This window comes from Streptomyces fuscichromogenes (assembly GCF_014645815.1).
Classification (GTDB): domain Bacteria; phylum Actinomycetota; class Actinomycetes; order Streptomycetales; family Streptomycetaceae; genus Streptomyces; species Streptomyces fuscichromogenes.
On sequence record NZ_BMML01000011.1, the window covers coordinates 115,344 to 230,686 of the forward strand.

General features: G+C 69.0%; 100 protein-coding genes and 6 pseudogenes (1 of these 106 only partly in view). 57 read left to right on the top strand and 49 right to left on the bottom strand.

Features of this window, described 5'->3' with window-relative positions; genetic code table 11:
- The 5 genes and pseudogenes from IEZ11_RS24455 to IEZ11_RS24475 all read left to right on the top strand — a co-directional run.
- Positions 1-2,131: the 3' portion of a helix-turn-helix transcriptional regulator gene (locus IEZ11_RS24455; RefSeq protein WP_229713318.1), read on the top strand. 137 nt of this gene lie to the left of the window's left edge; the window shows 2,131 of its 2,268 coding nt (coding positions 138-2,268); the start codon falls outside the window, past its left edge; its stop codon occupies positions 2,129-2,131.
- Positions 2,132-2,315: 184 nt separating this feature from the next.
- Positions 2,316-2,522 (top strand): response regulator transcription factor, encoded by a 207-nt coding sequence (locus IEZ11_RS24460; protein ID WP_189265002.1) that lies wholly within the window; start codon positions 2,316-2,318, stop codon positions 2,520-2,522.
- Between the two features lie 246 nt (positions 2,523-2,768).
- On the top strand, positions 2,769-3,800 hold the full coding sequence (locus IEZ11_RS24465) for a ribosome-inactivating family protein (RefSeq protein ID WP_189265003.1): 1,032 nt from the start codon (positions 2,769-2,771) through the stop codon (positions 3,798-3,800).
- Between the two features lie 180 nt (positions 3,801-3,980).
- Positions 3,981-5,681 (top strand): LamG domain-containing protein, encoded by a 1,701-nt coding sequence (locus IEZ11_RS51035; RefSeq protein ID WP_229713319.1) that lies wholly within the window; start codon positions 3,981-3,983, stop codon positions 5,679-5,681.
- 342 nt (positions 5,682-6,023) lie between these two features.
- Positions 6,024-7,172, top strand: a pseudogene (locus IEZ11_RS24475) (IS701 family transposase); the annotation flags it as partial.
- Positions 7,173-7,703: 531 nt separating this feature from the next.
- On the opposite strand, the pseudogene IEZ11_RS24480 reads toward IEZ11_RS24475, so the two are convergent.
- The 4 genes and pseudogenes from IEZ11_RS24480 to IEZ11_RS24495 all read right to left on the bottom strand — a co-directional run.
- Positions 7,704-8,509 (bottom strand): annotated as a pseudogene (locus IEZ11_RS24480) (IS701 family transposase); the annotation flags it as partial.
- 57 nt (positions 8,510-8,566) lie between these two features.
- Entirely contained in the window at positions 8,567-8,776 is a 210-nt protein-coding gene (locus tag IEZ11_RS24485) for a hypothetical protein (protein ID WP_189265004.1), read from the bottom strand.
- A gap of 312 nt (positions 8,777-9,088) precedes the next feature.
- Positions 9,089-9,739 (bottom strand): LuxR C-terminal-related transcriptional regulator, encoded by a 651-nt coding sequence (locus tag IEZ11_RS24490; RefSeq protein WP_189265005.1) that lies wholly within the window; start codon positions 9,737-9,739, stop codon positions 9,089-9,091.
- Between the two features lie 107 nt (positions 9,740-9,846).
- Positions 9,847-12,048: an MMPL family transporter gene (locus tag IEZ11_RS24495; protein WP_189265006.1), complete on the bottom strand. Its 2,202-nt coding sequence runs from the start codon at positions 12,046-12,048 to the stop codon at positions 9,847-9,849.
- Positions 12,049-12,213: 165 nt separating this feature from the next.
- On the opposite strand from IEZ11_RS24495, the gene IEZ11_RS24500 reads away from it, so the two are divergent.
- Positions 12,214-13,455 carry a sensor histidine kinase gene (locus IEZ11_RS24500; protein ID WP_189265007.1) on the top strand — a complete coding sequence of 414 codons (1,242 nt, stop codon included), beginning with the start codon at positions 12,214-12,216 and terminating at the stop codon, positions 13,453-13,455.
- A gap of 19 nt (positions 13,456-13,474) precedes the next feature.
- On the opposite strand, the gene IEZ11_RS24505 is transcribed toward IEZ11_RS24500, so the two are convergent.
- Positions 13,475-14,149 (bottom strand): response regulator, encoded by a 675-nt coding sequence (locus tag IEZ11_RS24505; RefSeq protein ID WP_189265008.1) that lies wholly within the window; start codon positions 14,147-14,149, stop codon positions 13,475-13,477.
- A gap of 276 nt (positions 14,150-14,425) precedes the next feature.
- Here IEZ11_RS24505 and IEZ11_RS24510 point away from each other — a divergent pair, with 276 nt between their 5' ends.
- Positions 14,426-15,964 (top strand): PQQ-binding-like beta-propeller repeat protein, encoded by a 1,539-nt coding sequence (locus IEZ11_RS24510; RefSeq protein ID WP_189265009.1) that lies wholly within the window; start codon positions 14,426-14,428, stop codon positions 15,962-15,964.
- Positions 15,965-16,381: 417 nt separating this feature from the next.
- On the opposite strand, the gene IEZ11_RS24515 is transcribed toward IEZ11_RS24510, so the two are convergent.
- The 4 genes from IEZ11_RS24515 to IEZ11_RS24530 form a co-directional block, all read right to left on the bottom strand.
- A complete protein-coding gene (locus IEZ11_RS24515) occupies positions 16,382-16,987 on the bottom strand; it encodes a response regulator (RefSeq protein WP_505996367.1) in 606 nt (201 codons plus the stop codon).
- A gap of 7 nt (positions 16,988-16,994) precedes the next feature.
- The gene (locus tag IEZ11_RS24520) at positions 16,995-18,035 is read right to left on the bottom strand and encodes a sensor histidine kinase (RefSeq protein ID WP_189265010.1); all 1,041 of its coding nucleotides are present in this window, start codon (positions 18,033-18,035) and stop codon (positions 16,995-16,997) included.
- A gap of 116 nt (positions 18,036-18,151) precedes the next feature.
- Positions 18,152-18,913, bottom strand: coding sequence for an ABC transporter permease (locus tag IEZ11_RS24525; protein ID WP_189265011.1), 762 nt, complete (start codon positions 18,911-18,913; stop codon positions 18,152-18,154).
- Positions 18,910-19,872 (bottom strand): ABC transporter ATP-binding protein, encoded by a 963-nt coding sequence (locus tag IEZ11_RS24530; protein ID WP_189265012.1) that lies wholly within the window; start codon positions 19,870-19,872, stop codon positions 18,910-18,912. The genes IEZ11_RS24525 and IEZ11_RS24530 overlap by 4 nt, the downstream gene beginning before the upstream one ends.
- 462 nt (positions 19,873-20,334) lie before the next feature.
- Between IEZ11_RS24530 and IEZ11_RS24535 the strand changes: the two genes are divergently transcribed.
- From IEZ11_RS24535 to IEZ11_RS24565, 7 genes are all read left to right on the top strand, one after another.
- Positions 20,335-20,511 carry a hypothetical protein gene (locus tag IEZ11_RS24535; protein ID WP_189265013.1) on the top strand — a complete coding sequence of 59 codons (177 nt, stop codon included), beginning with the start codon at positions 20,335-20,337 and terminating at the stop codon, positions 20,509-20,511.
- Between the two features lie 54 nt (positions 20,512-20,565).
- Positions 20,566-20,745 (top strand): hypothetical protein, encoded by a 180-nt coding sequence (locus tag IEZ11_RS24540; protein WP_189265014.1) that lies wholly within the window; start codon positions 20,566-20,568, stop codon positions 20,743-20,745.
- A gap of 239 nt (positions 20,746-20,984) precedes the next feature.
- On the top strand, positions 20,985-22,892 hold the full coding sequence (locus IEZ11_RS24545; RefSeq protein ID WP_189265015.1) for an alpha/beta fold hydrolase: 1,908 nt from the start codon (positions 20,985-20,987) through the stop codon (positions 22,890-22,892).
- Positions 22,893-22,960: 68 nt separating this feature from the next.
- Positions 22,961-23,485, top strand: a complete 525-nt coding sequence (locus IEZ11_RS24550) for a hypothetical protein (RefSeq protein ID WP_229713320.1) — start codon at positions 22,961-22,963, stop codon at positions 23,483-23,485.
- Positions 23,486-23,583: 98 nt separating this feature from the next.
- A complete protein-coding gene (locus IEZ11_RS24555) occupies positions 23,584-25,302 on the top strand; it encodes an ABC transporter ATP-binding protein (protein WP_229713321.1) in 1,719 nt (572 codons plus the stop codon).
- Positions 25,299-26,774 carry a phytoene desaturase family protein gene (locus IEZ11_RS24560; protein ID WP_189265018.1) on the top strand — a complete coding sequence of 492 codons (1,476 nt, stop codon included), beginning with the start codon at positions 25,299-25,301 and terminating at the stop codon, positions 26,772-26,774. The genes IEZ11_RS24555 and IEZ11_RS24560 overlap by 4 nt, the downstream gene beginning before the upstream one ends.
- A 65-nt stretch (positions 26,775-26,839) precedes the next feature.
- Positions 26,840-28,129 carry an NAD(P)/FAD-dependent oxidoreductase gene (locus IEZ11_RS24565; protein WP_189265019.1) on the top strand — a complete coding sequence of 430 codons (1,290 nt, stop codon included), beginning with the start codon at positions 26,840-26,842 and terminating at the stop codon, positions 28,127-28,129.
- Positions 28,130-28,782: 653 nt separating this feature from the next.
- Here IEZ11_RS24565 and IEZ11_RS24570 read toward each other — a convergent pair.
- Complete coding sequence (locus IEZ11_RS24570; RefSeq protein WP_189265020.1) at positions 28,783-29,406, bottom strand: TetR/AcrR family transcriptional regulator; 624 nt, start codon at positions 29,404-29,406, stop codon at positions 28,783-28,785.
- 177 nt (positions 29,407-29,583) lie between these two features.
- Between IEZ11_RS24570 and IEZ11_RS24575 the strand changes: the two genes are divergently transcribed.
- The 5 genes from IEZ11_RS24575 (at position 29,584) to IEZ11_RS24595 (ending at position 33,968) form a co-directional block, all read left to right on the top strand.
- A complete protein-coding gene (locus IEZ11_RS24575; protein ID WP_189265021.1) occupies positions 29,584-30,327 on the top strand; it encodes a hypothetical protein in 744 nt (247 codons plus the stop codon).
- A complete protein-coding gene (locus IEZ11_RS24580; protein ID WP_229713323.1) occupies positions 30,324-31,199 on the top strand; it encodes a hypothetical protein in 876 nt (291 codons plus the stop codon). The genes IEZ11_RS24575 and IEZ11_RS24580 overlap by 4 nt, the downstream gene beginning before the upstream one ends.
- The gene (locus IEZ11_RS24585; protein ID WP_189265022.1) at positions 31,196-31,786 is read left to right on the top strand and encodes a cytochrome c oxidase subunit 3; all 591 of its coding nucleotides are present in this window, start codon (positions 31,196-31,198) and stop codon (positions 31,784-31,786) included. Before IEZ11_RS24580 ends, IEZ11_RS24585 begins: the two co-directional genes overlap by 4 nt.
- Positions 31,787-31,788: 2 nt before the next feature.
- Positions 31,789-32,082, top strand: a complete 294-nt coding sequence (locus IEZ11_RS24590; RefSeq protein WP_229713324.1) for a cytochrome C oxidase subunit IV family protein — start codon at positions 31,789-31,791, stop codon at positions 32,080-32,082.
- A gap of 350 nt (positions 32,083-32,432) precedes the next feature.
- Positions 32,433-33,968 (top strand): alpha/beta hydrolase domain-containing protein, encoded by a 1,536-nt coding sequence (locus tag IEZ11_RS24595; RefSeq protein ID WP_229713325.1) that lies wholly within the window; start codon positions 32,433-32,435, stop codon positions 33,966-33,968.
- Between the two features lie 104 nt (positions 33,969-34,072).
- Here the strand turns inward: IEZ11_RS24595 and IEZ11_RS24600 are convergent, their stop codons facing one another.
- From IEZ11_RS24600 to IEZ11_RS51045, 6 genes and pseudogenes are all read right to left on the bottom strand, one after another.
- Positions 34,073-34,873 carry an SDR family NAD(P)-dependent oxidoreductase gene (locus IEZ11_RS24600; protein WP_189265023.1) on the bottom strand — a complete coding sequence of 267 codons (801 nt, stop codon included), beginning with the start codon at positions 34,871-34,873 and terminating at the stop codon, positions 34,073-34,075.
- 71 nt (positions 34,874-34,944) lie between these two features.
- Positions 34,945-35,763, bottom strand: coding sequence for a sugar phosphate isomerase/epimerase family protein (locus tag IEZ11_RS24605; RefSeq protein ID WP_189265024.1), 819 nt, complete (start codon positions 35,761-35,763; stop codon positions 34,945-34,947).
- Between the two features lie 64 nt (positions 35,764-35,827).
- Positions 35,828-36,664: an NAD(P)-dependent oxidoreductase gene (locus IEZ11_RS24610; RefSeq protein WP_189265025.1), complete on the bottom strand. Its 837-nt coding sequence runs from the start codon at positions 36,662-36,664 to the stop codon at positions 35,828-35,830.
- Positions 36,661-37,188, bottom strand: coding sequence for a nuclear transport factor 2 family protein (locus IEZ11_RS24615; protein ID WP_189265026.1), 528 nt, complete (start codon positions 37,186-37,188; stop codon positions 36,661-36,663). The genes IEZ11_RS24610 and IEZ11_RS24615 overlap by 4 nt, the downstream gene beginning before the upstream one ends.
- A 31-nt stretch (positions 37,189-37,219) precedes the next feature.
- Positions 37,220-38,278 carry a zinc-binding dehydrogenase gene (locus IEZ11_RS24620; RefSeq protein ID WP_189265027.1) on the bottom strand — a complete coding sequence of 353 codons (1,059 nt, stop codon included), beginning with the start codon at positions 38,276-38,278 and terminating at the stop codon, positions 37,220-37,222.
- Between the two features lie 273 nt (positions 38,279-38,551).
- A pseudogene (locus IEZ11_RS51045) lies at positions 38,552-38,703 on the bottom strand (DNA-binding response regulator); the annotation flags it as partial.
- A gap of 28 nt (positions 38,704-38,731) precedes the next feature.
- On the opposite strand from IEZ11_RS51045, the gene IEZ11_RS24625 reads away from it, so the two are divergent.
- Positions 38,732-39,133 (top strand): hypothetical protein, encoded by a 402-nt coding sequence (locus IEZ11_RS24625; protein ID WP_189265028.1) that lies wholly within the window; start codon positions 38,732-38,734, stop codon positions 39,131-39,133.
- Positions 39,130-39,399: a hypothetical protein gene (locus tag IEZ11_RS24630; protein WP_189265029.1), complete on the top strand. Its 270-nt coding sequence runs from the start codon at positions 39,130-39,132 to the stop codon at positions 39,397-39,399. Before IEZ11_RS24625 ends, IEZ11_RS24630 begins: the two co-directional genes overlap by 4 nt.
- Positions 39,400-39,585: 186 nt before the next feature.
- On the opposite strand, the gene IEZ11_RS24635 is transcribed toward IEZ11_RS24630, so the two are convergent.
- The 5 genes from IEZ11_RS24635 to IEZ11_RS24655 form a co-directional block, all read right to left on the bottom strand.
- Positions 39,586-40,359: a transposase family protein gene (locus IEZ11_RS24635; RefSeq protein ID WP_229713328.1), complete on the bottom strand. Its 774-nt coding sequence runs from the start codon at positions 40,357-40,359 to the stop codon at positions 39,586-39,588.
- Positions 40,360-40,488: 129 nt separating this feature from the next.
- Positions 40,489-40,947 carry a hypothetical protein gene (locus IEZ11_RS24640; protein WP_189265031.1) on the bottom strand — a complete coding sequence of 153 codons (459 nt, stop codon included), beginning with the start codon at positions 40,945-40,947 and terminating at the stop codon, positions 40,489-40,491.
- An 835-nt stretch (positions 40,948-41,782) separates the two neighbouring features.
- The gene (locus IEZ11_RS24645; protein ID WP_189265032.1) at positions 41,783-42,934 is read right to left on the bottom strand and encodes an acetyl-CoA C-acetyltransferase; all 1,152 of its coding nucleotides are present in this window, start codon (positions 42,932-42,934) and stop codon (positions 41,783-41,785) included.
- A 49-nt stretch (positions 42,935-42,983) separates the two neighbouring features.
- Complete coding sequence (locus IEZ11_RS24650; protein WP_189265033.1) at positions 42,984-43,613, bottom strand: TetR/AcrR family transcriptional regulator; 630 nt, start codon at positions 43,611-43,613, stop codon at positions 42,984-42,986.
- Positions 43,614-43,625: 12 nt separating this feature from the next.
- Complete coding sequence (locus IEZ11_RS24655; protein ID WP_189265034.1) at positions 43,626-44,426, bottom strand: SDR family NAD(P)-dependent oxidoreductase; 801 nt, start codon at positions 44,424-44,426, stop codon at positions 43,626-43,628.
- 105 nt (positions 44,427-44,531) lie between these two features.
- On the opposite strand from IEZ11_RS24655, the gene IEZ11_RS24660 reads away from it, so the two are divergent.
- The 21 genes from IEZ11_RS24660 (at position 44,532) to IEZ11_RS24760 (ending at position 65,922) form a co-directional block, all read left to right on the top strand.
- Positions 44,532-44,984, top strand: coding sequence for a MaoC family dehydratase (locus tag IEZ11_RS24660; protein WP_189265035.1), 453 nt, complete (start codon positions 44,532-44,534; stop codon positions 44,982-44,984).
- On the top strand, positions 44,984-45,733 hold the full coding sequence (gene fabG / locus IEZ11_RS24665; RefSeq protein ID WP_189265036.1) for a 3-oxoacyl-ACP reductase FabG: 750 nt from the start codon (positions 44,984-44,986) through the stop codon (positions 45,731-45,733). Before IEZ11_RS24660 ends, fabG begins: the two co-directional genes overlap by 1 nt.
- Positions 45,730-46,503: an enoyl-CoA hydratase/isomerase family protein gene (locus IEZ11_RS24670; protein ID WP_229713329.1), complete on the top strand. Its 774-nt coding sequence runs from the start codon at positions 45,730-45,732 to the stop codon at positions 46,501-46,503. The genes fabG and IEZ11_RS24670 overlap by 4 nt, the downstream gene beginning before the upstream one ends.
- 1 nt (position 46,504) lies before the next feature.
- Complete coding sequence (locus IEZ11_RS24675; RefSeq protein ID WP_189265037.1) at positions 46,505-47,314, top strand: enoyl-CoA hydratase/isomerase family protein; 810 nt, start codon at positions 46,505-46,507, stop codon at positions 47,312-47,314.
- 16 nt (positions 47,315-47,330) lie between these two features.
- On the top strand, positions 47,331-48,122 hold the full coding sequence (locus IEZ11_RS24680; protein ID WP_189265038.1) for an enoyl-CoA hydratase/isomerase family protein: 792 nt from the start codon (positions 47,331-47,333) through the stop codon (positions 48,120-48,122).
- Positions 48,123-48,124: 2 nt separating this feature from the next.
- Positions 48,125-49,741, top strand: a complete 1,617-nt coding sequence (locus IEZ11_RS24685) for a class I adenylate-forming enzyme family protein (protein ID WP_229713330.1) — start codon at positions 48,125-48,127, stop codon at positions 49,739-49,741.
- 82 nt (positions 49,742-49,823) lie between these two features.
- Complete coding sequence (locus tag IEZ11_RS24690) at positions 49,824-51,527, top strand: class I adenylate-forming enzyme family protein (RefSeq protein ID WP_189265040.1); 1,704 nt, start codon at positions 49,824-49,826, stop codon at positions 51,525-51,527.
- Complete coding sequence (locus IEZ11_RS24695; protein WP_189265041.1) at positions 51,524-52,810, top strand: aromatic ring-hydroxylating oxygenase subunit alpha; 1,287 nt, start codon at positions 51,524-51,526, stop codon at positions 52,808-52,810. The genes IEZ11_RS24690 and IEZ11_RS24695 overlap by 4 nt, the downstream gene beginning before the upstream one ends.
- Positions 52,807-53,316: an aromatic-ring-hydroxylating dioxygenase subunit beta gene (locus tag IEZ11_RS24700; RefSeq protein ID WP_189265042.1), complete on the top strand. Its 510-nt coding sequence runs from the start codon at positions 52,807-52,809 to the stop codon at positions 53,314-53,316. Before IEZ11_RS24695 ends, IEZ11_RS24700 begins: the two co-directional genes overlap by 4 nt.
- A gap of 11 nt (positions 53,317-53,327) precedes the next feature.
- The gene (locus IEZ11_RS24705; RefSeq protein ID WP_189265043.1) at positions 53,328-53,549 is read left to right on the top strand and encodes a hypothetical protein; all 222 of its coding nucleotides are present in this window, start codon (positions 53,328-53,330) and stop codon (positions 53,547-53,549) included.
- An 11-nt stretch (positions 53,550-53,560) separates the two neighbouring features.
- On the top strand, positions 53,561-54,823 hold the full coding sequence (locus tag IEZ11_RS24710) for an acetyl-CoA hydrolase/transferase family protein (RefSeq protein WP_189265044.1): 1,263 nt from the start codon (positions 53,561-53,563) through the stop codon (positions 54,821-54,823).
- Positions 54,820-56,037 (top strand): acetyl-CoA C-acetyltransferase, encoded by a 1,218-nt coding sequence (locus IEZ11_RS24715; protein WP_229713331.1) that lies wholly within the window; start codon positions 54,820-54,822, stop codon positions 56,035-56,037. Before IEZ11_RS24710 ends, IEZ11_RS24715 begins: the two co-directional genes overlap by 4 nt.
- A gap of 5 nt (positions 56,038-56,042) precedes the next feature.
- Positions 56,043-57,443, top strand: coding sequence for an OB-fold domain-containing protein (locus tag IEZ11_RS24720; RefSeq protein ID WP_189265045.1), 1,401 nt, complete (start codon positions 56,043-56,045; stop codon positions 57,441-57,443).
- Positions 57,440-58,633, top strand: a complete 1,194-nt coding sequence (locus IEZ11_RS24725; RefSeq protein WP_189265046.1) for an acetyl-CoA acetyltransferase — start codon at positions 57,440-57,442, stop codon at positions 58,631-58,633. The genes IEZ11_RS24720 and IEZ11_RS24725 overlap by 4 nt, the downstream gene beginning before the upstream one ends.
- A gap of 61 nt (positions 58,634-58,694) precedes the next feature.
- Complete coding sequence (locus IEZ11_RS24730; RefSeq protein WP_189265047.1) at positions 58,695-59,909, top strand: enoyl-CoA hydratase-related protein; 1,215 nt, start codon at positions 58,695-58,697, stop codon at positions 59,907-59,909.
- Between the two features lie 2 nt (positions 59,910-59,911).
- Complete coding sequence (locus tag IEZ11_RS24735; RefSeq protein ID WP_189265048.1) at positions 59,912-61,078, top strand: acyl-CoA dehydrogenase family protein; 1,167 nt, start codon at positions 59,912-59,914, stop codon at positions 61,076-61,078.
- A gap of 45 nt (positions 61,079-61,123) precedes the next feature.
- On the top strand, positions 61,124-61,987 hold the full coding sequence (locus IEZ11_RS24740; RefSeq protein WP_189265049.1) for an SDR family NAD(P)-dependent oxidoreductase: 864 nt from the start codon (positions 61,124-61,126) through the stop codon (positions 61,985-61,987).
- A 25-nt stretch (positions 61,988-62,012) separates the two neighbouring features.
- Positions 62,013-63,332 (top strand): phytoene desaturase family protein, encoded by a 1,320-nt coding sequence (locus IEZ11_RS24745; RefSeq protein WP_189265050.1) that lies wholly within the window; start codon positions 62,013-62,015, stop codon positions 63,330-63,332.
- Positions 63,333-63,342: 10 nt separating this feature from the next.
- Positions 63,343-63,534 (top strand): ferredoxin, encoded by a 192-nt coding sequence (locus IEZ11_RS24750; protein WP_189265051.1) that lies wholly within the window; start codon positions 63,343-63,345, stop codon positions 63,532-63,534.
- Positions 63,534-64,769, top strand: a complete 1,236-nt coding sequence (locus tag IEZ11_RS24755; RefSeq protein ID WP_189265052.1) for an NAD(P)/FAD-dependent oxidoreductase — start codon at positions 63,534-63,536, stop codon at positions 64,767-64,769. The genes IEZ11_RS24750 and IEZ11_RS24755 overlap by 1 nt, the downstream gene beginning before the upstream one ends.
- Before the next feature lie 10 nt (positions 64,770-64,779).
- Positions 64,780-65,922, top strand: coding sequence for a CaiB/BaiF CoA transferase family protein (locus tag IEZ11_RS24760; protein WP_189265053.1), 1,143 nt, complete (start codon positions 64,780-64,782; stop codon positions 65,920-65,922).
- A gap of 50 nt (positions 65,923-65,972) precedes the next feature.
- Here IEZ11_RS24760 and IEZ11_RS24765 read toward each other — a convergent pair whose 3' ends face one another.
- The 3 genes from IEZ11_RS24765 to IEZ11_RS24775 are packed head-to-tail and all read right to left on the bottom strand — an operon-like array spanning position 65,973 to position 68,950.
- Positions 65,973-66,695: a TetR/AcrR family transcriptional regulator gene (locus IEZ11_RS24765; protein WP_189265054.1), complete on the bottom strand. Its 723-nt coding sequence runs from the start codon at positions 66,693-66,695 to the stop codon at positions 65,973-65,975.
- A gap of 7 nt (positions 66,696-66,702) precedes the next feature.
- A complete protein-coding gene (locus IEZ11_RS24770) occupies positions 66,703-67,752 on the bottom strand; it encodes an LLM class F420-dependent oxidoreductase (protein ID WP_189265055.1) in 1,050 nt (349 codons plus the stop codon).
- Positions 67,753-67,792: 40 nt separating this feature from the next.
- A complete protein-coding gene (locus IEZ11_RS24775; protein ID WP_189265056.1) occupies positions 67,793-68,950 on the bottom strand; it encodes an acyl-CoA dehydrogenase family protein in 1,158 nt (385 codons plus the stop codon).
- Positions 68,951-69,029: 79 nt separating this feature from the next.
- Between IEZ11_RS24775 and IEZ11_RS24780 the strand changes: the two genes are divergently transcribed.
- Both IEZ11_RS24780 and IEZ11_RS24785 read left to right on the top strand, forming a co-directional pair.
- Positions 69,030-69,908, top strand: a complete 879-nt coding sequence (locus tag IEZ11_RS24780; protein ID WP_229713332.1) for an HpcH/HpaI aldolase/citrate lyase family protein — start codon at positions 69,030-69,032, stop codon at positions 69,906-69,908.
- A 56-nt stretch (positions 69,909-69,964) separates the two neighbouring features.
- The gene (locus IEZ11_RS24785) at positions 69,965-70,987 is read left to right on the top strand and encodes a MaoC family dehydratase (protein ID WP_229713333.1); all 1,023 of its coding nucleotides are present in this window, start codon (positions 69,965-69,967) and stop codon (positions 70,985-70,987) included.
- A 37-nt stretch (positions 70,988-71,024) separates the two neighbouring features.
- Here IEZ11_RS24785 and IEZ11_RS24790 read toward each other — a convergent pair whose 3' ends face one another.
- Positions 71,025-72,062 carry an MBL fold metallo-hydrolase gene (locus IEZ11_RS24790; RefSeq protein WP_189265058.1) on the bottom strand — a complete coding sequence of 346 codons (1,038 nt, stop codon included), beginning with the start codon at positions 72,060-72,062 and terminating at the stop codon, positions 71,025-71,027.
- A 318-nt stretch (positions 72,063-72,380) separates the two neighbouring features.
- Between IEZ11_RS24790 and IEZ11_RS24795 the strand changes: the two genes are divergently transcribed.
- The 5 genes and pseudogenes from IEZ11_RS24795 to IEZ11_RS24815 all read left to right on the top strand — a co-directional run.
- Entirely contained in the window at positions 72,381-72,959 is a 579-nt protein-coding gene (locus IEZ11_RS24795; RefSeq protein ID WP_189265059.1) for a TetR/AcrR family transcriptional regulator, read from the top strand.
- Between the two features lie 101 nt (positions 72,960-73,060).
- Positions 73,061-73,225 carry a hypothetical protein gene (locus tag IEZ11_RS24800; RefSeq protein WP_189265060.1) on the top strand — a complete coding sequence of 55 codons (165 nt, stop codon included), beginning with the start codon at positions 73,061-73,063 and terminating at the stop codon, positions 73,223-73,225.
- Positions 73,226-73,849: 624 nt separating this feature from the next.
- Positions 73,850-75,307, top strand: a complete 1,458-nt coding sequence (locus tag IEZ11_RS24805) for an aldehyde dehydrogenase (protein WP_189265061.1) — start codon at positions 73,850-73,852, stop codon at positions 75,305-75,307.
- The gene (locus IEZ11_RS24810; protein ID WP_189265062.1) at positions 75,304-76,416 is read left to right on the top strand and encodes an NAD(P)-dependent alcohol dehydrogenase; all 1,113 of its coding nucleotides are present in this window, start codon (positions 75,304-75,306) and stop codon (positions 76,414-76,416) included. Before IEZ11_RS24805 ends, IEZ11_RS24810 begins: the two co-directional genes overlap by 4 nt.
- A 292-nt stretch (positions 76,417-76,708) precedes the next feature.
- A pseudogene (locus IEZ11_RS24815) lies at positions 76,709-77,032 on the top strand (transposase); the annotation flags it as partial.
- A 54-nt stretch (positions 77,033-77,086) separates the two neighbouring features.
- Here the strand turns inward: IEZ11_RS24815 and IEZ11_RS24820 are convergent.
- The 15 genes and pseudogenes from IEZ11_RS24820 to IEZ11_RS24890 form a co-directional block, all read right to left on the bottom strand.
- Positions 77,087-79,408: pseudogene (locus tag IEZ11_RS24820) on the bottom strand (SpoIIE family protein phosphatase); the annotation flags it as partial.
- A gap of 636 nt (positions 79,409-80,044) precedes the next feature.
- Entirely contained in the window at positions 80,045-80,416 is a 372-nt protein-coding gene (locus IEZ11_RS24825; RefSeq protein ID WP_308426496.1) for a 3-hydroxyacyl-CoA dehydrogenase NAD-binding domain-containing protein, read from the bottom strand.
- Positions 80,350-83,580 carry a fused isobutyryl-CoA mutase/GTPase IcmF gene (gene icmF, locus IEZ11_RS24830; protein ID WP_189265064.1) on the bottom strand — a complete coding sequence of 1,077 codons (3,231 nt, stop codon included), beginning with the start codon at positions 83,578-83,580 and terminating at the stop codon, positions 80,350-80,352. The genes IEZ11_RS24825 and icmF overlap by 67 nt, the downstream gene beginning before the upstream one ends.
- A 571-nt stretch (positions 83,581-84,151) precedes the next feature.
- The gene (locus IEZ11_RS24835) at positions 84,152-84,862 is read right to left on the bottom strand and encodes a FadR/GntR family transcriptional regulator (RefSeq protein WP_189265065.1); all 711 of its coding nucleotides are present in this window, start codon (positions 84,860-84,862) and stop codon (positions 84,152-84,154) included.
- Positions 84,853-85,881, bottom strand: a complete 1,029-nt coding sequence (locus tag IEZ11_RS24840; protein WP_189265066.1) for an aldo/keto reductase — start codon at positions 85,879-85,881, stop codon at positions 84,853-84,855. Before IEZ11_RS24840 ends, IEZ11_RS24835 begins: the two co-directional genes overlap by 10 nt.
- A gap of 34 nt (positions 85,882-85,915) precedes the next feature.
- A complete protein-coding gene (locus IEZ11_RS24845) occupies positions 85,916-86,983 on the bottom strand; it encodes a sugar kinase (RefSeq protein WP_189265067.1) in 1,068 nt (355 codons plus the stop codon).
- Positions 86,980-87,612, bottom strand: a complete 633-nt coding sequence (locus tag IEZ11_RS24850; RefSeq protein ID WP_189265068.1) for a bifunctional 4-hydroxy-2-oxoglutarate aldolase/2-dehydro-3-deoxy-phosphogluconate aldolase — start codon at positions 87,610-87,612, stop codon at positions 86,980-86,982. Before IEZ11_RS24850 ends, IEZ11_RS24845 begins: the two co-directional genes overlap by 4 nt.
- Positions 87,609-88,370 carry an SDR family oxidoreductase gene (locus IEZ11_RS24855; protein WP_189265069.1) on the bottom strand — a complete coding sequence of 254 codons (762 nt, stop codon included), beginning with the start codon at positions 88,368-88,370 and terminating at the stop codon, positions 87,609-87,611. Before IEZ11_RS24855 ends, IEZ11_RS24850 begins: the two co-directional genes overlap by 4 nt.
- Positions 88,367-89,410: a zinc-dependent alcohol dehydrogenase gene (locus IEZ11_RS24860; RefSeq protein WP_189265070.1), complete on the bottom strand. Its 1,044-nt coding sequence runs from the start codon at positions 89,408-89,410 to the stop codon at positions 88,367-88,369. Before IEZ11_RS24860 ends, IEZ11_RS24855 begins: the two co-directional genes overlap by 4 nt.
- Positions 89,407-89,838, bottom strand: coding sequence for an RbsD/FucU domain-containing protein (locus IEZ11_RS24865; protein WP_189265071.1), 432 nt, complete (start codon positions 89,836-89,838; stop codon positions 89,407-89,409). Before IEZ11_RS24865 ends, IEZ11_RS24860 begins: the two co-directional genes overlap by 4 nt.
- Entirely contained in the window at positions 89,829-90,731 is a 903-nt protein-coding gene (locus tag IEZ11_RS24870) for an amidohydrolase family protein (RefSeq protein ID WP_189265072.1), read from the bottom strand. Before IEZ11_RS24870 ends, IEZ11_RS24865 begins: the two co-directional genes overlap by 10 nt.
- The gene (locus tag IEZ11_RS24875) at positions 90,724-92,052 is read right to left on the bottom strand and encodes an L-fuconate dehydratase (RefSeq protein ID WP_189265073.1); all 1,329 of its coding nucleotides are present in this window, start codon (positions 92,050-92,052) and stop codon (positions 90,724-90,726) included. Before IEZ11_RS24875 ends, IEZ11_RS24870 begins: the two co-directional genes overlap by 8 nt.
- Before the next feature lie 93 nt (positions 92,053-92,145).
- Positions 92,146-93,189 (bottom strand): ABC transporter permease, encoded by a 1,044-nt coding sequence (locus IEZ11_RS24880; RefSeq protein WP_189265074.1) that lies wholly within the window; start codon positions 93,187-93,189, stop codon positions 92,146-92,148.
- Entirely contained in the window at positions 93,182-94,744 is a 1,563-nt protein-coding gene (locus IEZ11_RS24885) for a sugar ABC transporter ATP-binding protein (protein WP_189265075.1), read from the bottom strand. Before IEZ11_RS24885 ends, IEZ11_RS24880 begins: the two co-directional genes overlap by 8 nt.
- Positions 94,745-94,790: 46 nt before the next feature.
- Positions 94,791-95,852: a sugar ABC transporter substrate-binding protein gene (locus IEZ11_RS24890; protein WP_189265076.1), complete on the bottom strand. Its 1,062-nt coding sequence runs from the start codon at positions 95,850-95,852 to the stop codon at positions 94,791-94,793.
- A 466-nt stretch (positions 95,853-96,318) separates the two neighbouring features.
- Here IEZ11_RS24890 and IEZ11_RS24895 point away from each other — a divergent pair, with 466 nt between their 5' ends.
- Positions 96,319-98,550 carry an alpha-L-fucosidase gene (locus IEZ11_RS24895; protein ID WP_189265077.1) on the top strand — a complete coding sequence of 744 codons (2,232 nt, stop codon included), beginning with the start codon at positions 96,319-96,321 and terminating at the stop codon, positions 98,548-98,550.
- Positions 98,551-99,033: 483 nt separating this feature from the next.
- Here IEZ11_RS24895 and IEZ11_RS24900 read toward each other — a convergent pair whose 3' ends face one another.
- The 3 genes from IEZ11_RS24900 to IEZ11_RS24910 form a co-directional block, all read right to left on the bottom strand.
- Positions 99,034-99,795: an enoyl-CoA hydratase gene (locus IEZ11_RS24900; RefSeq protein WP_189265078.1), complete on the bottom strand. Its 762-nt coding sequence runs from the start codon at positions 99,793-99,795 to the stop codon at positions 99,034-99,036.
- Between the two features lie 210 nt (positions 99,796-100,005).
- Positions 100,006-101,151 (bottom strand): thiolase family protein, encoded by a 1,146-nt coding sequence (locus IEZ11_RS24905; protein ID WP_189265079.1) that lies wholly within the window; start codon positions 101,149-101,151, stop codon positions 100,006-100,008.
- On the bottom strand, positions 101,148-101,579 hold the full coding sequence (locus tag IEZ11_RS24910) for a Zn-ribbon domain-containing OB-fold protein (RefSeq protein ID WP_189265080.1): 432 nt from the start codon (positions 101,577-101,579) through the stop codon (positions 101,148-101,150). Before IEZ11_RS24910 ends, IEZ11_RS24905 begins: the two co-directional genes overlap by 4 nt.
- Positions 101,580-102,025: 446 nt before the next feature.
- On the opposite strand from IEZ11_RS24910, the gene IEZ11_RS24915 reads away from it, so the two are divergent.
- From IEZ11_RS24915 to IEZ11_RS24935, 5 genes are all read left to right on the top strand, one after another.
- A complete protein-coding gene (locus IEZ11_RS24915) occupies positions 102,026-103,564 on the top strand; it encodes a class I adenylate-forming enzyme family protein (RefSeq protein ID WP_189265081.1) in 1,539 nt (512 codons plus the stop codon).
- Positions 103,557-104,393: an SDR family NAD(P)-dependent oxidoreductase gene (locus IEZ11_RS24920; RefSeq protein WP_189265082.1), complete on the top strand. Its 837-nt coding sequence runs from the start codon at positions 103,557-103,559 to the stop codon at positions 104,391-104,393. Before IEZ11_RS24915 ends, IEZ11_RS24920 begins: the two co-directional genes overlap by 8 nt.
- Complete coding sequence (locus IEZ11_RS24925) at positions 104,380-105,180, top strand: crotonase/enoyl-CoA hydratase family protein (RefSeq protein WP_189265083.1); 801 nt, start codon at positions 104,380-104,382, stop codon at positions 105,178-105,180. The genes IEZ11_RS24920 and IEZ11_RS24925 overlap by 14 nt, the downstream gene beginning before the upstream one ends.
- Before the next feature lie 2 nt (positions 105,181-105,182).
- Positions 105,183-106,106 (top strand): SDR family NAD(P)-dependent oxidoreductase, encoded by a 924-nt coding sequence (locus tag IEZ11_RS24930; protein ID WP_189265084.1) that lies wholly within the window; start codon positions 105,183-105,185, stop codon positions 106,104-106,106.
- A 171-nt stretch (positions 106,107-106,277) separates the two neighbouring features.
- Positions 106,278-107,900 (top strand): hypothetical protein, encoded by a 1,623-nt coding sequence (locus IEZ11_RS24935; protein ID WP_189265085.1) that lies wholly within the window; start codon positions 106,278-106,280, stop codon positions 107,898-107,900.
- A 999-nt stretch (positions 107,901-108,899) separates the two neighbouring features.
- On the opposite strand, the gene IEZ11_RS24940 is transcribed toward IEZ11_RS24935, so the two are convergent.
- The 3 genes and pseudogenes from IEZ11_RS24940 to IEZ11_RS24950 all read right to left on the bottom strand — a co-directional run.
- Positions 108,900-109,334 carry a DUF6114 domain-containing protein gene (locus IEZ11_RS24940; protein ID WP_189265086.1) on the bottom strand — a complete coding sequence of 145 codons (435 nt, stop codon included), beginning with the start codon at positions 109,332-109,334 and terminating at the stop codon, positions 108,900-108,902.
- A 36-nt stretch (positions 109,335-109,370) separates the two neighbouring features.
- On the bottom strand, positions 109,371-109,979 hold the full coding sequence (locus IEZ11_RS24945) for a DUF6230 family protein (RefSeq protein ID WP_189265087.1): 609 nt from the start codon (positions 109,977-109,979) through the stop codon (positions 109,371-109,373).
- Positions 109,980-110,317: 338 nt separating this feature from the next.
- Positions 110,318-110,536 (bottom strand): annotated as a pseudogene (locus IEZ11_RS24950) (transposase); the annotation flags it as partial.
- Positions 110,537-111,093: 557 nt separating this feature from the next.
- Here IEZ11_RS24950 and IEZ11_RS24955 point away from each other — a divergent pair.
- Both IEZ11_RS24955 and IEZ11_RS24960 read left to right on the top strand, forming a co-directional pair.
- Positions 111,094-111,546, top strand: a complete 453-nt coding sequence (locus tag IEZ11_RS24955) for a hypothetical protein (RefSeq protein ID WP_229713335.1) — start codon at positions 111,094-111,096, stop codon at positions 111,544-111,546.
- Positions 111,547-112,021: 475 nt separating this feature from the next.
- Positions 112,022-112,747, top strand: a complete 726-nt coding sequence (locus tag IEZ11_RS24960) for a transposase family protein (protein WP_229713336.1) — start codon at positions 112,022-112,024, stop codon at positions 112,745-112,747.
- Positions 112,748-112,950: 203 nt separating this feature from the next.
- Here IEZ11_RS24960 and IEZ11_RS24965 read toward each other — a convergent pair whose 3' ends face one another.
- From IEZ11_RS24965 to IEZ11_RS24975, 3 genes are all read right to left on the bottom strand, one after another.
- Entirely contained in the window at positions 112,951-114,705 is a 1,755-nt protein-coding gene (locus IEZ11_RS24965) for an acetyl/propionyl/methylcrotonyl-CoA carboxylase subunit alpha (protein WP_189265157.1), read from the bottom strand.
- Positions 114,702-115,001, bottom strand: a complete 300-nt coding sequence (locus tag IEZ11_RS24970) for a hypothetical protein (RefSeq protein ID WP_189265088.1) — start codon at positions 114,999-115,001, stop codon at positions 114,702-114,704. The genes IEZ11_RS24965 and IEZ11_RS24970 overlap by 4 nt, the downstream gene beginning before the upstream one ends.
- Positions 115,002-115,126: 125 nt before the next feature.
- Positions 115,127-115,336, bottom strand: a complete 210-nt coding sequence (locus tag IEZ11_RS24975) for an acyl-CoA carboxylase epsilon subunit (protein ID WP_189265089.1) — start codon at positions 115,334-115,336, stop codon at positions 115,127-115,129.
- Between the last annotated feature and the right edge of the window lie 7 nt (positions 115,337-115,343).

Consider the following 115,343-nt stretch of genomic DNA (forward strand, 5'->3'; position numbering starts at 1 on the left):
GGGTAAGACACGGCTGGCACTGGAAGTCGCCCAGGGGGCCCGCGCGGCATTTCCGGATGGGGTCTGGCTGGTGGACCTCGCTCCGGTACGGCAGGCATCCGCCGTCGCCGGCGCGGTCGCGGCGGCGTTGCGGCTGCCCGGCGACGGCATGACGCCCGTCCTCGATCACCTCGTGGAGTATCTCGCCGGACGCCGGGCGCTGATCCTCCTGGACAATTGCGAGCATTTGGTGGATCCCTGCGCCCACCTGGCTCAGGTGCTGTTGGCAGCCGCCACCGAACTGCGCGTTCTTGTGACGAGTCGGCAGTCTCTGGGGCTCCCGGGAGAGCACCTCTTCACGGTCGATCCTCTGCCGGTGCCGGACCAGGCGGTGGAGCTGCTCAGGGAGCGGGCGGTCGCGGTGCAGCCCGAGTTCGCCGTAGACGCGACCAACCGAGAAGCCGTCGTCCGTCTGTGCCGCGAGCTGGATGGACTGCCGCTGGCGATCGAGTTGGCCGCGGCCTGGCTGCGAACCCTTACCGTGGATCAGATCACTGACCGGTTGGCGGACCGTTTCGCTCTCCTCAGCCGGGGCAGCCGCACAGCGCCACCGCACCAGCGCACGCTGCGAGCCACACTCGATTGGAGCTACGGCCTCTGCACGCCCGCCGAGCAGGCGCTGCTGGCTCGGCTCTCGGTCTTCGCCGGTGAGTTCACTTTGGAGGCGGCTGAGGAGGTCTGCTCGGGCGACGGCATCGCCCGGTACGAGGTGTTGTACCTGCTCGATCGACTGGTCACCCAGTCAGTGGTGGTCGTGCGCCGGTACCGTGCGCGGACGGCGTACCGGCTCCTGGAGACCGTACGCCAGTACGGCAGGGACCGACTCGCCGAATCGGGCGAGGAGCAGCGGGCGCAGCTGCAGCACCGGGACTATTTCCTCGCGCTCGCGGAGGGCATCGCCGCAGCATGGTGCGGCCCTGGGCAGCAGGAGGGACTGGAGCGTCTGCGCAACGGCCACGCCGACTTCCTGGCGGCCCTGGACTGTTCGGATGCGCCGCAGAGCAGGTTGGCTCTCGTGGCCGCATTGCGATATCACTGGTGCGTCGGCGGCTTCCTCGGCGAAGGCAGACAGCAGTTGGAGCGGGCCCTCCGGTCCGCGCCCGAGCCCTCACCGCTCCGTGCCCAGGCACTGTGGGTCGCGGCGTGGGTGGCGATGCTGCAGGGGGACACTCTGGCGGCGTGCGGACGGCTCGACGAGGCGGACCGCCTGGGCGAGGAGTTCGACGACGTGACGGTTCGCGGCCATGTACAAGGCCTGCGAGCCACACTGAGGTTTCAACAGGGGCAGTTCGATGAGGTTCTGCCCCTGCTGCGGACCGCACTGGAGTGGCATCAGGCCTCGGACGACGCCTTCGGATTCGTCATCACCCTGTACGTGCTGGGCGTGGCGGAGACCTTGGCCGGGGACGCCAACGCCGATGAGACCGCCCGGCGAGCCGTTTGCGCAGCGGAGACCCTCGGCGACCGGTGGATCCTGGCCCACGCCCTCTGGGTCCAGGGCCTGCAGAGCTTCCTCAGGAGTGACCGGGAGGCGAGTGCGGCGCTTCTGAGGGCCGCACTCGAAGCAGGACAGGGTTTCGACGACCACACGTGGGCCGCCCAGACCCTGGAACTGCTCGCCTACCTGGCGGTGCCCGAGAACGAGTACGAACGGGCGGCGAATCTCCTCGGCTCTGCACGAGCCCTACGACAGTACGTGGCGATCTCCCCGCTCGCTTTGGCGCCGCTCCTCACCACTCACCACGCGCGCTGCGTGGAACACATCGTCGAGGCGCTCGGCCCGGACGCTTTTGAGAAAGCACTCGCGTACGGAGGACGGCTGAGCACCCCCGCGCAGGCTGTGGCCTTCGCTCTTGGCTCGCAAACCCCAGCGGCTTCCCCCGTCGCCGATGCCAACCCGCTGACCAAACGGGAGCGGCAGGTGTCAGCCTTGATCGCCAAAGGCTTGAGCAACCGGAAGATCGCCGCTGAGCTCGTTGTCTCGCCTCGAACGGTCGACAGCCACGTCGAGAGCATCCGAGCCAAGCTCCACTTCAGTAGCAGGGCCCAGGTGGCCGCCTGGTGGGCCGCGCAGCAGGCGCCGACTTCCTGAAACCCGAAGATACACAGACGGTTCGGGGCCGTCCTCCAGGTCAAGGAGGCCAGGCGACTGCGCCTCTCTCTGGCCTTTTCGAACTCTCACTCGCCTGCGACGCCGCGAGTTCGGGCGCTCAGCCTGCCTCTGGCGCGCATAACCCGCTCAGGATGGCGAGCGCAGTTCGTTCAGGACCATACGTATGTCCACGGAGTTCCTCGCCGAGAGGGATCGGGACGTAGCGGCGCGGGTGTCCAAAGGCATGAACAACTTGAAGATCGCCGACGAACTCGTGTTGTCGCTCTGCACGGTTGAGGGCCACATCGAAAACTTCCGGGCCAAGCTCGGCTTCGGCAGCCGGGCGCAGGTCGCCACCCGGTGGACTACCCAGAAACCACCCGTCTCGTAAGACCCGTATAAATACCTATGGTCCGGGGTCGCGTCCCCGGACGAAGCTTTTGCCGGGCCAAGTCATCGCGGGCGGAGCCCGAAAGACCTGCGCGTGACAGCGTGGCGCACGCCGGTATCCGGGGCCTGAAGCTCAACCGCTCCCGATGCAGTGCCGAAGAGCTCGCCCCGACAGGGCGAATCTCATCCCCTCCCGCGAAGCGGGAAGCCGCCATCCGGCATTTCACGTATGGAGAACGCAACAACCATGACCATACCCATCATCGGCGAAGCGTCCGACGGGTCTTCGCCAAACCGACGCCCCGACGCGTCACCGAGCCGGTCCAGAGGCCTCTTCGACGGCAGCGCCCTCGCCAACGGCCGGACCTCCATCCTGTTGGTCGTCCTGGTGCTGGCCATGGTCGCCGCCCTGTTCGGCCCGTTGGGAGCGCAGAAGGCGCACGCGGAGGACAACAACCCCACCCTGTACCTCGGTTCGGCCACGCCCACGGACTATGTGAACTTCATCAACCGGATCCGTGAACTCATCAACGACGGCGGTTCCACCTCGGTGGCCGGCGCGGGCAGCGCCTATCAGGTCGACCACGCCCAGAACAACAATCCGGGACACTTCCTCCAGGTGGACATCCACGTGGAGGACGGCACCGTTCCGGGGAATCTGAACGGATACGTGCGCCTGCAACTGGACCGGAGCAACCTGTACCTCCTCGGCTGGTGGGACGTCCACAACCGGTACTACTACCTCGGTGACCGCACCCCCAGTGACGGTGAGCGCTCCCGCTGGGAAAGCGGCAACTACATCAAGTCCAAGGACATGCAGAGGGTCGCCGGCGAGAACTACACCGACCTCGAACGAGTGTCCAATGAGAGACGCGCGAACATGACCATCAGCAGGCCGACCATGAACGCGGCCGCCCTGTACCTCTACAACGCCAACCCGAACTACACGAACCAGGACAGGGCGCGCGGTGCTCTGAGGATGACACAGCTCATCTCGGAGGCGGCCCGGTTCCGTCCTATCCGAGACAGCAACTCCTTCGCGTTCAGCTGGGACAACGGGGGCATCACCGTTCTGCACCCGAGCCTGGCCGCCCAGGAGAACAACTGGGGACTCCTCAGCGACCGCTTCAACTGGCTCCTCCACCAGCCTGCCGGGTACCGCGACCCCAACCCGCTCACGGGCTATCGCCGGGACTCCATCCACGGCGCCGTGTCCATCATCCTCACCACGGCGATCCTCTACGCACAGTACGTCCTCGCCACGTCGAAGAGCCGCTGACCTCGTCGCGACTCCGGCCCGGCGGACCTTCGGCTCCGCTGCACGGACAAGGCCCCAGGTGCCCCACGGCGGAGTCGCCCCCTTGCCGGCGCACCTGCCGAGCACCGCGGCCGCCGAACCGGACAGCCACACACCGCTTCAGAAGGAACGAACACGATGCGAAGAACGAACCGATCCACCGTGGATCGTACGACCGCTTCCGCTCCGGTCACGAAACGGCGGCGGGCCGCGGCTGGCGTGCTCGCCGCCCTGCTGCTGGCCGTCGGCGCGGCCCTGACGACCGCAGCACCCGCGCAGGCCACGATCACCGACGGCCTGATACTGCGCTACAAGATGGACGAGACCTCCGGCACGGTCCTCCACGACTCCTCCGGCCAGAACCATGACGGCACCGTCAACGGCACCGCCGACTGGGGCGCCGACCAAGGGCTGGGCTTCAACGGCTCCAACACCTACGTCAAGGTTCCGGACAACATCATGGCCGGGCTGAACTCGATCACGGTCGACTTCGACGTGTGGATCGACAAGACCATGGGCAAGCCCTACTTCCTGTACGGGTTCGGCAACACCGGCAACGGCAGCGGCAACGGCTACCTGTTCTCCACGGGCAACCAGTTCCGCACCGCCGTCACACAGGGCGACTTCCACGGCGAGCAGCAGACCCGGCCGGGCACCTCGTACCAGCTGGCGCGCGGCATGTGGAAGCACGTGACGTACACCCAGTCCGGCACCACCGGCATCCTGTACGAGAACGGCGTGGAGAAGGCCCGCAACACCAATGTGACCATCACCCCGGGCTCGATCGGCGGCGGCACGACCACCGCGGACTACATCGGACGCTCCCTGTACTCCAGCGACCTGTACTTCCACGGCCGGATGCGCGACTTCCGCGTCTACAACCGGAGCCTGGGCTCGTCCGAGGTACAGGCCATCGCTACCGGGACCGAGGAGCAGTGGGCACAGCTGCAGGCCATGGCCTCCTACAACGGCGCGCTATCGGCCTTCGACGACCCCACCGTGGGACCGGTCATCATCTTCCCCTCCGACTACACCGGCGACATCGACAACCTGCAGACCCCGCCGGACTGGACCGACGAGTTCGGCAACGCCCCGGCCTCCTGGCCCACCCCGACCACCGCGAAGAGCCAGCTGTTCACGCTCCAGCAGATCTCCGACCTGGAAGACGCGGTGACCGCCCAGGTGCAGCCGGACGGCGACAGCACCTACCGGCTGAACGTCTACTACGACGGACCGACCGACCAGGTCGTGGCCCAGACCAACGCCCCTTCCTCGGTCACCGACCCGCTGAACACGCAGTACGCCGGACAGCTCGTGATCCAGAGCGACGCGGCGCCCTCGGGCCAGTGCGCGCAGCACGAGACAGCCGTGGCCAACGCGGTGGCCACGCCCGCCGCGCCGGTCAACGGTTCCGCCGACAGCCTGACGGATCTGCAGTGGCAGCAGGTCCAGGCCCTGGCCGACTACAACTGCGCGCTGACCGCCTTCGACGACCCCACGGTCGGACCGGTCATCATCTTCCCCTCCGACCGCACCGGCGACATCGACCACCTGCAGCAGCCGCCCGGCTGGACCTCCGACACCGGGCAGGTCCCGACCGACTGGCCCGTCCCTACCACCGCCAAGAGCCCCCAGTTCACCCTAGCTCAGATCCAGGACATCCAGACCGACGCCGTCGATCAGATCTCGGCAGCCAGCAGCGACACCACCAACTACACGGTGGCCGTGCACTATGACGGGCCGAGTGACCGGGTCGTGGTGGAAACCGATGCCCCTGCGTCGGTCACCGACCCGCTGGTGGCCGCGCATCCGGACCAGGTGGTGATCACCGCCGCGCCCACGCCGGCCCTCACCGACAACTGAGTTCTCGGTATTGACGGTTCGTGCGAAGAGACCGCATCGGACGTCGATCCTCGCCGGGAACGGGTGTGTCCCCCGGCGGGGATCGACCGATGACAGCCGAATCCTGGGTGCGGCTGCAGTCTCCATCACCTCGTCATGGACGGTGCAGACCGGCGGCCGTCGGCGGGGAGGTGGATCCGTACCTCCCGATCAGCTTGCCGCGGGCGGGGGCGACGACTAGTACTCCAGTTGTACTTCTTCATTTGGCCTGGTCACAGGGTCTTTTGTGAGTCTAGTGAGCTGATGCTCCGTCAGGGTGGTGGTGGTTCGTGACTCACCCGATCGGGGTGCGTTGAACCAGTCATGGAGACGGAGAGCGATGTCGAAGTAGGTCTGTGGGATGCCGAGTTGGAGTCGTTGCTCCAGCGGGTGGGCGGGCGCTTCGGCCGCGTTGAGCCCCGGCGGCGGATGCGGGACTACGTGCGCGGCCTGCTGGGCCCGGTGGGCAGGAAGAACAGCTGGCAGATAGCCGAGTATGCGGGCCACGGCACCCCGCATGGACTGCAGCGGTTGCTGTCATGGTGCCAGTGGGATCCGGACCGGATCCGCGACGACCTGCAGGACTACGTGGCTGAGAGGCTCGGGCAGCCGGGCGGCGTGCTGATCGTCGACGATACGGGCTTCCTGAAGAAGGGCACCGTCTCCGCCGGGGTACAGCGGCAATATTCCGGCACCGCGGGCCGTACGGAGAATTGCCAGATCGGGGTGTTCGCCGCCTACGCTTCTGCCAGAGGCCGGGCGCTGGTGGACCGCGAGCTCTACCTACCCAAGTCCTGGACCGAGGATCCCGACCGATGCCGCGCGGCCCGGATCCCTGAGGAGAAGTCCTTCGCTACCAAACCGGAGCTGGCACGCGTCATGGTTCAGCGGGCGCTGGACTCTGCTCTGCCGGTTACCTGGGTGACCGCGGATGCGGCTTACGGGCAAGAGTGGCACTTCCGGCGGATGCTGGAGGAAGCCGGTGTCGGCTATGTGCTCGCAGTGCCCAAGTCGCAGCAGGTCAAGTCGCCTGCGGGGAGCTGGCGTATCGACCATGTCCTGACCGGTGCCCCGCCCGATGCCGGGGAGCGAATCTCCTGCGGGGACGGCGCGAAGGGGCCGCGAGTCTACGACTGGGCCGCAGCCAAACTGCCCACCGTCGATGGCTCAGACCCTGCCCACTGCCGCTGGGTGCTGGCCCGCCGCAGCCTGGCCCGTCCCGACGAGGTCGCCTACTACCTTGCGTTTGCCCCGGCTGACACCGTCGTCACGGAGTTGGTCCGTGTGGCCGGCGCCCGGTGGGCCATCGAGGAGTGTTTCCAGGCCGCCAAGAACGAATGCGGCCTGGACCAGTACGAAGTCCGCCGCTATGTCGGCTGGTACCGCCACATCACCCTTGCCATGCTCGCGCACGCCTTTCTGGCCGCCATGACCGCCCATGCCCTCGAAAGGGGGGCCGGAGAAACGGTTCGACCAGCCTCGTTCCCCTCTCCGTGGCAGAAGTCCGGAGGCTCCTGGACCTTGCCCGTTCCTCCGCGGCCCGGCATGGGTCACCCGCGCACCGGCTCCACTGGTCCCATTGGCGCCGACGCCATCAGGCCATCGCCCGCCACGGCCACTACCAGCGCCGCACGCACCCCGATCGGGTGAGTCACGAACCACCACCACCCTGACGGAGCATCAGCTCACTAGACTCACAAAAGACCCTGTGACCAGGCCAAATGAAGAAGTACAACTGGAGTACTAGTACTCCAGCAGGATTTCGCTGTCTGACCTGGTCTTTCGCCGGGTGGCGGGAGTGTAGCGGGACTTCGAACGTGCGGGGGCGGTCTCACGGAGACCGCCCCTCGATCGTGCGACAACGCCGCAGGTAGTGACAGCGGCGGGCGATTGCCTGGCGTTGGCGGCGCCAGTTCGACCAGCTCAGCGCGTGACGTTGTCCTTGATGTCCGCGCAGGTGCGGGGGTCTGGGACGACAAGCTGCCAGGAGTCGCCGAACCTCCGTCACTGTGAGCTCGATGGCCCCGACGGTCCCATCGGTTGCGCCCCCTTTTCCTCGGCCTGACGAGCCGTGGCAGCCAGGAATGCGTGCGCGAGCATGGCGAGGGTGACATGCCGATACCAGCCCACATAACGGCGGACCTCGTACTGATCCAGGCCGCACTCGTTCTTCGCAGCCTGGAAACACTCCTCGATCGCCCAGCGTGCCCGGCGACCCGCACCAACTCCTGGACCGTTGTTTCCAGGGGCGCGTAGGCGAGGTAGTAGGCGACCTCGTCCGGCCTGCTGATGCTTCGCCGGGCCAGTGCCCACCGCATCCGGCGGGAGACTTCGCCCTGGTAGTCGAACTCGGCGACGGCTGGCAGCCGCACCGCCGCCCAGTGATAGATGCGGGGACCCTTCGCGCCGTCACCGCACGAGATCTTCTCCCACGCCTCGTTGGGTGCTTGCGCGAACAGGCCGTCGATGCGGGGACAGCCCACGGTGAACTGGGACTTGGGGACGGCCAGCACGTAGCCGGCGCCCGACTGTTCCAGCAGCCGACGGAATCGGTTGTCCTGCCCGTAGGCGGAGTCTGCGGTCACCCAGTCGATGGGCAGCGGCGAGGCGAGGGCCCGCAACACCATGTGGCGGGCCAGTTCGCCCTTGGTGGCAAACTCCCGCTCGTCGGGGACCTTTGCAGCGCGGCAGCGTTCCAGGTCCTCGGTCCAGGACTTGGGGAGGTAGAGCTCGCGGTCGACCAAGGCGCGGCCGTGGGCTGAGGTGTAAGCGGCGAAGACACCGATCTGGCAGTTCTCCGTCCGGCCGGCGGCGAGCGGGAGCTTCTCCCTCGACGTCGGCAGCCCGCGTGTGCCGGCGGGGCAGTCCTACGCCATCCCCCCCGCGCCGACTGGGCCTCCCTCGTCGCCGACAGGATACGCACCGGCAGCGTCGATGAGCTCCTGCGGGAGACGACCCCCGACACGCTCGCCGACGCCGATACCGTCGCCGGCGAACTCCTCTGCTGGATCGCGCTCCCCGGGGCCGGTGAGGACCTGACACTGCGCCATCTCGACCATGAGAACGGAGAGGGACATGCCTTCGCAGCATGGGTACGGTGACGCCGCCCGGCTGGCTCGCGCGTACACACTCAACTGGTTGTGCCACCGGGCCGGCCGGGACCCACAGCTGCGGGCGGGGCCGCGAGAGAACGCCGCGGCGGCGTTGGAGACCCTGCCCCTGTCCGAGGACGAGCGGCAGCAGCTGCTGACCGGGGACGTGCGGGCACTGTACGAGCGCGGAGTCCGGTCGAGACCGGTGACGCATCGGGTACTGACAGGCGCAGGCCGTCCTCACCGAGTCGAGACCTGCCGGGGGCGGGCCCCCGGCAGGTCTCGACTCGGTTGTGCTCAGGACGGGCGGACGAGCCTGGTGTCGTAGGCGAAGATGGCTGCCTCGACGCGGTCCGTGACGCCGATTTTGGAGAACATCCGGCTCACATGTGATTTGACGGTGGATTCGGCCAGGTGGAGGGTCTCGGCGATCTTGGTGTTGTTGTGACCGGTCGCGACCGCTGTGAGGATTTCCCGTTCGCGCTGGGTCAGCGTGGTGAGGCGCTGCGCCAGCGTGGATGTGCGGATCAGACTGTCGGTCACCGTGTTGACCAGCCGGCTGCCCAGACCCGGTGCCAGGACGGTGTGTCCGGCGGCCACGGCGTGGATGCCGGCGACGAGTTGCCCGGGCGACGTGTTCGTTTGGAGGAAGCCACTGGCTCCGGCACGAAGGACGGCGTAGGCGCGCTCGTCGAGCTCGCCACTGGCCACTGCGAGGACACGGGTTCTGCACGACCCGACGATGCGACGGGTCGTCTCAGCGCCGTCCACGTCGTGCATGTGCACGTTCAGTACGACGACTTCAGGGCCGAGTCTCGTCGCCTGCTGTAGTGCTTCGGTACCGCTGAGAGCCTCGCCGACGACCGTCACGCCGGTCTGGCTGTTCAGGAGCGTGGTGAAGGAGCGACGGGGTAAGACTTCGTGATCGACGATCAGGACCCTGGTCATCCTGGGCGTCTCCGTGAAACGCTCGGCGGGAGGGAACGGCTCCGAGAGCCGTGCTGTGACGGTTTCGCGGCGCGGCTCACGTAGCGCGCGACCTACCGGGTGGCGGGTCATGCGGACGCGGATTGCCGGGGCTTGTCAGTCAGGGGTGGCGCGGGTTCAGTGGTCAGGCCGGCCCCCTCGATGTCCACGTCGGGCAGGGCCCTGTCGAGCCACCTGGGCAGCCACCAGGCTCGCTTGCCCAGGAGCGCCAGCACGGCTGGGACGATGGTCATGCGGACGACGAAGGCGTCGAGGAAGACGGCGACGGCGAGGCCGAAGCCGATCATTTTCACCATGGAGTCGGTCGCTCCGATGAAGCCCGCGAACACCGCGATCATGATCGTCGCGGCGGCGGTGACGACCCTCGCGCCGTGCTGGAAGCCGGTGATGACGGCCTGGCCCGGTCCTTCCCCGTGGACGTATGCCTCGCGCATTCGGGTCACCAGGAAGACCTCGTAGTCCATGGCCAGTCCGAATACCACGCCGACCAGGAAGATCGGCATCATGCTCATCACCGGCCCGGGCTCCTCGACACCGAACAGTCCGGCGAGCCACCCCCACTGGAAGACCGCGACCACCGCTCCCAGGCTGGCGGCGACGGAGAAGAGGAAGCCCAGTGCGGCCTTCAGCGGGACCAGCAGGGAACGGAAGACGACGATCAGCAGGATGAAGGCGAGGCCGACGACCAGAGCCAGGTAGGGCAGGAGGACATCGCTCATCCGCTGTGAGAAGTCGATGTTCATGGCGGCCCGGCCGGTGACGTAGACGGTGGCTTCGGTGTCGGCCTTGATGCCGCTTCCGGTGTCCCGGATCGCGTGGACGAGATCCTTGGTCGCCTCGTCGCCGGGCCCGGTCTTCGGGACCACCGGGATGATCGCCGTGGTCCCGGTCGCGTTGACCGTGCTCGGGAGTACCGATGCGACACCGTCCAGTGCGCGTATCTTCGCCGCGGTGTCAGTCGTGACGGCCTTGACGCCGCCGCTGGCGCTCTTGCCATCGACCACGACGATCAGCGGGCCGTTGACGCCGGGGCCGAACTCCTCGGACAGCAGGTCGTACGCCTTGCGCTGGGTCGTGGAGGTCGGCTGCGAGCCGTCGTCGGGCAGGGCCAGCTCCATGGAGGTGGCCGGTACGGCGACCACCCCGAGCCCCACCATCGCGACGAGCAGCACGGTCACCGGCCGGCGCAGCACGAACCGTGCCCAGCGGGTGCCCAGGTTGGGCCGGTTGCCGTCGGTCGTGGCTGCCTCGCGGGCCTTGCGGGGGAGGAGGCGGTGGCCCGCGAACCCGATCAGCGCGGGGATCATGGTGATCGCGATCACCACGGAGAGCGCGACGGTCGCGGCGGCGGCCAGCCCCATCTTGGTGAGGGGAGGCACGTTGACCACGGCCAGACCGGCCAGGGCGATGATCACGGTCAGGCCTGCGAAGACGACCGCGGATCCCGCCGTGCCCACCGCCCGGCCGACCGCGTGTTCCCGGTCGTCGGTGTGGGCCAGCTCGGTGCGGTAGCGGGAGACGATGAACAGGGCGTAGTCGATGGCGACGGCGAGTCCGAGCATGGTCGCCAGGACGCTGGTGGTGCTGCCCAGGTCGAGGGTGTTGGCCAGGGCGATGATCCCGGCCACGCCGATGCCCACCCCGGTGAGGGCCGTGAGCAGCGGCAGCCCGGCGGCGACGAGCGACCCGAAGGTGATGAACAGGGTGACGGCGGCGACGCCCACGCCGATGAGTTCGGTGGCTCCGGTGTGGGTCTTCTCCCGGAGGGCGTCGCCTCCGGCCTCGACGGTCAGCCCTTGCTGCCGGGCGTGATCGGCGATCGCGAAGACCTTGTCCGGGACCGAGTCGTCCAGTTCGAACGCGGGCACCTTGTAGGACACCTGGATGTACGCGGCGGTGCCGTCCCGGCTGACCGCCTGCGCGGCGAACGGGTCCACGACCCGCGCCACCTGGGGAGAGCTGTCCTTGAGGCCCGCCACGACCTTTTCCACGTCCGCCTTGTTGGACGCGTCGGTGATCTTCTCACCGTCGGGCGCCTTGAACACCACGCGGGCGGTCGCGCCGTCGGCGTACGACCCGGGGAACCGTTGCGAGAGCAGGTCGAAGGCGTTCTGCGACTCCGTCCCCGGCAGGGAGAAGGAGGTGGCCTTGGGCGTCGACGCGGATGCGGCGGCGGCACCGGTCAACGCCAGCAACACCAGCCAGAACGCCACGACCACGCGCCGCCTGCGAAAGGCGAACCTGCCGAGCCTGTAGAGGTATTTGGCCACGAAGGCGCACTCCGTTCACGGGTAAGGATCTCTGAAGGCGGGATGCCGTCGCCATCGTGGAATGCCTGGCGCCCTGTCCTCGTCGGCCATCCGTCCCCGATCCGGGCCGGACGTCGGCCGAACGGCCGACACCGCTCCTCCTGCGCCTTACGTAGGCTGCTCGATGTGGATTCCGACGTTCTCTTCTCAGTTCGAGCGCAGCGCCTGATCACGGTCGGCGTCTGTGTCGTCTTCGTCCTGGTCTGGATCATGGACCTGGCTCGACTGGTGTACAAACCCCTCCAGGCCGACTCGCCGACCGTGGGGCTGACCACCCTCGGCTCCGGACCGCTGGCCGCGGCAGCCCTCCTGCGCACGGACCGGCGTCCGTCGCTGGCATGGCGTGCGGGGATCGCGGCAGTGCTGTCCACCGCGCTGACCGTGTGGGCCCCTGCGATCCCCTACCGCCAGGGCCCTGCCTCCTGGGGGGCCCTGGAGACAGTGAGCCTGCTCGCGCTCATCACGCTCTCGGTGCGACAGGTGCCACGGCCGGGTGTCGCCTTCGGCATGGGCGCGGCCCTCAGCGTCGCGGTGCTGCTGCATCCCCTGCGCGTCGACGGCGACCCGCGCACTCTGGGCAGTTGTTTCGTGCTTCTTGTCTGCGTCGTGGCCTTCACCAGCCTCGGCGCCTATCTGAGGCTCCTCCAGGCTCGCAGAGCACGCGCCCTCGTCGAGGTCAGGCAGGACGAACGCCTTGAGTTGGCACGGGAGTTGCACGACTTCGTCGCGCACCACGTCACCGGGATGATCGTGCAGGCGAACGCGGCCCTGGCCGTGCACGCGACCTCGCCCGAGGCGATCGAACCTATCCTGCTGACCATCACCAGGTCAGGCTCGGAGACACTCTCGTCCATGCGCCGGCTGGTGCACATCCTGCGCGCGGAGGAACGCGGTGGTCTGCAACCCGGCGAACTCTTCACCGAGCTGGGCCGACTGGTCTCGGACTTCACCGCGACCGGCGTCGGGACCAGGGAAGAAGGTCAGGCGCGACTTGACGTTGCCTCGGCCGTGCGCACCGCCCGGCTGACACCGGAGGTGGAGACCTCAGTCCACCGCGTCGTGCAGGAGGCCCTGACCAACGCACGCCGCCACGCCCCTGACGCCGACGTGAACGTGCGGCTCGACGTGGACCGTGGGCGGCTGCTCGTGGCGGTCGTCAACACCGCGCCGGACCGTCGCGGCGCACCGCCGGCCGGCGGCCGGGGCGGTTTCGGACTGGTCGGCCTGCGTGAGCGTATCGAGGCCCTGGACGGAACTTTGCACACCGGCCCCACCTCCGATGGGGGTTGGAGCACAAGGGCCGTGGTCCCGCTCGTCTCTGCCGGCTACCACGGGGCGACCGAGAGCGTGCCCGCGAGCAGGGGCTGAGGCTCGAAGGATTCCCGGCTCAGCCGGTTGGCCGGACGACATCCTGCTTCCATGCCCACGCTGCGATCTCCACGCGGTTGCGTGCACCGAGCTTGCCCTGGATCCGGCCCAGGTAGGTCTTGACCGACGACAGCGACAGGATCAGCTCGTCGCAGATTTCCTGATTGGTGCGCCCGATCGCCACGAGTCTCACGATGTCCAGCTCGCGATCACTGAGTTCACTTCTACCTGACGTGGCGTCGGCTGCGGTCCGCTCGAACTCCTCCAGGCGCCTCAGCAGCCGTACCGTGACCTTCGGTGAGATCAGCGCGTCACCTCGGGCGGCGGCGCGCACCGCTTCGACCAGCAGGGCCGGTGAGGCGTCCTTGAGGAGGAAACCGCAGGCGCCGGCGCGCAGTGCGGAGGCGACGTAGTCGTCCTGGTCGAAGGTGGTGATCACTACCACGTTCAGAGGATCGCGCAGCTCCGGGCCGGCCAGCAGCCGGGTCACCTCGAGCCCGTTCAGCCTCGGCATCCGGATGTCCACCAGGCACACGTCCGGGCGTAGCCGCCGGGCCAGTTCCACGCATTCGACACCGTCGGCCGCCTCTGCCACCACCTGCATTTCGGGCTGGGTGTCGAGGATCAACCGAAAACCGGTACGCACGAGTTCTTGGTCGTCGGCGACGAGCACCCGGATCTTCCCTGTCGTCACCCGTCAGATCCTGCCATGCGGGGTCCACGCCGCACCGACCGCCCCTGGGGAGGCGAGACAGTACCGCGGTAGCGGCCTGCTTCGTCCCGCGGTCGCATTTTCCGCAGACGGCTCCGGCTTCCGTTGCGCCCGGGTTCGTCGTCCTGCTTGCATCCAACCGGAAAGCGGAATTCAATTCCTGTGAAAGGGCTGGTCATGCCCATGCCCAGAGTGCCGAGCAGCAAGACGTCCTCAGCCTCGCGAAGGTTCCTGCGCCCTGCCCTCTCCGCTGCCGTCGTGACCCTTGTGGCAACGGCGGGGGGTGCTTTCGCGGCACCGGCCGCCTCTGTTCCGCCACCCCCCATCCCCAGCACCCAGGACCCGTCCGCCGGACCGGACTTCGTCGGCAGCCCGGCTACGGCACAGCCTCTTCCGCCGAAGCCGGTGATGCGCCCGCAGGTCTCGGGTGTCCACGGAGACAGCGGTAACACCAAGACGTACGACGGCCCCGCTCCGCTCGGCGCGGGCACCCAGGTCAAGAGCATGTCCGGCGGCGGTGGCCCCGTTCTCCTCTTCCCGCTGCCGGACGGCCGGATGACGGCGGCCCCACTGGACATGTCCGACGCCATGTACAGCGCGATCACCGCGGTGGACCCGACGACCATGGCCGTGAAGGCCAGCTGGTCCGCTCCCGAAGGGCAACAGCTCAACGGGTACATGTACCAGAAGGCCGACGGGGAGATCCTGGCCACCACCAAGCAGGGGCGTGTCTACGTGCTGCAGCGCACCGACACCTCTCGCAAGACGACCATCACCCTGGAACGGGAGATCGACCTGGCATCCATGGGAGTGCTGGGCGAGGGGGAAAGCCTGCACTCCGCGGCCTTCGACACCGGCGGCGGCATCTGGTTCGTCACCGGAGCGATCACCGGGGTCAACGAGCAGACCGCGACCACCACCACGGTCGGCCGTATCACCGAAGACGGCCAGGTGCGCACCCTGCACCTGAAGGACCAGGTGGTGGAGAACGGCTTCGCCGTCAAGGACACCACCGCCTACGTCGTCACCGGCCCTGCAGGCGACGCCGACCACGCGAACGCCAAGGGGCACTTCTACGCGTTCGGCCCCGGCACCAGGCAATCGCCCAGGACCCTGTGGGACGAGACGTACGACGCCGGGAGCGGTGGAAAGCTCGGAGGGCTCACCCGGGGTTCGGGCACCACGCCCACGGTGCTGGGAAGCCAGTACGTTGCGATCGCCGACAACGCCGACGGCCGGTCCGGTATCCGCGTCTACCGGCAGCAGGCCGTCCGTGACGGAGGCTCCCAGCTGGTGTGCTCCGTGCCCCTGGGTACCGGGAGCGTCAGCAGTGCTGACAACGGCATGATCGGGTACGTCGCCGACGGAGTGGCGAGCATCGTGGCGCAGGACACCTACGGCCAGCCCGCGTTCTTCCCCGGCGCTGACATCAATGGTTCTTGGAACGACGACACCGGCATGACGGGCGGGATGCAGCGTGTCGACGTCACTCCCGGCGGCCGGTGCGTGACCAAGTGGACCAACCCGGTCAAGATGAGGAGCGTTCCCGTACTGTCCACGTCCACCGGCCTCGTCTACGGTTCGGCCCAGGACCCCGGGCTGGCCGCCGGCGGGACCTACGTCTGGTATGCCGAAGCCATCGACTTCGGTACCGGCAAGACGGTATGGAAGCAGCGCGTCGGCGCCGGCGGCAGTTACAACGACGTCGGCATGATCCTCTCCCTCGGCCCGGACGGAACGCTCTACGACAGCGTTCGCGACGGCGTGGTGGCCGTGAAGGACAGGCGTGAACCCTGAGCCGAAGCTCGACACTCCGAGTGCTGGCTAGGGCGTCCGCTGTCGGCCCCACCGAGTGCGTGGCATGGTGATCCGACCCATGACACCGCTCACTGGGGGCTTCGTTCGGGATGCTCCCACTGCACACCAGGCGCGGTGCTCCTGGGTGCGTCCGCACGCCGGGCGGTGGGCTGGTCGATTGACGACCGCCCCCGTCCGGATGCCGCATGCCTCCGGCGTACCAGCCCGGACGGACCGCATCACTGGTCCAGACACTGATTCAGACCCCGAAGTCGGTAACGGCAGAGGTGGCGGACCCGTCCGGAGCTGTCCACCGCGCTCATCGAGTGCCTGGAAATTTTCCACCACCGGCAGCGCAGGTACTCCCTCCGGCCGCCCGTCGTTGAGGTCTCTCGCCGGGGACGGCGAAGTCGGGCGTCATCTGATCCAGCCGTGCTCGCGGGCTTTGCTCACCGCTTCGTGGCGGTTGCTCACCCCGAGCTTGCTGATGGCACTCGACAGGTAGTTGCGTACGGTGCCGGGGGTGAGGACGGCGCGTTCGGCGACTTCACTGACCGGTGCCCCGTCCGAGGCGAGATGGAGTATGTCCGCCTCTCGGGCGGTCAGCGGAGACTCACCGGCTTTGATGGCGTTCGCCGTGATGGACGGCTCGACATAGCGGCGGCCGGCGTGGACGGTGCGGATGATGTCGGCCAGGTCCCGTGCGGAGAGATTCTTTGACGCGAAACCCATGACGCCTGCGGCGAGGGCCCGCTTGAAGTTTCCGGGTGCGCCGTGGCTGGTGACGATGAGGCAGCGACAGGACGGCACCTTGGCGGCTATGGCCTGGGTGACGCTGATGCCGTCCCCCTGAGGCATCAGCAGATCGAGGACCGCGACGTCGGGTGCGTGTTTGCAGGCCATGGCCACGGCCTCCTTGCCGGTGGATGCCTGAGCAACGACTTCTATGTCCTCTTCCAGGGAGAGAAGTGATGCCAGGGCGCCGCGTATGAGGTTTTCGTCCTCGGCGAGCAGAACGCGGATCAACGTGTCAATCCTTGCTGTCGTGGGGGAGTGTAGCGATGAGCCGGAAGGTGTTCTTGGGGCCTGGACCGTGTGTCAGTGATCCGCCCAGACTGCTGATGCGCTGAGTGAGGCCGGACAGTCCTGTGCCGCCGCCACTCGTGCCGGTGTGAAGGACCTGATCGTTGGTGACGCTGATCACCAGTTGACTGGGGTCCGAAACAAGGCGGATGGTGCAGGTACGGGCCTGGGAGTGCCGGATGACGTTGGTGATGCCTTCTCGTATGACCCAGCCCAGTGCCGCCTGCGCGTCCGGCGTGATCCGATCCTCCGGCACGTCTCGATGGACGCGGCAGGCGATGCCCGCCGATCTCAGTACGGCCGTGGCTCCGTCGAGTTCTGTGGCGAGGTCGGCGGTGCGGTAGCCGTTGACCACGGTGTGCACCTCTTGCTGGGACTCGCGCACCAGTCGTTGGATCTCCTCCAGTTCCGACTGGACTTGGGGAATCCCTCCGGTGAGCCGTGCGGCGAGTTCGCCCTTGAAGGCGACGATGGCGAGGTTGCGACCGAGTACGTCGTGCAGGTCCCGGGCGATCCGGAGCCGTTCCTCGGCGACGGCGAGGTTGGCCTGCGTCTCCCGCGCGGCGTCCAGCCGCCGCATGATGTTCAGTGACCACAACGAGGAATGGACGCCGAGCAGGACGGACGCCCAGACCGCCGCGCAGGCCAACAGGCCGACACGCCAGACAGCCGGCGAAATGGCGGCGCAGGCGAAACAGGCCGCGGCAGCGACGGCGCTGTAGGCCCACCTGGGGGTGGCGGCCCATACGGACGCCAGAGGAATCATGATCACGGAGGCGGCGAAGGCGGTGGACTCCGGGGAGAGACGGGCAATGTGTACGCCGTCCCATACGAGGTAGCCGAGATCGGCGGCACAGGCCACCGTGACACCGACAAGGATCCTGTTCCGTGGTTGCCGAAGCGATGCGAGGGTCATGGTCGCCACAGCGGTCTGAGCCAGGTAGAGGACTATGAAAACCCAGGTGAGCGGCGTGGCCTGGCTGGCCAACGTGGCTCCATGAGGGATGGGACGGATCAGGACGAACATCAGGAGCCAAGGCACGCAGCAGAGAATCCAGCGGGAGGCTCTCGTGAACTGCTGGACGTTGCTGAGCGGGCGTCTGCTCACGTACGGGGCTCCCAGCGGAACCAACGCCTGGCGGCGAAGGCGACCAGCGTGATCCAGACGAGAAGCGTCATCACGCGCACCGCCGCCTGGGCCGCTGTCATCGATCCGGTCCAGCCGGCCCTCACCAGGTCAGTGACAGGTGTCAGCGGGAAGAAGCGGAACACCTCCTGGAGGACGTGCGGATAGACCTCCAGCGGTATGTACGTTCCTGAGGTCAGAGGAAGCAGGAACATGCCCGGGAGGACGGCGACTTGCGCGCTCTCCGCCGTTCGGGCCAGCACCGTGGTGAGTGCGGCCAGCGCGGTGACCAGCACGGCTCCCAGCAGGATTCCGACGACCGCCAGTTGCGGGGACCGTGGTCCGCCCTCGTCCGCGATCAGGGTGATGGCCGTCGAGATGAGGGCGAACTGGAACGGGACCACGGCGACAACGGGCAGAGCCGAGCCCAACAGGATCGTCAGGTCGGCGACTTCTCCGCTGCGCAGCCGTTTGAGCAGCAACTGCTCGCGGCGCATGACGTACGTGCTCGTCAGCGGTGTGTACAGGGCCATGAGGAGAACGATTCCCGCCGCTGTGGAAATCATGACGGGGCCGACGGAGAGCCCGGCAGCCGCGAGGTCGAACTGGGCCATCACGACTTTCATGGTTCCGACCAACATGACGGGGATGATCAGCACGCTGAACAGATTCGCCTTGCTGCGCAGGAGAAGGGTGAGTTCGGCGCGGCCCAGTGCGGCCAGGTGCGTGCGGTGGCTCATGCGCCGGTTTCCTTGGTCTCTTCGGACTGGGCGATGTGGAGGAAGGCTTCTTCGAGCGACGCCGAGCGTGCGTGCAACTGGTCCAGCCCGATACCTTTGTCGCGTGCCCACATGAGTGCCTCGGTCGCGGTGAACTGCAGGTCCTGCGTGGCCAGGTGGACGGTGCCTTCGCTCTCGCTGATGTTCATGGCTCCCAGATCTGCCTGCGGCGGCAGGTCGGTGAGGCCGACATCCGGCGGCAGGCGGAAGAAGAGGTACGAAGGATGGGCCGAGACGATCTCAGCCACTGTTCCTGTGGCCGCGATGCGTCCCCGGTGCATGATCGCCAGACGGTCGGCCAGGCGTTCGGCCTCCTCCAGGTAGTGGGTGGTGAGCACGATGGTCGTGTCCTGCTCCTGGAGTTCCTCGATCAACTGCCACGTCTGTCGGCGTCCTTCGGGGTCCATGCCGGCCGTGGGTTCGTCGAGGAAGAGCAGTTCCGGGTATCCCAGTACGGCGAGGCTCAGGTCCAGGCGGCGCTTCTCGCCCCCGGAGAGGTTCTTGACCAGAGTGCCGGCCCTGGCGGCGAGCCCCGTCATGGACATCGCTTCGTCCACGGGGCGGGGGTTGGTGGTGCATTTCGCCCACATGTCAACAGTCTCGGCGACCGTGAGGTCGGAGGCGAATCCGCCTTCCTGGAGCATCACGCCTGTGCGTGGCCGGACGCGAACGCGATCGGTGTAGGGGTCATAGCCGCCGAAGAGGCGGATGGACCCCTGTGTGGGCTTGGCGAGCCCTTCGACGAGTTCGACCGTGGAGGTCTTTCCTGCACCATTCGTTCCTAAGAGGGCGAATAGCTCGCCCCTGGCGACGGAGAATGAGACGCCGCGCACCGCGGAGAAGCCGCCTTTTCCTGGAGGCCCGTATCGGCGCCAAAGGTCTGTGACGTCAATCACATTGTTGGGATTCAAGGATCGCATGTTCCTCATTCTGGCGCCGCCCGCATGGGGGTCACAGTGAGACATGTCATGCCTCCGGATGACGGATGTCATAGCGCCCCGCATGGGTTCTGCTCACTTCGGAACGTGACCCTCCGAATGCGATCCATGGACATGACGTGAACGGTGGATCTACTGTTCCGTGCGTGGCGAGATGTTGGCGGGTCGCCTCGAATGTACGGCATGGAATGGCGCGTAGCGGACGTGGGTCGTTCATGGAGCCCGGCCCGCTCGCCATGTGAACGGAATGCTTCTCCGGAAACGGGACGCGGGTCGTTCCGCGTGTGATGATAGCGCTTGCATCGCATGCGTGGCACCTCGCCGAAAAGGTGCAGGTGTGCCATTTCTTACGGGGATCTCTCCCGTATGCCCTGTCTTCGTTCGGCCGTCGACACCGCTGTCGCAGAAATGTGCCGTGCGATTTTCGAAGGGAGGGATTTTGCTGTGAGCAGCATGGAGTTTTTCGTCAATTCGACGCTGGTGCTTCCGATCGAGGAGCAGCCGGGCCAGGTCATGAACGATGCCGCGGTCGTCATGACCGTCGCGCTTCTGGCGGGCGCTGCCGTGGCCGGCGGCGCGGCTGTGGTCGGCGCGTACGCGCTGGGCAAGGCCGTCGGCTGAGGCTCGACAGGTCGATGCGTTCTCCGTCCGATTTTCGAAGGGAGGGATTTTGCTGTGAGCAGCATGGAGTCTTTCGTCAACTCGACGCTGGTGCTTCCTATCGAGGAACAGCCGGCCCAAGTCATGAACGACCTCGCCCCGGTGATGACCATTGTGGCTGCCGCCGCCGCGTTCGCCGGCGGGGTCGCGGTCAGCTCGGCTCTGGTCGCCGCGTACGACGCGGGTGCGGACTGATGAGTCGGGTACGGTCCCGAGCCTGACGGGCTGAACGTCTGCTGCCGGGCCGAAACCCAAGTTCGGCCCGGCAGCAGACACCTCACATTCTGACACCTTGCGCTGACGAGAAGCCGACGACCCCGGTGGTCGACGCACAGCCGGGCCGAGGGGAATCCAGGTCCGGGTTTCACAAGCGTACGGAGCCGGAACGGGCCACCCTCGCCCGGAGCCTCTTGCGGAAGGAAGCCGGAAGTCCCATGAACCTGTCCCGAAGATTCGCGGCAGCCCTGTTCAAGCCGAGGCCCGTGACCCGCGACGGTGCCATCGCGGCGAGCGAGCGCCTGTCGGCCGCCACCACCCTGGCATCGTCACTTGAGTATCTCACCCAGCGGCACCAGATCCGCACGGGCGGGCTGAACGACTGGGCCGTCATCAAGGGCGTCCAGGCGGCTTCCACACCGCTGACGCGGCGACTGCTCGATGCCGTCAGCGGCGAGCGGACGACCACGGCGTTACACCTGGCGCGAGCCGTGGTGAGCGCGGGCATGCTGCTGCCCGGCAACAGCCGCTGGCGAGGCGCGGGCAGCGTGTTCCTGGGTACCAGTACCGCTCTCCTCTATCCGCGCCACCGCTATGGGACCGACGGGTCGGATCAGGTTTCCGTTCTCGTGCAGACCGCCAACGGTCTGGCCCGGCTCTCGGGACGTCCGCCAACCCAGGACGCGGCACTGTGGTACGTGGCCCTGCAGTCGAACCTGTCCTACCTCGTGTCCGGTTGGGTCAAGTTGATGGGTCCCCATTGGCGTGATGCCACCGCTCTGGGCGGAGTGTTGCGGACGAGGACCTACGGCCATGAGCCATCTTTCAGGTTGGCTGAGCGATACCCGCGTGCGGGGCGTCTCGTGGCGCATGGAGTGCTCGCGCTGGAGTGCTTCTTCCCGGTCGCCTACCTCGGCGGGGGAGCGCTTGCCCGGCCTGTTCTCGCGTGCGCGGCCGCGTTCCACACCACCAACGGCTTCGTCATGGGGCTGGGGCGTTTCGTCTCGTCCTTCGTCGCGATGCACCCTGCTGTTGCGTACACGGCTGTGTCCAGGACCCACCCCGCCGTGGCGGACCGCGACGACCGTGCCCTGACGGTCGCACTCGGAACCGCCGGGGCCGCGGCCGTGGTCGCCGGAGCGGTCGCGGTCCAGCGCCGAATGCACGCTGGCGAGGGCTGGCCCACCTCGCGCTGGACGACGACTCGTCACGGAAACGTCCTGCAGTACGAGTTGATGTCCGCCGGCGACCGGGACAAGCCCGTTCTGGTCTTCTGTCATGGTCTGGGAACGACGTCCGAGCACTTCGCGTGGATCAGCGAAACCATCGCCCGCCAGTCCGGCTACGGCGTTCTCACCTATGCCCGTGCGGGATACGCGGGAAGCGTCCGTCGAAGTGCCGAGTCGTACCGGTTGAACGAGTCGGTCGATGATCTGAACGATGTGATTGATTCCGCGATCGACGGCGGGCGCAAGGTGGTCCTGGTCGGTCATTCCCTGGGAGGCGAGCTGTGCCGACTGGCAGCGATGCGACTGGGTGCCCGTGTGCACGGGGTGGTCTATCTCGACTCCGCGCACCCCGCCGAGCTGAACCGCTCCGAGCAACAGAGCGAGTCCGCACGCCTGCTGCGCGAATCGCTGACCATGATGACGTGGTCGCTGCGGTTGGGCGCCGGCGTGCTGATGAATCGCCCCGATTGGCTTGAGAGTCTGCCGGAGAGCTATCGGTCCCGGGCGTTCGCCCAGTACTGCAGCCCTGGCACCTGGGCTGCCGCACGGCGCGAATGGGCGGCTGTGGAGCGGGAGTTCCGGGCCTTCGACGGTGACTTGCAGCGCATCGACGCACATGCGCTGGTGATCTCTGCGCAGCAGACCACCGACCGTGATCCCGAGCAGCTCCTGTTGCACCGTGAGCTTGCCCGTGCGCATGAAGGCGCAGGGCGGTGGGCCGAGTTGTCGGTGGAGGACGCGAACCACGAGGGCCTGATCGTCGAGGCTCGGCATGGCCTCCAGGTGGCCTCTCGCATCGTCCGCTTCCTCGATGAGACCGGCGACGGCGAGCACCGTTCCGGCCCGCCTGCTCCTGGCGGCCGGAGCATCCCGTCACTTGACGGGGGAGCGCGATGAGGGACTTTCCGCGCGCCAGGAGACTTCTGACAGGACCAGGGAGCGCCGCTCGCATAGCGGGCGCACTCATGCTGGTGTGCACGGTCGCCAACCAGCATCCCAGTTCGGCTTTCAACCGGCTCCAGCGCAAGGACACCCTGTCACTCCTGCCGAACTGGCGATTCTTCGCACCGACGCCGGCCATGTACGACTACCACCTGCTGTACCGAACACTGGGGCAGGACAGTTCGACATCTCCATGGCGAGAACTAGAAGCCATCACGGGGCGGAGGTTCACGCAGATCGTGTGGTTCCCCACTCGGCGTCAGGAGAAGGCCGTCTTCGACGTGTGCAGTGAGATCCTGCGCCATGTCGACAAGGGATTCGAATTCGTCGTGAATGTTCCGGCCTATCGCGCACTGCTCGCTTATATAGGAACCCATGTCGAGGCAGACCGGGCCAGCGGTGTGAAGGGGTTTCAGTTCACGCTTGTGCGGGGTGCTGGATATGACACGACAGAGGAGCCGAAAACCCTGTTCATCTCCCCGTATGTACCCATGGGATCTTTCGTACGTGAAACTGTATGCAATCCACTGAAGAGGGGTGGAGTATGACGACCCAGGGCGTCATCTTCGGTATTGCCGTCCTCGTTATCCTGGTCATTATTTTCGTGGCTTTTCAGAAGTTCCGTTAGGGGTGAATTGTTGTGGCTGTGCGTGAAATCGTCAGACAGCATCTCGGCCTGCTGGCTGTTGGAATATGCCTCGGTCTGCTGGGGTCTGCGGCATCGCTCGCGCAGCCGCTGCTCATCGGGGAACTCATTACGGCTGTCTCCGGTCACCGTTCACTGGTGTGGCCCCTGGTGGCCATCATGGCCCTTTTCTGCGCCGACGCCGGCCTCTCGGCGTCACACGCGTACATGATCGGACGGGCGGGTGAGAACATTGTCTTCGGCATGCGCGCTGCTCTCACGTCGCGCATCCTCCGATCGGACATGGCGTCGTTCAGCCGCCTCGATCACGGTGATGTCTTCACGCGCGTGGTCACCGACACCTCTGTGGCCCGTATCTCGCTCACGCAGTCGGTCGCGCAAATCGCCACGTCGGTGTTCACCGTCGCCGGCGGTCTGGCGGTCATGGCCTGGCTCGACTGGCCGCTGTTGCTGCTGACCGTGGGCTGCCTCGGCGCCGCCAGCGCCGTCTCGCTGCTGCTGGCCCGCCAGGTGAGGCGGGCCGCCGTACAGAACCGTGCCGATACCAGTGCGTTCGGCTCCGGCGTCCAACGGATCATGGGCGCGTTGAGCACGGTCAAGGCGTCGCGGGCCGAGCAGCGGGAGACGGAAGCGGTGGGCGCGGCCGCGGACACGGCTCGACGCTCCGGAATCCGGGTGAGTGCCGTCGCGGCCATGCTCACGCCCGCCATCAACGTCGGTACCCAGATATCGCTCGCCGCGGTGGTGGGCTGGGGCGTGGCACGGGTCGCCACCGGAGCTCTGCCCATAGCGGACCTCACCGCCTTCGTCATGTATCTGTTCTATCTGGTGGCACCCCTGGCCCTGCTCTTTCTGTCCATAGGCCAGTTCCAGCAAGGGCGTGCCGCGATGGACCGTGTCGACGAACTCGCCGCGATCGAGCAGGAGGAACCGCAGGCGCCGCGGCCCGCCCCCACCCGTCCGGGGCCTGCCGTGTCATTCGAGTGCGTGAGTTTCGGCCACCGTGGAGAGGAAGGCGAACCGGCCCTCGATGATGTCTCGTTCGAGGTGCCCGAGCGTGGGCTGACAGCGATCGTGGGACCGTCCGGCGCGGGCAAGACCACGACGTTCCAACTCATCGAGCGCTTCTACCGGCCCCAGGAGGGCACGATTCGGATCTGCGGCGCCGACACCAGGGACATGCCACTGGATCAGATACGGTCACTCGTCGGATACGTCGAGCAGCACAACGCGTTGTTGCGAGGCACGATCCGGGACAACCTGACCTACGCCAACCCCGCCGCGGACGACACCGCCGTCGCCCGCGCGGTCGGCCTCGCCGACCTCGCCGAGGTCGTCGCCGCCCTGCCCGACGGACTGCACACCCGGCTCGGTGAGCGGGGGGCCGGCCTGTCCGGAGGACAGCAGCAACGACTGGCCATCGCCCGCACGCTGCTTCAGGACCCCAGGGTCGTTCTGCTCGACGAGGCCACCGCCCATCTGGACAGCGATGCGGAAGCGCACCTCCTCGACACCATCACCTCCATCGCCGAGGACCGGGCGGTGGTCGCCATCGCACACCGCATGTCCACCGTGATGGCGGCCGACCACATCGTCGTGCTCGACAGCGGCCGGGTACGGGCCAGCGGTACTCATGCCGAACTCATGGCGGCAGACGTGCTCTACCGACGGCTGGTCACCCAGCAGCTCAGCCAGGTCCCGCTGGAGGCGGCGTCGTGAGTCGCGGTGACGTAGCCGTGGTCGGCACCGGCCCCAACGGCCTGGCCGCCGCCGTGACCATGGGCCGGGCGGGCCTGACCGTGGACATGTACGAAGCCGCCGACACGGTGGGCGGGGGATTGCGCACGCAGCCCTTGTTCGACAGCGAGATCGGACATGACCTGTGCTCCGCCGTCCATCCGCTGGCCGCCGCCTCGCGCTTCTTCCGGGAGTTCGACCTGGCGTCCCGCGGAGTCGAACTCCTTCAGCCGGAGATTCCTTACGCCCACCCCTTCGAGGACGGCCGGGCCGCGCTCGCCTTCCGGGACCTCGACGCCACCTGCGAGAGGCTCGGTGCCGACGGGCCCCGTTGGCACCGCCTCATGGCGCCTTTGATGGCCCGGAGCAGCCATGTCGTCGACCTTCTGTTGTCCGGACAGCGCGGCGTTCCGCCGGACATGCGGGCGGCCCTGCTGCTCCTGGTACGTGCCCTCGCGCACGGAAACCGCCTCACGGCGACCGCGCGCTTCACGACGGACGAAGGCCGCGCGCTGCTGACGGGCGTGGCAGCACACGCGGTCGGCCGGCTACCGAGCCTGGGGGCAGCGGCCGTCGCCATGCTCCTGGGACATCTGGCGCATGTCACCGGCTGGGGTGTCCCGCGCGGTGGGAGCGCTCGCATCGCTGACGCCATGGCGGCCGAGATCGCCGTCAACGGAGGGCGCATTCACACGGGTGTCGAGATCCGTTCGCTCACCGAACTCCGCGGCCATCGGGTGGTGTTGCTCGACGTCAGTCCCCGAGGCTTCCTTTCCATCGCGGCGGAGTCGCTTCCCCGCAGCTACGCTCGGCAGCTCGCTTGCTTCCGCTACGGACCCGGCGCCGCGAAGGCCGACTTCCTGCTCTGCGAGCCGGTTCCCTGGATCAATCCGGAGACGGCCCGAGCTGGGACCGTACATCTGGGCGGCGATCAGGCGAGGTTGTTCCGCCAGGAAACGCTCACCGCACGCGGCGTTCCCTCCGACGAGCCCTTCGTCCTGGTCGTCGACCCGGCCTCCGTGGACACCAGCCGTATCAGGGGAGGCAAACGTCCTTTGTGGGCGTATGCGCACGTCCCCAACGGGGACACACGTGACCCCGTCGACCTCATCCGGCGAAGCATCGAACGTTACGCGCCGGGCTTCGGCGACACCATCGTCGCAGCGCACGGCATGCCGGCCGCCGAGTACGAGAGGTACAACCCCAACTACGTGGGCGGAGACATCGGTTCGGGCGCCATGACCCTGTATCAGTCGCTTGCCCGCCCGGTTCCCCGTTTCGACCCGTACCGGACGCCGCTGCCCGGGGTGTATATGTGCTCCTCCTCCACTCCTCCGGGCCCGGGCGTGCACGGCATGTGCGGATACCTCGCGGCGCGGTCGGTGCTCCGTCGCGAATACGGGTACGACGGAACTCCCGACCTCGCACCGGGCACCGCGCTGTCCGCCTGGTGACACGCGGGCCCGCAGTCACCGACGAGCGCTCGGACACCCAACACCCGACAGATGAGAGGCGATTCATGCACAGCGAGAACCCCGCACCCGACTACGACGTAGTGGTGATCGGTGGCGGTCCCGCCGGATCCACCACGGCGGCACTGCTGGCCCAGAAGGGACACCGGGTACTGGTCCTGGAGCGCGAGCACTTTCCGCGCTACCACATCGGAGAGTCCATGATCACGGGCATGTTGAGCGTGATGGAGCAACTCGGGCTGCGAGAGCGTCTGGAAGAGATGGGCTTCGAGCGCAAGTACGGCATCAGCCTGGTGTGGGGGCGAGAGCGCGGGCTGTGGAACATCGCTTTCCGTGAGGGCGGCCCCTACGAGTACTCCTACCATGTCAAGCGCGCCGAGTTCGACAGGATGCTGCTGGACCGGGCCGCGGAACTCGGTGTCACGGTCGAGCAGGGTGCCACCGTGCGCGCACCGGTCGTCTCGGGTGACCGGGTGACCGGCGTCCGGTACTCCAAGGACGGCCGGAGCGATGAGGTATCGGCGCGCATCGTGGTGGACGCCTCGGGGCAATCGCGCGTGCTGGCACGCCATTTCAGCGACGTCGTATGGCACGGGGAGCTGCGGAACCTGGCCGTCTGGAACTACTACGAGGGCTGCCGAAGGCTCGAAGGAGAGCAACGCAGCAACATCCTCGTGGAGAAGGTCGGGGACGACAACGGGTGGTTCTGGGGGATCCCGCTGGGAGATTCCCTGCTGAGCGTCGGATACGTCGCTCCAACGGAGGACATCCGTTTGGAACGTGCCGATCTCGCGGGCTTCTTCGAAACCAAGCTCGGACAGACCAAGTACATGAAGGAGCTGGTCGAACCGGCCACGCTCACGTCGGATTTCCGCACGACGCGGGACTGGTCCTACATGGCCAACGAGTTCCACGGTCCCGGCTGGGTGTCGGTCGGTGATGCGTCGTGCTTCATCGACCCACTGCTGTCCAGTGGAGTCTGCCTCGGCATGCTCTGTGCCGTTCCCCTGGCGCAGGCCATCTGTATCTCCTTGGACGATCCCGGCCAGGAGAAACGGGTGTTCGGTCGATACTCGGCCGGCTGCCGGGACTTCGCGGAAGGCATCCTCGACTACGTCCTGTTCTTCTACGACCAGCAGCGCGACCGCGAGGACTACTACGAACGCGCCGCCGCCATCGCCGGCTCCGATGTCTTCCAGTCCCCGCGCAAGGGCTTCGTCGCCCTCATCTCCGGAATCGCGGGCATGGGCCCCATCTTCACCATGGACCGGGGACCTTCGGACGAGCCGGTGGCCGTACCGGCGGTGAACTCGCAAACGGCCCCGGCTCAGCGCTGAAACGTGTGATGTTCGGCTCGGCACGACAACTCGTCATACTCCCGCCGGCCCTGCCCGCCGCCTGGACGTCGGAGCCGACCAGGCGGATGTGTACATGTGCGCAGGTGCATTCCGGCCGTTGTGGCGGCCACCCTCAGCGCCCTGGTCACCACTGTCGCTGCGGCGACGGCCGCCGGTCCGGTATCCCGCCCTCCACCGACCACGTTGGATCTTGCTTTGACCATGCTGTGACCGAGAGCTTCCTCGCATCACTGGAAACAGAACTCAGCGATCGCACCACGTTCGCCACCCGTCACCAAGCCGGGCAAGCCCTGTTCGCCTACGGCCGGCTCGGCCAGCCGAGGCTCTCGCGCGTGGGGGCGGCACCGGGCCCGGCGGGGAATTCCGCTGACCGTGGAGCTGGCGTAGACAGGGCGACTCGATCTCGTGTCGATGGTCACGCGCCGAGTGCCGCTCCGCGAAGTGAACGACGCCATTCGGGCTCTTGAGGCGGGAGGACAGATTCGCACAGTCGTCGTATGAGGTGCTGAACCTGTACTGAAGGGGCCTGGGGGCCGGCGTCGAACACGGCGTCGGCCCCCAGGCCATGCCCCCAACGGGGCTGTATGCAGGGCTGGTTCTTCGGCTCGCAGCCGGGACCGGCGCGGGTCCGCTCACTCCGGGAATTGCAGCAGCCGGTGGGCCAGGTGCGTGAGGTGGTAGCGCAGGGTGTCGTCGTCCAGTCTCATCGCGAGCGGATGGGCGGCGGCACCCCCGATGGCGCCCGAGATCATCGCCGCCGGCACGCGTTTCTCCAGGGTCGCGTCCTTGCCCATGAGGACGAAGAAGAGCCGCTTCGTCAGCCGCTGGAACGGCTCGTGCTCCGCCAGGAACCTGACCATGATCGGGTCGGCCTGCATGGTGTTGAGTACGTGGCGACGCTCGACGGCGAGATCGATCACGCGTGTGAGGAGCAGCTCGCGCGCCTGCAGGCTGCACTCCTCGGCCTCGGCGGCGTCCACGACCTTCTCCAGCCGTGCCAGTTCGACCTCTGCGACGGCTAGGACGATGTCCTGTTTGGCCCTGAACTTGTGGTAGACGGCAGCCTTCGTGACACCGAGTTCGTCGGCGATCATTTGTAGCGACGTCCCCCCGACACCGTGCCTGGTGAACAGGCGCAACGCGGCATCGATGATGCGTGACTGGGCTGGAGTGTAGGGAGCGGACCTCGAAGGAGTGGCGGGCGTACTGCCGACGGTACTCACGTGCAGAGAATACCCGACGCCTTGCCAGCCCATAGTCGATCGGCTACCTTCTTGCTCGATGGTAGCCGATCGGCTACCACCTGCTCGCGGTCGGCTCTGCGCGCCCTCAATCCGGGCCTTGCGGTCTCTGTGTGAGTGATACGTGCGGCTGGCGCGACATCTCGTTGCGTCACGGTCGTTGTCGGCACATCCCTGTGAGGATTCGAGACGATGAAACGCGCTGACGGTGAATTGATCCTTTTATGGACTGTGCCCGCGCTGGCACTCATCTGGATCTCTGCGTTCTTTCTGTTTCCCGGCTTCATTCATCCGATGTCACCCGAGATGTCGTCGAATGAGGTCGCCGCCTTCTACCGCGATTCGTCGAACCTCGACCGAATTCGCGGCAGCATGATTCTCTTCAACTGGTTTTGTGTGGGCATGATCCCGGCTCTGACGTTGATCGTCATGCAGATCCGCAGGATGGCCCACCGCACACCGGTTCTTTCCTACTGCATGCTCGGCTGCACGGCGGGTGGCCCCACCCTCTTCCTGATCGCCAACCTGTTCTGGCTCATTGCCGCCTTCCGCCCGGAGCGGGCCCCGGACCAGACCCAGATGTTGAACGACCTGGCCTGGGTCACCTTCACCACCGCGGTCCCCTTCCTGATCGCGCAAAGCGTGGTCATCGCGCTCGCGATCTACCTCGACCGTCAGCCAGAACCCGTCTTCAGGCCGTGGGTGGCGCATTTCAATCTGGTCGTCGCGGCTGCGCTGGTACCTGCGGCCTTTGTCGGGCTGGCGATGAAGGACGGGGTCATGGCCTGGAACGGACTGCTGCCGTTCTGGGTGAAGAACGCCGCCATCGCTGTCTGGATCGTCGTCATGGGTGTGGAACTCGGCCGGGTCATCTACCGGCAGCGGGCCGCCGAGGAATCCGAGGCGGTCGAGGCAGTGGCGGGAGCCGGCGCATGAGCGCGGCGGCAACGGAGACGGAGACGCTGCTCGAATCGCCCGGGGGCTCGCCGCTGCGCAGGATCGCCTGGCACTGGCGCCACAACCCCAAGCGAGAGCTGTGGGGCGCTTGGTTCACGATCATCGCCTTCTACAACGTGTTCACCGTCGTGTTCTTCATCATGACCCACACCCAGCCCCCGCCCAAGCCCTGGCTGGATGCCCATGGAGTCGTGCGATGGTTCGACGGCTACCACAACGCCCTGCTCATCGGCTTCGGCGTCATGTTCGTCCTCACCGGCATGACGGTGGCGCAGAACGCCCTGATCGCCTATTCCATGCGGCGCATGTCCGTGCACCCCGGCTTCGGCTACGCGTATCTCGTGCTGTACTCACTGGCCGGGGTCCCCGGCAGCCTGCTGCTGTGCATCGTGCTGACCGTCGGAGCCATGCGTCCCGACCGCGACCCCGCGCTGATGAGCTGGCTCTACGACTTCGCGTTCCTGTCGTACGTGGGAACCATGGGCGTGTTCCTGGTCGGCTCGCTGGTGTGGATGACCGCGATCCTGCTCGACAAGAACAACGTGTTCCCGAAGTGGTTCGGCTATCTCAACCTCTGCAACGCCCTCACCGAGGTCGTCGTGTCACCGGCGTGGATCTTCCACCGTGGCGTCTTCGCCTGGAACGGGCTGATCGCCTGGTGGATCGACATGGTCGTGTTCGGTGTGTACACCGGGGCCTTCATCTCTCTGCTGAGGAACATGATCCAGCGGGAGGACTTCGGAACCGGGCCGCTCCCGGAACTTGTGCCGAACAAGCCCAACAAGCCGGATAAGCCGGGCAAAGCGAAAAGGGGCCCGGATAGTCCGTCCACGATGGGAGCCGCGCGATGACGACCTCATCCGTGAAGGAGGCGGAGGCGGGAAAGGCCGTCCCGTTCGTTCCAGGGCAACCGGACATGTGGTTCTTCGCGCTGTTCGAGACGCTCGTCTTCACTGCCTATTTCGTCGTCTACATGTTCGCCCGCATGCAACACCATGAAGCCTTCCTGCAATCCCAGGCGAAGCTGAGCCTGAGTATTGGAACCTTCAACACCCTTGTGCTGCTCGTGAGTTCCTGGTCCATGGCGAGATGCGTCAAGGAAGCCCGCGTCGGTGCGTACCGGTCCGCCCTGACGAATGCCTTCCTCACCGCGTCCTTCGGTGTGGTGTTCCTCGGCTCGAAGATCTACGAGTGGGTCAGGGAGATCCGGCTGGGATACGGATTCGCCAGTGACGAGTTCTTCTCCTACTACTTCTTCCTCACCGGGATCCATGCCCTGCATCTGCTGATCGGCTTCGTCGTCCTGGGCGTAGTCGTCCATCAACTCCGGAGTCCGGAACGGCGTTCCCAGAATCTGGTGGAGACGGGTGCCGTCTACTGGCACACCGTCGACTTCCTCTGGGTTCTCGTCTTCTCGTTGCTGTACGTCGTGAGGTGACCGTGAACACTCTGGTGAAGAAGAGGCTGCTGATCGCCTGGCTGGCCCTGTCGCTGATGACGCTCGGCTATCTGGCGATGGACCATTCGGCTGATCGCGCAGGGGCGTTGAGGCCGAGCGTCGCGGTCACCATCGGCGCCGTCCTGATCGCCGCCGCCAAGATGCGCATCATTTTCCGCGAGTTCATGGAGGTGCGTCACGCCCCAGCCTGGCTGGGCCGCCTCACGGACCTCTGTGTCCTGCTCCTGGTCGCGAGCCTTCTCGGCAGCTACTTCATCGGGAGAGCGGCCGGGTAGCGGCCGGCGTACAGGCCGGGACGGCCGGCCTCTGGTCCCACCAGCGGATCCGGGTATCAGTGGTGACCGTGCACCTCGGCGCGGAGCTCCGCGGCCTTCCTCGCTTTCACTTTGCGTCGCCCCACCTGGCGACGGCAGTGATCCGCACGACACGTCACCCGGCCGGCCCACCGCATCGTGGTGCCCCATGCGCGGATGAACCGGCTGGCCAGTCATTGGTCCTTCGGGCAGCACCTGTGCCCGGCCACATCCGCCTCCACGTCCAGGACGGCACTGGGAATCCGAGGCTCGCCACACTTCTCGGTGCCCGTGCCGGTTGTCGAGTTTCTCAACCCAGGAAGGGCATCCCGATGCTCAGACAAGACCACGGCTCACCGCACACTCATCTGCCAAGAGCGAAGGCATGGTTCATCGCCCTGCTGACCGCGATCGTCGCCGCCCTGGCCACCACGACGATCGCCCGGGCAGCGGACCGGACGTCCGCCGCGGCCTCGGCGGCCGACCCGGTCGTCACCGGGCCTGTCACCGGGGGCCTCGGCGCGCCACAACTCTACGGAACGGCGTTCGACCTGGGCCAGGTGGGCTACCAGCAGTCGGAGTACTTCCTGTCGGGCAACGCCACCAGTTACCAGCCCGTCAACCCCCTTACTGCGGACGGCAAATGGACGGTCGCCCCGGCCGCCACGTCCGCGTACACCACGCGTGTCGTCGTCAACCGGCCGAAGGATCCCTCACGCTTCAACGGGACCGTGGTCGTCGAGTGGCTCAATGTCACCGGGGGAGTGGACGTTGCCACGACCTGGATCCAGACGCACAACGAGCTGATCCGCGAGGGTTACGCCTGGGTCGGAGTCTCGGCCCAGGCGGCCGGCGTCGCGGCTGCCAAGGCGATCGACCCGACCCGCTACGCCGCTCTCTCGCACCCGGGCGACAGTTACTCGTACGACATCTTCTCGCAGGCGGGCCAGGCGGTGCGGGACTCCGCCGTGACCGTGCTGGACGGGCTGAGGCCGCACACCGTTCTGGCCATCGGCGAGTCCCAGTCGGCGTTCCGGCTCACCACGTACGCCGACGCTGTCCAGCCCCTCGTCAATGTCTATGACGGCATCCTGATCGAGAGCCGGGGCGGGGCCGCCCCCGTGACGGCACCGCTCTCCCAGTCCCCGCAGGCGGATGTCCCGGTCCCGGACGGTCTCCTCATCCGTACCGACCTGGGCGTGCCCGTCCTCACCTTCGAGACCGAGACCGACCTGCTCATGCTCGGCTATCTGGCCGCGCGTCAGCCCGACTCCGCGCATTTCCGCCTGTGGGAGGTCGCGGGGACCGCGCATGCGGACACCTACATCACGCCGGTCGGCCCGACGGACACCGGTGACGGGCAAGGGGACGTCGCGGCGTTCGACACCTTGCTCAACCCGCCGGCAACACCTGATCCCACCCACCCTGAAGTCAGCTGTGACACGCCGATCAACGCGGGCCAGACCCACTACGTCCTGGAGGCGGCCGTCCATGCCCTGAACACGTGGGTGAGGACCGGCCTGGCGCCGGCACCGGCGCCGAGGTTGCGGATCAGCACCAGCGGATCGACTCCGGCGTTCGTGCTCGACGCCAACGGCAACGTCGAGGGCGGCATCCGTACACCCGTGGTGGACGCCCCGGTGGCGACCCTGTCAGGCCTGGGACAGGAGGGTTCGTTCTACTGCACCCTGTTCGGCACGACCGTGCCCTTCAGCGCGGCAAAACTGACGCAGCTGTACCCCACACACGCGCAGTTCGTCTCCCGCTGGACGGCGAGCGCCGGTAGTGCGACGGCGTTCGGATACATTCGGCCCGCCGACGCCCGCGCACTCGTCAAGGCCGCGGTCGGCTCCTCAGTGGGCGGCTGACAGCGTATGCGTGGCGCCGCCCCGGCCCGTACGTCCCGCACGGTGGGCCGGGCGGCGTCCTGTACGGCCTACGGCCTCTCACATGCGTTCTTCGTCCCGTCGATTCAACCGGTCCTCGCGGACCTGGGCCGGCTCATGAGGAGCACGGCGTCGCGGCGGCTCAGCGAGCCGAGCGGGGAGCCGCCGGTCGGACTGGCACTGCCGTGGATCCAGACAGGGCCGTCGGCAAGGTGCTCCAGCGCCGTCTCCGCCACATCGTTCGGGTCGGCGAGCTCGCCGGGTGACGTATCGCTCCCGATCTCCAGCGTCCGCCGCAGTGAGGGGGTATCGGTCCGGCCGAGCACCAGGCCCAGCACGTGCACGCCGCTGTCGTGCCACTCCGCCCACAGGCTCTCGGCCAGGATGAGTTCGAAGGCCTTCGTCGCCCCGTACACGGACAGTGCCGCACCACCCGCCCAGGCGGCGCCGGATGTCACGAGCACCATTGCTCCGTGTCCACGGGCCGTCATGGGGGCACCAAAGTGGTAGGCCGCCTCCATCACCGCGGTGCAGTTGCGCTGCATCAGCGAACGATGGGCATCGACGGGCTTGTCCAGGAACGCACAACTGGTGTCGTCGGCACCGGCGTTGAACACGAAGAGCCCGACCTCGATACCGGAAGTCGCTTTCACGAGTTCCCAGATGGCATCCGGTGCGCTGAGATCCAGCGCCACCGTTCGTACTTCGACCCCGTAGGTGTCGCGGATCCCGGCGGCGGACGCTTCCAGCACGGGTACGCGTCGGGCCACGAGCACGACGTTGAGGCCCCTGGAAGCGATCTTGTGCGCGAAGGCCGCACCCACCCCGTCTGATCCTCCGGCGATGACGGCCCATGGTCCGTATCCGTCCTCGAAAGATGTTGTCACGTCGTGCTCCTCGAAAGTGGTTGTGAGCCCGGGGCGGCTCGGTCGGGTCTCGGGATGAGGCGTCCGGGAGTTCAGCCGACGCCCGCGGTTACCAGGAGTTCGCGGGCAGCCCGGACGCACTGCCGGACTCGCTCATGCGTCGACTCCCCGGCCTCCGCCCTGGAGAGCATGGGTACTTCGAGACCGATCACGACGTTCCGGGGCAACGCGGCGAGGATCTCCGTCAGCGGAAACTCACCACGGCCCGGCACCATCCGGTCCACCGAGTCCTCCCGGTAGGTCGAACCGCGTTGCCGAACAGTGTTGTCGCTGAGCTGCACGTATCCGACGAGGGTGGGATCGAGCGCTGCCAAGTTCGCGGCGGAATGCCCCGAACGGACCAGGTGCATGACGTCGACGAGCAGGCGGAAGCCCTCGCGGGCCACATGACGTACGGCCGCCACCGCGGCGTCGAGGTCCTTGACCGTCAGGGACGGAGCGAACTCGACCGTGGTTTCCATTCCGCGCAGCGCGGCCATCTCCGCCAGCACTCCGAACTGGTCGAGACTGCGCCCGAGGTCCGGGTCCAGGCTCACGGTGTTGACTCGAGGTACGCCCAGCTGGGCCATGATGTCGAGGTCGGCACCGGAGTCGCGCAGGTCGGTGCCGGGCCGGACGACGAATCCTTCACCGAGTGAGATCGAGACACCGCGCTCGCGCATCGCCGCCGACATCCGCGCCCGGAGCCCGGCGTCGTCGCGCAGCGAATACGCCGGGTATCCATGAGGGTTGTGCGGAGTGCCGGACAACGCCATTGCTATGTACCGACAGCCCACGTCGGCTGCCAGATGTACGAACTCGACGGGCGGGAGCCCGAAGACGGTCTGGTGCTCTATTGCCAGTCGGTCCATGTGTGTCTTACTTCAGAGGTGGGGATCCGGAACGCGGCCGATCGCGCGGCGGGCGGGGAACCTGTCACTGCGCGGTCCGTGCCCGGCGAAGCACCGTCTCCTCGACCGCGTCCGAGGACAGCACCTTTCCGAGGATTCCGAGGTCGACCCCGGCGTTCCGGGCGACTTCGCGTACCACGGTCACGTCCTTGCCCATGAGATCCCCGAGGCGATCCGCGATTCCCCGGACCCCCCTGTCACCGTCGGCGACGACGCCGAGCGCCCGACTCGTCCCGCTGCCGTGCCGCACTGCGGCCAGAAGGGGCTGTTCCTCAAGTCCCAGCGAGTCCGCAAGGCGCACGGCATCGATCACCAGCCCCAACTGGGCTACGAACAACGCGTTGTTGACGAGTTTGACGCGCTGGCCGTTACCGACCGGTCCCACGGACAGGATCGGTGACGCATACGTCTCAAGTAGTGGACGGACCTCCTCCAGGACCGCTTCGTCCGCGCCCACCCACAGGGTGAGGCGGCCCGCGACGACATCATGCGGACCGCCCGACAGCGCAGCGTCGACAACCTTGATCCCACGCTGTACGGCCGCGTCGGCGAGGAGCCGAGCGGTCGCGGGATCCGAGGTCGTGTGCTGGACGAGGGTTGCCGCCGACTTCATGGCCTCGATCGCGCCGTCCGGTCCGAGACACACGGAGCGCACCTGTTCGTCGGTCAGGACGACGATGAACACGACGTCCGCGTCGCGCACCGTCGCTTCGATGGTGCCTGCCCAGGACAGGCCGGCCGCCTCGGCGGCCGCCTGGGCCTGCGGGCGGCGTACCAAGACGGTGACCTGGTTTCCTGCGGCCATCAGACGCTCAAGCATCGGTCGGCCCATGCGACCCGGCCCGATGAATCCGATCCTCATCGTCCCTCCGGTGGGCGAGAGGGGGTACCGGTCTCCGGAGGCGCCAGCATCGCGCGATGCTCGCCGGTGCCGTCGAGGTTGGCGTTGACACGTTCACGGATGCGCCAGCCCTCGGGAGTGCGCACCCAGCGCCAGGTGTTGGCCGAGACCCGGGCCACCCAGAAGCGGTCGGCTTCGGCGTCCCAGCGGATGTTGAGCGCGTAGCTGCGGCCGGTTGCCTCGTCTCCGGCCACGGTGATGTGCGGCACGGTGAGGACATGGCCGCAGCCGTTGCTGATCAGGCTCTGGTGACCGCTGCCGTGCACCATGCCACTGATGTCCTCGCGTCCTCGCATACTGAGTTGAGGCACGGCGTCGAACGTACCGCCGTCGGTCCACAGGGAGGCCGCGGCGTCTCCGGACCCGCTGTCCACAGCGGGCCCGTACTGGGCGACGAGCTGCATGATCTCCAAGTGGTCTTCCAGCGCGCGAACTCTCGACGCCAGCATGTCGACAGTGGCGCGGAGTTCATCCGTCTCGCTCACGGGGACCCAGCCCTTCGATATGTATTGCGTATCAACCGGGGACGACGACGATGCGGACCGGACCGTCGGCGTCGCGTGCGGCGTCGAGCGCGGCGGGTACGTCGTCGAGTCCCACGGTCCGGCCGAGCATGGGCGTGACGTCGAGGGTGCCCGAACAGACGGCTTCGAACGCCTCGTCCCAGTGGGCGGGCAACGGTCCGCCGCCAAACTGGATGTTGAGCCCTTTGCGCTTGGCGGTGAGCGTGTGGAGACGCTCGCCCTCCGGCGGTCCGCCGACCGAGAAGATGCGGGTACCGCGCTCGCACCCCCTGATGATCGAGTCGAGAACCCCCGGGACGCCGACGCACTCGAACACCACGCAGCCGGGCAGACCGGCCGCTCCCACCCCCTCCGCCGCTGGTTCGGCCGGTGCGCGAGCCAGGTCACGCCATGCCTGGTAAGGGGAGGCCTCGGCAGGATCGATGACGATGTCCGCCCCCATGGCCAGAGCTGTTTCGCGTCGCGAGGCCATGAAGTCGACCGCCATGACGGGACCACGGCCGAGGTGTCTGAGGTGGGCGATCACTGAGAGGCCGATTGCGCCACAGCCGACCACCAACGCTGATTCCCTGGTGGTCACCCGAGCGCGGGCCGCGGCCGACCAGCCGACCGCGATCGCGTCGGCGACGCACACCACCTCGCTCGGCAGATCGGAGACCACCGTCCGGGCGGCGGCCTCGGTCAGCAGGAAGTACTCGCCGAACCCGCCCGGTGATTCGGGGTTCTGACCGATGATCTTCCGGCCGCCCGGCGTGGTCAGGACCGGCAACGAGCTCACCCTTGTGCCGAGCGGGATCCGGCGCTCGGTACCTGGGCCGTAACCGACGACTTCGGCGCAGTACTCGTGGCCCATGACGATGTCGACGTCCTGGTCGTACGTCGACATTCCGCTGTCGTCCTCGGCGCCGGCTTCCGGATGATCCATGAAATGGAGATCCGATGCGCAGATTCCACAGGCGAGCGATCGCACCAGCAACTGTCCCGGCCCGGGGACCGGATCACCGATCACACGCGTCTCGACAGTGCCTGAGCGGAGTACCGCAGCACGCATGGTTGCCTCTTTCCGGCCTCTCGTGGTGCCGCTTCGGAGGGGGAGTGCCGTGAAGGACTGTAGCGAGGAGCGGGTCGCTTAGAGAAGATAGTTGCCAAGATTGAGAGGGAAGCTCTCTTGAAATGAGAAGAGTATTCGGATGTGCGAGTGCTTCCGCGATACGTCAACTGCTCGTCGCGCGCGGCTTCGAGGCGACGTCGATGCAGTCCGTCGCCAGGTACTCACCTGGGCGCGCCTGCACCATCCAGGCGCCCGTGCCGACATCGACCTTGGCCGTGCCGTGACCTTCGGTGAGATCAGCGCGTCACCACGGGCGGCGGCGTGCACCGCTTCGACCAGCAGGGCCGGTGAGGCGTCCTTGAGGAGGAAACCGCAGGCGCCGGCGCGCAGTGCGGAGGCGCGTAGTCGTCCTGGGCGAAGGAGGTGTTGATCCCTGCCCTCGCCACTGCCGTCGTGAGCCTCGTGGCAACGGCGGGGAGTGTTTTCGCGACGCCGGCCGCCTCCGTTCCGCCCCCCATCCCCAGCACTCAGGACCCGTCCGCCGGACCGGACTTCGTCGGCAGCCCGGCTACGGCGCAGCCGCTTCCGTCGAAGCCGGTGATGCGCCCGCAGGTCTCGGGCGTCCCCGGGGACAGCGGCAACACCAAGACATACGACGGCCCCGCTCCACACGGCGCGGGCACCCAGGTCAGGAGCGCGGCTGGCGACGGTGGCCCCGTCCTCCTCTTCCCGCTGCTGGACGGCTGGTTGACGGCGGCCCAACTGGACATGTCCGACGCCATGTACAGCGCGATCACCGGGGTGGACCCGACGACCATGGCGGTGAAGGCCAGCTGGTCCGTTCGGTCAAGATGAGGAGCGTTCCCGTACTGTCGGCCTCCACCGGCCTCATCTACGGTTCGGCCCAGGACCCCGGGCTGGCCGCCGGCGGGACCTACGTCTGGTACACCGAAGCCATCGACTTCGGTACCGGCAAGACGGTATGGAAGAAGCGCGTCGGCGCCGGCGGCAGTTACAACGACGTCGGCATGATCCTCTCCCTCGGCCCGGACGGAACGCTTTACGACAGTGTTCGCGACGGCGTGGTGGCCGTGAAGGACAGTCGTGAACCCTTGAGCTGAAGCTCGATCCTCCGCGTGAATTCTGGTCATGGCTGCGGGGCGGGTTCCGAGTGAGGACCCGGGTATCCGCCTGTTCGTTTCACTGAGATCGTTTCATCTTGAACTCGCAGGTCGTGGTGCTGGCGTGAGCCCGTGATGCGGTCCTCGTGCTGGCAGGCGGAGTGATCGCCGTCGGGTGATCGTCTGTCACCGCTGGACTTCGCAGTTCGCCAGAACGAGCAGGGCCCGTAGCAGCGTGGTGGCGTGATGGACGTTCATACGGACCTTGGTCAGAATGCGCCAGCTCTTCAGGTTCGCAAAGCCGTGCTCGACGGCGGCGCGTTCACGGCTGACCAGCCGGTTCGTCTCCTTCTCGGCGTCGGTGAGGCGGCGGGAGCGGGTTGCTTTGCGGCCGGTGATGATGACCGGAGCGTTGCCGGGGGCGTCGTCGAGGCCGACGAAGCCGAGGTCGGCCAGGGCGCCGAGGCCGGCCTCGCGCAGATGCCTGGTGATGTGGTCGTGGCGGGCGGCGGTGATCTCGCTGGCCCGGCCAGGACGGGCGGAAGAGATCCAGATCAGGTTTCCGTTCTCGTCGGTCAGCGCGAGGAAGAGCAGGCCATGGGCCTTGTGTTTCCCGCTGTAGTTCTTGCGGTTGTCCGCTCCGGTGCGGCGGCGGGTGCGCACGAGGGTGCCGTCCAGCAGGACCACCGCACCGCCCCGACGGGCGATCTTCTTCAGCGCGCGGTCCAGACGCGGGGCCCGGGCAGCGAGCAGGCCGAGGACTTCCAGGACCCACCGGCGCACGGTGGAGGCGGAGACGTCGTTGCCGCCGGCCATGTCGGCCAGACGCTGGTCGTGACGGAGCACGGCGAGCACGACGATCGCCTGGGTCCCCGGGGTGGCCTTGCGCCAGCGGGTGCCGAGCTGCTTGCGCCGCCCGCGTATCAGGCCGGCGACGAGTTCGACGGTCCGCTTCGACACCGCGAGCCGAACCTGGCAGACAGCATCGCGAGTGCCCCCGACGGGGCGGTGAGTCTTCACACGCGAACCAACTCCCGCCGGGGGCCCTCGCGTTATGGCAGGAACCGGCCGGTCCGCTGCCCTCTGCGGTCAGCGCGGCAGGTAGCGCCCCGATCCGGTCCGCTTCAGCCAGCCCCGGTCGGCGAGTTTGCGCAGCTGGCCGCGGACCGGCTCGACCTTGCCCGGTGTGGGTTCCCGGCCCAGTGCCAACGCGACGTCCTTGGCCATCACCGGACCGTCCGCCCCGGCCACGATCTCCATGATCCGCTGATACTCCGAGGTCAGGGCCTCCAGCCCCATCCCCTCGACACGGTCCGGCACCAACCGCATCCCGCCCGCACCCGGCCCAGCCACGACACGCTCCGGCTCCACGATGCCCGACGGCCGCCGCCCTCCGTCGGTCGCCTCGGCCCACTGACTGAACACCACTTCGGCCGCCTCCAGCCGGCCCAGCTCGGCGTCAATCTCCGCCAGTTCCTTGCGCAGCAGCTCGGCCCGCTCGGTCAGTCGCATCCGCCGCTCGATCGTCCATGTCAGCACGTCCACCATGCGCCTCCCTCCCGTTGCTGAACCTACGAGACGCCTCGCGCGGACTGCCCCAGAACGCGCGAACCGGCCCCTGGCAGACGATCACCTGCTAATGATCACGTCCGGGACCGGCACGAGCGCGTCAATCTCCACCCACACCAGCGGCCCGACCTGCGAGTTTAAGATGAAACGATCTCATTGATCCGCGAGTGGAAACGGGCTTCGAGGGTGGTGTCTGTGGTCCGGTGCTGTGCAGGCGGGCCGTCAGCGCGCCGGCTGTCCCGGCCACTGTCGATCCCCCGGTCAGGGCTTGGTCATGTCGGCTTGGTCATGTCCTCGATCAAGACGGGTGAGGCAGTCGGCCTCGCGGTGGCATGAGGGGCGGCGGCGCGGGGAGGCGATCAACACGGTCTGGAACAGGACCACGATCTTGTTCAGACTCAGGCCGTGGCCCCGCCTTCTGGGTCGAGGTGACGCTCCGCGCAGAACATGTGGGCTGAGACGAGGGCCACGTGGTGGTGGAAGTCTCCGGGGGGATGAGGGGTGGCCCTCGTAGTCGCCCAGACCGAGGGCCTGTTCCGTCTCGCGGTGGTCGGTCCCGATGCACCACCGACTCGTCACGTACCTGACCAGGACGGCGAGCGGGGTGTCCGCGGGCAGGTCGGTGATCCAGGACCTGAACGTCCCTGCCGGGCTTGCGTTTCCACCGGATCAGCGCGTTGGAGGGCGGGAGCGGTCGCTGGTGGACGCGACGTGACCGCGCTCGACGATCCCGGCGATGTGCACTGGTCCGGCGAGGTATCAGCCGGAGCGGGCGGGGCGTTCACTCCTGTGTACCGTCGGTTGTGCGGGGGCGTCAGAGGCGTTCGATGATGGTGACGTTGGCCATGCCGCCACCCTCGCACATGGTCTGCAGTCCGAAGCGGCCGCCGGTGCGCTCCAACTCGTTGAGCAGGGTGGTCATCAGCCGGGTTCCCGTGGCGCCAAGGGGGTGACCGAGCGCGATGGCACCGCCGTTGACGTTCACCCGGGCGGGGTCGGCGCCGATGTCGGCCTGCCAGGCCAGCACCACGGAGGCGAAGGCCTCGTTGATCTCGACGAGGTCGATGTCGTCGATCGTGAGTCCGGCCTTCTTCAGAGCGTGCTCGGTGGCGGGGATGGGCGCGGTCAGCATCATGACCGGATCGGCGCCGCGCACCGACAGATGGTGGATACGCGCACGTGGCGAGAGCCCGTGCGTGCGCACCGCCTCCTCGGAGGCGATCAGCACGGCGGAGGACGCGTCGGACAGCTGACTGGACACCGCGGCGGTCAGCCGCCCGCCGGGCGTCAGCGTTGCGAGCCCCGCCATCTTCTCGAGCGTGGTGTCGGCACGTGGGCCCTCGTCGGCCGTGATTCCTTCGAACGGCACGATCTCCGCGTCGAAACGCCCTTCCCGCTGGGCGGTCAGGGCCCGCCGGTGGCTCTCCAGGGCGAACTCCTCCATCACCGGGCGCTCCAGACCCCACTTCTCCGCGATCATCTCCGCCCCGCGGAACTGTGAGATCTCCTGGTCGCCGTAGCGTGCCTGCCAGCCCTTGCAGCCGGTCCACGGATCGGTGGCCCCGTAGGGCTCACCGGCGCCGAACGCGGACAGGATCGGGAACTGGCTCATCTTCTGCACACCGCCGGCCACGACGATTCCGGCGGTTCCGGACATGACGGCCTGCGCCGCGAAGTGGACCGCCTGCTGGGACGATCCGCACTGCCGGTCGACGGTCGTACCGGGCACGGACTCGGGCAGCCCGGCGGCGAGCGCGCTGGTACGGGCGATGTCGCCGGCCTGCGATCCGATCTGGTCGAGGCAGCCGAGAACGACGTCGTCGACGGCGGCCGGGTCGAAGTCGTGGCGTCCGACGAGGGAGCGGATGACGTGGGCGGCGAGGTCGGCCGGATGCGTCCCGGCGAAGCCGCCGCCGCGCTTGCCGACCGGGCTGCGTACCGCGTCGATGATGTATGCCTCGGGCATGACGGTCCTCCAGTGTGGCGGGTGAGGGGAGATGGCGGCGGGCCCTGGGTCAGGGCGCGCCCAGTCCGTGCCGCACCAGACTCTGCGCGGTGCGGATGACGCCGGTGAGTGAGCCCTGTCGCGGGTTCCACCACTCCGGTGTCCAGTTGAGGGCGCCCATGACGAGCATGCGTGCCACCCTCAGGTCGATGCCGGCCCTGACGGCGCCGACGGCCTTCGCAGTCGCCAGCAGATCCCGCCACAGTTCGAAGTAGGCGGCACTGTCCTCGCGAAGCCGGGCGCGGATGTCCTCGGGCAACTGGCCGCTGTTGCGGCTGACCGCCGTGGCGAAGTCCGACAGATCCAGCTCGACGCGCAGATGCGCCTCCACGGCGGCACAGATCCGGTCCATGGGCGGAGTGTCGTGGGGCAGGGCGGCCAGCACTGTCTCGACGTGCTCCCGCAGCCGCGACTGGCCGACCGCCATCACCTCGGCGATGAGCTCCTCGCGCGAGGCGAAGTAGTAGTAGACGGCGGGCGGCCGCAGACCGGCCAGTTCGGCGATGTCGGCGAGCCGGGTCGCGGAGTAGCCCTTGAGACTCAGTGTCCGTGCGGCGGCGGCGAGTATCCGGTCCCGGGTCGCGGCGGCCTTGGTCGCGGGCACGACCGCGCCCTCGGCGCCATTGCTGGTGGTGTCCATGGAGTGTGCCTCCTACGGCATCGAGTAGCCCCCGCCGACCGAGAGGACCTGGCCGGTCACCTGGCGGGCGCGACGTTCCGAGGAGATCCAGACCACGGCGTCGGCGATGTCGGCCGCCGTGGTCAGCCGCTGCAGCGGGACGTTCTTGCGCACCGCTTCGATCTGCCGGTCGTTGAAGACGGTCTCCTGGTCGTCCGTCGTCCACAGGCTGCCCGTACCGATCGCGTCCGGGCTCTCGGGCAGGACGAGTCCCGGGCAGACCACGTTGGACCGGATGCCGTCCCGGCCGTGCTCCCGGGCGACCGTACGGGCAAGGGCGATCAGCGCGGCCTTGGTCGCCCCGTACACCCCCTGCCGTATCTCCCCGAACGCGGCGTCGCTGGAGATGAACACGATGGATCCGCCTCCTGAGCGCCGCATCGAGGCAAGGGCCGCGCGCGTGCACTCGACGGCGCCGAAGAGATTGAGGTCGACCATTCGCCGCCAGCCGTCGCGGTCCGTGTCCTGCGCGACGAACCCGGGCAGGCTCAGGCCCGCGTTGTTCACCAGTACGTCGATCCCGCCCCAGTCGGCGACGATCCGTTCGACGGCGGCGCTTCCCGCTCCTTCGAGGGCCAGGTCGACGACGGCGACCTCTGCCTGGGCCGCACCTCGCTCCAGCGCTTCGGCGCGTGTCTTCGCGGCCTGCGCGCCGTCGATGTCACAGATCAGCAGGCGTGCGCCTTCGGCGGCGAAGCCGTGCACGATGCCGCGGCCGATGTTCGAGGCGCCACCCGTGACGAGTACGCGTGCTCCGCGGAGTTCCAGATCCATCCCACTCGCTCCCTCGCGACGCTCGGTTCGCTGCACGGCCGTTGACCCGTTGCGATTAATGAATCTAGATTAGATTCAAAATTCTGACCACCCCTGGAGCATGACATGAAGATCTTCAACGGGCTCGCCGAACTGGCGGCCGCGGCGGGCGAATCCCTCGGCAGCAGCGACTGGGTGGCCGTGGACCAGGAGCGCATCGACCGGTTCGCCGACGCCACGGGGGACCACCAGTGGATCCATGTGGACGCCGAACGCGCCGCCGAGGGGCCCTTCGGCGGCACCATCGCCCACGGCCTGCTCACGCTCTCCCTGCTGCCGGTGTTCCTGCAGCGGCTCTACCAGGTCGAGGGCGTCAGCATGGCCGTGAACTACGGCCTGGACAAGGTGCGCTTCCCCGCGCCGGTGCCCGTCGGAGCCAAGCTGCGGGCCACCTCCACGATCACCGAGGCCATGCCCCTCGACGGGGCGGTCCAGCTCAAGCTGTCGACGGTCATCGAGATCGAGGGCGGTGCGAAGCCGGCGTGCGTCGTGGACTCCGTCGTGCGGTACATCGGCTGATGGGCGGGCTGGTGGCGGGCCGGTCCGCGATCGTGACGGGCTCCGGCCAGGGAATAGGCCTGGAGATCGCGCGGCTGCTGCACGAGCACGGCGCACGGGTGACCGTGGCCGACGTGGACGCCGGCCGCGCGGCGAAGGCCGCGGCGGAGATCAGCGGTGGCGACGCGGATTCCGTCCTGGCCCTGGGGTGCGACGTCACGGAGGAGACGTCGGTCGACGACATGGTGCGGCAGACCGTCGAGCGGTTCGGGGCGCTGGACATCCTGGTGAACAACGCCGGAATCACCCGCGACGCCTCACTGCGCAAGATGAGTGCCGCCGACTTCGACGCGGTCATCGGGGTGCATCTCAGGGGGACGTGGCTCGGCGTGCGGGCGGCCGCCGCGGTGATGCGCGAGGCGGGCCGGGGCACGATCGTCAACATCTCCTCGCTGTCCGGGAAGTCCGGCAACCCGGGGCAGACGAACTACAGCGCCGCCAAAGCGGGCATCGTGGGTCTGACGAAGGCGGCGGCCAAGGAACTCGCCCATCGCGGAGTCCGCGTCAACGCGGTGCAGCCGGGTCTGATCCGCACCGCCATGACCGAGGCGATGCCGGCGGAGGTCTTCGCGGCGCGCGAGGCCGACATCCCCATGAGGCGGGCGGGCCTGCCCCGGGAGGTCGCCGGGGCTGTCGTCTTCCTCGCCAGCGAACTGTCCAGTTACATGACCGGTGCGGTTCTCGAAGTGGGGGGCGGGCGGTTGATGTGAGCAACCATGTCACCCCGGTGGTACGAAGCCGCGTGGACGGTGTGGTGGGACACGTCCTGCTCGACCGGCCCAAGGCGATGAACGCGATCACGGTCGAACTCGGCAGGCAGCTGGAGCTCGCCCTGACGGAGCTGGCGTCATCGGCCCGGGTCATCCTGGTCCGGGGCGCGGGAGGCAATTTCTCCGTCGGCGGTGACTTCAAGGAACTGGAGCGGCTGCGGGCCGGCGGACCGCGGGACATGGCACCGCTCTTCGACAACTTCGGCCGGGCCTGCGCGCTCATCGAGACCCTGCCCGTCCCCGTGGTCGCGGTGGTCGAGGGGTGTGCCATGGCCGGCGGCTTCGAACTGATGCAGGCCTGCGACATCGCGCTGGTGCACGAGGCGGCCCGGATCTCCGACACGCACACCAACTTCGGCCAGGTACCGGGCGGCGGCAGCACCCAGCGACTGCCCCGCCTGGTGGGCCGCCAGCGGGCCCTGGCCCACATCCTCACCGGTGAGCGGCTGTCCGGCGCAGAGGCCGTGGCCTGGGGGTTGGCCTACCGGTGCCTGCCGGACGAGGGGTTCGAGGAGGCGGTCGCCGCGTTCGCCGGACGGCTCGGCGGCATGGACCCGCAGGCGCTCGGCACCGCGAAACGCCTGGTGTACGAGGGGACGCGGCTGCCGTTGGCGGAAGGTCTCGCGCTGGAGCGGGCCGCGGTACTGGACCACCTGGACGGGGCGGCGGCCGGCGCCGCGATCAAGGCCTTCACGGCGAGAGGTGAATGAGATGACCGACCAGCTGATCGTCACGGGGCCGGTGCTCCTGGACCTGGACAAGGACGGAGTCGCCCGCCTGCGGCTCAATCGGCCGGAGGCGTCCAACGGCATGGACGTCCCCTTCCTCAAGGCGCTGCACAGAGCCGTCGTGCGGTGCCACACCGAGCCCGGGCTGCGCGTGGTGCTCATCACCGGAGAGGGCCGCAACTTCTGCGCGGGAGGGGACATCCACACCTTCGCCGGCCAGAGTGAGGGACTTCCGGACTATCTGCGGGAGGCCACCTCCTGGCTGCAGATCGTCACCTCCGCTCTGCTGCACCTGCGGGCCCCCGTCGTCGCGGCGGTCCACGGGTTCGCGGCCGGCGGCGGCGGCTTCGGTCTGGTGTGCACGGCGGACTTCGTCATCGCCGCCGAGTCGGCGAGGTTCATGTCGGGCGCGGTGCGGGTCGGCATGGCCCCGGACGCGGGGGTGTCGGTGACGCTGACCCGGCTCGTGGGCCTGCGCAAGGCGATGGAGATCCTGCTGACCAACCCCACCCTGACCGCCGCCGAGGCCCTGGACTGCGGGTTGCTCACCAGGGTCGTACCCGACGACGTGCTGACCGACGAGGCGCTCGCGTTCGCCCGCGGCCTCGCCGCCGGCGCGCCGCTGGCGCTGGCGGCGACCAAGCGGCTGGTGTGGGGCGGGGTGGGGGCCGGGGTGGAGGAGCGGCTGCCGGAGGAGGCCCGTACGGTCGCCGAACTGTCGGGCACCGCGGATTCCAGGGAGGGACTGGCGGCCGTCATCGAGCGCAGGCCGCCGGTCTTCACGGGCCAGTGACAGGGGACGAGACGCCATGAGTGACTACAGCCTTGACGGCATCGTGCTGGCCGAGGACCACGGGTCCGTCCGCGTACTGATCCTGAACCGGCCCGAGAAGCGCAACGCGATCGACCTCGAACTGCGGGTGGTGCTCGCGGAGCGCCTGGAGTCCGCGATGGCCGACGACACCGTGCGGGCGATCGTGCTGACCGGCAGCGGCGGCACCTTCTGCTCGGGCGGGGACATCTCCACGATGCGTCGGCAGAGCCCTGAGGAGGCCCGTCCCAGGGCTGAGGCGGCCCAGCGGGTGATCCGGGCGATCTGGGGCGGGCCCACACCGGTGGTGGCCGCCGTGGAGGGCTTCGCATATGGCGCGGGGGCGGCGCTCGCGCTGGCCTGCGATCGAGTGGTCGCCGCGAGGGACGCGTCGTTCAGCACGTCGTTCACCGGTGTCGGTCTCGCCGGTGACATGGGAATATCGGTGTCACTGCCGGCCAGGGCCGGTCTGGCCGCGGCCCGGCAACTGCTTCTGCTGCCCCGCCCGGTCTGGGGGCCGGAAGCGCTCTCCCTCGGTCTCGCCGACGTACTGACCGAGACGGGAGGTGCCCTCGACTGGGCGCTGGAAGACGCCCGACGCATCGCCGAGGGCCCGCCTCTCGCCCTTACCGCCATCAGGTCGATGCTCGGTGTCTGTCCGGCAGGCGATCCGCGCGCGGCACTCGATCTCGAGGTCGAGCACCAGATCCGGTTGTTCGATTCGGCGGACTTCGCCGAAGGCGTCTCCGCCTTTCACGGGCGGCGCCGCCCCGAGTTCAAGGGATGCTGAACATGGCAGAGGCGCTCGTCACCTCACTCTGGCCCAGGGACGACAGCGTGCCCCTGGTCGACCACACCGTCGGCTCCCTGCTTGCCGAACGCGCCGTGACGCATGCCGACACCCCGTCCCTGGTCGGCATCGCGCACGGTACCGGCGAGGAACGCCGGCTCACTTACCGCGAGCTGTACACCGAAGCCCGCCGGGTGGCCACCGCTCTGCTGAGGCTGGCCGAGCCGGGGGAGTCCGTCGCGTTGTGGGCACCGAACGTCGTCGAGTGGCCGATCGTCCAGTACGGCGCCGCACTGGCGGGGGTGACCCTGGTCGCACTCAACCCCGTCCTGCGGCCCGACGAACTCGTCTACGCCCTCTCCCACTCCGGGGTCGTCGTCCTGCTGCACGCGGACGTCAGCCGTGACTACGACCTCGCCGCCGTCGCCGCCACCGTGCGGCCGCGCTGTCCCGGACTGCGGCACGTGGTCTCGCTCGCGGACCGTGAGCGGTGGAGTGCCGAGCCGGAGGACCTGCCGACCACGGCCGTCCAGGACCCCGGTGCACCGGTGATGCTCCAGTACACCTCGGGTACCACCGGCCTCCCCAAGGGAGTGCTGCTGAGTCATCGCTCCCTGGTCAACGTCGCCAGACTGACCGTGGAGACCGTCGGGACCGAACCGGGGGCGGTACATGTCAGCCCGTTGCCCATGTTCCACACGGCCGGGTGCGTGGTCGCCACTCTGGGCACGCTCTGGCTGGGCGGTTGCTTCGAACTCGTCGAGCAGTTCAGACCGGGCCCCGTACTGGAACTGATGGAGAAGGAGGGCGTCTCGGTCCTGTTCTGCGTGCCGGCCATGCTGGCCGCCCTGATCGAGGCTGTCCGGGAAAACGGTCGCCCAGCACCCGGACTGCGCACGGTCATGGTGGGCGGTGCGAACGTGCACACCACGCTCATCGAGGCGACACGGCGGGTGTTCGGCGCCCGGGTGCACAACCTGTACGGGCAGACCGAACTGGCGCCGACGCTGACGGCCACCCGGCGTGAGGACAGCGAGGAGGACATCCGGAGTACGGTGGGCCGGCCGTTGCCGCAGGTGGAGTGCAAGATCGTCCATCCGGCCACCGGCGCGGTGCAGCCGCTCGGGACACCGGGGGAGATCTGCGCCCGGGGCTACCAGCAGATGATCGGGTACCTGCACGATCCGGAGGCGACCGCGCGCACGGTCGACGCGGAAGGCTGGGTGCACACCGGTGACCTGGGCACCATGGACGCGCGCGGTGTGATCGCCATCACGGGGCGGCTCAAGGAGCTGATCATCCGCGGCGGTGAGAACATCGCGCCGATCGAGATCGAGAGCTGTCTGCTGGGACACGAGGCCGTCCTGGAGGCCGCCGTGGTCGCGGTGCCGGACGAGAGGTGGGGCGAGGCGGTCGGAGCGGTCGTGCGGCTGGCGGAAGAGCCGTCCGAGGGGCTCCGTGACGCTCTGGCCGAGTACTGCAGGGACCGGCTGGCCAAGTTCAAGGTGCCGCAGTACTGGTTCGTCGCCGACGAGATGCCGGTCACTCCGGCCGGCAAGGTACGCAAGTTCAAGCTCCGTGAGGCCGTCACCGAGGGGAAGCTGCGTCCTCTGCACTGATTTCCCGGGCAGGTGCCCCGGGCGGTTGCCGCCGACCCACTCCAGCATTTAATCTAAAATCAATTAGAAAAGGAGGTGTTCCGTGGCAGCAGAGATCGAGCGGCGTCGTGAGCACCTGCGTGCCCGGTTCGAGCGCTGGACGCCGCGCACCCTTGACGAGTGGCTGGATCACTGTGCCGCGCGGTACGGCGACCGCCCCTTCGTCATCACCGACGAGCGGACCCTCGGCTACGCAGAGACCGCCGAGTGGTCCGCCCGCCTCGCGGACGGCCTCGCCGCGCTTGGCGTGCGCCCCGGCGACCGGGTGGGGCTGCTGATGGCGAACCACCTGGAGTTCGCCCCGCTCAAATTCGCCGTCGCCCGGACCGGTGCCGTGGCAATTCCGTTCAACTACCTGTACCGCCAGGAGGAGTTGGCGTACGTCCTGAACCAGTCGGAGTGCTCCGTACTGATCTCCATGACCGCGTTCGGCGACCTCGACTACCAGACCATGCTCGACGCCGTCGCGCCCGGCTGGGACACCGGCGCCGCGACCTCGCTGCCCCACCTGCGACAGGTCGTGCTGCTGCCCACCGAGGGCGCCGGGCCGAGGGACGGCGTGCCGACCGTAACCTCGCTCGCGGACCTCGGCGACCGGCACCGGGGCACCTGCGTCACCGGCGCCGCCCGGCCCGACGACATCGGTGACCTGCTCTACACCTCCGGCACCACCGGCTCGCCCAAGGGCGTCCTCGTGACCCATGACTCCGTGCTGCGCACGGCCTACGCCTCGGCCCTGACCAGGGCGTTCCAGGACAGCCGACGGATCCTGTTCTCGCTGCCCTGCTACCACATGTTCGGATACGTCGAGGGACTCCTCGCCGTGATGGCGGTGGGCGGCGCGATCGTCCCGCAGACCGTCTTCGAACCGCTCCGTTACTTCGCCGGGATCCAGCGCCACCGGGCCACAGACATCCTGTGCGTGCCCACGATGACCGTGGCCCTGCTGGAGCACCCCGCGCGCGCCGACCACGACCTCACCTCGCTCACCGCGCTGCTGTCCGGCGCGGCCCCCGCCCCCGTCTGGCTGTGGAAGCGGGTGCGCGCCGAGCTCGGCGTCGAGGAGATCACCACCGGGTACGGCATGACCGAGTGCGGCGGGGCGATGACGTTCACCCTCCCCGACGATCCGCTGGAGCGGCACGCCGGCACCGTCGGCAGGCCCAAGATGGCGGGCCCGGCCGGACTGCCCGACGGCACGCTCGCCACGTACAAGACCATCGACCCGCTCACCGGCGAGGACCTCCCGCCCGGGGCGGAGGGCGAGCTGGTCTCCCGGGGGCCGACGCACATGCGGGGCTTCTGGAACAAGCCCGAGGAGACCGTGAAGGCCCTGCAGGGCGGCTGGGTGCACTCCGGCGACCTGGGCCGGGTGCGGGACGACGGTTACGTCGAAGTCACCGGCCGCACCAAGGAGTTGTACAAGAGCGGCGGCGAGCTGGTCATGCCCAAGGAGATCGAGGACCTGCTCACCGCCCACCCCGCGATCAGCCAGGTCTACCTGGTGGGCGTACCCGACGAACGGTGGGGCGACGCCGGCTGCGCCTGCGTCGTACGCGCCCCCGGTGCCGACCTCGCCGCCGCGGATGTCATCGCGCTCTGCAAGGACAGGCTGGCGCGGTTCAAGGTCCCCAAGCACGTGCTGTTCCTGGACGCCGCCGACCTGCCCACCACGCCCACCGGCAAGGTGCAGAAGTTCCGGCTGGCGCAGTACGCCCAGAAGCGAATCGAGGATGGCGAAGCATGACGGCCACGCTGCCGGAGACGGCACACGAACAGACGGACAAGCCGGACAGGTACGCACGGCTGATCCAGCCGACCCGGGTGCACGGGTCGCTCTACACCGACCCGGAGATCTTCGCCGAGGAGTTGGAGCGCATCTGGTACCGCACGTGGGTGTACGTCGGGCATGTCAGCGAGGTGCCCGAACCGGGCGACTACGTGCGCAAGAACATCGGTCCGCAGGACGTCGTCATGACCCGCGACCGGGACGGCGAGGTGCACCTGCTGCTCAACCGCTGCGCCCACCGCGGCAACCTGGTGTGCGACGCGCCGAGCGGCAACTCCAACTCCTTCCGCTGTCCCTACCACGGCTGGACCTACCGCAACAACGGCGACCTGCTCGGCTATCCCTACAACAAGGGCTACGGCGGCAAGGGCAAGCTCGCCCTCGGCCTCGGCCGGGTTCCCAGGGTCGCCTCCCACCAGGGCTTCGTCTTCGGGAGCTTCGCCCCCGGCGGTCCGACGCTGGCCGAACACCTTGGCGCCGCCGCCGGCGAACTGGACCGCCTCGCGCGCCTGTCCCCGGAGGGTGAGGTCGAGCTCACCGCCGGCTGGCTCAAGCACCGCACCCGTGCCAACTGGAAGCTGCTCGCGGAGAACGAGACGGACGGCTACCACCCGCAGTTCGTGCACGGCTCCATCTTCAGCGTCACCGGCAGCCCGATCGGCGCCCTCTACAGCGACAACTCCACGGCCGTGACCCGGGACCTGGGCGGCGGCCACAGCGAGAACGACCTGCGTCCGGAGTTCCGCCACTTCGCCGAGCCGATGCGCTGGTTCGGCACCACCGAGGACCGGGTGCCCCAGTACGTGGCGCGCATGAGGGAGCTGCACGGACCCGCCGCCGAGGAGATCCTCATCGAGGGATCCCCACATGTGATGATCTTCCCCAACCTCTTCATCGCAGAAATTCAGCTCTTCGTCATCCAGCCCCTGTCGGTCGGCGAGTGCGTCCAGCACTCCACCGCCGTCCAGTTCAAGGGCGCCCCCGAACTCAACCGGCGCATGGTCTCGCAGTGCGTCGGCTCGGTCGGGCCGGCCGGGATGCTGCTCGCCGACGACACCGAGATGTACGAGCGCAACCAGCGCGGCGTCGCTCTGCGCGAGCCGGAATGGCTCGACATCCGGCGAGGCGTGGAACGCGAACGCACCGACGACAACGGCTTCCGGATCGGCACCGCGACCGACGAGACGGGCATGCGGGGCTTCTGGTCGCACTACCGGAGCCTGATGGAGGCGGACAAGTGACCGCACCGGCCACCACCCACGAAACCAGCGTCGACCTGCGCCAGGTGGAGCAGTTCCTCTACCGCGAGGCCCGCTACGCGGACGAGCACGACTACGACGCCTGGGAGGCCCTGTGGACCGACGACGCCCTGTACTGGGTGCCCGCTGGTGCCCCGGAGGGTGACCCCGTCCAGCAGATGTCGGTGATCAGTGACAACCGCAGCCGTATCGCCACCCGCCTGAAGCAGCTCAGGACGGGTAAGCGGTACGCGCAGTCGCCGCCTTCCCACCTGCGCCGGATCGTCTCCAACGTGGAGATCCTCGACGACGAGGGCGGAGAGCCGGGTGACCTGACGGTCGGGGCGAACTTCGTCCTCGTCGAGTCCCGGGAGCGCGGCAACGAAATGTGGGCCGGCCGTACCACGTACCGGCTGCGTCTCGTCGACGGTCAGCTGCGGCTGGCGTACAAGAAGGTCGTCCTGGTCGACCACGACCGTGCGCTGCCCACCCTGTCCTTCCTGATCTGAGGGCGGCGGCGATGAACGAGAGCGAGATCGTGGGCAGTGAGTTCGCCGAGGTCGCGGTGGGCGTCGACACCACGGCCAACGGGCCTCGGCTGCGTCTGGAGGACCGTCGCACCGGTCGTGTCCGCTTCCTGGACGCGCTCGAACTGGAGACCCTGGTGTGGCTCCCCGACGGCCACCTCGGCAGGCTGCTCGACCCGTCGGCGGACCGCTGGCGTGAAGACGCCGGCCACTGACGGGACGGGACATGGACGTCATCGCTCCCGACGAGCTCGACCTGTCCCGGTACGTCCGGGCGGGCGACACCGTCGCCTGGTTCCAGGCATGCGCCGAGCCGCGCACTCTGACCGAGCGGCTCATGCAACAGCGCGCCACGATAGGGCACTTCCGGTGCTTCCTCGGTATCCCGGCCAGCGACACCGTCCGGCCGGACCACGCGGATCTGGTCACGTTCGTCAGCTACATCGGCAGCGGCGGCAACCGGGCCCTGCACCGGGCGGGGAAGCTGGACGTGCTCCCCGCCCCCTACTCCACCCTCCCCGGTGTGCTCGCCGACGGCCCTGTCCGCGCCGACGTGGTGCTGGTCCAGCTCCCCCCGGCGGATGAGCACGGACGCCACGGCTTGGGGCTGGCCGAGGACTACCTGAGCGCCGCCCTGGACACCGCCCGGGTGGTGATCGCCGAGGTCAACGATCAGGTCCCGCAGATCTGCGGCTCGCGCACCCTGGGCGCCGCCGACCTCGACGTGGTGGTCCACACATCCCGGCCGCCCGCCGAGGTCCCGCCCGCCGCGCCGGACGCCGTCACCGCACGCGTCGCGGCTCATGTGGCCGGCCTCGTGGAGGACGGGGCCACCCTCCAGTTCGGCGTCGGCGCACTTCCGGAGGCCGTCCTCGGGCTGCTGACCGACCGCCGCGACCTGGGCATCCACTCCGGGCTGATCAACGACGCCGCCATGGACCTGATCGAGGCGGGCGCGGTGACCGGCGCCCGCAAGACGCTCGACCGAGGCCGGGCGGTCGGCGGGCTGCTGATGGGTACCCGGCGACTGTTCCGCTTCGCCCACCGCAACCCCGTCATCCAGCTGCGCGACACCGCCTACACCCACGACCCGCGCACGCTGGCCGCCCAGCACCGGCTGGTCGCCATCAACGCGGCCATCGAGGTCGACCTCTCGGGACAGGTCAACTCGGAACTCGCCAGGGGGAGTTACGTCGGCGCGGTCGGCGGCGCCGGCGACTTCCTGCGGGGGGCCGCCAGGTCGCCGGGCGGCCTGCCCGTCGTCGCCCTGCCCGCCACGGCGGGCCCGGCCAGCCGCATCGTGGCCCGGCTGTCCGGCCCGGTGAGCACCTCCCGCAGCGACGCGGGACTCTTCGTCACCGAGTACGGCGTCGCCGACCTGCGCGGTCAGCCGCTGAGTGTCCGTCGTGAACGGATGCTCGCCATCGCCCACCCCGACCACCGACCGGCGCTGGAAGCCGCGCTGGAAGAGCAAGGAGCCCCGGCATGACAGCCCTGCGACGCGCGGCGATCGTCACACCGCTGCGCACCCCCGTCGGCACCTTCGGCGGCACCCTGCGCCCGGTACCCGCGCACGATCTCGCGGCCACCGTGATCAAGGCGGTGGTCGCGCGCTCCGGCATCGACCCGCAGCGCCTCGACGACGTCGTCTTCGCCCAGTCGTACGCCAACTCCGAGGCCCCGAGCATCGGCCGCTGGGCCGCCCTCCAGGCCGGCCTGCCGGTCGAGGTGCCCGGTTTCCAGCTCGACCGGCGCTGCGGCGGCGGACTCCAGGCCGTGGTCACCGCCGCGATGACGGTCCAGACCGGGGCCGCCGACGTGGTCCTGGCGGGCGGCGTGGAGAGCATGAGCAACATCGAGCACTACTCCACGGACGTCCGCTGGGGCAGCCGCTCCGGCACCGTACAGCTCTACGACCGCCTGGACCGGGGCCGCGAACGCTCGCAGCCGCAGGAGCGGTTCGGCCCGATCAGCGGAATGATCGAGACGGCGGAGAACCTCGCCGAGCGCTACGGCATCACCCGCGAGGAGGCCGACGCGTTCGCGGTCCGCAGCCATCGGCGTGCCGCCGCGGCGTGGGATGCCGGACGCTTCGCCGACGAGATCGTGCCGGTCGCCGTCCCCCGCCGCCGGGCCGGTGACGCCCTCTCCTGCGAACGCGACGAGGGTGTCCGCCCCGGTACCACCGAGGAGATCCTGGCCGGCCTCCGCCCGCTCATACCCGGCGGAACCGTCACCGCGGGCAACTCCAGCCAGCAGAACGACGCCGCCGCGGCCTGTCTCGTCGTCGCCGAGGACAAGCTCGCCGAACTCGGCCTGGAGCCAATGGGCTTCCTGCGCGGCTGGGCGGCGGCTGGCTGTGAGCCCTCCGTGATGGGCATCGGCCCGGTGCCGGCGGTCGCCAAACTGTTCGCCCGCACCGGACTGGGCTTCGACGACATGGACCTCGTCGAGGTGAACGAGGCCTTCGCCTGCCAGGTCCTCGCTGTCCTCAAGGAGTGGGACTTCAAGTACGACAACGACGACGACCGGCTCAACGTCAACGGTTCCGGCATCTCTCTCGGTCACCCCATCGGCGCCACCGGGGTGCGGATCCTGGCCACCATGCTGCACGAACTGCGGCGGCGGGGCGGCAGATACGCCCTCGAAACCATGTGCGTCGGCGGCGGCCAGGGCATGGCCGCGATCTTCGAGGCGGTGTGAGCGCCATGACCTCCCACGCCATCGTGTCGTACGCTGCGTACCTGCCCCGGCACCGCGTCCTGCGCGACGAACTGGGCACCGCCCTCGGCATCCGAGCGGGTCGCGGCGAGCGGGCCGCCGCCTCCTTCGACGAGGACAGCACCACGATGGGCGTCGAGGCCGCCCGTCGTCTCCTGCCCGCCCGGACCGCGCCGGGCGCGCTGTACTTCGCGACCACCTCGCCCGCCTACCTTGACAAGACCAACGCCGCCGCCGTGCACGCCGCGCTCGGCCTGCCGTCCGACGCCTTCGTTGCCGACCTGGCGGGCTCGGCGCGCTCCGGGATCGCCGCGTTGCGTGCCGCCTGGCTCGGCGGCGGGCTCGCCGTCCTGTCCGACGTCCGTACCGGCCGCCCGGGCTCGGCGGACGAACGGGACGGGGGAGACGGGGCGGCGGCCTTCGCCTTCGGCGCGCCGGACGAGGCCATCGCCGAGATCGTCGCCCACGCCTCCGCCACCGCCGAGTTCCTCGACCGCTGGCGCGCCCCCGGAAGCCCGGTCGGTGACCAGTGGGAGGAGCGGTTCGGCCTGGAGACCTATCTGCCGCTGATCGAGGACGCCGGACAGCGCGCCCTGAAGGCCGCCGGCCTCGCACAGCCCGACCACGTGCTGCTCGTCTCGCCGAACTCGGCCGTCCGCAAGCGCGCCGTCAAGCTCTTCCCCGCCCGCCTGTCCGTGGGCGGTTCACCCCTCGGCCATACCGGAGCCGCCGACCCGGGACTCGCCCTGGCCGACCTCCTCGACCGCGCCGGGGCGGGGGAGACGATCCTGCTGCTCTCCGCCGCCGACGGCTGCGACGCCGTACTGCTGCGGACCACCGACCGGCTCCCCGACGCCAGGCAGCCCGAACCGGTCGCCGGACAACTCGCCGCGGGACGGCCCGTCTCCTACCCGGCCTACCTGACCTGGCGCGGCTGGCTGGACCGTGAGCCGCCGCGCCGACCCGAGCCCGACCGTCCGGCGGGCCCGCCCTCGGCGCGCGGGGAGCGCTGGAAGTTCGGCTTCACCGGCAGCCGCTGTGAGAACTGCGGCTTCGTCCATCTGCCGCCCGCCCGCGTGTGCAAGGAGTGCGGCGCGGTGGACGCGATGACGGCCGCGCCGCTGGCCGGAGTGAGGGGCACGGTGGCGACGTACACCGTCGACCGGCTCGCTCACTCGCCCTCGCCGCCGCTGATCGACGCGGTGGTCGACTTCGACGGCGGCGGGCGCTGCACGCTGGAGATCGCCGACGCGGCGGCCGGCGAACTCGCCGTCGGCGCCCGGGTGGAGCCGGTCTTCCGGCGGCTGCACACCGCGGGTGGCGTGCACAACTACTTCTGGAAGGCCCGTATGACGGCGGACACGAGGGAAGAGGGGAGCACGACGTGAGCAGCAACGGGATCCGCGACCGGGTCGCGGTCGTCGGCATGGGATGCACGCCCTTCGGAGAGCACTGGGAGCGGTCGGCGGACGACCTGCTCCTCGACGCCACCCAGGAGTGCCTCGCGGCGACACCGAACCTCTCGCCCGACGACGTGGACGCCTACTGGCTGGGCACCCTCGGCTCCGGACAGTCCGGCATGGCGCTCAGCCGTCCGCTGTCCCTGGACCACAAGCCCGTCACCCGCGTCGAGAACTACTGCGCCACCGGCTCGGAGGCCTTCCGCAACGCCTGTTACGCGGTCGCCTCGGGGGCGTATGACCGGGTGATGGCGGTCGGCGTGGAGAAGCTGAAGGACTCCGGTTTCTCCGGGCTGCTGCGCTCCGACCCGCCGGGCGACGGCACCGCCCCCGAACTGTCGCTGACCGCCCCGGCCGCCTTCTCCCTGCTCGACCCGGCGTACTGCGCGCGGTACGGGGTGGATCCCGGGGCGATGCGCGAGGCGATGACGCACGTCGCGTGGAAGAACCACGCCAACGGCGCCCGCAACCCCAAGGCCCAGTTCCGGTCCGTGGTCTCCAAGGAGACGATCGAGCGGGCGCCGCTGGTGGCCGGACGGCTCGGCGTCTTCGACTGCTCGGGCGTCTCCGACGGCGCCGCCTGCGCCCTGATCGTCCGGGCCGAGGACGCCCCCCAGTACACGGACCGCCCGATGTACGTGAAGGGCCTGTCCCTGGTCGCCGGGCCCGCCAGGGGGGCCATGGACCCCGGCTACGACTACACCACCTTCCCCGAGGTGGTCCACGCCGCCGCCGACGCCTACCGGCAGGCGGGCGTCACCGACCCGCGCACGCAGATCTCGCTCGCCGAGGTGCACGACTGCTTCACCCCGACCGAGGTGGTGCTGATGGAGGACCTCGGGTTCGCCGACCGCGGCCAGTCATGGAGGGATGTCCTTGACGGCGCCTTCGAACTCGGCGGGCGGCTGCCCGTGAACCCGGACGGCGGGCTGAAGTCCTTCGGCCATCCCGTCGGCGCGAGCGGACTGCGGATGCTCTACGAGTGCTGGCTCCAGTTCCGCGGCGAGGCGGGCGAGCGGCAGCTGGCCGAGCCACGTCTCGGCCTCACCCACAACCTGGGCGGGCGGCCGGGGGGCTGTGTCTCGTTCGTCTCGGTCGTAGGGCCCGATCTGGGGTGACCGGCGTGCCGGCAGACCATTGACCCGCGCTCAGAATTTTATCTATATTAGATTTGAAACTATGGTGGAGGCTGCGAGCGTGCAACGCGACGAGAAAGAGGCGGTGGCGGCCGAGCTCTACCGGGCGCTGGCCCGCAGTGACCGGAAGCGGCTGGACGAGATCCTGCATCCCGCGTTCGAGGGCCGGACCACCGAAGGGCTCCCACTCGGCCTGGGCGGGACGTACCGCGGGCCCGACGCCATGCGCCGGGAGTTCTGGGGACGGATCGCCCGCAGCTACGACGCTCGGGCCGAACCCGCCGAGTACCGTCACCTGGACGACGGACACCTGCTGGTCACGGGTAGGTACGTGGGCGAGGCCAGGCAGGGCGGGGGCAAGCTCGACGCGGAGTTCCTCCATCTCCTGAGTTTCGCCGAGCGCCGGATCACCGGTCTCGTCCAGCTGACGGACAGCGCACGCTGGGCAGCGGCCCTGCAGACGGGGCAGACCCTGTCGGCCCTGGACCTCCGTGTCGCCGACGGGCTCGCCCAGATCCGGCTCGACCGCCCGCACGTCCGTAACGCCTTCGACCAGACCACGGCCGACGACCTGTACGAGGTCGCCCAGCGCCTGGCCGCCGACCCTGACGTCCGCGCCGTACTGATCACGGGCAACGGCCCCGCCCTCACCGTGGGCGGCGACATCGCCGTCTTCGCGGACAACGCGGGCGCCGGGCTGCCCGGCAAGCTGCGCAGGATGATCTCGCCCTACCACGAGGCGTTGCGCCTGCTCAGCCGGCTCGACGCGCCGATCGTGTGCGCCGCGCACGGCGCCGTCGCGGGCGGCGGACTGGGACTGCTGTACTGCGCGGACATCGTGCTGGCCGCCGAGGGCACCAAGTTCGCCTCCGGGTTCACGGCCATCGGCCTGTCCGGCGACGGCGGCAACTCCTGGTTCCTGCCGAGGCTCGTCGGGCCCCGCCGGGCCGCCGAGTTCTACCTCGAACAGCGGGTGCTCGACGCCCACGAGGCCGCCGAATGGGGGCTGGTGACACGCGTGCTGCCGGCCGCCGAACTGGCCGACGAGGCCCTGGCGGTCGCCCGAAGGCTGGCCGCCGGTCCCACCCGTGCCCACGGCGAGATCCGTCGGCTGCTGCGCGACTCGTGGTCGGCCACGCTGTCCGAGCAGTTGACGGCCGAGGGGGACGCGGTCGCGCGCACCGCCGCGACGTCCGACGCCTCGGCGGCCGTCGCCGCCTTCATCGACAAGCGCAAGCCCATATTCCAGGGACGGTAACGATGACAGCACTGATCACGGACAGCGACGAGCACCGGCTGATCCGGGAGAGCACCGCCAAGATCGCGGCCCGCTACGGGCATGCGTACTACAGCGAACGGGCCCGGACCGGAACCGGTCTGGGGGAGCTGTGGAGCGAGCTCGGTGAGGCCGGGCTGCTGGGTGTCCACCTTCCCGAGGAGTACGGCGGCGGGGGCGCGGGTCTGGCCGAACTCGTCGTGATTCTGGAGGAGTTGGCGGCGCACGGCATGCCGATCCTCAGCAGCGTCATCTCGCCCGCCATCTGCGGTTCGATCATCGCCGCCCATGCCTCGCCGGAGATGAAACAGACGTGGCTGCCGGACCTCGCCTCCGGCCGCCGCAAGATGGCGTTCGCCATCACCGAGCCGGACGCCGGATCGAACAGCCACGCCATCACGACCACGGCCCGGTCCGACGGCGAGGGCTTTCGGATCTCGGGCGGCAAGTACTTCATCTCCGCCCTGAACGAAGCGGACGCCGTGCTCGTGGTCACCAGGGACGGCGACCTGGCCCCCTCGGCATCCGGGCGCAGCCCTCTGTCGCTCTTCGTGGTGCCCGTCGACGCGCCCGGTCTGCAGTACCAGCCCATCGAGACCGAACTGATCTGCCCGGACAAGCAGTTCACCCTGTTCTTCGACGACGTCCGGGTGGGCGGCGACGCCCTGATCGGGGAGCGCGGCAGGGGACTTCGACAGGTCTTCGCCGGCCTCAACCCGGAGCGCATCACCGCCTCGGCGCTCAGCAACGGCATCGGCCGTTACGCGGTGGCGAAGGCGCGTGCGTACGCCTGCGAGCGCAAGGTGTGGTCGGCTCCGATCGGAGCGCACCAGGGCGTCTCCCATCCCCTCGCCGAAGCGCACATCGGGGTGGAACTCGCCCGGCTCGCCACGGCCCGCAGCGCGGAGTTGTTCGATACCGGACAGGACGCCGCGGCGGCGGCCAACATCGCCAAGTTCACCGCGGCCGAGGCCTCGCTCAAGGCGCTCGACCAGGCCATCCAGACCCACGGCGGCAACGGCCTGTCGCGCGAGTACGGCCTGGCCGACCTGTGGTTCGTCGCCCGCATGCTGCGTACCGCACCCGTCAGTCGGGAGATGGTGCTCAACTTCGTGGCCCAGCACAGCCTCGGCCTGCCCAACTCGTACTGACACCTCTCACTGACATCCCTCATCCGAGCAGCAAGGAGTACCCACATGGCAGGAGTACAGGACCGGGTCGTCGTGGTGACCGGCGCGGGCGGCGGGCTGGGGCGCGAGTACGCGCTCCTACTGGCCCGTCACGGTGCCAAGGTCGTCGTCAACGACCTCGGCGGCGCCCGGGACGGCACCGGATCCGGCAGCGCGATGGCCGACGCGGTCGTCGAGGAGATCCGTGCCGCGGGCGGTCAGGCCGTCGCCAACCACGACAGCGTGGCCACCGAGGAGGGCGCCGCCAGTGTCATCGGCACCGCCCTCAAGGAGTACGGCGCCGTGCACGGCGTGGTGAACAACGCCGGCATCCTGCGGGACGCCTCCTTCGCCAAGATGACGGCGGAGCAGTGGGAGGCCGTGCAGCGCGTGCACCTCTTCGGCGGCTTCCACGTCACCCGAGCGGCCTGGCCGCACTTCCGTGAGCAGGGACTTGGCCGGGTGGTCATGGTCACCTCGACCTCCGGTCTGTACGGCAACTTCGGCCAGGCCAACTATGGCGCGGCCAAGCTCGGTCTGGTCGGTCTGGTCAACACGCTCGCCGTCGAGGGCCGCAAGTACAACATCCTGGCCAACGCGGTCGCGCCGCTGGCCCGGACCCGGATGAGCGAGGACGCCGCCCCCACCGAACTCCTGGAGAAGCTCCCGGCCGAGTTCGTCGCACCCGTCGTCGCCCACCTGCTGACCGACGAGTGCGCCGACACCGGCACCGTGCTGATCGCCGGTGGCGACCGCGTTCAGCGCGTCGCGTACTTCGCCTCGAAGGGTGTGACCTTCGCCGGCACCCCGACTCTCCAGGACGTCGCCGACCGCTGGCTCGACATCACAGACATGGACGGCGCCGCCCTCGGCACCAACCCGCTGGCCTGAGCCGGGACTTAGGGAGACAACGCTCGTGAAATCCTTCGACGCCCTCGTCATAGGCGCAGGCGCGGGCGGCCTGTTCAGCGCCGCCCGTCTGACCCACCTCGGCTACCGCACTCTCGTCGTCGAACGCCTCGACCGGGTGGGCGGCCGCGCCTCCACCCACGAGATCGACGGCTTCAAGGTCAACAACGGCGCCATCGTCATCGAGGTGGGCGGCATCACCGAGCAGACATTCCAGGAGGTCGGCGCCAAGTTCGACGTCCGCCGGGCGAACCCGCCCGTCCTCTACCGCATCGGCGGCAAGGAGGTCGACGTGACCGGCGGCGGCTGGGGCATGCTGCTGTCCAAGCTCACCCGCCAGGGCGCCAAGCTCCTCGGCGGCATCGGAGCCGCCCGCGAGGACAGCGGCCTGCCGGACAGCGAGTTGTCCACCGCCGACTGGATCCGCCGCTACACCAAGAACGAGTCGGTGCACGGCGTGTTCCGCAACATGTGCGGATCGGTCTTCGCGGTGGGCTCGGAAGAACTGCCCGCCCGGGTCTTCCTCACCTACTTCACCCGCAAGAGCGCCTTCAAGAAGTTCGGCTTCTGCCCCGACGGCACCATCGGCATCTGGCGCGCGCTCGCGGACGTGGTCATCGCCGGCGGCGGCGAGGTCTGGCTGGACAGCGAGGTGCGCCAACTGACCGTCGAGGACGGTCGGGTCACCGGCGCGGTCGTCGTCCGCGACGGTCAGAACAGCGAGGTCTCCTGCCGGTTCGCGGTCAGCGACACCGGTCCTGCCGCCACCGTGGCCCTCGTCGGCGAGGAACACTTCCCCGAGGAGTACTTGGCCTCCGTCCGCCGCGGTGACCGGCCCTGCTCGATGATCTCCGTCAACTTCGCCAGCCAGGAGCGCCTGGTCGAGGCTCCGGGCCTGCTCAGCTTCGCCAAGACCCGCCGGATGTGCTACGTCGCCAACTTCACCGCGACCTGCCCCAAGATGGCGCCGGAGGGCTGGCACCTCTACGTGGGCACGGCCGTACCCCAGCCCGCCGTCGGGGACTTCGACGAGGCGGCCGAGACCGAGCTGCTCATGGCCGACCTCCGGGAGCAGATCCCCGGCTTCGACCGCGCCCGCATCCTGTCGACCGTCGTCACCCGCGACGGCTGGCCCCCGCAGCGCGCGGTGGCGGGCTTCGACCTCCCGAACACCACCCCTCTGCCCAACCTCTGGAACGTCGGCGACGCCGTCAAGGAGTACGCCAACGGCGGCACCACGGCCTGCGCCGAGACCGCCAAGCTCGTCGTCGAACACATCGCGCAGCGCCACCCGGTCGGCGCCGGCGCCGAACCGGCCGGAGCCTGAAGGACCACCGATGAAGATCACCGTTGATCGCAGCAAGTGCACCGGGCTCGGCATATGCGAGTCCCTGTCGCCCGACGTGTTCGAGGTCGACGACGCGGGCGAACTCGTCCTGAAGACCGACACCGTGCCCGCGGGCATCCTCTCCGACGTCCAGGAGGCCGTCGCGGGCTGCCCGACCGAAGCCCTCCGGCTGGAGCCCTGATGAGCGTTCGCCGACTGGTCGTCGTGGGCGCGTCCCTGGCGGGGCTGCGCGCCGTCGAGGCGGCGCGCAGGGACGGCTTCGACGGTCGGATCACGCTCGTGGGGGCCGAACCGCACCTCCCGTACGACCGGCCTCCGCTGTCCAAGCGGTTCCTCGACGCGAGCGGTACGGACCCGGTACCACCGACCTTCCGCACCGAGGAGGCACTGCGCACCGATCTCGGCGCGGAACTCCTGCTCGGCGACCCTGCCACGTTCCTGGACACCGCGGCCCGCACGATCGTCGTCGGCGGACGGACCATCGGCTACGACGCCCTGGTCGTCGCCACCGGCGCGACCGCCCGCCGGCTGCCCGGTGCGGCGGGCCTGACCGGCGTGCACACGCTGCGCACCCTGGACGACGCGCTCGCCGTCCGGCGGGCACTCGACAGCGGTGCCCGGACCGTGGTGATCGGCGCCGGTTTCATCGGCGCCGAGACCGCGGCCGCCGCCCGGAAGCGGGGACTGGACGTCGTCGTGGTCGAGACGCAGCCGACCCCGCTGGTGCGCGCTGTCGGCGAGGCGATGGGCGGCGCCCTCGCCTCGCTGCACCTGCGCCATGGCACCGACCTCAGGTGCGGTCTGAGCGTCACCTCGCTCGAAGGGGAGGAGCGGGTCGAGAGGGTCCGGCTCTCTGACGGGAGCGTGCTCGACGCGGACCTGGTGGTCGTCGGCACCGGGGCCGTGCCCGCCACGGACTGGCTGGAGGACTCCGGCCTGACCCTGAGCAACGGAGTGGTCTGCGACGAGACCCTCTGCACCGGAGCCGAAGGCGTCTACGCGGCCGGCGATGTCGCCCGATGGCACAACCCCGCCTTCGACCGGCTCATGCGCCTGGAGCACTGGATCAGCGCGGCCGAACAGGGAGCCGTCGCCGCGCGCAACGCCCTGAACCCGGCGGCGGCGAAGACCTATGCGACGGTGCCGTACTTCTGGTCCGACCAGTACGACAGCCGCATCCAGTTCGTGGGTGTTCCGCAGTCCGACGAGATCGACGTGGTCGACGGTGACATCGAGGGTGACCAGCACGGCGTCGCCCTGTACCGCGGCGGCGACCGCCTGGTGGGAGCCCTGGCCGTCAACAGGCCCACCGAGATCATGAAGTACCGGGGACTTATCGCCCGGGGTGCCTCGTGGGCGGAAGGGCTCGCGTTCGCGCGGTCACGGAGCAGGTCCCGGCACACCACGGACGCGTGAGGGGGAGAAGATGGCAGACGGCCCGCTGTCGGGATGCAGGGTGCTGGAGCTCGCCGGGATCGGCCCGGGTCCGTTCGCGGGCATGACACTGGCGGACCTGGGCGCGGAAGTGGTCCGGGTCGATCGCCCCGGAGGCAACGGGTTCTTCCCGGGCTTCGAGCAGGTCGACGTCCTGAACCGCGGAAAGAAGTCGGTCCTGCTCGACCTGAAACGGCCGGACGCCGTACGGGCCGTGCTGGACATGTCGGCCCGGGCCGACATCCTGATCGAGGGCTACCGTCCGGGGGTCGCCGAACGGCTCGGCCTCGGACCCGACGAGTGTCTCGCCCGCAACCCGCGTCTGGTCTACGGCCGGATGACCGGCTGGGGACAGGACGGGCCACTGGCCCAGCGGGCCGGGCACGACATCGGTTATGTCGCCCTGACGGGTGCTCTGCACGCCGTCGGCGGTGCCGACGGACCACCGCAGATCCCGCTCAACCTCGTCGGTGACTTCGGCGGCGGCGGGACCTATCTGGTCATGGGCGTCCTGGCGGCGCTGCGCCGGGCCGACCGCACGGGCAGCGGACAGGTCGTCGACGCCGCCATCGTCGACGGCACGGCCCATCTGCTCGCCGGCACCCACATGATGCTGGCCACCGGGACCTGGCAGGACCAGCGGGGCGTTAACCTCCTGGACGGCGGAGCGCCGTTCTACGCCGTCTACGAGACGGCCGACGGCCGCCACATGGCGGTCGGCGCCCTGGAACCGAAGTTCTACGCCGAACTGCTCACCGTCCTCGGGGTCGACGAGGACCCCGCCGCCCAGCACGACCGCACCAGGTGGCCGGTGCTGCGCGAACGGCTCGCGGCGGCGTTCGCGAGCCGCACCCGGGACGAGTGGGCGGCGGAGTTCTCGGCGTCGGACGCGTGCGTGGCACCGGTGATGAGCCTGCGAGAGGCCGCGGACCACCCGCATCTGAAGGCCCGCGGCACGCTGGTGGAGCGCGACGGTGTCCTCCAGCCGGCGCCCGCGCCGCGTTTCTCCGCGACACCCACCGCCCTCGGACCGCCCCCGCCCGTGCCGGGCCGGCACACCCGCGAGATCCTCAAGACGTGGCACGTCGAGGACGCCGAGGGTTTGCTGACTTCGGGCGCCGCCGTGCAGGCGTGAGAGACCCGGCCACGCGCGCCCTCAGGTGGTGAAAGCCGGGAGCGTGCCCTTCACCCGTGTGTCGATGCCGTTGAACCCTTCGCGGCTGTCGTCCGCCGGGCCCGGGACACCCCGGTCGCACGGGCGGCGCCCAGTTCCTGGTCGGCCGCCACGCCCAGGCCGTGCCGCACCAGGGATTTCGCGGTGCGCACCACGACGTCCAGCGAGCCCTGACGCGGATTCCACCACTCCGCGGCCCAGTTCAGGGCGCCCAGGACCAGCATGCGGGCGACCCGGGGTTCGAGGTCGGCACGGAGCCCACCCGCCTTCTGCGCGTCCTGGACGAGCGTGCGCCAGATGTCCCCGTACCTGCCGTCCTCGGCGAGCTGCCGGGTGCGGAGGTCCTCCGGGACCTGACCCGCGTTGCGGATCGCCGCGGTGGCGAAGTCCGAGATCGCCAGCTGGTAACGAAGGTGCTCCTCGACGGCGGTGTCGATGCGGTCCATGGGGTCGGTGTCCGCTGGAAGCGCGTCGAGCGCCTCCGCGACGTGCTGCCGCAGACGGGCCACGCCGACCCACATGACCTCCTCGATCAGCACTTCCCTGGAGGAGAAGTAGTAGTAGATGGCCGGCGCCTGGATCTGTGCCTGCTCCGCCACGTCGCTCAGCCGCGTGCCCGCGTAACCCTTGCGGCTGAGGACGTGGGCCGCCGCGTCCAGGATGCGTTCGCGGGTGCGCGCCGACTTGGAGTCGGAGGGATCGACCGGTGGCTTGTCCGCGGATTTTCTAGGCACGCATCAATTATAGGTTGTCGACCAGACGACGGACGGCCTCCACCGTGCGGGCCGGGTCCGGTCCGACCGGGTCGAGGTTCAGGGCCGTCACTCCCGCCTCCCGGTAGGCGTGGATCCGTTCCGTGACCTGGCCGGGCGGTCCGATCAGGGTGGTCTGCTCCAGCCACTTCCGCGGCACGGCGGCCTCGGCCTCCCGCGTCCTGCCGTCCAGGTAGAGATCCTGGATGATCTTCGCCTCGGCCTCGAAGCCGTATCGGCACGCCAGGTCGTTGTAGAAGTTCCTGCCCCGGGAGCCCATCCCGCCGATGTACCGGGCGGCTGTCGGCCGCTCCTGGTCGAGCAGATCGTCGACCGGGAGTTTCTCGCCGACGGCGACCGGGCCGCCGGCGACGATGTCCAGCGGCGGCAGTCCGGGGGAGCGGCGCGCGGTCCCCGCGGCGAGTGCGGGTCCGAAGACCTCCGCCGCCTTGTCCGGCAGGAAGAACAACGGAAGCCAGCCGTCCGCCAGTTCGGCCGTCGCGCGCACCGAGCGCTCCATCAGTGACGCCCAGTAGACGGGGATGCCGGCGCGGTAGGGATGATTGATCAGGCGCAACGGTTTGCCGAGCCCCGTCCCGCGGTCGGCGGGCAGCGGCAGCCGGTAGACCTTTCCGTCGTACGTCAGGGGCTCCTCCCGCCGCCACACCTTGCGGCAGATCTCGATGGTCTCCGCGATCCGCTGCATCGGCCGGTCGAACGGCACACCGTGGAAGCCCTCGACGACCTGGGGTCCGGAAGCACCGATGCCGAGGGCGAAGCGGCCCCGGCTGAGGCTGTCCGCGGCGGCGGCGCTCATGGCCAGCAGGGTCGGGGTGCGAGAGAAGACGTTGACGATGCCGGTACCGATCTGTACGCGCTCGGTCGTCGCGGCCAGATAACCGACGAGCGTCATGGCGTCGAAGCCGTAGGCCTCGGGGACCCAGACCATGTCGAGGCCGGCGGACTCCAGGTCCCGTACCAGTTCGGCGGTCTCGACCGGGTCACCGGTGTACCTGGACAACAGCATCGAGAGTTTCACTTGGTCCTCCGGTCGGCTGTGGACGTACGGGTGCGCGGCTTCACGCCAGACCGCCCCTGCTGATCAACTGGGCGGCGATGACGTTGCGCTGGATCTCGTTGGTGCCCTCGCCGACGATCATCAGCGGGGCGTCCCGGAAGTAGCGCTCGACGTCGTACTCGGTGGAGTAGCCGTAACCGCCGTGGATCCGGACCGCGTCGAGCGCGATCTCCATGGCGGTCTCCGAGGCGAACAGCTTGGCCATGCCCGCCTCCATGTCGCAGCGGTCGCCCGAGTCGTGGCGCTCTGCGGCGTGCAGCACCAGCTGCCGGGCCGCGACGAGCTTGGTGGCCATGTCGGCGAGGCGGTTGCCGATCGCCTGGTGCCGCCAGATCGGCCTGCCGAAACTCTCGCGCTCCTGGGCGTAGCGCAGGGCGTCGTCGAAGGCCGCCTGCCCGACGCCGAGCGCCCGGGCGGCCACCTGGATACGGCCCGTCTCCAGGCCCTTCATCATCTGCGCGAAGCCGTGCCCCTCGGCACCGCCCAGCAGCGAATCGGCGGGCGCGTGGTAGCCGTCGAAGGACAGCTCGCAGCTCTCGACGCCCTTGTAGCCCAGCTTGGGCAGGTCACGGGAGACGGTGAGACCGGGGCCGTGCTCGACGAGCAGGATGCTGATGCCCTGGTGCCGGGGAGAGGCGTCGGGGTCCGTCTTGCACAGCAGCGCGATGAGTCCGGAGCGGCGGGCGTTGCTGATCCAGGTCTTGGAGCCGGAGACGACGTAGCCGCCGTCCTGCTGCCGGCGGGCCACGGTGCCCATCGCCTGGAGGTCGGAGCCGCCGCCCGGCTCGGTCAGCGCCATCGTCGCCCGCATCTCACCGGTCGCCATCCTCGGCAGGTAGCGGTCCTTCTGCTCCTCGGTGCCGAAGGCGAGGAGGAGCTTGGCGACGACCGTGTGACCGCCCATGGCCCCGGCCAGGCTCATCCAGCCGCGGGCCAGCTGTTCGGTCACGCCGACATAGCAGGGCGTGGACACCGGTGATCCGCCGTAGGACTCCGGGACGGCCAAGCCGTAGACGCCGAGCGACTTCATCCGCTCGATCAGTTTCTCGGGGTACTCGTTGGCGTGCTCCAGGTCCCGTGCCGCGGGCCTTACGTCCCGGTCGACGAACTCCCGGACGACGTCGATGACGTCCTGTTCCTCCTCGCACAGGGTGGGCATGCGGATCTCCTCGCTCGGCTACCGGACTGACAGCCATCGATTATAGTCTAATTTAAATTAAATGAGGAGGTGGGTGATCGTGAACCATGCGGCAGGTGCGCTCAGGTCCCGACTTGCGGTGCCGGGCTCTGACGATCGCAAGATCGCGAAGGCCGTCGCGTCGGAAGCCGACGAGATCGTGCTCGACCTGGAGGACGCGGTACCGGCCGCGGCCAAGGAGGGTGCGCGGGAACTCGTCGCCTCCTGGCTGGCCCGTGCGGCGCGGACCGGTCCGCGGATGGCGGTACGGGTGAACGCACCCCGGACACCTTGGTGCCACGACGACGTCATCGCCTGTGTACGCCGGAGCGGAACGGTGTCCGTGGTACTGCCCAAGGTGGAGTCGGCCGGCGACCTCGCCTTCGTGGACCGGTTGCTGTCGGGTGCGGAGGCCGCCGTCGGCGCGACCGCGACGGTGACCGTGCAGGCGCTCATCGAGACGGCGGCTGGACTGGCCAACCTGCGTGAGATCGTGGCGGCCACGCCCCGGCTGACCACCGTCGTCATCGGTTACGCCGACCTGGCCGCGTCGCTCGGACGGGCCGCCGACGCTCCGCCGGAGGCCTGGCTGCGAGCACAGGACGGCGTCCTGACGGCGGCCCGCAGTGCCGGCCTCGCCGCCGTGGACGGTCCGTATCTCGGTGTGGCTGCCGACGAGGCGTTCTCCGCACACGTACGCCGTGCCGCGTGCCTGGGATTCGACGGCAAGTGGATCATCCACCCGGGCCAGATCCAGCAGGTCAACGAAGCGTTCACGCCGTCGGCCGAAGAGGTCGCGCGGGCCCGGGCGGTGCTGGCCGCCCTGGAGCGAGGCCACGAGCGCGCCGAGGGCGCCGTGGCCCTCGACGGATGGATGGTGGACGAGGCCGTGGCGGTCGCGGCGCGACGCGTACTGGCCAAAGTGGGAGGGGCGGCATGAGCGCGGAAGTCCAGAGTGGCACGGCACGTACAGGTGAGGGCGAGAGGAGCACGGTCATGGATGCAGTGATCCCGAAGGGCATGGCACGCATCGCCGAAGGGCCCTATTTCGAGGAACTCGCCGTCGGGCAGGTCTTCGACGGGGCACCTGCGCTGACCCTCACCTCAGGCCACGCGGCGACCCATCAGTCGATCGTGGGGGACCGGCTCGCGCTCCCGCTCGACGAGGAACTGAGCCGCGCCGTGACGGGCCGGGCCCCGCTCGCGCATCCGGCCCTGGTCTGGGACGTGGCGATCGGCCAGTCCACGCTGGCCACCCACCACGTGAAGGCCAACCTCTTCTACCGCGGTCTGGTATTGCGCCGGTCCCCCCTCATCGGTGACACGCTGTGGTCCTCCACGGAAGTCGTCGCGCTGCGCCGGAACACGGTACGCCCAGGCCGCCGTCCCACCGGTCTGGCTGCCCTGCGCATCACGACGACCGACCAGTTCGACCGGCCGGTGCTGGACTTCTGGCGGTGCGCGATGCTGCCGCTTCGGGACACGGAGGCCGGCGCCGAACATGTGGACGACCTCGACTCGGTGGGGGAGGCACCCGACGTGGCCGCGCTGGCCGCTGTGGCGCAGGGATGGCGACTGGACCGGTTCGCGCGGCGCGTGGCCGGACCCCGGTGCGCCGATCTTGCCGAGGGCATGGTCATCGAGGTCGGCGGCGGGGACGTTGTGTCGGGCGCGCCCGAGCTGGCCCGCCTCACGCTCAACGTGGCCATGGTGCATCACGACCGGCACGCGGCCGGCGGGCGCCGCCTCGTCTACGGCGGTCACACGATCGGGGTGGCCCTCGCGCAGGCCGCGCGGGCCCTGCCCTCCGTCGTCACCGTGGCGGGCTGGCACGGTTGTGACCATCTCGGACCCGTCCACGAAGGGGACACCCTGTACAGCACCGTCGTCGTGGAGCGCCTGCACCCGCTGGGGGGTCACGGCGGGCTCGCCCAACTGAGGTCGCTGGTCCGGGCCGTCGGCGCCGACGGCCCGGACCGTGAAGTCCTGGACTGGCGGTACGCGGTCGTGCTCGCCTGAGTCGCCTCGTCGCGGACGCCTCGTCCGAGACGAGGCGTCACGCGGCCGGTGCGAACCGCCGGATGCCGTCGACGCGCTGCCAGCTGACCGCATCGTGCTGGGCCAAGACGTCCAGATGGGCGTCGATCTCCAGAACCGCGGTCATCTGGTGCACCAGGGGCAGGTCGTCGAGCCGGCGCCGACGACGGGTCCACGGCAGGGCACGGGCGACCGCGTGTGCCGTGTCCGCGCCTGACGACACCTGCCGAAGGACCTCGTCGAGCCTCTCCTCGTGATGCGCGACCAACTGCTCCACCCGGGTGTGGACGCTCCTCGTCACAGGCCCATGGGCGGGCAGCAGCAGTGCGTCGGGGGACTGTCGCATCAGGCGCAGGGAGGCGAGATAGGACCGCAACGGGTACTTCTCCGGCGACCGCTCGAAGCCCAGGGAGGGCGTGATGTGCGGCAGCACGTGGTCGCCGGAGAACAGCAGGCCGCCGACCGGGTCCCCGATCACCACGTGACCTCGGGTGTGGCCGGGTGTGGCCCGGATGTCGAGGTGGCGGTCTGTCAGGGCGATCCGCTCACCGTCCCGCAGCCATCCGTCCGGAGGGCCGAACGGCATGTCGCGGTCGCTCTGTCCGACCGGGACGGCGGCCACGCGGGCGGCCAACTCGGGGGCGCCGCACTCGCGCAGCAGGACGACCTGACGGGGCCATACCCCGTCCGCCAGGTCGAAGGCCTCGATCGTGTGGCGCTCCTCCCAGCCGACCCGCACCCGGCTGCCGAGCGATTCACGCAGCGCCAGCGCCTGGGTGTAGTGGTCCCAATGGGCATGGGTCACGATGATCTGGTCGATGTCCTCCAGACGGTGCCCGAGGCTCTGCACCGCCTCGCCGAGCGCCTTCTCGGTCTCGGGCCGGGCCCAGCCCGAGTCGATCAGCACCAGCCCGCCGGCATCCTCGATCACGTACACGTTGACCGCTGTCAGCCCGTCCAGGGGCAGGCCCAGCGGAATGCGGTACACACCGCCCACCACTGGGTGGGCACCAGGTTCGGTCCAGTCGTCGGGCTGTTCGAACAGTGATAGCGCCAAGGTGTGCTCCTGCAGCGGGCCGTGATGGATTTTTTATCCTATCGTAAATTAAATTCCGAGCATTCAGGGGCGCCCCCCAGGGGCTTCCGGGGGTGCGGTTCGTCACCGCGGTGCTGTCTCCCGGTCTGACGCGGGCTGCCGCGTCCGACCGGTCGAGGAGTCCCGAAGTCTGACACGTCACCGTGTCTTCGCCGCGCTGGACGGGCGCCCGTGCCGATCTTCTCTCGACGCCGCCCCGGACCGTCCCGTCGCCGGTGCGGGTGTCGCCGGGGCGGCCACGGAGATCACTCCGTGCGACAGCCGTACTATCCTGAACGGATGTTGGAACGTCGTACCCAGGCCGAGCGTCGCAGTGATTCACAGGCCCGCCTTGTGGCGGCCGCGATCCGTCTTTTGGGCACTCGGGGCTACGCGGGCGCGTCCCTCGCGGAGATCGGCAGAGAGGCCGGACTCAGCCGCGGGCTTGTCAACCACCACTTCGGCTCCAAGGAAGCCTGCATGCGCGCCGTGGTGACGGCGATCCGTGAGAGGGCGCGGGCGCACCTGTCCAGTGACCTGCGCGGAGTGGCCGCGCTGGATGATCTCTTCGACGTCTACTTCGGTGGCCTCGTCGACCGCGAGGATCCCAGTGCGCGGGCGTTGTATGTGCTGCTTGTCGAGGGGATCACGGCGACCCCCGGCCTGCGTGACGCCATCGCGGAGACGAACATGGTGGTGCGGCGGCTGATCGTGGAGATGATCGGAGACGAAGCCGCTGATCCGGACGCCTCCGCGGTGGTGGTGGAAGGGATCCTGAGAGGCGTCGCGCTTCAGTGGCTGGCTGACCCCGACAATGTCGAATTGGCTGCGGCGACCGACGCGGCGAAGGCTGCGGTGCGCGGGCTGCTGGCCGCCTGACCTCGTCGGCAGGGATCCGGGGCAGGAGTTTGGGCAAGATACTTGTCGAACGTTCAGCGAGTTTGTTTAACTGAGGGCCCCTGCTACCAGAGGTGGTCAATGTGGACGATCTCGCACCTCCTGCCCTGACCGAGCGACGTGGCGAGCCGCTGCTCGTCGTCAGCTACAGATTGCATCCGTTAGGGCCGTCGACGGAGTCGCAGCACGCGATCGAGGCGGTCGGGGTCGGGCATGCGATCGATCCGGTGCTGCGGCACGCCGTGTAGCAGCGGCTGGCTGAAGGGTGTCGGCGGCCCTGGACCCATCACGGCCGCGTGACGGGATGGAGGCGGCGCCGCCGATGGGTGACGGATCCGCCACCCATCGACGAGTTCTGGTAGCCCACCGCTTCCACGGCCTCGGGCCGGTCGACCACCGATCGCCCGAGTCGGAGCGCTTGCGCGCCGAAGGGGTCACCGAAGCCGGCGCACACTGCACCCATCGGTTGCACGACACAGCCACCCCAAGTGCCTGACGCCGCCTATGAAGGTCCGTAGGCGTCGGCGGAGAAGCACAGGCCGCCGACGCCGAAGCGGCGCCGCTGCCCGCCTCGGCGCCGGGCAGGTTCGACTGAGGGGCTGCGATCATCACGAGCCCGGTTCCGGAGCCGTCGGCCGGACCCGTACCGCCAACAGCGCACACATCGCGCACCGTCGTACCGAGGCCTGTGTCGCTCCGGGACCCGGACGCGGGCGGCCGCGGCCGCAGTGTGCGATCAGGCGCCCTCGTCGCCTCGTGCGGTGAGCCGGTCCGCCCTTCCTCACCTTCACAAGGCAAGCCGGGGGCACTGGCCAGGCACTGCCGGTCGACGGCGACAACATCTTTTCCCTGTGTACTTGAGGAGCACATCTATGTGGAGCAAGGAATCCCTGTTCATCGGCGGTAAATGGGTGGCACCCGCGACCAGCCGGGTGATCGACGTCGCCTCGCCCTCCACGGAGGAGGTTGTCGGGCGGGTGCCGGAGGCGTCCGCCGCCGACGTGGACCGCGCCGTCCTGGCCGCGCGCGCCGCGTTCGACACGGGGCCGTGGCCGAGGATGACCCCCGCCGAACGGGCCGACGTGCTCGTGCGCGTCGCCGACGGTCTTGCCGCGCGGGCCGACGAACTGACCCAGTTGATCACCTCGTCATCGGGTCTCCCGATCACCGTGACCCAGCTCGCGCACGTGATGATGCCCCAGTTCTACGTACGCCACTACGCGGATCTAGCCCGGACCACTCCGCTGGAGGAGTACCGGGCAGGCCTCACCGGGAAGTTGCACATCCGCCAGGCGCCGGTCGGTGTCGTGGGCGCGATCATCCCGTGGAACATCCCGCTGCTGGCGACCGCGGCCAAGCTCGGCGCAGCGTGGGCGGCCGGGTGCACGGCGGTGCTCAAGCCGTCGCCGGAGACCCCTCTGGACGCATTCGTCCTGGCGGAGATCTGCGAGGCGGCGGGGATGCCGCCGGGAGTGCTCAATCTCGTACCGGGAGGTGCGGAGGCCGGGACCGCGCTGGTCGCACACCCCGGTGTGGACAAGATCACGTTCACTGGGAGCACCACGACCGGCCGGGCCATCGCCGAGGCCTGCGGCCGTACGCTGACCGGGTACGCCCTGGAGCTGGGTGGCAATGCCGCCGCCATCGTGCTGGACGACGCGCCGATCGGCGATGTCGCCGCAGGGCTGGTGCAGTCGGCGCTCGCCGCGAACAACGGTCAGGCCTGCATCGCCCAGAGCCGGGTGCTGGTACCGAGGTCGAGGGCGGCCGAGCTGACCGACGCGCTGGCGGCCGCGGCGCGCGAGATCCGGGTCGGTGACCCGTTCGACCCGGCCACCATGGTCGGGCCGCTGATCACCAGCCGGCACCGCGAGCGGGTGAGCGACATGGTCGCCGCCGGGCGCGCGGAAGGCGCGACGGTGTGTGCCGGCGGTGGTGTCCCCGCGGGGCTCGAACGCGGCTGGTACTTCGAGCCGACCGTGCTCGCCGGCGTGGACAACGGCATGCGCGTGGCCCGTGAGGAGATCTTCGGCCCGGTGGTCACCGTGATCGAGGTGCGGGACGAGGACGAGGCGGTCGCGATCGCCAATGACACCGAGTACGGGCTCTCGGGGTCGGTGTGGTCGGCCGACCTGGAGCGCGCGGCGGCCGTCGGCCGGCGTATCGCGGCCGGTCAGATCTGGCTGAACGACAGCTTCACGCTCGATCCAGCGTGTCCGTTCGGCGGCTGGAAGAACTCCGGCAATGGCCGGGAGGGCGGGCCGGAGTGCCTGCACGAGTACCTGCAAACCCAGACCACGTTCCGTCCCGCTGAAAGGCCCCAGTCATGATCGTCACTGCCGCTGTCGTTGAGGAGAAGTCGGGTCCGTTCCAATTGCGCGAGCTGGAACTGGAGGAGCCGCGAGCTGACGAGATCGTGGTTCGGATGGTCGCCGCGGGGATCTGCCACAGCGATCTGGCCGTGCGCGATCAGTACCTTCCGATACCCCTGCCGATCGTCCTCGGACACGAGGGCGCCGGGGTTGTCGAGGCCGTCGGCTCCGGCGTGACAGCCGTGGCACCGGGCGACCGGGTGCTGCTGAACGCGCACTCCTGCGGCAACTGCGAGGCCTGCGTGGCCGGGCGGGTGTTCGCCTGCGACCGGGGCGCAGAGCTGAACTTCTCGGGCGGCCGTCCGGACGGCAGCACCGGGCTCTCGGCGGACGGGGCACCGGTGCACGGGAAGTTCTTCGGGCAGTCCAGCTTCGCCACCCACGCGCTGGCCCATGGGCACAGCGTCACGGTGCTTCCCACGGACCTCGATCTCGCACTGGCCCCGGCGTTCGGGTGCGGAGTGCTGACCGGTGCCGGCGCCGTGATCAGCGGGCTGCGGGCCGGGGTCGGAGACACCATCGTCGTGTTCGGTACCGGCGGCGTCGGACTCGCGGCGGTGATGGCGGCACGAGCCGTCGGCTGTACGACCGTCGTGGCCGTGGACCGGGTGGAGTCCCGTCTCGAACTCGCCCGTGAGCTGGGTGCCACCCACACCGTACTGGCCGGCGGCGAGGGCCCCGACCTGCTGGAGCGCGTCCGCGCGGTCGTGCCGGCCGGGGCGCACCACAGCGTGGAGACCACAGGCGTGCCCGAAGTGTCGCAGGCGGCTGTCTTCAGCCTGCGCAACGGCGGAATGTGCGCTCAGCTCGGCGTGCCTCCGCTGGGCACCAACGTCAGCCTCGACATGGCCATGCTGGCGCTCTCCGGCATCGGCATCCGCGGGATCACCTCCGGCGGAGTGCCGCCGAGGTTCCTGCAGCCCCGGCTGATCGAGCTCTTCCGGCAGGGGCGCTTCCCGGTGGACAAGCTGGTCACCCACTATCAGTTCGCGGACATCGAGCTGGCGGCCAAGGACTCCCAGCGCGGTACGTCGGTGAAGCCGATCCTGCTCTTCGGGGAGGCGTGACGCTGCTGCGGGCCTGGTGCGATCCGGCGCCCGCTGCGAGGTAGACGCTGTGCTTGTGGGGTGGGCGGCCGGTACTTCCGGTCGCGCACCCCTGACGCGTCCGCTGAGGGGGCGCTCGGACCGGCGTGGTCGAGGCCGTCACAGGGTGGGGCGTCGGCGCATCCTCCGTCGTGCCGTGTTCCGCATCGGGCACTGACAGGCAGGACCGATCTGTTGCTTCCGTGCGCGTTCACCAGCTAGTAGGACTCCGTTAGGTCTTCCGGTCGGGCCTGTTCAGGAGCATGTTGGTTGGGTGGACGCACATGAAGCGAGCCGTGTCCGGGCGACGTTGGGGTTATACGTTGCGGATGTGTTCGCGTCGGTGCCGCGGAAGGGCCAGCGGGCCAAGGGCGACTGCTACCTGCGCGGGCTCATGCTGGACGGCCGCCGCAAGTCGATCCAGGCCATGGCGCCGCGGCTGCCGGACGGCAACGAGCAGAACCTGCAGCAGTTCGTGAACCAGTCCACCTGAGATCTGGTGCCGGTCCAACGGCGGATCTGTGAGCGGATGCTGCCCCTCATCGACCCGACGGCCTGGGTGGTCGACGATGTGTCGGTGCCCAAGGACGGACAGATAGATGGTCTTTCCCCTGTGGTGGTAGCGGCTGCCCCACCTCTTCGAGGGCTGCGCCACGAGGTAGAGGCCACGCCCGCCCTCGTCCTGGACCTGCGCGCGACGCAGCCGGGGCTGGGTGCTGCTGGAGTCCGAGACCTCGCAGACCAGCGTGGCGTCGTCGTGGAACAGGCGCAGGCCGACCGCGCCCCTCGCGTAGCGGATGGCGTTTGTGACCAGTTCGCTGACGATCAGCTCGGTGGTGAAGGTGAGCTCGTCCAGCCCCCACGAGTCGAGGCGGGCGGCGACTGCGCTCCTGGCCTCGGCCACGGCCGCCGGATCATCCGGGAAGTCCCATGCGGCGATGTCGGCCGCGAGGAGCCTGCGCGTGCGGGCCAGGAGGAGCGCCATGTCGTCCCGGGGCGACGGCCGGGAGGCCCCGGCCATGACGGTGCAGCTTGTCTCTCCCAGTGGCCTGTTCCCCCGGCACGCCTCCGCGAGAGCGTCTGTCAGCTCCCGGATGCCTTGATCGGCACCTCCGGGGCCTTGGTCCACGAGGCCGTCAGTGTAGAGAGCCAGTGTGCTGCCCGGCTTCAGCCGGACCGTGGTGATGTCGAAGGGCATGCTGCCGATGCCGAGCGGCGGCCCGGGTGATACCTGGACCGGAAGCGCGGTTCCGCCGGGCTCGATCACCAGGGGTGGCGGGTGTCCCGCACTGGCCAGCGAGCAGCCGCAGTCGATCGGGTCGTAGAGCGCGTACAGACAGGTGGCGCCGATCGTGTCCCGTTCCTCGGGGTCGGCCTCGTCCGCGAGTTGCTGCACCAGGTCGTCCAGGTGGATGAGCAGTTCCCCCGGTTCCAGTTCCAGGTCGGCGAGCGTGCGGATGGCCGTCCGCAGGCGCCCCATGGTGGCCGCCGCCGACAGCCCGTGACCGGTGACGTCACCCACGACGAAGGCCACCCGCAACGACGGCAGCGGGATGGCGTCGAACCAGTCCCCTCCGATGTCAGCGCCACCCCCGGCCGGCACGTAGCTGCCGACCGTCTCGGCCGCAGTGGTCCTGGTGGCGGTCCTGGGCAGCAGACGCTGCTGCAGGGCGACCGCCGCACGGTGCTCGCGGGTATAGCGTCGCGCGTTGTCCACACTGAGCGCGGCCCGCGAAGCGATGTCGAACACGAGATCCGCGTCCTCCTGCTCGAACGGCTCGGGGCGTTCCGCGCGCAAGAGCGTCACGAAGCCCAGCAGCCGGCCTCGTGCGAACAGGGGAGAACCCACGACCGAGTGCCCCTTCTCCGGCACCGTCGACTGGATCAGCTCCGGGTCCCCGGCGATATCGAGGAGGTCCTGCCGGGACGTGTGCACGACCGTGATCCCGTCCATGGTGGCCATTCGTACCTCGGGCACATCGGGGAACCGTGGGACCGGACATCCCACCGTGATCACGTCAGCGGGCCAGGGGCCGACCGACGCGACCGCTACCCGGCGCAGGCCGAGCTCCGCACACGGGTCCAGGACCCTCATGGGTTCTTTGCCTTCGACTACGGCATCGGCGATGTCCACCGATGCCATGTCCCCCAGGGCCGGGACCAGTACGTCCGCCAGGGCCTGGGCGGTACGGGTGACGTCGAGCGAACCACCGATCCGTACGGAGGCCGCGTGGCTCATCTCGGTTCGACGACGAGCTCTTCGCTGCTCAGTGACGTCCGTGAACATTACTGCGACCCCGGTCGGAACCCCGCGCCCGTCCTCCACCCTGAAGGCGGACACGGAGAGGGACCGTTCCCAGTCGGTCCCGTCCGGTGCGCGCATCCTCTGCTCTTCGGCGATCACCGGGGTGCCGGTCGCGAGCACCCCGCAGAGTAGTGCCTCTGCTTTCTCCACGTCTTCCGGGAAGAAGGCCTCCCTGAGCCGGCCGTCTTCGCCGAGGGGCCGGCCGCCGAGCATCCCTGAGGAGACGTTGGTGCGTACGACGTTCAGTTCCGTGTCGTGAATGGCGACCCCGATGTGGTCCTGCGCGAGCAGCGCGCGCAGGAACGACAGACCGTCTTCCCGCTCTGCGGCGGAGGAGACCGGCGTCACGAGCAGCAGGACCTCGGAGGAACCGTCCAGGCGCGCGGTGTCGACGGTGACCTCGACCGTCTGCCCGGAGCGGTGCCGTAGCGCGGACCGCCCGCGCGGCCCGCGGGCGGAGTCACTCGGCGGTTCCGTACGACTCCACTGCGTCGGGTCGACGAACAGCGTCGAAACCGGCTGCCCGCAGATTTCCTCCGCGCGCCGCCCGAGCAGTCGCACGGCGCCGCGAGACCACCTCCGCACGATTCCCGCGCCGTCGAGCAGGATGATTGCCAGGTCTTCACCGGGTGGCGGTTCACCGTCGCCCGGGTCGCTCAGGGCTGCCATGTGACGCCTTAAAGGTCATGAATTGCGTAGCATCCGCTCTTGTCCATTATGGGCACCAGCTGCTCTCCGGCGAGCCCATGCAGTCGCCTCCGGCAGTGACACGACCCAACGCCTCAGAGTCTTCGATCCAGCCTGAGGATCGTTCAACAGCGGCGCAACCGGACTGCCGCCGGACCCCGGAGGGAAGTTCACCTAAGCGCGGAGGGCCGGGTACGGACCGCGTCACCATGTAGACCATCCGAACGTTCGGTAGGACACAGGTGAGACTCGGCCTGAGGTTCCCCACCTAATGTGGAGACCGCGCCCGGCGGGGGGCATGGCATCCAAGCGCATCCACGACGCTGAGTTCCGCGAGGGGGCGCGGTACGAATCGGAGACCAGGAAGTCGATCCTGGTAGTGGCTGAGAACCTGGGAATCCATCCCGGGACGCTGGACAGCCGGGTGTCGCGGGTACGGCGCAACGGGTAGCCGTCGTCGAACCGGCCGGTGGCCGTCCGCGGGAGCTTGCGGCGGTTCACCGGAAGTCGGCAGAAGGTCGACATCGCACCTGCCCGATGACGCACGCCATGGTCATCCGCCGCCGACCAGTGCGAGTATCCGAGTCGTCACTCACACCAGACCCATGACCCGCGGCTTCACGATGTACGCAGCCCAGTGACGAACTGGCGGTCGGCCAGGTCGCTCAGGTCGTGCGTGAACGACAGCCGGGCGAGGGGTTGCGCGCGCTGTTCCGCACTGAGCCTTCCGCGCCTCACTCCGCGGTCGAGCGGGCCGGTGAGGCGACGGCGGCCGGCCTTGACCACATCGGGGGCGGCCTGAGCGGCGCGGACATCGACGACGGTGCGGTCGACGACCTCGGTGATGACGGAGCCCATGGGGCCGCAGCCGACGACGCCGAGACGCGGGCGACGGGATGCTCCAGCGTTGTTCTGTCTGCTGGTCAGACGTTGCGACGGTACTGGCCACCGACCTCGAAGAAGGCGTCGGTGATCTGCTGGAGGGAGCAGACCCGGGCCGCGTCCATGAGGACGGCGAAGACATTGCGACCGCTGACCGCCGCGTCCTTGAGGGCGGTCAGCGCGGCGTGGGCGGGCTCCTGGTGACGGGCCTGGAAGTCCTGGACGCGCTCCAGTTGGGACTGCTTCTCCTGCTCGGTGGCGCGGGCGAGTTCGATGACGCCGGGTTCGGCGGTGTCGGCGTGGGGGTTGCGGAAGGTGTTGACGCCGATGATCGGCAGGGTGCCGTCGTGCTTGCGCTGTTCGTAGAGCATCGACTCGTCCTGGATGCGGCCGCGCTGGTAGCCGGTCTCCATGGCGCCGAGGACTCCGCCGCGTTCACTGATCCGCTCGAACTCCTGGAGGACGGCCTCCTCCACCAGGTCGGTGAGTTCGTCGATGATGAACGACCCCTGCAGCGGGTTCTCGTTCATGGCCAGGCCCCACTCGCGGTTGATGATCAGCTGGATGGCGAGGGCGCGGCGGACGGAGTCCTCGGTGGGGGTGGTGACGGCCTCGTCGTAGGCGTTGGTGTGCAGGCTGTTGCAGTTGTCGTAGATGGCGATGAGCGCCTGGAGGGTGGTGCGGATGTCGTTGAAGTCCATCTCCTGGGCGTGCAGGGAGCGGCCGGAGGTCTGGACGTGGTACTTCAGCTTCTGGCTGCGCTCGTTGGCGCCGTACTTCTCCTTCATCGCGACGGCCCAGATGCGGCGGGCGACCCGGCCCAGGACCGCGTACTCGGGGTCCATGCCGTTGGAGAAGAAGAACGACAGATTGGGCGCGAAGTCGTCGATGCGCATACCGCGGGCGAGGTAGGCCTCGACGTAGGTGAAGCCGTTGGCCAGGGTGAAGGCGAGCTGGCTGATCGGGTTCGCGCCGGCCTCGGCGATGTGATAGCCGGAGATGGACACCGAGTAGAAGTTGCGGACCTGGTGGGCGATGAACCATTCCTGGATGTCGGCCATCATCCGCAGCGAGAACTCGGTGGAGAACAGGCAGGTGTTCTGCCCCTGGTCCTCCTTGAGGATGTCCGCCTGCACGGTCCCGCGCACGTTGGCCAGGGCGTGTGCGCGCAGTCCGGCCGCCTCCTCGTGCGACGGGTCGCGCCCCTCCGCCCGGCGGAAGCGGTCGATCTGCTGGTCGACGGCGGTGTTGAGGAAGAAGGCGAGGACGGTCGGCGCGGGCCCGTTGATGGTCATGGAGACCGAGGTGGTCGGGGCGATCAGGTCGAAGCCGTCGTAGAGCGCCTTCATATCCTCCAGAGTGGCCACCGAGACGCCGGAGGTGCCGACCTTGCCGTAGATGTCGGGGCGTTTGTCGGGGTCGCGGCCGTACAGGGTGACGGAGTCGAAGGCGGTGGACAGCCTCGTTGCGGGCTGGTCCTCGGAGAGCAGCTTGAAGCGGCGGTTGGTGCGGAACGGATCGCCCTCGCCGGCGAACATCCGGGCCGGGTCCTCGCCGTCGCGCTTGAAGGGGAACACCCCGGCGGTGAAGGGGAAGTGGCCGGGCAGGTTCTCCCGGCGCCAGAAGCCGACCAGTTCACCATGGTCGGTGAAGCGGGGGAGGGCTACGCGGGGGATCTTGTTCCCGGACAGGGACTCACGGGTGAGCTTGGTGCGGATCTCCTTGTCGCGGACCGTCACGATCTGCTCGTCGCCGGAGTAGGCGGCTACCACCGAGGGCCAGTTCTCGATGCGCTCGCCGATCTCGTACGGCAGCTGCCGGCGGGCGTCGGCGAGCAAGGAGCGTACGCTCTCGGCGTCGGCTCCCGCGTCGGCGAGTTCCGTCTCGACGGCCGCCAGCCGCTGCACCCGCCGTGCGGCTTCGGCGAACCGGCCGGTGTCGGCGTGGTAGGCGCGGACGGCGTCGGTGATCTCGGCGAGGTAGCGGACCCGCTCGGTCGGCACCACCTGGCGGATGCCGGAGGAGTGGCGTACGTCGACCGGGGCCAGCCGGCCCTCGGACAACGCCAGCCCCTTCTCGGCCAGGACCGTCTTGAGGTGCTGCTGGAGCGCGGTGACGCCGTCGTCGTTGAAGGTCGCCGCGGAGGTGCCGTACACCGGCATGTCCTCAGGCCGTTTGTCGAACGCCTCCCGGTTGCGGACCAGTTGGCGGCCGACGTCGCGCAGGGCGTCCTTGGCGCCGCGCCGCTCGAACTTGTTGATCGCCACCACGTCGGCGAAGTCGAGCATGTCGATCTTCTCCAACTGGGAGGCCGCGCCGAACTCCGGTGTCATCACATACAGCGAGGCGTCGACGAACGGCACGATCGCGGCGTCGCCCTGGCCGATACCCGGAGTCTCCACGATCACCAGGTCGAACCCGGCGGCCTTGACGACGTCGATCACGTCGGAGAGGTGCTCGGGCAGTTCGCGGCTGCCGCGGGTGGCCAGACTGCGGAAGAACACCCGGTTCCCGTCCAGGGAGTTCATCCGGATGCGGTCGCCGAGCAGCGCACCGCCTCCCCGGCGGCGGGTCGGGTCGACCGCGATCACCGCGATCCGCAGCTTGTCCTGCTGGTCGACACGGAAGCGGCGGACCAGTTCGTCGGTGAGCGACGACTTTCCCGAACCGCCGGTGCCGGTGATACCGAGCACCGGCACCACCCGTGCCGCGGCCACCGTGCGTACCTGCTCCAGGAGCGCGGTGGGCAGCTTGCCGAGTTCGGCACCGGTGATGGCGCGCGCGATCGCGAACCGGTCACCGGCGAGCAGAGCGGCCTGGTCGGTCGGCTTGCCTTCCCACAGGTCGAAGTCGCAGGCTCGGACGACCGAGTTGATCATCCCGGCGAGGCCCATCCGCTGTCCGTCCTCGGGGGAGAAGATGGTCACGCCGCTCTCGCGCAGGCGGTTGATCTCCTCGGGCACGATGACGCCGCCGCCACCCCCCACCACGCGGACGTGGTCCGCACCCTGCGCGCGCAGCGAGTCGACCAGGTACTCGAAGTACTCGACGTGTCCTCCCTGATAGGACGAGACGGCCACGCCGTGGACATCCTCCTCGATCACCGCGTCCAGGACCTCTCGCACCGAGCGGTTGTGTCCGAGGTGTATCACTTCGGCGCCCTGGGACTGGAAGATGCGCCGCATGATGTTGATCGACGCATCGTGCCCGTCGAACAGGGCGGATGCGGTGACCAGGCGGACGGGGTGCACGGGACGGTGCAGATCGCTCATGAGGCCTTCCCGGACGGATCAAAGGAATGTCGACTGGAGAAATACTAGGACGTCCTAGTAAATCGATGTGGAGGGCAACGGCGATGTGAGGGGCGACACGAGGGGAGTGTGATGTGGCCCACGGTGGGGGAGTGCGGCCTCTGCGTTAGGAGGTGTACGAGCGGTCCGGCGCCACCTTGTGGTGCTTACGGGCGGGAATCGTCATACAGGATGCCGAGCTCTCCGCGCCCGCACCCGGCAGAGCGGCCGCAGGGAACTGCTCGACCACCTGAGCGGAGAGGAGGCGCTCGGCACATCTGGCCCGTGCTCTGCACCGCGGAGCGTGCGGTTGCCAACCGGCTGACGCGGCTGCTGACCTGGATCGGGGTGCCATGTTCCGCGCCCGCGGGGGTCACCGGCCGTGGACGCTTCCGGAGTCGAGGATGCCTTCGACGCGGCGTTCGCCGCCCGGTCGGCGGAGGTACCGTCGCCGGTGCCGGCGGCACACTACGCGGCGGTGACCGCGGCCCGGACCACCAGGCACGGTGCCGTCGGGGCGATCTCCGACTGCCCGGCCGTACGGGAGCCCTGCTCAGCGGCCCGGCGGCAGGGCCGCACCCGAGCGCAGGTGCTGTTTCAGCCACCGCTCGGTGGTGCTCACGTGCTGTAGGGCGGCGGCCTGGCTCAGCCACACGTCCCGGTTGGACAGCGCGGTGAAGATCGCTTCGTGCTCGGCGAGGGTGCGGGCCGCGGAACGGTCGTCGACCCGGCCGCGCCAGATGCGGGCCCGCAGGGTACGGCCGGAGATGCCCTCCAGAAGGGTGAGGAGGGTCTCGTTGCCGGTGGCGGCGATGACGGCGCGGTGGAAGGCGGCGTCGCGGGCGTTGAGCCGCTCCACGTCGTCGCGGGCTTCGCGCATGGCGTCCAGGTGTGTCTTGACCTCGGCGAGCTGTTCGTCGGAGATGCGGGTGGCGGCGAGCGCGGTGGCGGCCGGTTCGAGGAGCCGCCGTACCTCCATGAGGTCCTGCAGGGCGGCCGAGTCGCCCTGCAGCAGTTCCACCGCTCCGCCCAGCCCCTCCAGGAGCAGGCTCGGCTGGAGGCTGGTCACGTAGGTGCCGTCGCCTCGGCGGACCTCCAGGACGCGTGCCACGGACAGCGCCTTGACCGCTTCGCGGGCGAGGTTGCGGGACAGGCCGAGCTGGGCGGCCAGGTCCGGTTCCGGCGGGAGCTTCGAGCCGGGAGGCAGCACGCCCGTGCGGATCAGCTCACGGATCTGCTCGATGGCTTTGTCCGTCAGAGACAACGCGAACTCCTCCCCTGCCCGCTCTCCGCGGGCACGTCCGACCTGATCAGTCCTTGGACACGGAGCTCATCCCAGAGGCCTTCGGGGATGTGCTCTCGGTGGATTTCCACGTTTCGCGCGACCTGTTCCGTATTTCGCATACCGACGGTGACATTGATGATACTGGGGTGGGTGCGAGGGAAAGCGATCGCTGCGGCGGGCAGGGTCGTCCCGTGCGCCGCGCAGACCTCGGCGATCGCCCGGGCGCGGGCGACCAGAGCCGGCGGGGCGTCCTGGTAGTCGTACCTCATTCCCTCGGCGGGCCGGTCCCGGGAGAGCAGTCCCGAATTGAACACGCCCACCGCTACCACGCTCTTTCCGAGCTCCCGGGCGGCCGGCAGGACGTCGTCCAGGGCGGACTGGTCCAGCAGCGTGTAGCGTCCGGCCAGCATCACCACGTCGGCAGTGGTCTGGCGCAGGAATCGGGCGAGCATCGCCGACTGGTTCATGCCCGCGCCGATCGCACCGATCACGCCCTGGTCGCGCAGTTCGGCCAGGGCGGGCATGGCCTCCTCGGCGGCCTGCCGCCAGTGGTCGTCGGGGTCGTGCAGATAGACGATATCCAGGCGGTCGAGGCCGGTGCGCTCCAGCGACGCCTCGATCGAGCGGAGTACTCCGTCCCGGCTGAAGTCCCACTGCCGGCGCAGATCGTCGCGCACCACGAAGCCCTCGGTGTCGACGCCCCGCGGCTGCTCGTTGGGCACGAGCAGGCGGCCCACTTTGGAGGACACAACATACGCGTCGCGCGGTCGGCCCCGTAGCGTCGCGCCCAGGCGCCGCTCGGACAGGCCGAGCCCGTAGTGCGGCGCGGTGTCGAAGTACCGGATGCCTTCCTGCCAGGCCGTCTCGATCGCGGTCGCCGCGTCCTCGGCGGGGGTGACCCGGTACAGGTTGCCGATGACGGAGGCGCCGAAGCCCAGCCCGGTCAGTTCGACCGAGGTGTCGGCGATCCGCCTGCGTCGGATGGTCGGAGGTGTCAACTGTGCTCCCGTGCGGTGCGCGTGGTGCGGTCGGTCATCGTCTGACGGCGGCGGAACCGCCGGACATCAGGGCCTCCACCTCGGCGAGCGAGGCCATGGAGACGTCACCGGGGGTGGTCATGGTGAGGGCCCCGTGGGCGGTGCCGTAGGCCAGGGCCCGTTCCAGCCGGGCGGCGGTCAGCGCGCCCGGCCAGGTGTCCGCCCCGGTCAGCAGGCCGTGGATCAGACCGGCGGCGAAACCGTCGCCGGAGCCGACGCGGTCGAGGACGTGCAGACCGGGCATCCGGGGGCCGCCGACGAAGCCGGTCTCGGCGGACCAGGCGGCCGAGGACCAGTCGTTGACGCCCGCGGAGGGAACCTCACGCAGAGTCGTCGCCAGCACTCTGGCCCTCGGAAGCCGCTCCGCCACGGCGGTCAACGCGTCCGGTACCTCGTCGGCCGGTATCCGTAGCTCACCCGGGCGCGGCCCGGCCAGCCCCAGTGCCCCCACCACGACGTCGGCGTGCCGGGCGAGCCGTAGATCGATCTCGCGGGCCTGGTCCGCACCGCCCCGGCCGGACCACAGGCTCGGGCGGTAGTTCGGATCGTACGAGACGGTGACGCCGTGCCGGCGGGCCGCGGCCATGGCCTCGTCCGCGACATCCACGGTGGTGTCCGACAGGCCGGCGAAGACACCGCCGGTGTGGAACCAGCGCACCCCGCCCGCGAAGACCGCGTCCCAGTCGACGTCCCCCTTGCACAGTCGGGAGACGGCGGTGTGCGCGCGGTCGCTGACGCCGAGCGCGCCACGGATGCCGTAGCCGCGCTCGACGAAGTTGAGGCCGTTGCGGGCAGCTCGGCCGACGCCGTCGTCCGGTACCCAGCGGATGAGCGAGGTGTCCACGCCACCCTGCAGGATCAGGTCCTCGACCAGGCGCCCCACGGCGTTGTCCGCGAGGGCGGTCACGACGGCCGTGCGCAGTCCGAAGCAGCGGCGCAGCCCTCGTACGACGTTGTACTCGCCGCCGCCCTCCCACACCTGGAAAGAGCGGGTGGTGCGGATCCGTCCCTCGCCCGGGTCGAGGCGGAGCATCACCTCGCCGAGGGCCACCACGTCGGTCACCTCGTGCTCCTCTCCACGGCCTCCGCGGTCAGCCGCCGGATCCCCTCGAAGTCGCCGCGCCCCAGATGGGACGCGGTAGCCATCCAACTGCCCCCGACGGCGAGGACGGTGGGCTCGGCGAGGTACTCCGTCAGACGCGGCGCGCTGACCCCGCCGGTCGGCACGAAGCGCACGCCCGGGAAGGGCGCCGCGAGCGCCCGAAGGGTTCGGATGCCGCCCAGGGGCTCGGCGGGGAAGAGCTTCACGGTGTCGAGGCCAGCCCGCAGGGCCCGCATCAGTTCGGTGGCGGTGGCGATGCCGGGTACGACGGGAACTCCCAGTTCCCGGCATTTCGCGACGACCTGCTCGTCGAAGCCGGGGGAGACGACGAAGCGGGCCCCGGCCGCCACGGCCCGCTCCGCCTGCTCGGCGCTGAGCACCGTGCCGGCGCCGACGGCGAGTCCGCTGTGGGCCGCCATCGCTGTGACCACCTGCTCGGCGCCCGGGGTGCGGAAGGTGACCTCGGCGCACCGGGCGCCGCCGGTCGCGAGCGCGTCGGCCAGCGGGGCGGCGGTGGCGAGGTCCGGTACGGTCAGCACCGGCACCAGGCGGGTGCCGGCCAGGACCTGGGCGAGACCGGTGGCGCTCATCGGCCCAGCCATCCGCCGTCGACGGGCAGGACGGTGCCGTGGACGTAGGCGGCCGCGTCCGAGGCGAGGAACACGGTGGCGCCGGCGAGGTCGTCGGCCTGGCCCCAGCGCCCGGCGGGAATGCGGTCGAGGATCGCCCGGCTGCGGGCCGGATCGTCCTGCAGGGCCTGGGTGTTGTCGGTGGCGATGTAGCCGGGGGCGAGGGCGTTGACGTTGACGCCGTGCGGCGCCCACTCGTTGGCGAGCGCCTTGGTCAGACCGGCGATGCCGTGCTTGGCGGCGGTGTAGCCGGGGACGTTGATGCCGCCCTGGAAGCTGAGCAGCGACGCCGTGAAGATGACCTTCCCCTGTCCCCTGGCCACCATCGCGGCGCCCACCGCCCGCGTCAGGACGAACTGCGCGGTGAGATTGACCTGCAGCACCGACTCCCAGTCGGTGTCGGGGTGTTCGGCGGCTGGTGCGCGGCGGATCGTGCCGGCGTTGTTGACCAGGATGTCCACCGGCCGTTCGCGCGTCGCGAGGTTCTCGCCCAGCTCCCGTACGGCGCCGGGGTCGGCGAAGTCGGCGCGGATCGCCTCGAAGGCCCGGCCCGCCGCGACGACGTCCTTCTCGACCTCGCTGCCCGGCTCCTCCAGCGCCGCGCTCACGCCGATGACGTCCGCCCCGGCCCCGGCGAGCGCCCGGGCCATGGCCCTGCCGATACCGCGCCGGGCACCCGTGACGACGGCGAGCCGTCCGGTCAGGTCGAAGGCGGTCATACGGCGGCTCCCTGGGCGTCGTCGGTGCAGTCCACGAGGATCTTCATCACGTCACCGCCGCCCTCCAGCGCCTCGAAGGCGGCGGGCGCCTCGGTCAGCGGCACCACCTTGCTGATGAGCCGCTCGGCCGGAACGGTGCCGTCGGCGACCAGCGCCACCGCCTTCTCGAAGTCGGAGCGGTCGTACAACCGGGCCCCCACCAGGGTGAGTTCGCGCCAGAAGAACCGGTGCAGGTTCACCTCGCGGGGCCGGGGGTGGATGGCCACGAGGCACAGCCGGCCGCGCACGCCCAGCACCTCGATCGCGGTGTTCACCCCGCCCGCTGCGCCGGACACCTCGAACGCCACGTCCGCGCCCGCGTCGCGGGTCCACTCCCGGACCAGTTCGGCCACGTCGTCGACGGCCGGATCCCAGGTGGCCAGCCCCAACTCCTCGGCCAGTGCCCGCCGGTGGGCACTGAGCTCCGCGACGCGCACGTCCGCACCGGCGGCGCGGGCGACCAGGGCGATCAGGATGCCGACGGGGCCGCCCCCGACCACCACGACCCGCTCGCCCTCGCGGACCCCGGCCCGGCCCACGTCGTGCACGGCGACGGCGGTGGGCTCGACGAGGGCGGCGCGGTCCAGCGGGAGGGAGTCGGGCAGCCGGATCAGGGTGGTGGCGGGCACGGTCCAGCGCTGCTGCATGGCGCCCGGGGAGTCGATGCCGATGAAGTCCAGGTGCTGGCAGATGTGCCGGTGGCCGGCGGTGCAGGCCGGGCACACGTCGTCCCAGCGCAGCGGCATCACGGTGACCGCGTCCCCGGGCGCCCAGCCCGTCACGTCCGGACCGACGCGGACGATCCGCCCGGACATCTCGTGCCCGATCACGGCGGGTGCGGCGACCCGGGCGTCCATGTCGCCGTGGAAGATGTGCAGGTCGGTGCCGCAGATCCCCACGTAGGCGGGGGCCAGCTCCACCTCGCCGGGACCGGGGGGAGGGTTGTCGGTGGTGGCGGTGTCCAGGGAGCGCGCGGCGATGTAGCGCACGGCGAGTGTCATGTCAGGGTCCCTTCAGCGCGGACGCCGATGGTGAGCAGCAGGTTGGCGTAGGTGCGGGTGTCGGCGGTGACGATCGCCAGCGCCAGGTCGGGGGAGCGGGCGGCGTCGTAGAACTCGAAGCGGCCGAGCGTGTCGACCGGAACGGGTGCCAGCCGGGCGCGGTACTCGGCGATGGCCGGCGGTTCGGGTTCGCCCTCGGGCGGCACCATCACGTGGGCGGACTCGACGGGCACGGCCCGCAGCAGTACGTCGAGCACGGTGGTGACGTCGAGCAGGCCGGGGGCGAGGTTGAGGTGCACGGTTCTGGCGCGCTCGCCGGTGGCGGTGCTCGCGGGGTAGTGGCCGTCGGCGAGCAGGACGCGGGCACCGTGGCCGGCGCCGGCCAGGGATTCGAGGATGCAGGGGTGCAGCAGTTCGGTCAGGAGCACGGCGTGCCCTCCTTCGGCTGGGAGGAGTCGAGGCGGTAGAAGCCGGTGGCGGTGCCGGCGAGGACCGCCGAGGTCTCGGCCGGGGAGCAGCCGGCCAGGAGTTCCTCGACGGTGGCGGCCCAGTGGTTCCAGCCGCCGGCGAGGACGCAGACCGGCCAGTCCGAGCCAAACATCAGCCGGTCGGCTCCGAACGCGGCCAGCAGGATGTCCCACACGGGGCGGATGTCGTCGGTCGTCCATGTGCGGTGGTCGGCCTCGGTGACCAGGCCCGACACCTTGCAGCGCACCTGCGGGTGGGCGGCCAGCCGACGCACGTCCCTCTCCCAGTCGGCGAGTTCGCCTTTCGCGATGGGTGGCTTGCCCGAGTGGTCGAGGACGAGCGGCAGTTCGGGGACGCGTTCGGCGAGCCCGACGGCCTGGTTGAACTGGTGGTCGCGGATCAGGACGTCGTACCCGAGCCCGCGCTCCGCCACCGCCCGCAACCCCCGCTCCACGGACGGCCGTTGCAGCCACCCGGGGTCCGGCTCGCCCTGCACCAGGTGCCGTACGGCCCGCAGCCACCCGCCCCCCGGCCCGGCGCGCAGCTCGTCGAGTACGTTGCCGATCGCCGGAGAGGTGAGGTCCGCCCAGCCGACGACGGCGCCGACGAGCGGGTCCGTGTCGGCCAGCGCGAGGAACTCCCGTGTCTCGTCGAGCGAGGTCACGCACTGGACGAGGACGGTGCCCGCCAGCCGCCGTCCGGCGACGGCCCGGGTCGCGGAGGCGCGCAGGTCGTCGAGGGCGAAGGTGCGGCGGATCGGCTCGTGGCCGGGCTCGTGCAGCCACGGCTGGGGGCGGTGGTCGAGGTTCCACACATGGTGGTGGGCGTCGACCAGGGGCAGTGGGTCAGACACGGGCCGACCAGACCGGACCGTCGGGGTAGGTGTACTCCTTCAGCGACTCCGGGTGCATCTGCGCGCTCAGGCCGGGCAGGGTGGGCGCGAGGTAGTGGCCGTCGATGATGCGCACCGGGTCGACGAAGTGTTCGTGCAGGTGGTCGACGTACTCGATGACCCGGTCCTCGGTCGTCCCGGACACGGCGACGTAGTCGAACATCGACAGGTGCTGGACCATCTCGCACAGCCCGACACCGCCGGCGTGCGGGCAGACCGGCACTCCGAACTTGGCGGCGAGCAGCAGGATGGCGATGTTCTCGTTGACGCCGCCGACCCGGGCGGAGTCGATCTGGACGATGTCCACCGCCTCGGCCTGGAGGAGCTGCTTGAAGACGACCCGGTTGGCGATGTGCTCGCCGGTGGCGACCTTGATGGGGGAGACGGCCTTGCGGACGGCGGCGTGGCCGAGGATGTCGTCCGGGGAGGTGGGCTCCTCGATCCAGTACGGCTGGTAGGGGGCCAGCGCGCCCATCCAGTCGATGGCGGGCTGGATGTCCCATCTCTGGTTGGCGTCCACGGCGATCCGGATGTCGGGGCCGACGGTCTCGCGGGCGGTGCGCATACGGCGGACGTCGTCCGCCAGGTCCGCGCCGACCTTGAGCTTGATCTGGGTGAAGCCGTCGGCGACGGCTTCGCGGGCCAGGCGGGCGAGCTTCTCGTCGGAGTAGCCGAGCCAGCCGGGCGTGGTGGTGTAGGCGGGATAGCCCTGGTCCAGCAGCTGGCCGATGCGGTGCTCGCGGCCCGGCTCGGCGCGGCGCAGGATCTCCAGTGCCTCCTCGGGGGTGAGGGCGTCGCTGAGCCAGCGGAAGTCGACCTGGGCGACCAGTTCCTCGGGAGTCATCTCCGCGAGGAAGCGCCAGACGGGTCTGCCGGCGCGCTTGGCCGCGAGGTCCCAGGCGGCGTTGACGACGGCTCCGGTGGCCATGTGGATGGCGCCCTTCTCCGGTCCGAGCCAGCGCAGTTGGGGGTCGTGGACCAGGGACCGGGCGAAGCCGCCGAGGTCGTCGCAGACCTCGGCGACGGACCGGCCGACCACGTGCGGGGCGAGCGTCGCGATGGCGGCGGCCTGGGCGTCGTTGCCGCGTCCGGTGGTGAAGGCGAGCGCGTGTCCCTCCAGGCCGTCGCCGGCGTCGGTGCGCAGGACGACGTAGGCGGCCGAGTAGTCGGGTTCGGGGTTCATCGCGTCCGACCCGTCCAGGTGCTCGGAGGTCGGGAACCGCACGTCCAGAACGTCCAGGCTGGTGATACGGGCGGTGGCTGCGGACAGGCCAGATGACATGGCGACAACTCCTTGAGGACAGGGGAGATTCCGGCCCCTGAGACGAGAGACGGGGAGCGTGGGAGGAGCTCGGGCGGCTTCGGGCCGCCCGGATCACTCCTGGACCTTGCCGCCCGTGATGCGCGAGATGGTCAGCGCGACCAGGATGATCAGCCCGTTGAGGGCGCCGATCCACTGGGCGGGGACGCCGCCCAGCGTGAGCACGTTCTGGATCATGTACAGCAGCAGGATGCCGCTGAATGCCCCGAACATCGTGCCCTTGCCGCCGTTCAGGCTGATCCCGCCGATGACCGCGGCGGCCATGACGGTGAAGATGTAGCCGTTGCCCTGCGCGGAAGCGACCGAGGCGAGGCGACCGGAGAGCAGCAGTCCGGCGAGGGCGGCGAGCACGCTGCCGGTGACGATGACGGTCCACAGCACCCGGTCGGTGCGGATGCCGGCGGCCTTCGCCGCGTCGACGTTGCCGCCGATGGCGTACAGCGAGCGGCCGAAGCCGGTCCAGCCGAGGACCACGATGGCGACCGCGAACAGGGCCAGGCAGATCCAGATGGAGGCCGGCATCCCGAACCATTCGGCGGTGCCCAGGTAGAGCATCGACTGCGGCAGCTGGAAGAAGGTCTGGCCGCCGGAGATCCCCGTCAGCACACCGCGCAGCACGATCAGCATGCCGAGGGTGACGATGAAGCCGTTGAGCCCGAACCGGATGATCAGCAAGGAGTTGATCACACCGACCAGGGCGCCGACGGCGAGCGTGACGGGAATCGACCAGGCGCCGGGCAACAGCCCGAGCCCGTGCCCGGCGCCGGTCGGCACCACCAGCCAGGCGGCGACGCCGGGTGCCAGGCCCATGGTGGACTCCAGGGAGAGGTCCATCTTCTTGACGATCAGGATCATCGTCTGGGCGAGGACCAGCAGGGCCATCTCGGACATGGTCTGCAGGACGTTGATGAGGTTGTCGGTCTGCAGGAAGACCGGGTTGACGATCTGGCCGACGACCGCGATGACGATGATCGCCGGCACCAGGGCGAGGTCGCGCAGCCGGGCCAGCGGTATCCGGCCGCCGAGCAGCGCCGTGCGCCTGACCTGCGGCTCGGCGGTGTCGGGGGCGGCGCTGCCCGCGAGGACGGTTTCAGGCATGGAGGTCCACTCCTTCCATCGCGGCGACGAGGTCGTGGTCGTGCCAGCCGCGGGCGATCTCTGTCGTCACCCGGCCCTGGAACATCACCAGGACCCGGTCGCACATGCGCAGGTCGTCGAGTTCGTCGGAGGCGATGAGCACTCCGGTCCCGGTCGCCGCGGTCTCCTCGACCTTGCCGAGGAGGAACTCCTTGGAGCGCACGTCCACGCCCGCGGTCGGGTTGATGAGGACCAGCAGCCGGGGGTCGTCGGCGAGGGCGCGGGCCATCACGACCTTCTGCTGGTTGCCGCCGGAGAGGGCGGAGACGGGCAGTTCGGGCCCGGGCGTCTTGATCGCCAGTTTCTCGATCATGCCCGCGGCGAGCCGGTCCCGACGGGCCCGGCTCAGGAATCCGTTCCCACCGAGCAGATGAGGCACGGACAGGGTGGCGTTGTCCGCGATCGACATGTCGGGCACGTAACCCTGGTGGTGCCGGTCCTGCGGGACGAACCCGGCGCCGGCCGCCAGCGCGGCGGGCACACTTCCCGGCCGGGGCCGCTTCCCGGCGATCTCCACCTCTCCGCCGTCCGCGGCCCGCAGTCCCACCACGGTCTCGGCGACCTCGGTGCGGCCGCTGCCGGCGGCCCCCGCGAGACCGACGATCTCACCTGCGCCGATTTGGAAGGTGACGTCGTCGTAGGCGTCCGCGCCCAGCCCCCGGACGCTCAGGGCGGCCGTGACTCCGGTGTCCAGGGTGCTCGCCCGCTCCTCCAGCCGGTCGGCGGCGGCCTCGCCGGTCATCGCCGCGACCAGCTCGGTACGGGGGAGTTCCGCGACCGGCGCCGTCAGGATGTGCCGGGCGTCCCGGAACACCGTCACCATGTCGCAGATCTCGTAGATCTCCTGGAGGTGGTGGCTGATGAACAGGAAGGTGACGCCCTGGCGTTGCAGGTCGCGGATCCGGTCGAAGAGACGGTTGATCGCGGGTCCGTCGAGCTGGGCGGTGGGCTCGTCGAGGACGATGAACCGCGCGCCGAAGGACAGCGCGCGGGCGATCTCGACGAACTGCCGCTGTTCGACGCTCAGTTCGGCGGCGGGGGTCTGCGGGTCGACGTCCACCGACCAGGTCGACAGCAGGTCCTGTGCGCCGCGGCGCACGCTCTGCCAGCTGATCAGTCTGTTCCGGCCGTGCTGCTGCCGGTTCAGGAAGAGGTTCTCGGCGACGGTCAGGGTGGGGATGATCGTCGACTTCTGGTAGACGCAGGCCACGTTGCGGCGCCAGGCGTCGCGGTCCGTGAGCCGTGGGGCCGGGTCGCCGCCGAAGGTGACCGTTCCCTCGTCCGGGGCCTGAAGCCCGGTCAGGACCGACACCAGGGTGGACTTGCCGGCGCCGTTGCGGCCGACGAGCGCGTGGGTCTCGCCGGGCCTGATGGTGATCCGGGCGCCGTTGAGGGCCACCGTCGGACCGAATCGTTTGACTATGCCCGTCGCCTCGACGACGGGCGGGTCCGCCGGGACCCGTCCGTCGTCCGCCGGGGCGGGCGCGGGGCTGGCTGCTCGCTCCCCGTCACTCATCTCAACCGCCTTGTGCTCGATAGCCGTCGGGGTTCTGACCGGGCGCTCAGAGGTTGTTGCCCCACAGGGACGTGTCGTCGCTCTTGACGCTGGCCACGCCGCCGTAGGTGCCGCCGTCGGCGGTGACCAGCGGGGCGGAGAGCTGGTCCTCCAGCAGACCGGCGCGGACCTGGATGATCGTGCTGTCGTGGTCGGTCTTGCCGGGCTTGAACGTCTTCCCGTCGATCGCGGCCTTCAGGTAGTACAGGGCGTACTTGGCGTACAGGTCGGCCGGCTGGGACACGGTGGCGTCGATCTGCCCGGCGGCGATGTCCTTGAGCTCCTCCGGAATGCCGTCGTTGGAGACCACGAAGACGTGCTTCTTGTTCTTCGGATCCACCAGCAGCCCCTTCTGCTTGAGCACCTGGAGCGTGCCGGCCAGGGCGAAACTGGACTCCATGTAGACGCCCTTGATGTCCGGGTGGGCGGTCAGGTCCGTCTGGAGCTTCTGCGCGGCCGTCGCGCCGTCCCAGTTGGTGGCCTCACCGAAGACCGTGACGCCGGGGTAGTCCTTCTTCATGCAGTCGTTGAACGCCTCCGTGCGGTCACGGCCGTTGATGGAGTCCAGACCGCCCTCCAGCATCACGACCTTGCCCTTGCCGCCGAGCTTGGTGCCCAGGTACTGGCAGGCCTTCTCGCCGTAGGCGCGGTTGTCCGCGCGGACCACCATGAAGACCTTGCCGGTGTCGGGGCGGGTGTCGACGGTGACGACCGGGATCTTCTTCGCCTCCAGCTGCGCCAGGGTCGGCGCGATGGCGGCGGTGTCCTGCGGGGCCATCGCTATGCCCTTGACGCCCTGGCTGATGAACGTCTGGACGTTGGCGGTCAGCTTGGCGACGTCGTTCTGCGAGTTCGTCGTCTTCAGGGAGAGGCCCAGCTGCTTGGCGTACTCCGGCGTGTACTTGATGTACGAGTTCCAGAAGTCGGTGTCGGACCGCGGGTAGTCGACGCCGACCAGCGGCTTGTCGCTCGACGACGCCGAGGTGCCGGATCCGCTGCCGCACGCGCTGAGCAGCGTCAGCGCGGACAGGGCGGCGGCGGTGGAGCAGAGGGCGGTTCTGAGTCTCATCGGTACTTCCTCGCGCTGGTCCCGGAGCGGGAGATGTTTCACCGGTGCGACAGCTGCGTGTCGCCTTTGGATTGATGGGATGTATATATAGGCCGCTCTCGGGGTCCTTGTCCAGCCCTTGCGGACATCTCCGAAAAATCGCAGATCAATCGCGACCGTCAGGGGAGGTCCTGGCGCTCTCGGGGGCAAATACATCCCATTAATCGTTGCCGGTCCGTGATCTGTGAAGACCGTGCGGCGTCAGCAGACATGCGATGTCTGGAGGTCTCCAAGTCCAACGAAACCCTAGAAAAGCCGCGAAGTTCCCGCTCTCGTTACGCTTTTCATCCCTGCACGGGCGTTGACATCCGGTGGACACATGGCCGACCTTCGTCCGTGACAACCGGCGTTCCGGACCTCAGGATCCGAGCCGGCCACTCCTCCCCGCCCTCCTCAGTCCGGCTCTCTTCCGCACCAGGGATGTCCCATGCCGAATTCGATCAACAGACGCCAGTTCCTGGCGAGTGCCACCTTCGTCGCCGCGACCGCCGTCGCCGGAGGCCTGTTCGGTGCCGGCGCCGCGCAGGCCGCGCCCAGCACCTACACGCCCGACTGGACCTCGGTGGACCAGCACCCGCCCGCCCCCGAGTGGTTCCAGGACGCCAAGTTCGGCATCTACTTCCACTGGGGCGTCTTCAGCGTCCCCGCGTACGACAGCGAGTGGTATCCGCGCAACATGTACGCGAGCGGCAGCAACGCCAACAAGCACCACATCGCCACCTACGGCCAGCCCTCGGCGTGGCCGTTCCACAACTTCATCAACGGAGCGCAGGACCTGGCGGGCAACACGGTCCAGTTCGCCCCGAAGCTGAAGTCGGCCGGCGGCGACTTCGACCCGGACGAGTGGGCCCAGCTCTTCGCCGACGCGGGCGCGAGGTACGCGGGACCGGTCGCCGAGCACCACGACGGCTTCTCGATGTGGGACAGCCAGGTCAACGAGTGGAACTCGGTCGCCAAGGGCCCCAAGCTCAACCTGCTGCAGCTGTTCACCACGGCCATCCGCGCCAAGGGCCTCAAGCTGCTGGTGGCCATGCACCACGCGTACAACTTCAACGGCTACTACGAGTACGCGCCGGCCCAGACCGACAGCAGCCTCAAGAAGCTCTACGGCCAGCTGACCACGGCGCAGGAGAATCAGCTCTGGTACGACAAGCTCAAGGAGGTCATCGACCTGGCCCAGCCGGACATCCTCTGGCAGGACTTCAAGCTGGACGCCGTCGACGAGACCCAGCGGCTGAACTTCCTGTCGTACTACTACAACCAGGCCAACAGCTGGGGCAAGGAGGTCGTCGCCACCTTCAAGGACGGCCTCGACGCCAAGGGCGAGGTCTTCGACTTCGAGCGGGGCGGCCCGGCCGACCTCACCGCCCCGTACTGGCTGACCGACGACAGCATCTCCAGCTCCAGTTGGTGCTACACCCAGGGCATCGGCTACTACACCACCCAGCAGATGCTGCACTCGTTCCTCGACCGGGTCAGCAAGAACGGGAACCTGCTGCTGAACATCGCGCCGATGGCCGACGGCACGATCCCGCAGGCACAGAAGGACATCCTGCTCAGCCTCGGCGACTACCTGCAGCGCTTCGGGGAGTCGGTGTACTCGACCCGGGCGTGGACGGCGTACGGCGAGGGCCCGACCAAGATGGGCGGCGGCGCGTTCACCGCCCCGCAGGCCGGCACCGCGCAGGACATCCGGTTCACCCGCAACAAGGCGAACAACGTCCTGTATGCCACCGTCCTCGGCTGGCCCGGCAGTTCACTGACGGTCAAGACGCTCAGCTCGGACCGGATCGACGTCTCCTCGCTCACCTCGGTGAAGCTGCTCGACTCGACCGCCGGCAACTACATCAGCCTGGCCACGCCGACGCAGAACTCCACCGGCCTGACGGTGACACTGCCGTCCTCGGCGCCCTTCACCGCCGGCGCCTATGTCCTGAAGCTCACCTTCTCCGGAACCGTCCCCGGCCTGCGCCCGCTGGGCGGCGCCGTCGGCTACCAGGACGTCAGCTACGCGGGCACCGCCGCCGTGCTCCCTGTCGGCGAGTACGCCGCGAGCGACCTGACCGCGGCCGGACTGGGCCCCCTGACGCTGTCCTCGCTTCGACTCGCCCTTGGCTACCAGGTCATCGGCTATTCCGGTGACTCCTTCACCGGCACCTCCTGGACCTTCACCGCGGACAACCCCGACCTGCGGGTCACCGGCAACAACGACAAGGTCACCTCGCTGAAGGTCCAGTTCAACCCGGCCACGTACCTGCGCGTCACCAATGTCACCGACGGTCTCGCCCTGGACAGCGGCGGCAACGTCGCCGCCGGCTCCAACCTCAAGCAGTGGAGCTGGGACGGCAGCACCAACCTCCAGTGGCAGGCGGTCGCCGTCGGGAACGGCTACCACAAACTGGTCAACCGGACCAACGGCATGGTCGCCGACGGCTGGGGCGCCACCGCCAACGGCTCCGCCGCCCGGCAGGCGGCCTGGAACGGCGGCACCAACCAGCAGTGGATGATCACCCATCGCGGTGACGGCCGCTACTCGATCGCCAACCGCACCACCGGCCTGGTCCTCGACGGCGGCGGCAGCGTCGCCTCCGGCTCCGTCACCAAGCAGTGGACGTACGACACCAGCACCAACCTGCTGTGGACCTTCACCGCCCTGTGACCCACGGCGGGACAACGATGCGTCGCCGAGTGGTGTGACAGCACGGGCGCGGCGACCGGTATGAGGGACCTCGGGGGCGGCCATCGCAACTCCTCGAGTAGAGAGGATCATTCAACGAGAGGGCACGCGATGACTGGTCCCACTCCTGTCTCACCAGATCCCATAAGAGCTCACCATGGATGAGGGCGGCGTCTGCCCCCGTCCATGGTGTACGGCACTTCCACCTGCGTCCTGTCTTCGCGCGCGAGAGTGCTACTTCATGGTGGCCTGTCACTGGTCAGGACTGACGACTCGCCGACTCTCCGGCCACGCGGCCGTCGCGTCGTTCGTCGGCGGTTCGGTCGTCGGGAACCGTGCTGATCCACGACGGATCCCTCCTGCGAGATATCGGGCCGTCGAAGAGCTGAAGGCACTTTCCTGAGCGTTCGGAAGGCGGACGTCGGATTGTCTTACGAGGCTTCTCCCGCATGAGGAGGCCGGGCGCTACTTCCCGGAGAAGTCCGGGCGGCGTTTCTCGCGGAAGGCGGTGAGGCCTTCGGCGAAGTCGGCGGTTCTGAACAGTCGTGACTGGCCCTCGCGTTCAATGACGAGGGCGGTCTCCAGCTGTCCCAGGGAGTAGGCGCCGAGGGCTCGTTTCGTCTCGGCGAACGCTGCCGTCGGTCCCTCGGCGAGCTGCGCAACCAGCCGCCTCACCTCGGTCTCGAAGACATCGTCGGGTACGACGTGGCTGATCAGCCCCCACTCCGCGGCGAGAGGCGCGGGGACACGTTCGGCGAGCATGGCCATACGGCTGGCGCGGGCCCGGCCGATCGCCGCCGGCACCAGCGCGCTCGCGCCGCCGTCCGGCATGAGCCCGACGTGGGCGAAAGCCAACAGGAAGTAGGCGGACTCGCGGGCGACGACAAGGTCGGCGGCCAGCGCCAGCGAGCAGCCGACGCCGACCGCGGGGCCGTTGACCGCTGCCAGAACGGGCTTCGGAATCTGCCGAACGGCCAGGGTCAGGCGGCCGGCCGCGTCGATCGTGCCGGTGCCGGGCCCGTCACCGGCGAGGTCGGCACCGGCGCTGAACGCGCGCCCCGCGCCGAGGAGCACCACGACACGGATGCTCTCGTCCTTGCCGGCCTCCTCGATCGCCTCGGCGGTGAGGGTCAGCGTCTCCGTGGTGAGCGAGTTCAAGCGGTCGGGCCGGTTCCATATGACCCGCAATACGGATCCATCGCGCTGGAAGAGGGTGGGGTCAGTCATGAAATGGCCTGTCCTTCGTTCTGAGCTGGGGCAGTTTCCTGTGACGAGAACGTCGGGGCCGCCATGGGGATGCGGCATCGTGGACACGCACTCGCAGCGCTCTGCGAGTGGGGCGGCGCATGCACGGATGTGGCACAGCCCCCGTGCGGCGGGCGGCGGCCGTGTCCGGCGGTGCCAGGTTTTCGTGACGGCCCCGGCTCCTGCGGTCTCTCAGTCCTTGCGCAGTACGTGGACCACGCAGACGGCGCCGAGGCCCACCATGTGGGTCAGCCCGACGCGCGCCCCGGCGTGCTGCCGTTCCCCGGCCTCACCGCGAAGCTGGGCCGTGACCTCCGCGACCTGGCCCACGCCCGTGGGGCCGATGGGGTGCCCCATGGACAGCAACCCGCCCGAAGGACTGACGGCGACACGGCCTCCGATCTCGAATTCGCCGTCCTCGAGGGCGGTGGCCGCCCGGCCCGGCTTGCACAGGCCCATGGCCTCGACGTAGAGCAGCTCCTCGACGGTGAAGGCATCGTGGAGTTCCACGACATCCAGGTCGGTCGCCTCGACACCGGCCTCCGCCAGAGCCTGCTCGGTCGTTTCGCGGGTGAGGGCCGCGTCGAAGTTCTCGAGGTCGTACACGGTCTCCGAACGCGCGGCCGAGGAGAGGACCCGCACCGCTCGTGTCCGGTCGAGACCGAGGCGGGCGATGGCGTCATCGGAAGCGACGATGACGGCAGCCGCACCTTCGCCGATCGGGCAGCACTGCAGTTGGGTGAGCGTCCCACTGATCTGAGGCGGGGCGAGAACCTCCTCGATCGTACGGGGCTCGCGGCGTTGGGCGTTGGGGTTGAGGGCACCGTTGCGGCTGTTCTTGACCGCGACCGCGGCGAGCTGCTCCGGCGTGGCCCCGTAGTCGTGCATGTAACGAGCGGCCAGCAGGGCGAAGTGCGTCGGCGGTGCGACCCGGTCGCCCACGAGGTTCTGGAGCCCCGCGGCACGCTGGGGATCCGTGACGTTCAACGGCTTGTCCACGCCCACGGCGATGGCCACGTCGCACAGTCCCGCGGCCACTTCCATGCACGCCTGACGGAACGCCGAGGAGCCCGAGGCGGAGGCGTTCTCCACCTGGACCATGGGGATACCGCTCGCCCCGAGGTGCCGGTACATCAGGCGTGACAGGGCCATGCTCGTGACCGCAGTGCCGGTGTAGGCGCTCTCCACGTCGCTCCAGCGCAGCCCGGCGTCCGTCAGGGCCGCCCGCACGGAATGAACGCCGAGCTGGGTGTAGGGCGTGCCGCTGGGTCGCTGGTACGGGTGCAGGCCCACCCCGACCACATGGACCGGGCGGAGCTGCGCAAGAGGGGTCCTCATGAATGGGCTCCGTTCGTGGTGACGGCCGCTGTGGAAGAGGCGGTGAAGACGGGCTCGACCAGTTCGTCACCGTTGTCCTCGGTCCGGACCACGGCCCACTCGGCCGACACCCTGTCGCCGATCCGCACGTGAGCCGCAGCGGGGGCGAGGGTCGCGCGGATGAGGGGGCCGGCGTCGAGCTGGATCTCGGCGATGGTGAACGGAGCCGGAGTCTTCCCCCGGTGCAGGTGGACCTGGGCGAGGGAGTAGACGGTGCCGCTGGCCGCGAGGGACTCGGGGCGCAGGTGCGTCTCCGACGCACCGCATTTCTCGCACCCGATCGCCAGTGGAGGGAAGTAGACGCGTCCGCACGCGCTGCATGCATTGCCTCGCAGCCTGGGGCGGTCCGCGATCCCCTCATAAAGGGTCGATTGGTCAGGAATCTTCATGGGCACGTCTCCTTTGGCGAACATACTTGTTAACCGGACAGCAAGTTAGTACGGTGACGTCATGTCGTCCAGCACTGCTGATCGAACTTCCCCGGAAGCGTCTCTCGCCCGGTCGGAGTCGGCTCGGCAGGTCGGGCCCTCGGCTCTGGTCCGCGCCTGCTGGGCGCTTGGCCCACAAGGCTCAGGCAACGGTCGAGGCCTGCTGGAACATGCCAGGTCGGGGACCGCGGGAGTCACGTCCACTCGTCGCGACAAGGGACGCGGACTTCCGCGCCCAGGCACTGCGATCGCCGGCTCCCGCGGCTGACGGCGCCCGCTTTCCACCCCTGGGGCACGGCTCCGCTCCATGCCCCCGGACACGGTCTCGACTGTCGAAGACCGACCCCCACTACCGAGAAGTGGTCTGAAGAGCGCAACTCCTGACGGTACTGAGAGAGGGGCACCAGATGGATCCCGAGCACGGAACAACGGAGTACTGGGCTGGGGTGCAGCCGGACAAACCGGCGGTGATCTGCGGTGACGCAGTCATGACCTACCGCGAATGGAACGAACGCGCCGATCGAGTCGCCGAGGGACTGGCCGCGCTGGGGCTGCGCCAGGGCGATCGTCTGGGAATGCGGTTCCGTCTGAGCATCGAGTGGTTCGTGATACAGCGGGCCCTGCAGAAGCTCGGCGTCGCCCAGGTCGCGGTGAACTGGCGACTGACACCCGAAGAGGCGATGTACATCGTCCGTGACAGCGGGGCCAGGGGACTGGCCTGCGACGACGAGGATCCTGCCGGGTGGGGCGCATCCGACGTGGGCCTCCTGGTCACCGTGGGACAAGCGGCAGGCGGTCCTGGCGCGCGGTACGAGGACCTGGTGACCACCCCGGTCGTGGAGCACCGCTTCGGCCCGCTCCGCCCCTCCCTGGTTCTCTACACGTCGGGAACCACCGGCGCGCCCCGGGGCGTGCCTCCGGTCGCGCCGACGGACGCGAAACACGCGGAACGCCTCGCCCGCTACGGCGCCACGGTGGCCGGCGTTCCGCCCTACCCCGGTCATGCCGTCACGCTGATGACGCTGCCGGTCCACCACGGAGCCGGCAACCTGTCCGCGACGACCACCTGTGCGGTCGGAGGCACCGTCGTCGTGCTGGACCCCTACGACGCCGAAGAGGCGATCCGTCTCATCGACAGGCACAAGGTCCAGGTGTGGGTGGCGGTCCCGACCATGCTGCTGCGCATCAAGAGCCTGCCCGAGGAGGTCCTGGACCGGTACGACCTCTCCTCGCTCACGGCACTCACCACGGGCGCCGCTCCCGTGCCGCACTCGCTCAAGGAGTGGATCATCGGCCGGCTCGGCGACGACCTCCTGTGGGAGCAGTACGGTGCCAGTGAGGTCGGGATGATCTCGTTCACGCCTCCCGAATACCAGCTGACCAAGCCAGGGACCAGCGGCCTCCCCTACGAAGGGGTGGAGATCGCCATCGTCGACGAGGACTGGAACCGGCTTCCCGCGGGGGAGACGGGGGAGATCGCGATCAGCAGTCCCGTGGTGATCGACCACTACCTCGGCGACGACGTCCTGGAAGAGCACGTTCTCAAGGACGGCTTTTTCCGTACTGGCGACGTGGGGCACCTCGACGGGGACGGCTTCCTCTACGTCACCGACCGCATCAAGGACATGATCGTCGCGGGTGGCGTCAACATCTATCCGGCCGAGATCGAGAAGGTCCTGCTCCAGCATCCCGCCGTGGCCGACATCGCGGTGATCGGGGTGCCCCAGGACGACTTCGGCGAACAGCCCATGGCCTACATCGTGACCAAGCCCTCGGCCAAGGTCACCGAGGAGGAACTGGTGGAGTTCCTCGGCACCCGGCTCGCCTCGTACAAGAGGCCGCGCAAGTTCGCCTTCATCGACGAGCTTCCCGTCAGCCCCATGGGCAAGATCCTCAAGAGGGAGCTGCGAGCTCCGCATTGGAAGGGACGCGCAAGGAATGTCTGATTCGACTGCGGCAACGCCGGATGTCCCGCACCAGGCGGCGTCACTCCAGGAACTGCTCGACCTGCGGGGGGCGGTGGCGCTGGTGACGGGTGCGGGGCAGGGCGTCGGCGCGACGGTCGCCCGCTATCTGTCGGCGCAGGGAGCCGCCGTGGCCGTGAACGACTACCGCCTCGAACGCGCGGAGGAGGTAGCCGCGAAGATCCGGGCCGAGGGCGGAAACGCCCTCGCGTTCCAGGCCGATGTCACGGACTTCGCCGCGGTGCAGGCCATGGTGAGTGAGGTGGCGGAGAGTCTTGGGCCGGTGTCCGTTCTGGTCAACAACGCCGGCAACGCGGGTGCCGGGACCAGCGTGCCCGACGGCCGGCCGTTCTGGGAGAGCGACCCGGCGGACTGGGAACCGTTCCTGGCGGTGAACCTCAACGGGGTGCTGAACTGCAGCCGCGCCGTCGTGCCCTCGATGGTCGAGAACCGGCACGGACGCCTCATCACCGTCATCAGCGACGCCGGCCGGGTCGGTGAAGCGGGCATGGAGGCCTACTCGGCGGCGAAGGCGGGCGCGGCCGGCCTGATGCGCTCGCTGGCCCGCAGCCTCGGACGGCATCAGATCACGGCGAACTGCGTGGCCATCGGGTTCACGAACACTCCTGCCGTGGCCCAAGCGGTGGAGAACCCCGAGCTGTCCCGCAAGGTACTGGGTGCGTACATCATCCGCCGTGTCGGCGAGCCCAGCGATGCCGCGGGCATGGTGACCTACCTGGCTTCCCCGGCCGGCAGCTGGATCACCGGGCAGACCTATCCCGTCAACGGAGGCTTCAGTGTCAACCAGTGACCGCGTCGAACAGCCCAGCGGGGCCGACGCCATCCTGACCGAACGGCGCGATGATCACATTCTGATCATCCGGATGCACCGCCCTCACCGGCGCAACGCCTTCGACGGCGCCACCGCGCACGCCCTGGAAGCGGTGATCGACGACTACGAGGCGGACGACCAGCTCCGCTGCGCGATCATCACCGGATCGGACACCGTGTTCTCGTCGGGGCAGGACCTCATCGCCGCCGCCGCCGGCGACATGGCGGGGGCCAAGCGCCGTGGCGGATTCGGGATCATGGGACAGCCTCCGCGCAAGCCGATCATCGCGGCGGTCGAGGGCCACGCCCTCGCCGGAGGTCTGGAGCTGTGCCTGGCCTGCGACCTGATCGTCTCCTCCCGTACCGCCAGCATGGGCCTTCCCGAGGCAGCGAGGTCGCTCGTGGCCATGGGCGGCGGCTGCTTCAGGCTGCCCCAGCGGATCCCCTACCACCTGGCCATGGAACTGATCCTCACCGGCAACGCCTGGCCGGCCACCCGCTTCGCCGAACTCGGGCTGGTGAACAAGCTGACCGAGCCCGGCCAGGCACTCGCGGGTGCTCTGGAACTCGCCCACGACATCGTCCGCGCCGGACCGCTGGCCGTGCTGGCCAGCAAGCAGATCGTGCGGCACTCCTACGAGTGGACCGACGACGAGGCCTGGACGAACCAGATGGAGTACGTGAACACCGTGATCGGCTCCGAGGACATGCACGAAGGTCTGCGTGCGTTCGCCGAGAAGCGGCCCGCGCAGTGGAAGGGGCGCTGACGATGATCATCGAACCCACTCTCCGCTCCGACCTGCTGGCGGGGCAGGTGGCCATCATCACCGGAGGTGCCCGGGGCATCGGTGGCGCCACCGCCACGACCCTGGCGGCGAACGGCGCCCGGGTCGTGATCGCCGAGGTCGACCAGGCCAAGGCCGAAGCCGCGGCCAAGTCCATCAACGAGGCCTTCGGGGCCGGCACCGCGACGCCGTTCATCGCCGACCTCGTCGCCCCGAAGGCATGCGACGACCTGGTCAGCCACACCCAGGAAAACCTCGGTTCCGTGGACATCGTCGTCAACAACGCGGGCTACGCCTGGGACGGCCGTGTACACGACATGACGGACGAGCAGTTCCAGGCCATGCTGGACATCCATCTGATCGTACCCTTCCGGCTCGCCCGGGCCTGTGCGCCGGTCTTCCGTGCCGCGGCCAAGGCCGACGCCTCGGCGGGACTGGTCCGGCATCGCAAGACGGTCATGGTGTCCTCCATGGCCGGTGCCTGGGGACTGGGGGGCGCGGCCAACTACGCCGCGGCCAAGGCCGGCATGTTCGGCCTGATGCGTTCGCTCGCCAGGGAATGGGGTTCCATCAACGTCAACGTCAACGCCGTCGCTTTCGGCATCATCCAGACCCGCTTCGCTCTCCCGCAGTCCGACCACGAGGTCATTCAGACCGGTGGGCGCACGATCAACGTCGGTATGTCCGCGAAGCAGGCGGAACGTATGGGCATGCGTGTCGACCCAGACCGGGTCGTCACCGACGAGGAAATGTACGGTTCCAAGGCGATGGCGGGCATCACCCTCGGTCGCACGGGGACCATTCGTGAGGCCGCGGACGCCATTTTCTGGCTGTGTTCTCCGCTGTCGGAGTATGTCACGGGCCAGGTCATTCCCGTGAACGGCGGCGCGCAGGGAGGTATGAGCTGAGCCGGGTCGGATTTCACTAGACCGGAGGCGGGAGATCGTACCTCGGTAGGAATCCCCTTCGTCCTCTGGTCGTGAATTTCGTGGATCGCTGCAACTTCCGTTGATCCAGGCATGGTTGCCTGCTTTCATCGATCCGGAAGATCGGATTCCGTTCTTGTGAAGGGGTTGGTTATGTCCATGTTCAATGTGGCGGAGAACCGCCGGTCGGTCGGGACGCACAGGCTCCCGTTCCTCGTTCTCTCCACCGCGGTGGTGACGGTGGCGGCAGCGGGTGGCGCTTTCGCGGCACCGGTCTCCGCCACTCCGCCGCCCCCGATCGCGAACACGCAGGACCCGTCCGCGGGGGCGGACTTCGTCGGCAGCCCGGCTGCCGCGCGGCCGCTTCCGCCGAAGCCGGTGATGCGCCCGCAGGTCTCGGGCGTGCACGGGGACAGCGGCAACACCAAGGTGTACGACGGGCCCGCACCGCTCGGCACGGACCTGCAGGTCACGAGCATGGCCGGCACCGGGGGCCCCATCCTGCCCTTCCCGCTGCCGGACGGGCGGATGACCGCGATCCAGCTGAACGCGTCGGACGTCTCGGTCCAGGCGATCTCCGCGGTGGACCCGACGACGATGGCGGTGCTGGCCAGCTGGACGGCTCCCGAGGGCCAGAAGCTCAACGGGTACATGTACCAGAGGGCCGACGGGGCGATCCTGGCCACCAGCAAGCAGGGGCATGTCTACGTGCTGCAGCGCACGGACACCGCGCAGAAGACCGTCATCACCCTGAAGCGGGACATCGACCTGGCTTCCATGGGGGTCCTGGACCCGTCGGAGACCCTGCACTCCGCGGCTTTCGACGCGGACGGGGGTATCTGGTTCGTCACCGGTGCGGTCACCGGGGCCAGCGCGCAGACCGCGACCACCACCACGGTCGGCCACATCGACGAGGACGGCGGGGCTCGCGTTGTCCATCTCAAGGACCAGGTGGTGGAGAACGGCTTCGCCGTGAAGAACACCACCGCGTACATCGTGACGGGTCCGGCGGGCGCCGCCGACCACGCGAACGCCGAGGGGCACATGTACGCGTTCGGTCCCGGCGGCGGGAAGTCCCCGCGGATCCTGTGGCAGCAGGCCTACGACTCCGGCAGCGCGACCAAGCCCGGCGGGCTGAGCCGGGGCTCCGGCAGTACCCCCACCCTGCTGGGGAGCCAGTACGTCGCGATCACCGACAACGCCGACCAGCAGTCCAACATCCTCGTCTACCGGCAGAAGGCCGCCCGCGGCGGCGGGTCGCAGCTGGTGTGCAGCGTGCCTCTGGGCGCCAAGAACGTCAACAGCAGCAATGACAACGGCATGATCGGTTACGTCGCGAACGGCGTGGCGAGCCTCGTGGCGCAGAACACCTACAACCAGCCTGTGATCGACCCCAGCACCGGCATCAACGGTTCGTGGAACGACGAGTCCGTCATGACGGGCGGCATGCAGCGAGTCGACGTCACTCCGGACGGACGGTGCGTGACCAAGTGGAACAACCCCGTGCAAATGAGGGGTGTCCCCGCCATGTCCACGTCCACCGGCCTGGTCTACGGTTCAGCCGTGGATCCCAAGCTGGCCGCTGAGGGCACCTACGTCTGGTACACGGAGGCCATCGACTTCCGAACCGGCAAGACGGTGTGGAAGAAGCGCGTCGGCGCGGGCGGCACCTACAACGACATCGGCATGGTCGTCGGCCTCGGCAAGGACGGAACGCTCTACAGCCCCGTCCTGGGCGGTGTGGTGTCGGTCAAGGACGGCGCCGCGAAGCGCTGAATTGAAGGTCGCACGGGCTCGGAGCGACAGCGCACGACTCCGGGCCGACGCGCACCGCAACGCCCTGAGTACCCGGGTGACAGCACAGATCGAAGCCCGCCAGAGGTGACTGCTGGCGGGCTACGATCGTCAACACCGTCCTTGGCCGGCGCAGTCCATCGTCGGCCGGACCACAGCAGCTTTCCTCACGCCGGCGTCGTCCTCGCACGACAGGGCGGCAGACTGCCTCCCCGCGGGCAGCGGCCGATGTCCGGAAGCCGTGCGTTGACATGGTCGGCCGACGGACCTGTCTCCCAGCCCGAGTCGCGATCAGCGCTTGACGGCGGGGCCGCGGCGTCGAGTCTGCCTCGGATCCCGGAACATGCACGTTTTGACAGGCCATAGGGATAGCACAACTTGGCGGGTCTCGCGAACGTCGATGGCTGAGTGCTTGAACGGGCGACTCGTTGGGATGGCTGAGGTAGCCCGAGAGGGAAAGGGCTCCGGTCTCGTGCCACCGCACGGTCCCAGGCGGGCCGTCCGCCGCCCGGTCTGGTCCGCCGGGACGGCACCGCCGGCCTTCCGGATCTGGCTGCCGGCTGTTACGCGGAGCGGTCAGTTGTCCCTTGAGTCAGCCACGTTGAGGTACCTGATAGGGGTCTCACAGCCATCCGAACCGAGAGGCCGATCGGGGCCGCGCGCGTTCCCCGGCGAAGGGCGACGTCCAGGACGCCGCCCTTCGCCGGGGATGTTCAGCAAGTCCGTCGACGGCTCAGGTTGCGGACGAAGGGACGGGTGCCGGCCTGGCCGTGCCGATGTTCAGGTCTACCGGGTCACCCGCGAACTGCAGTTACTCCTCGTGGCCTGGACCGGCGCCTGCCCCACCAGTCATCGCCACATGCCAGAGCTCATATCAACCCGCCCAAGCCGTAGTGCTCCTCGTGTGCCACATCGCAAGATCAGCCGAAGGAGCCATCCCTCCGGGGCGCGACCTGCAATCTCTGCGACACGCGGCGGGATTCAACTGCCCATTGAACTTGACGGGTGAGCAGATGACGGCTGAGAGGGCGTCCAGGCGATGGACAGGGCGGCTCCGAGCAGGCTCAGGAGGAGGCCAAGGAAGAAGCCACCTAGGTTGGAGACCGGAATCGATGCAAGGGCCAGCAAGATGGCCCCGGAACCTGCGAATACGTGCATGACTGGCTGTAGCCACATCACCAGGCCAAGCATGACGAGAAGTCCACCGATGATCAGCGAACCGCAACCAGCAGTTGTCGCTATATGAATGGTAAGTTGGCCGATCGTAAGGCCCGCGTAGGATGGATAGAGAATTGAAATCGCGCCCAGTACGGTGAGGATCCCGGCCAGAAATGGTCGACCCATCCGCCAGCCGTTGAACCGTTCCCGGGCATCAGCAAGTCGATATGGAGAACCTCTAGGACGTTTTCCGTTCATCTGCCGCCTCTCTGTGTATTCACCTTAAGTAGACAGCTAGAAACATTCATTGAGGCCCTTGTGAATTCTCACACTGACCCCACTTGACTCGCTGCTACCAGTAGTCGTTGCCAGTACGATCTGTTTTGAGTCGGTCACCACGATGGAATCGGAATCCCGTGCGGCGCTGGCAGGATCCACTTTATCTCCCGCCTTGATTCCCGGCCCCTTTGTGTCGGCCCCTGTGGCGACACCGCTACGGTGGCCCGTAGCCGTGGTTGCTCCGGCGACAGTCCGAATAACGTCAGAGTATGAATCGCGCGCCGTGGACTCCTTCGTGGTCACTTTTACTGTATATGTGCCGAGTAGTGGGATATTTCGAAAGACCGTGGATTGACAGATTCCTTTGGACTTTGAAAACCTGAGACCCGAGACGAGGACCGGGATCCTTTTTCCGTCGTACCGCCTGTCTGTGGCAGTGTATTCAATCAAACCGGCCCCTTCTGCCCGCTCGGTGGAAATCTTCATTTCCTGATTGGAGATAGTGAATGAGGCCGCAAGGGCACCCTGGGCCACGGCGATGAAGAGCCCCGTGCTGGCCGCAAAACTTGCGATCATTACGCTAGTGAAAATTCCCCATCTGATCCTGCTGGACTCGCTGGGCATGTGGTTGCTCACTCCGTTAGGAAGATTGCATATTGCGGCTAGCGGGGTATCGGTGAGTCAATGTAAGGATCTCTGATGAGATGCGCGCCGACGTGAGACATTCGACACCCCAGCCATCGTAGGTCAAGGCTCACTGATGAGCGAATCACGGAATGCCTGCCAATCGAGTGACAATGCGGAGCTGCCGAGTTTCAAATCGGGTTTCCGGGTCCTTGAAGGGATAGCACTCGTGACGTGAGCCGAGTCTGCGGTATTCGGACTTCGGTCCGCTCGCCTCGTAACCGTTCCCGTGGGTCCGATCGGTCATGAAGCCTTGTCCGCATGCAGGTACTCGGGCTGAAGTGGGCCAGGGTCTGCCGGTTGCCGTCCTCGCCCGGCCGGGCGGCCATCGGTTCCACCGACTTGCGCCGCCCGTACACCAGCAGCCCCCGCGGATACACCTTGCCCCAGCTGCGCTGATCCGCCCGAGCGAACGACTCGAACACCTCCGCCGCGAAGTCCTCCAGATCGCAGGGGAGGAGACACGCCGTCGACGAGTGAACCTGACCAGGCCCCACTAGTGTTCGGCTTCAAGGATCGGCGGCTAGTGGATCATGGTGGAGCGGCACGTCGTCATGTGCTCACCGATCAGGAGTGGTTGTTGCTCGCTGCGTTGATACCTCGGGCTGTCACGGGCTCGGCCTCGTACGGAGACCGGCAGGTCATCAGCGGGATGGTCTCAAGGGCTCGTGCGTGTTCACCCCAGCCCTGCAGACCATCCAGGCCCACGCGGACGCGGCCGGCCAAATCGACCGCCTCGTCCAGATCGACTCCACCATCGTCCGCGCCCACCAGCACGCCGCCATCGGCCGAGAAAAAAGGGGGGGGCAACGGTCGAAGGAACCGGACGATCACGCCCTCGGCCGGTTGCGACCTGGACCGACCGCCAACGTCCACCCCGTATACGACGGGAAAGACCGCCCACTCGCGATCCTGCTGACACCGGCCAGCACCACAACCGTGTCCGCGCACATCGGCCACTTCTTCCGGTCCGGCTTCCCCGCAGCGGCCCGGTCCGGCCCCGCAGCAGGCCCGACCAGGTCATCGCAGACGGCAGGGCTGTCACCTTAGGCAGATGCTGCTCAAGCTCACCGGATCCAGTGGCGCTGGCAAGACCACACTCGCCTTCGCCGTCACCGACCGACCGGACGGGGTCGTGGTGCACGGGTTCGACGAAGTCGGTGTCCCGGACCCTCCGATCCCTCCCCGCTGGCGCAATCGCATGACCGGGGTGTGGGTACACCGCGCGCTGGAGTGTCAGGCCCGCGGAACGGACCTACTGCTCTCCGGGAACTCGCCACTGGGCGAAGTCCTGGCCGCCCCCTCGCTGAACGGAATCGCAGCCTGCCTGATCGACGTGGCCGACCACGACTGGCGCGACCGACTCGCCGCCCGCGACGGCGGCCGATGGGATCACACCGCCACCGACGCATTCTGTGGTTGGGCCGCCTGGCACCGCAGGCACGCCCGCGACCCACGCTTTCGTCCTGAGGCCATTATCGACAGGAGCTGGCCGGAGATGGCCTGACACCGATGGACCACGTGGACCGCCGAGGACCCGCGATGGCGGACCCACCTGATCGACACCACCGGCCAGTCGCTCACGATATTCGTGAACCATGTCGAGCAATGGGTCACCGAACAGCGCGAGGCACACCGGTCAGGCCGACTGACACTGACCCGAGGCTGGACGGACGAGATACCCCACCCAACCGGCCTCGAATCTTGATCCACTTCTGAAACGCGCCCTACGACCTGGTGCAAGGTTGGCCGTGGCTCGGCGCCCGGGTAGCTCGTTGGACTGGGCATGGTGGGGGCTGGGGCGCGTGAGTTGATCGTGTCGGAGTACCGGGTCACCGGGCTGTCGCCGAAGGTGATCGCTGAACTCGTTGCTGAGGTGGGGCCGTTGTGGCACGAGCAGCATCAGGCACGTCTGACGGCTCGGCCGCGGCGACGGGGCGAAGCACAGGTTCGTCTTCGTCGACTGGCTGCTGGCCACCCTGGTGAGTCTGCGTCATGGCACCACTCATGACGTGCTGGCCTGCTGGTTCGGCGTGGACCGCTTCACCGTCACGCGCATCATCGGCGAGGTGCGGCCCCTGCTCGCGCAGCGGGGATGCACCGTCGCGCCGGACGTCCGGCTGCGTACTCTCGCCGAGGTCATCGAGTACCTGGGCGTCGACGGTCGGACCGGGATCATCGACGGCACGGAGATCCGTGTGCGCCGCCCGGCCGCAGGCCGTAAGGACCGGGACAAGTTCGTCTCTGGCAAGACCAACCAGAACGCTGTGAAGTCCGTGGTCCTTACGGACGCCGAGGGGCGCGTGCTGTTCTGCAGCCCGGTCCGGCCGGGCAGTTGCGCCGACATCACCCAGGCGCGACAGCTGGGACTGGCCCAGCTCCTGGCCGACGGCCCGTTCGTGGAGATCCTCGCGGATGCCGGCTATCAGGGCATGGGCACGGAGACAGGCGGCCGCGTGGTGACGCCATCGCATCGCAAGTTCGAGAAGAACGCTCCCGCCTGGTACGAGGAACGGCACGAACTACAGTGCAAGGCGCACTCCTCCCGGCGCGTCCGCGTCGAGCACGGCATCGCCCACCTGAAGAGCTGGCGGGCTATCGCCCGCCACCGCGGCCGACGCGAACACATGGGTGACATCGTCCAAGCCGTCGCCGGTCTGCTCTCACACCAGCAGACCGGCACCCTCGGACACACCTTGCGAGCGTGAACACCGACAAGGCCACACACCTCGACGTGCCAGAGCCAACCGCGCACGAGGTCGCTAATTGTACACCTTCCGTCACAGAGCGCCGCTGGACAGATCAAGTTGTGCCGGTTGCCGTCGCGTGGAACGGAGAATGAGCGGGCACACTTTGGACCGAGCTGGCCGGTCGAAGCACACCTCGGCTCGTGTTGTGCGTGTCTGACTACTCAGTCCTTGATCTCGCAGATCACGGCGCCCGAGGTGAGGGAGGCGCCGACCTCGGCGGCGAGGCCCTTGACGGTGCCGGCCTTGTGCGCGTTGAGCGGCTGTTCCATCTTCATCGCTTCGAGTACGACGATCAGGTCGCCCTCCTTGACCTGCTGGCCCTCCTCGACGGCGACCTTGACGATCGTGCCCTGCATGGGCGAGGCGAGGGTGTCGCCGGAGGCGACCGGGCCGGACTTCTTGGCGACCCGGCGCTTCGGCTTGGCGCCGGCGGCCAGACCGGTGCGGGCCAGGGTCATGCCCAGGGTGGAGGGCAGCGAGATCTCCAGCCGCTTGCCGCCGACCTCGACGACCACGGTGTCGCGGCCCGTCTCGTCGTCCGTCTCGGTGTCGACGGGCACCGTGAAGGGCTTGATCTCGTTGACGAACTCGGTCTCGATCCACCGGGTGTGGACGGTGAAGGGCTCGCCCGTGAAGGCGGGGTCCCTGACCACCGCGCGGTGGAAGGGGATGGCGGTGGCCATGCCCTCGACCTGGAATTCGTCGAGTGCGCGGGCGGCCCGCTGGAGGGCTTCGGCGCGGGTGCGGCCGGTGACGATCAGCTTGGCGAGGAGGGAGTCCCAGGCGGGGCCGATGACGCTGTCGGCTTCGACGCCCGCGTCCAGGCGGACGCCGGGGCCCGAGGGCGCGTCGAAGCGGGTGACCGTGCCGGGCGCGGGCAGGAAGTTGCGGCCGGGGTCCTCGCCGTTGATACGGAACTCGAAGGAGTGTCCGCGCAGGGCGGGGTCGTCGTAGCCGAGTGGTTCGCCGTCGGCGATCCGGAACATCTCCCGGACCAGGTCGATGCCCGCGACCTCCTCGGTCACCGGGTGCTCCACCTGCAGACGCGTGTTGACCTCCAGGAAGGAGATCGTCCCGTCCTGGCCGACCAGGAACTCACACGTCCCGGCGCCGACATAACCGGCTTCGCGCAGGATCGCCTTGGACGCCTGGTACAGCTGAGCGGTCTGTTCCTGTGTCAGGAACGGTGCGGGGGCCTCCTCGACGAGTTTCTGGTGGCGGCGCTGCAGCGAGCAGTCGCGGGTGGAGACGACGACCACGTTGCCGTGCTTGTCGGCCAGGCACTGGGTCTCCACGTGCCGGGGGCGGTCCAGGTAGCGCTCGACGAAGCACTCGCCACGCCCGAACGCGGCCACCGCCTCACGCACGGCGGACTCGTACAGCTCGGGGACCTCTTCGAGGGTGCGGGCGACCTTCAGGCCGCGTCCGCCGCCGCCGAAGGCCGCCTTGATGGCGATCGGCAGGCCGTGCTCGGTGGCGAACGCGACGACCTCGTCCGCGCCGGAGACCGGGTCGGGGGTACCGGCTACCAGCGGGGCACCGGCACGCTGGGCGATATGACGGGCCGCCACCTTGTCACCCAGGTCACGGATGGCCTGCGGCGGCGGACCGATCCAGGTCAGACCGGCGTCCAGGACCGCCTGGGCGAAGTCGGCGTTCTCCGAGAGGAAGCCGTAGCCCGGGTGAACGGCGTCCGCCCCCGCCTCACGCGCCGCGTTCAAGACCTTGTCGATGTCCAGATAACTGGTCGCCGGGGTGTCACCGCCCAGGGCGAACGCCTCATCCGCGGCGCGGACATGCAGAGCGTCACGGTCCGGATCCGCATAGACGGCCACGCTCGCGATTCCAGCGTCCCGGCAGGCCCGGGCCACGCGGACAGCGATTTCGCCACGGTTGGCGATGAGCACCTTGGTCAGCACGCCCACTCCAGTATTGAGTCGAAGTCCAAACCCCAGGCGGCCGGGATGATGCCGCCGACGAGCACGCCCCTGTCACCCGCAGTTTCCTGCCCAAGCCGCTCGATCATCGCGTTCACTGTCTTGAGATGGCCGCCGTTGCGACCCGCCGGTTCCGGGCTCGACGTTTTCATGAGGACGGCGACGATTGCCTGCCTGCCGGGTGGCGGCTCGTCTGGTCCGGGCTTTGAGATCAGCGCGCGGGTGTACGGAGCTGGGACGGTGGCGGATCGCTCCGTGCCTTGCTGGGTGTCCATGTTCACTCCAGGAGAGTCAGGCGGGGTGCGGCTTTGCCGGTCTGGGGGCATCTGAGTGGTCGCACTCACATCGGCGTCCGGGGTTCTTCTTGAGTGCGCGGTTCCCCGCGCCCCTGAGTGAAGGCTTAGGCCGGCCAGTAGGTGCGGGTCCATGCGCTGGCGCCTGGGCGCGGTACCCGGTGCTGGGCGATGCGGCTCGGGTCGGACCAGGCGTCGCTTGTCGGCGGGGTGGTGGAGGGGGTGGCGGCCATGGCGGCTGCTCGTGCCCTTACCACCGCCAGTGCGGCGGCCAGTTCCTCCGGGGTGGGGTTGCCCCGTATGACCTTGATCGTCACAGCGGCT

Coding starts and splice junctions, on each gene's coding strand:
- IEZ11_RS24485 (WP_189265004.1), bottom strand. CDS start 8,776: ATGTCCCTCTCCGTTCTCATGGTCGAGATGGCGCAGTGTCAGGTCCTC.
- IEZ11_RS24710 (WP_189265044.1), top strand. CDS start 53,561: ATGGACGTCATCGCTCCCGACGAGCTCGACCTGTCCCGGTACGTCCGG.
- IEZ11_RS24880 (WP_189265074.1), bottom strand. CDS start 93,189: ATGCCTGAAACCGTCCTCGCGGGCAGCGCCGCCCCCGACACCGCCGAG.
- IEZ11_RS24890 (WP_189265076.1), bottom strand. CDS start 95,852: ATGAGACTCAGAACCGCCCTCTGCTCCACCGCCGCCGCCCTGTCCGCG.
- IEZ11_RS24915 (WP_189265081.1), top strand. CDS start 102,026: ATGGATCCCGAGCACGGAACAACGGAGTACTGGGCTGGGGTGCAGCCG.
- IEZ11_RS24895 (WP_189265077.1), top strand. CDS start 96,319: ATGCCGAATTCGATCAACAGACGCCAGTTCCTGGCGAGTGCCACCTTC.
- icmF (WP_189265064.1), bottom strand. CDS start 83,580: ATGAGCGATCTGCACCGTCCCGTGCACCCCGTCCGCCTGGTCACCGCA.
- IEZ11_RS24905 (WP_189265079.1), bottom strand. CDS start 101,151: ATGAGGACCCCTCTTGCGCAGCTCCGCCCGGTCCATGTGGTCGGGGTG.
- IEZ11_RS24775 (WP_189265056.1), bottom strand. CDS start 68,950: ATGCCCACCCTGTGCGAGGAGGAACAGGACGTCATCGACGTCGTCCGG.
- IEZ11_RS24655 (WP_189265034.1), bottom strand. CDS start 44,426: ATGGATCTGGAACTCCGCGGAGCACGCGTACTCGTCACGGGTGGCGCC.
- IEZ11_RS24940 (WP_189265086.1), bottom strand. CDS start 109,334: ATGAACGGAAAACGTCCTAGAGGTTCTCCATATCGACTTGCTGATGCC.
- IEZ11_RS24645 (WP_189265032.1), bottom strand. CDS start 42,934: ATGCCCGAGGCATACATCATCGACGCGGTACGCAGCCCGGTCGGCAAG.
- IEZ11_RS24490 (WP_189265005.1), bottom strand. CDS start 9,739: ATGACCAGGGTCCTGATCGTCGATCACGAAGTCTTACCCCGTCGCTCC.
- IEZ11_RS24650 (WP_189265033.1), bottom strand. CDS start 43,613: ATGGACACCACCAGCAATGGCGCCGAGGGCGCGGTCGTGCCCGCGACC.
- IEZ11_RS24850 (WP_189265068.1), bottom strand. CDS start 87,612: ATGAGCGCCACCGGTCTCGCCCAGGTCCTGGCCGGCACCCGCCTGGTG.
- IEZ11_RS24930 (WP_189265084.1), top strand. CDS start 105,183: ATGATCATCGAACCCACTCTCCGCTCCGACCTGCTGGCGGGGCAGGTG.
- IEZ11_RS24715 (WP_229713331.1), top strand. CDS start 54,820: ATGACAGCCCTGCGACGCGCGGCGATCGTCACACCGCTGCGCACCCCC.
- IEZ11_RS24680 (WP_189265038.1), top strand. CDS start 47,331: ATGAGTGACTACAGCCTTGACGGCATCGTGCTGGCCGAGGACCACGGG.
- IEZ11_RS24685 (WP_229713330.1), top strand. CDS start 48,125: ATGGCAGAGGCGCTCGTCACCTCACTCTGGCCCAGGGACGACAGCGTG.
- IEZ11_RS24640 (WP_189265031.1), bottom strand. CDS start 40,947: ATGGTGGACGTGCTGACATGGACGATCGAGCGGCGGATGCGACTGACC.
- IEZ11_RS24900 (WP_189265078.1), bottom strand. CDS start 99,795: ATGACTGACCCCACCCTCTTCCAGCGCGATGGATCCGTATTGCGGGTC.
- IEZ11_RS24920 (WP_189265082.1), top strand. CDS start 103,557: ATGTCTGATTCGACTGCGGCAACGCCGGATGTCCCGCACCAGGCGGCG.
- IEZ11_RS24465 (WP_189265003.1), top strand. CDS start 2,769: ATGACCATACCCATCATCGGCGAAGCGTCCGACGGGTCTTCGCCAAAC.
- IEZ11_RS24570 (WP_189265020.1), bottom strand. CDS start 29,406: ATGGGCTGGCAAGGCGTCGGGTATTCTCTGCACGTGAGTACCGTCGGC.
- IEZ11_RS24875 (WP_189265073.1), bottom strand. CDS start 92,052: ATGTCATCTGGCCTGTCCGCAGCCACCGCCCGTATCACCAGCCTGGAC.
- IEZ11_RS24795 (WP_189265059.1), top strand. CDS start 72,381: ATGTTGGAACGTCGTACCCAGGCCGAGCGTCGCAGTGATTCACAGGCC.
- IEZ11_RS24675 (WP_189265037.1), top strand. CDS start 46,505: ATGACCGACCAGCTGATCGTCACGGGGCCGGTGCTCCTGGACCTGGAC.
- fabG (WP_189265036.1), top strand. CDS start 44,984: ATGGGCGGGCTGGTGGCGGGCCGGTCCGCGATCGTGACGGGCTCCGGC.
- IEZ11_RS24695 (WP_189265041.1), top strand. CDS start 51,524: ATGACGGCCACGCTGCCGGAGACGGCACACGAACAGACGGACAAGCCG.
- IEZ11_RS24585 (WP_189265022.1), top strand. CDS start 31,196: ATGACGACCTCATCCGTGAAGGAGGCGGAGGCGGGAAAGGCCGTCCCG.
- IEZ11_RS24945 (WP_189265087.1), bottom strand. CDS start 109,979: ATGCCCAGCGAGTCCAGCAGGATCAGATGGGGAATTTTCACTAGCGTA.
- IEZ11_RS24575 (WP_189265021.1), top strand. CDS start 29,584: ATGAAACGCGCTGACGGTGAATTGATCCTTTTATGGACTGTGCCCGCG.
- IEZ11_RS24910 (WP_189265080.1), bottom strand. CDS start 101,579: ATGAAGATTCCTGACCAATCGACCCTTTATGAGGGGATCGCGGACCGC.
- IEZ11_RS24970 (WP_189265088.1), bottom strand. CDS start 115,001: ATGGACACCCAGCAAGGCACGGAGCGATCCGCCACCGTCCCAGCTCCG.
- IEZ11_RS24565 (WP_189265019.1), top strand. CDS start 26,840: ATGCACAGCGAGAACCCCGCACCCGACTACGACGTAGTGGTGATCGGT.
- IEZ11_RS24660 (WP_189265035.1), top strand. CDS start 44,532: ATGAAGATCTTCAACGGGCTCGCCGAACTGGCGGCCGCGGCGGGCGAA.
- IEZ11_RS24605 (WP_189265024.1), bottom strand. CDS start 35,763: ATGGACCGACTGGCAATAGAGCACCAGACCGTCTTCGGGCTCCCGCCC.
- IEZ11_RS24810 (WP_189265062.1), top strand. CDS start 75,304: ATGATCGTCACTGCCGCTGTCGTTGAGGAGAAGTCGGGTCCGTTCCAA.
- IEZ11_RS24545 (WP_189265015.1), top strand. CDS start 20,985: ATGAACCTGTCCCGAAGATTCGCGGCAGCCCTGTTCAAGCCGAGGCCC.
- IEZ11_RS24460 (WP_189265002.1), top strand. CDS start 2,316: ATGTCCACGGAGTTCCTCGCCGAGAGGGATCGGGACGTAGCGGCGCGG.
- IEZ11_RS24720 (WP_189265045.1), top strand. CDS start 56,043: ATGACCTCCCACGCCATCGTGTCGTACGCTGCGTACCTGCCCCGGCAC.
- IEZ11_RS24750 (WP_189265051.1), top strand. CDS start 63,343: ATGAAGATCACCGTTGATCGCAGCAAGTGCACCGGGCTCGGCATATGC.
- IEZ11_RS24755 (WP_189265052.1), top strand. CDS start 63,534: ATGAGCGTTCGCCGACTGGTCGTCGTGGGCGCGTCCCTGGCGGGGCTG.
- IEZ11_RS24730 (WP_189265047.1), top strand. CDS start 58,695: ATGGTGGAGGCTGCGAGCGTGCAACGCGACGAGAAAGAGGCGGTGGCG.
- IEZ11_RS24735 (WP_189265048.1), top strand. CDS start 59,912: ATGACAGCACTGATCACGGACAGCGACGAGCACCGGCTGATCCGGGAG.
- IEZ11_RS24935 (WP_189265085.1), top strand. CDS start 106,278: ATGTCCATGTTCAATGTGGCGGAGAACCGCCGGTCGGTCGGGACGCAC.
- IEZ11_RS24740 (WP_189265049.1), top strand. CDS start 61,124: ATGGCAGGAGTACAGGACCGGGTCGTCGTGGTGACCGGCGCGGGCGGC.
- IEZ11_RS24550 (WP_229713320.1), top strand. CDS start 22,961: ATGCTGGTGTGCACGGTCGCCAACCAGCATCCCAGTTCGGCTTTCAAC.
- IEZ11_RS24620 (WP_189265027.1), bottom strand. CDS start 38,278: ATGCGTGCTGCGGTACTCCGCTCAGGCACTGTCGAGACGCGTGTGATC.
- IEZ11_RS24885 (WP_189265075.1), bottom strand. CDS start 94,744: ATGAGTGACGGGGAGCGAGCAGCCAGCCCCGCGCCCGCCCCGGCGGAC.
- IEZ11_RS24955 (WP_229713335.1), top strand. CDS start 111,094: ATGCTGCTCAAGCTCACCGGATCCAGTGGCGCTGGCAAGACCACACTC.
- IEZ11_RS24855 (WP_189265069.1), bottom strand. CDS start 88,370: ATGACCGCCTTCGACCTGACCGGACGGCTCGCCGTCGTCACGGGTGCC.
- IEZ11_RS24610 (WP_189265025.1), bottom strand. CDS start 36,664: ATGAGGATCGGATTCATCGGGCCGGGTCGCATGGGCCGACCGATGCTT.
- IEZ11_RS24630 (WP_189265029.1), top strand. CDS start 39,130: ATGAGGAGCGTTCCCGTACTGTCGGCCTCCACCGGCCTCATCTACGGT.
- IEZ11_RS24860 (WP_189265070.1), bottom strand. CDS start 89,410: ATGACACTCGCCGTGCGCTACATCGCCGCGCGCTCCCTGGACACCGCC.
- IEZ11_RS24525 (WP_189265011.1), bottom strand. CDS start 18,913: ATGAGCCACCGCACGCACCTGGCCGCACTGGGCCGCGCCGAACTCACC.
- IEZ11_RS24580 (WP_229713323.1), top strand. CDS start 30,324: ATGAGCGCGGCGGCAACGGAGACGGAGACGCTGCTCGAATCGCCCGGG.
- IEZ11_RS24805 (WP_189265061.1), top strand. CDS start 73,850: ATGTGGAGCAAGGAATCCCTGTTCATCGGCGGTAAATGGGTGGCACCC.
- IEZ11_RS24530 (WP_189265012.1), bottom strand. CDS start 19,872: ATGCGATCCTTGAATCCCAACAATGTGATTGACGTCACAGACCTTTGG.
- IEZ11_RS24785 (WP_229713333.1), top strand. CDS start 69,965: ATGGATGCAGTGATCCCGAAGGGCATGGCACGCATCGCCGAAGGGCCC.
- IEZ11_RS24595 (WP_229713325.1), top strand. CDS start 32,433: ATGCTCAGACAAGACCACGGCTCACCGCACACTCATCTGCCAAGAGCG.
- IEZ11_RS24705 (WP_189265043.1), top strand. CDS start 53,328: ATGAACGAGAGCGAGATCGTGGGCAGTGAGTTCGCCGAGGTCGCGGTG.
- IEZ11_RS24760 (WP_189265053.1), top strand. CDS start 64,780: ATGGCAGACGGCCCGCTGTCGGGATGCAGGGTGCTGGAGCTCGCCGGG.